This is a genomic window from Rhodococcus sp. 06-418-5 (assembly GCF_002258285.1).
Lineage (GTDB): Bacteria > Actinomycetota > Actinomycetes > Mycobacteriales > Mycobacteriaceae > Rhodococcoides.
The window spans coordinates 1-94856 of the sequence record NZ_NOYE01000006.1; the positions used below are offsets into that span (position 1 = coordinate 1).

The 94856-nt window shown below is 61.8% G+C and carries 86 protein-coding genes and 2 pseudogenes; 30 read left to right on the forward strand and 58 right to left on the reverse strand.

Features of this window, described 5'->3' with window-relative positions:
- Nucleotides 1–556 precede the first annotated feature (556 nt).
- From CH274_RS29570 to CH274_RS01280, 8 genes are all read right to left on the reverse strand, one after another.
- Complete coding sequence (locus CH274_RS29570; RefSeq protein ID WP_015586149.1) at nucleotides 557–1156, reverse strand: hypothetical protein; 600 nt, start codon at nucleotides 1154–1156, stop codon at nucleotides 557–559.
- Nucleotides 1156–2622, reverse strand: coding sequence for a peptidoglycan DD-metalloendopeptidase family protein (locus CH274_RS01250; RefSeq protein WP_072692242.1), 1467 nt, complete (start codon nucleotides 2620–2622; stop codon nucleotides 1156–1158). The genes CH274_RS29570 and CH274_RS01250 overlap by 1 nt, the downstream gene beginning before the upstream one ends.
- Before the next feature lie 119 nt (nucleotides 2623–2741).
- Nucleotides 2742–4859 carry a hypothetical protein gene (locus CH274_RS01255; RefSeq protein ID WP_141214634.1) on the reverse strand — a complete coding sequence of 706 codons (2118 nt, stop codon included), beginning with the start codon at nucleotides 4857–4859 and terminating at the stop codon, nucleotides 2742–2744.
- 50 nt (nucleotides 4860–4909) lie between these two features.
- Nucleotides 4910–7435 carry an ATP-binding protein gene (locus CH274_RS01260; RefSeq protein ID WP_015586146.1) on the reverse strand — a complete coding sequence of 842 codons (2526 nt, stop codon included), beginning with the start codon at nucleotides 7433–7435 and terminating at the stop codon, nucleotides 4910–4912.
- A complete protein-coding gene (locus CH274_RS01265) occupies nucleotides 7435–8166 on the reverse strand; it encodes a hypothetical protein (RefSeq protein ID WP_015586145.1) in 732 nt (243 codons plus the stop codon). Before CH274_RS01265 ends, CH274_RS01260 begins: the two co-directional genes overlap by 1 nt.
- A 61-nt stretch (nucleotides 8167–8227) precedes the next feature.
- Complete coding sequence (locus tag CH274_RS01270; RefSeq protein WP_015586144.1) at nucleotides 8228–8560, reverse strand: hypothetical protein; 333 nt, start codon at nucleotides 8558–8560, stop codon at nucleotides 8228–8230.
- A 33-nt stretch (nucleotides 8561–8593) separates the two neighbouring features.
- Nucleotides 8594–9703, reverse strand: a complete 1110-nt coding sequence (locus CH274_RS01275) for a conjugal transfer protein (protein WP_015586143.1) — start codon at nucleotides 9701–9703, stop codon at nucleotides 8594–8596.
- Nucleotides 9700–9981 (reverse strand): hypothetical protein, encoded by a 282-nt coding sequence (locus tag CH274_RS01280; RefSeq protein ID WP_015586142.1) that lies wholly within the window; start codon nucleotides 9979–9981, stop codon nucleotides 9700–9702. The genes CH274_RS01275 and CH274_RS01280 overlap by 4 nt, the downstream gene beginning before the upstream one ends.
- A gap of 334 nt (nucleotides 9982–10315) precedes the next feature.
- Between CH274_RS01280 and CH274_RS01285 the strand changes: the two genes are divergently transcribed.
- From CH274_RS01285 to CH274_RS01295, 3 genes are read left to right on the forward strand one after another with little or no spacing between them, the layout of a single operon-like run.
- Entirely contained in the window at nucleotides 10316–11161 is an 846-nt protein-coding gene (locus CH274_RS01285) for a hypothetical protein (protein WP_015586141.1), read from the forward strand.
- Nucleotides 11162–11207: 46 nt separating this feature from the next.
- Nucleotides 11208–12638 (forward strand): cutinase family protein, encoded by a 1431-nt coding sequence (locus CH274_RS01290; protein WP_015586140.1) that lies wholly within the window; start codon nucleotides 11208–11210, stop codon nucleotides 12636–12638.
- 39 nt (nucleotides 12639–12677) lie between these two features.
- Nucleotides 12678–13238, forward strand: coding sequence for a hypothetical protein (locus tag CH274_RS01295; protein WP_015586139.1), 561 nt, complete (start codon nucleotides 12678–12680; stop codon nucleotides 13236–13238).
- 48 nt (nucleotides 13239–13286) lie between these two features.
- On the opposite strand, the gene CH274_RS01300 is transcribed toward CH274_RS01295, so the two are convergent.
- The 20 genes from CH274_RS01300 to CH274_RS01395 all read right to left on the reverse strand — a co-directional run bounded on the left by CH274_RS01300 (nucleotide 13287) and on the right by CH274_RS01395 (nucleotide 34913).
- Nucleotides 13287–14489: a phthiocerol/phthiodiolone dimycocerosyl transferase family protein gene (locus CH274_RS01300; RefSeq protein WP_032365006.1), complete on the reverse strand. Its 1203-nt coding sequence runs from the start codon at nucleotides 14487–14489 to the stop codon at nucleotides 13287–13289.
- Between the two features lie 129 nt (nucleotides 14490–14618).
- Complete coding sequence (locus CH274_RS01305) at nucleotides 14619–15923, reverse strand: NtaA/DmoA family FMN-dependent monooxygenase (protein WP_015586137.1); 1305 nt, start codon at nucleotides 15921–15923, stop codon at nucleotides 14619–14621.
- Nucleotides 15924–16029: 106 nt separating this feature from the next.
- Entirely contained in the window at nucleotides 16030–16626 is a 597-nt protein-coding gene (locus tag CH274_RS01310) for a TIGR00730 family Rossman fold protein (protein ID WP_015586136.1), read from the reverse strand.
- Nucleotides 16626–17942 carry an FAD-binding protein gene (locus tag CH274_RS01315; protein WP_032365005.1) on the reverse strand — a complete coding sequence of 439 codons (1317 nt, stop codon included), beginning with the start codon at nucleotides 17940–17942 and terminating at the stop codon, nucleotides 16626–16628. The genes CH274_RS01310 and CH274_RS01315 overlap by 1 nt, the downstream gene beginning before the upstream one ends.
- A complete protein-coding gene (gene fas4, locus CH274_RS01320; protein WP_015586134.1) occupies nucleotides 17939–18706 on the reverse strand; it encodes an adenylate dimethylallyltransferase Fas4 in 768 nt (255 codons plus the stop codon). The genes CH274_RS01315 and fas4 overlap by 4 nt, the downstream gene beginning before the upstream one ends.
- Nucleotides 18707–18734: 28 nt before the next feature.
- On the reverse strand, nucleotides 18735–19673 hold the full coding sequence (locus tag CH274_RS01325; RefSeq protein WP_015586133.1) for a transketolase family protein: 939 nt from the start codon (nucleotides 19671–19673) through the stop codon (nucleotides 18735–18737).
- A 6-nt stretch (nucleotides 19674–19679) separates the two neighbouring features.
- Nucleotides 19680–20594, reverse strand: coding sequence for a 4Fe-4S domain-containing protein (locus CH274_RS01330; RefSeq protein ID WP_080730063.1), 915 nt, complete (start codon nucleotides 20592–20594; stop codon nucleotides 19680–19682).
- Nucleotides 20595–20607: 13 nt separating this feature from the next.
- Complete coding sequence (locus tag CH274_RS01335) at nucleotides 20608–21807, reverse strand: cytochrome P450 (protein ID WP_015586131.1); 1200 nt, start codon at nucleotides 21805–21807, stop codon at nucleotides 20608–20610.
- A 95-nt stretch (nucleotides 21808–21902) separates the two neighbouring features.
- Nucleotides 21903–22754: an SAM-dependent methyltransferase gene (locus CH274_RS01340; protein ID WP_032365004.1), complete on the reverse strand. Its 852-nt coding sequence runs from the start codon at nucleotides 22752–22754 to the stop codon at nucleotides 21903–21905.
- Nucleotides 22755–22793: 39 nt separating this feature from the next.
- A complete protein-coding gene (locus CH274_RS01345) occupies nucleotides 22794–23645 on the reverse strand; it encodes an SAM-dependent methyltransferase (RefSeq protein WP_015586129.1) in 852 nt (283 codons plus the stop codon).
- Nucleotides 23646–24255: 610 nt separating this feature from the next.
- Entirely contained in the window at nucleotides 24256–25302 is a 1047-nt protein-coding gene (locus CH274_RS29950; RefSeq protein ID WP_094656575.1) for a helix-turn-helix domain-containing protein, read from the reverse strand.
- Nucleotides 25303–25438: 136 nt separating this feature from the next.
- Nucleotides 25439–26650, reverse strand: a complete 1212-nt coding sequence (gene argJ / locus CH274_RS01355; RefSeq protein ID WP_306430905.1) for a bifunctional glutamate N-acetyltransferase/amino-acid acetyltransferase ArgJ — start codon at nucleotides 26648–26650, stop codon at nucleotides 25439–25441.
- On the reverse strand, nucleotides 26632–28098 hold the full coding sequence (locus CH274_RS01360; RefSeq protein ID WP_032365002.1) for a class I adenylate-forming enzyme family protein: 1467 nt from the start codon (nucleotides 28096–28098) through the stop codon (nucleotides 26632–26634). The genes argJ and CH274_RS01360 overlap by 19 nt, the downstream gene beginning before the upstream one ends.
- Nucleotides 28091–28834, reverse strand: a complete 744-nt coding sequence (locus tag CH274_RS01365) for a TauD/TfdA family dioxygenase (RefSeq protein WP_015586125.1) — start codon at nucleotides 28832–28834, stop codon at nucleotides 28091–28093. Before CH274_RS01365 ends, CH274_RS01360 begins: the two co-directional genes overlap by 8 nt.
- Nucleotides 28831–29886, reverse strand: coding sequence for an asparagine synthase C-terminal domain-containing protein (locus CH274_RS01370; RefSeq protein WP_033188359.1), 1056 nt, complete (start codon nucleotides 29884–29886; stop codon nucleotides 28831–28833). The genes CH274_RS01365 and CH274_RS01370 overlap by 4 nt, the downstream gene beginning before the upstream one ends.
- A 101-nt stretch (nucleotides 29887–29987) precedes the next feature.
- Complete coding sequence (locus tag CH274_RS01375) at nucleotides 29988–30812, reverse strand: enoyl-CoA hydratase/isomerase family protein (protein WP_052047791.1); 825 nt, start codon at nucleotides 30810–30812, stop codon at nucleotides 29988–29990.
- The gene (locus CH274_RS01380; RefSeq protein ID WP_032364999.1) at nucleotides 30809–31387 is read right to left on the reverse strand and encodes a formyltransferase family protein; all 579 of its coding nucleotides are present in this window, start codon (nucleotides 31385–31387) and stop codon (nucleotides 30809–30811) included. Before CH274_RS01380 ends, CH274_RS01375 begins: the two co-directional genes overlap by 4 nt.
- On the reverse strand, nucleotides 31384–32571 hold the full coding sequence (locus tag CH274_RS01385) for an argininosuccinate synthase (RefSeq protein ID WP_015586121.1): 1188 nt from the start codon (nucleotides 32569–32571) through the stop codon (nucleotides 31384–31386). Before CH274_RS01385 ends, CH274_RS01380 begins: the two co-directional genes overlap by 4 nt.
- On the reverse strand, nucleotides 32568–34085 hold the full coding sequence (argH, locus tag CH274_RS01390; RefSeq protein ID WP_052047792.1) for an argininosuccinate lyase: 1518 nt from the start codon (nucleotides 34083–34085) through the stop codon (nucleotides 32568–32570). Before argH ends, CH274_RS01385 begins: the two co-directional genes overlap by 4 nt.
- Before the next feature lie 204 nt (nucleotides 34086–34289).
- Nucleotides 34290–34913, reverse strand: a complete 624-nt coding sequence (locus tag CH274_RS01395; protein ID WP_032364998.1) for a LysE family translocator — start codon at nucleotides 34911–34913, stop codon at nucleotides 34290–34292.
- Nucleotides 34914–34988: 75 nt separating this feature from the next.
- On the opposite strand from CH274_RS01395, the gene CH274_RS01400 reads away from it, so the two are divergent.
- Nucleotides 34989–35951, forward strand: coding sequence for a LysR family transcriptional regulator ArgP (locus CH274_RS01400; RefSeq protein WP_015586118.1), 963 nt, complete (start codon nucleotides 34989–34991; stop codon nucleotides 35949–35951).
- A 322-nt stretch (nucleotides 35952–36273) separates the two neighbouring features.
- On the opposite strand, the gene CH274_RS01405 is transcribed toward CH274_RS01400, so the two are convergent.
- Nucleotides 36274–36912, reverse strand: coding sequence for a TetR/AcrR family transcriptional regulator (locus CH274_RS01405; protein ID WP_015586117.1), 639 nt, complete (start codon nucleotides 36910–36912; stop codon nucleotides 36274–36276).
- Nucleotides 36913–37010: 98 nt separating this feature from the next.
- On the opposite strand from CH274_RS01405, the gene CH274_RS01410 reads away from it, so the two are divergent.
- From CH274_RS01410 to CH274_RS01440, 7 genes are all read left to right on the forward strand, one after another.
- Nucleotides 37011–39212, forward strand: a complete 2202-nt coding sequence (locus tag CH274_RS01410) for an MMPL family transporter (protein ID WP_052069823.1) — start codon at nucleotides 37011–37013, stop codon at nucleotides 39210–39212.
- Between the two features lie 55 nt (nucleotides 39213–39267).
- Nucleotides 39268–40350 carry an alpha/beta hydrolase gene (locus CH274_RS01415; RefSeq protein WP_015586115.1) on the forward strand — a complete coding sequence of 361 codons (1083 nt, stop codon included), beginning with the start codon at nucleotides 39268–39270 and terminating at the stop codon, nucleotides 40348–40350.
- Between the two features lie 271 nt (nucleotides 40351–40621).
- Nucleotides 40622–41593, forward strand: coding sequence for a ScbA/BarX family gamma-butyrolactone biosynthesis protein (locus CH274_RS01420; RefSeq protein ID WP_015586114.1), 972 nt, complete (start codon nucleotides 40622–40624; stop codon nucleotides 41591–41593).
- Between the two features lie 2 nt (nucleotides 41594–41595).
- Nucleotides 41596–42297 (forward strand): HAD family hydrolase, encoded by a 702-nt coding sequence (locus CH274_RS01425; protein WP_052047793.1) that lies wholly within the window; start codon nucleotides 41596–41598, stop codon nucleotides 42295–42297.
- A complete protein-coding gene (locus tag CH274_RS01430) occupies nucleotides 42294–43937 on the forward strand; it encodes an MFS transporter (RefSeq protein WP_015586112.1) in 1644 nt (547 codons plus the stop codon). The genes CH274_RS01425 and CH274_RS01430 overlap by 4 nt, the downstream gene beginning before the upstream one ends.
- The gene (locus CH274_RS01435; protein ID WP_015586111.1) at nucleotides 43934–45595 is read left to right on the forward strand and encodes an FAD-dependent monooxygenase; all 1662 of its coding nucleotides are present in this window, start codon (nucleotides 43934–43936) and stop codon (nucleotides 45593–45595) included. The genes CH274_RS01430 and CH274_RS01435 overlap by 4 nt, the downstream gene beginning before the upstream one ends.
- Nucleotides 45592–46590: an aldo/keto reductase gene (locus CH274_RS01440; RefSeq protein ID WP_015586110.1), complete on the forward strand. Its 999-nt coding sequence runs from the start codon at nucleotides 45592–45594 to the stop codon at nucleotides 46588–46590. Before CH274_RS01435 ends, CH274_RS01440 begins: the two co-directional genes overlap by 4 nt.
- An 842-nt stretch (nucleotides 46591–47432) precedes the next feature.
- On the opposite strand, the gene CH274_RS01450 is transcribed toward CH274_RS01440, so the two are convergent.
- Together CH274_RS01450 and CH274_RS29025 are read right to left on the reverse strand one after the other, a co-directional pair.
- Nucleotides 47433–47900: a hypothetical protein gene (locus CH274_RS01450; protein WP_139278538.1), complete on the reverse strand. Its 468-nt coding sequence runs from the start codon at nucleotides 47898–47900 to the stop codon at nucleotides 47433–47435.
- A 101-nt stretch (nucleotides 47901–48001) separates the two neighbouring features.
- Nucleotides 48002–48166, reverse strand: a complete 165-nt coding sequence (locus CH274_RS29025; RefSeq protein ID WP_155289035.1) for a hypothetical protein — start codon at nucleotides 48164–48166, stop codon at nucleotides 48002–48004.
- A 307-nt stretch (nucleotides 48167–48473) separates the two neighbouring features.
- Here CH274_RS29025 and CH274_RS29575 point away from each other — a divergent pair, with 307 nt between their 5' ends.
- A complete protein-coding gene (locus CH274_RS29575; RefSeq protein ID WP_230591901.1) occupies nucleotides 48474–49097 on the forward strand; it encodes a hypothetical protein in 624 nt (207 codons plus the stop codon).
- Between the two features lie 38 nt (nucleotides 49098–49135).
- Nucleotides 49136–49501, forward strand: coding sequence for a histone-like nucleoid-structuring protein Lsr2 (locus CH274_RS29580; RefSeq protein ID WP_015586104.1), 366 nt, complete (start codon nucleotides 49136–49138; stop codon nucleotides 49499–49501).
- 351 nt (nucleotides 49502–49852) lie between these two features.
- Here the strand turns inward: CH274_RS29580 and CH274_RS29585 are convergent, their stop codons facing one another.
- Together CH274_RS29585 and CH274_RS29955 are read right to left on the reverse strand one after the other, a co-directional pair.
- The gene (locus tag CH274_RS29585; protein ID WP_230596322.1) at nucleotides 49853–50188 is read right to left on the reverse strand and encodes a hypothetical protein; all 336 of its coding nucleotides are present in this window, start codon (nucleotides 50186–50188) and stop codon (nucleotides 49853–49855) included.
- A gap of 75 nt (nucleotides 50189–50263) precedes the next feature.
- A pseudogene (locus CH274_RS29955) lies at nucleotides 50264–50554 on the reverse strand (TetR family transcriptional regulator); the annotation flags it as partial.
- Nucleotides 50555–50793: 239 nt separating this feature from the next.
- On the opposite strand from CH274_RS29955, the gene CH274_RS01465 reads away from it, so the two are divergent.
- Nucleotides 50794–51315 (forward strand): hypothetical protein, encoded by a 522-nt coding sequence (locus CH274_RS01465; RefSeq protein WP_015586102.1) that lies wholly within the window; start codon nucleotides 50794–50796, stop codon nucleotides 51313–51315.
- Between the two features lie 78 nt (nucleotides 51316–51393).
- Here CH274_RS01465 and CH274_RS01470 read toward each other — a convergent pair whose 3' ends face one another.
- From CH274_RS01470 to CH274_RS01485, 4 genes are all read right to left on the reverse strand, one after another.
- Complete coding sequence (locus CH274_RS01470; RefSeq protein WP_032364995.1) at nucleotides 51394–52413, reverse strand: ATP-binding protein; 1020 nt, start codon at nucleotides 52411–52413, stop codon at nucleotides 51394–51396.
- The gene (locus CH274_RS01475; RefSeq protein WP_015586100.1) at nucleotides 52410–53480 is read right to left on the reverse strand and encodes an ATPase AAA; all 1071 of its coding nucleotides are present in this window, start codon (nucleotides 53478–53480) and stop codon (nucleotides 52410–52412) included. Before CH274_RS01475 ends, CH274_RS01470 begins: the two co-directional genes overlap by 4 nt.
- A 63-nt stretch (nucleotides 53481–53543) precedes the next feature.
- A complete protein-coding gene (locus tag CH274_RS01480; protein WP_015586099.1) occupies nucleotides 53544–54173 on the reverse strand; it encodes an RES family NAD+ phosphorylase in 630 nt (209 codons plus the stop codon).
- Entirely contained in the window at nucleotides 54170–54673 is a 504-nt protein-coding gene (locus tag CH274_RS01485; RefSeq protein WP_015586098.1) for a hypothetical protein, read from the reverse strand. The genes CH274_RS01480 and CH274_RS01485 overlap by 4 nt, the downstream gene beginning before the upstream one ends.
- A gap of 313 nt (nucleotides 54674–54986) precedes the next feature.
- Here CH274_RS01485 and CH274_RS01490 point away from each other — a divergent pair, with 313 nt between their 5' ends.
- On the forward strand, nucleotides 54987–55607 hold the full coding sequence (locus CH274_RS01490; protein ID WP_032364994.1) for a hypothetical protein: 621 nt from the start codon (nucleotides 54987–54989) through the stop codon (nucleotides 55605–55607).
- Between the two features lie 21 nt (nucleotides 55608–55628).
- Here the strand turns inward: CH274_RS01490 and CH274_RS01495 are convergent, their stop codons facing one another.
- The 3 genes from CH274_RS01495 to CH274_RS01505 form a co-directional block, all read right to left on the reverse strand.
- Nucleotides 55629–55877, reverse strand: a complete 249-nt coding sequence (locus tag CH274_RS01495; protein WP_371828030.1) for a type II toxin-antitoxin system RelE family toxin — start codon at nucleotides 55875–55877, stop codon at nucleotides 55629–55631.
- 26 nt (nucleotides 55878–55903) lie between these two features.
- Nucleotides 55904–56191, reverse strand: coding sequence for a type II toxin-antitoxin system Phd/YefM family antitoxin (locus CH274_RS01500; RefSeq protein WP_230591632.1), 288 nt, complete (start codon nucleotides 56189–56191; stop codon nucleotides 55904–55906).
- Between the two features lie 177 nt (nucleotides 56192–56368).
- Nucleotides 56369–56911: a hypothetical protein gene (locus CH274_RS01505; RefSeq protein ID WP_015586094.1), complete on the reverse strand. Its 543-nt coding sequence runs from the start codon at nucleotides 56909–56911 to the stop codon at nucleotides 56369–56371.
- Between the two features lie 64 nt (nucleotides 56912–56975).
- Here CH274_RS01505 and CH274_RS01510 point away from each other — a divergent pair, with 64 nt between their 5' ends.
- Complete coding sequence (locus CH274_RS01510; protein ID WP_015586093.1) at nucleotides 56976–57275, forward strand: hypothetical protein; 300 nt, start codon at nucleotides 56976–56978, stop codon at nucleotides 57273–57275.
- Between the two features lie 34 nt (nucleotides 57276–57309).
- Here CH274_RS01510 and CH274_RS01515 read toward each other — a convergent pair whose 3' ends face one another.
- Complete coding sequence (locus CH274_RS01515) at nucleotides 57310–58938, reverse strand: hypothetical protein (protein ID WP_052049375.1); 1629 nt, start codon at nucleotides 58936–58938, stop codon at nucleotides 57310–57312.
- Nucleotides 58939–59048: 110 nt separating this feature from the next.
- Between CH274_RS01515 and CH274_RS01520 the strand changes: the two are divergent.
- A pseudogene (locus tag CH274_RS01520) lies at nucleotides 59049–59755 on the forward strand (transposase); the annotation flags it as partial.
- 241 nt (nucleotides 59756–59996) lie between these two features.
- The gene (bcmE, locus tag CH274_RS01525; protein ID WP_032364993.1) at nucleotides 59997–61265 is read left to right on the forward strand and encodes a thiamine pyridinylase; all 1269 of its coding nucleotides are present in this window, start codon (nucleotides 59997–59999) and stop codon (nucleotides 61263–61265) included.
- A gap of 636 nt (nucleotides 61266–61901) precedes the next feature.
- On the opposite strand, the gene CH274_RS01530 is transcribed toward bcmE, so the two are convergent.
- The 15 genes from CH274_RS01530 to CH274_RS01600 form a co-directional block, all read right to left on the reverse strand.
- Nucleotides 61902–62090, reverse strand: coding sequence for a hypothetical protein (locus tag CH274_RS01530; RefSeq protein ID WP_015586087.1), 189 nt, complete (start codon nucleotides 62088–62090; stop codon nucleotides 61902–61904).
- Nucleotides 62091–62099: 9 nt separating this feature from the next.
- Nucleotides 62100–62729 carry a hypothetical protein gene (locus CH274_RS01535; protein ID WP_139278539.1) on the reverse strand — a complete coding sequence of 210 codons (630 nt, stop codon included), beginning with the start codon at nucleotides 62727–62729 and terminating at the stop codon, nucleotides 62100–62102.
- Between the two features lie 46 nt (nucleotides 62730–62775).
- Nucleotides 62776–64290: a hypothetical protein gene (locus CH274_RS29030; RefSeq protein ID WP_015586085.1), complete on the reverse strand. Its 1515-nt coding sequence runs from the start codon at nucleotides 64288–64290 to the stop codon at nucleotides 62776–62778.
- 1060 nt (nucleotides 64291–65350) lie between these two features.
- Nucleotides 65351–65974, reverse strand: a complete 624-nt coding sequence (locus CH274_RS01545; protein ID WP_015586083.1) for a hypothetical protein — start codon at nucleotides 65972–65974, stop codon at nucleotides 65351–65353.
- A 115-nt stretch (nucleotides 65975–66089) separates the two neighbouring features.
- Nucleotides 66090–69752, reverse strand: a complete 3663-nt coding sequence (locus tag CH274_RS29875; protein WP_015586082.1) for a LysM peptidoglycan-binding domain-containing protein — start codon at nucleotides 69750–69752, stop codon at nucleotides 66090–66092.
- Between the two features lie 124 nt (nucleotides 69753–69876).
- Entirely contained in the window at nucleotides 69877–70344 is a 468-nt protein-coding gene (locus tag CH274_RS01555; protein WP_015586080.1) for a pilus assembly protein TadG-related protein, read from the reverse strand.
- A complete protein-coding gene (locus CH274_RS01560) occupies nucleotides 70344–70802 on the reverse strand; it encodes a TadE family protein (protein ID WP_015586079.1) in 459 nt (152 codons plus the stop codon). Before CH274_RS01560 ends, CH274_RS01555 begins: the two co-directional genes overlap by 1 nt.
- The gene (locus tag CH274_RS01565) at nucleotides 70799–71224 is read right to left on the reverse strand and encodes a type II secretion system protein (protein WP_015586078.1); all 426 of its coding nucleotides are present in this window, start codon (nucleotides 71222–71224) and stop codon (nucleotides 70799–70801) included. Before CH274_RS01565 ends, CH274_RS01560 begins: the two co-directional genes overlap by 4 nt.
- 38 nt (nucleotides 71225–71262) lie before the next feature.
- Nucleotides 71263–71493 carry a hypothetical protein gene (locus CH274_RS01570; protein ID WP_015586077.1) on the reverse strand — a complete coding sequence of 77 codons (231 nt, stop codon included), beginning with the start codon at nucleotides 71491–71493 and terminating at the stop codon, nucleotides 71263–71265.
- A 169-nt stretch (nucleotides 71494–71662) separates the two neighbouring features.
- Nucleotides 71663–72586, reverse strand: coding sequence for a type II secretion system F family protein (locus CH274_RS01575; protein WP_032364991.1), 924 nt, complete (start codon nucleotides 72584–72586; stop codon nucleotides 71663–71665).
- Nucleotides 72583–73461 carry a type II secretion system F family protein gene (locus CH274_RS01580; protein ID WP_052047795.1) on the reverse strand — a complete coding sequence of 293 codons (879 nt, stop codon included), beginning with the start codon at nucleotides 73459–73461 and terminating at the stop codon, nucleotides 72583–72585. The genes CH274_RS01575 and CH274_RS01580 overlap by 4 nt, the downstream gene beginning before the upstream one ends.
- Nucleotides 73461–75161, reverse strand: coding sequence for a CpaF family protein (locus CH274_RS29880; RefSeq protein WP_080730058.1), 1701 nt, complete (start codon nucleotides 75159–75161; stop codon nucleotides 73461–73463). The genes CH274_RS01580 and CH274_RS29880 overlap by 1 nt, the downstream gene beginning before the upstream one ends.
- Nucleotides 75122–75946, reverse strand: a complete 825-nt coding sequence (locus CH274_RS29610; RefSeq protein WP_015586073.1) for a hypothetical protein — start codon at nucleotides 75944–75946, stop codon at nucleotides 75122–75124. Before CH274_RS29610 ends, CH274_RS29880 begins: the two co-directional genes overlap by 40 nt.
- Before the next feature lie 3 nt (nucleotides 75947–75949).
- On the reverse strand, nucleotides 75950–76498 hold the full coding sequence (locus CH274_RS01595; RefSeq protein WP_230591630.1) for an SAF domain-containing protein: 549 nt from the start codon (nucleotides 76496–76498) through the stop codon (nucleotides 75950–75952).
- A 168-nt stretch (nucleotides 76499–76666) separates the two neighbouring features.
- Nucleotides 76667–77227, reverse strand: a complete 561-nt coding sequence (locus tag CH274_RS01600; protein ID WP_139278540.1) for a hypothetical protein — start codon at nucleotides 77225–77227, stop codon at nucleotides 76667–76669.
- A gap of 689 nt (nucleotides 77228–77916) precedes the next feature.
- Here CH274_RS01600 and CH274_RS01605 point away from each other — a divergent pair.
- The 10 genes from CH274_RS01605 to CH274_RS01645 all read left to right on the forward strand — a co-directional run bounded on the left by CH274_RS01605 (nucleotide 77917) and on the right by CH274_RS01645 (nucleotide 90483).
- On the forward strand, nucleotides 77917–78615 hold the full coding sequence (locus CH274_RS01605; RefSeq protein WP_015586069.1) for a hypothetical protein: 699 nt from the start codon (nucleotides 77917–77919) through the stop codon (nucleotides 78613–78615).
- 877 nt (nucleotides 78616–79492) lie between these two features.
- Entirely contained in the window at nucleotides 79493–80407 is a 915-nt protein-coding gene (locus CH274_RS01610; protein ID WP_015586067.1) for a ParA family protein, read from the forward strand.
- On the forward strand, nucleotides 80404–81123 hold the full coding sequence (locus CH274_RS01615) for a hypothetical protein (protein ID WP_032364990.1): 720 nt from the start codon (nucleotides 80404–80406) through the stop codon (nucleotides 81121–81123). Before CH274_RS01610 ends, CH274_RS01615 begins: the two co-directional genes overlap by 4 nt.
- Before the next feature lie 460 nt (nucleotides 81124–81583).
- On the forward strand, nucleotides 81584–81754 hold the full coding sequence (locus tag CH274_RS29035) for a hypothetical protein (protein WP_015586065.1): 171 nt from the start codon (nucleotides 81584–81586) through the stop codon (nucleotides 81752–81754).
- Nucleotides 81755–81977: 223 nt separating this feature from the next.
- Entirely contained in the window at nucleotides 81978–87350 is a 5373-nt protein-coding gene (locus CH274_RS01620; RefSeq protein WP_032364989.1) for a telomere-binding protein, read from the forward strand.
- 3 nt (nucleotides 87351–87353) lie between these two features.
- Nucleotides 87354–88004, forward strand: coding sequence for a helix-turn-helix domain-containing protein (locus tag CH274_RS01625; RefSeq protein ID WP_015586063.1), 651 nt, complete (start codon nucleotides 87354–87356; stop codon nucleotides 88002–88004).
- A 103-nt stretch (nucleotides 88005–88107) separates the two neighbouring features.
- On the forward strand, nucleotides 88108–88233 hold the full coding sequence (locus CH274_RS29615; protein WP_254924250.1) for a hypothetical protein: 126 nt from the start codon (nucleotides 88108–88110) through the stop codon (nucleotides 88231–88233).
- Nucleotides 88234–88239: 6 nt separating this feature from the next.
- A complete protein-coding gene (locus tag CH274_RS01635) occupies nucleotides 88240–88878 on the forward strand; it encodes a hypothetical protein (protein WP_015586061.1) in 639 nt (212 codons plus the stop codon).
- Nucleotides 88879–89143: 265 nt separating this feature from the next.
- Complete coding sequence (locus tag CH274_RS01640) at nucleotides 89144–89863, forward strand: CPBP family intramembrane glutamic endopeptidase (protein WP_032394817.1); 720 nt, start codon at nucleotides 89144–89146, stop codon at nucleotides 89861–89863.
- Nucleotides 89863–90483: a DUF2637 domain-containing protein gene (locus CH274_RS01645; RefSeq protein ID WP_015586059.1), complete on the forward strand. Its 621-nt coding sequence runs from the start codon at nucleotides 89863–89865 to the stop codon at nucleotides 90481–90483. The genes CH274_RS01640 and CH274_RS01645 overlap by 1 nt, the downstream gene beginning before the upstream one ends.
- A gap of 13 nt (nucleotides 90484–90496) precedes the next feature.
- On the opposite strand, the gene CH274_RS01650 is transcribed toward CH274_RS01645, so the two are convergent.
- Nucleotides 90497–91498 (reverse strand): hypothetical protein, encoded by a 1002-nt coding sequence (locus CH274_RS01650; RefSeq protein ID WP_072692241.1) that lies wholly within the window; start codon nucleotides 91496–91498, stop codon nucleotides 90497–90499.
- Nucleotides 91499–91538: 40 nt separating this feature from the next.
- Nucleotides 91539–92066 (reverse strand): hypothetical protein, encoded by a 528-nt coding sequence (locus tag CH274_RS01655; RefSeq protein WP_015586057.1) that lies wholly within the window; start codon nucleotides 92064–92066, stop codon nucleotides 91539–91541.
- 287 nt (nucleotides 92067–92353) lie between these two features.
- Here CH274_RS01655 and CH274_RS01660 point away from each other — a divergent pair, with 287 nt between their 5' ends.
- Both CH274_RS01660 and CH274_RS01665 read left to right on the forward strand, forming a co-directional pair.
- The gene (locus CH274_RS01660; protein WP_052047799.1) at nucleotides 92354–93277 is read left to right on the forward strand and encodes a DNA processing protein DprA; all 924 of its coding nucleotides are present in this window, start codon (nucleotides 92354–92356) and stop codon (nucleotides 93275–93277) included.
- Between the two features lie 352 nt (nucleotides 93278–93629).
- Nucleotides 93630–94625, forward strand: a complete 996-nt coding sequence (locus tag CH274_RS01665) for a DUF4192 family protein (RefSeq protein WP_015586055.1) — start codon at nucleotides 93630–93632, stop codon at nucleotides 94623–94625.
- Nucleotides 94626–94856: the final 231 nt, after the last annotated feature.

The window sequence follows — 94856 nt, forward strand, 5'->3', positions numbered from 1 at the left end:
ACTCAGCACCGACACATCATCACCGCCAGATACAGCAACAGCCCCGCCACCACGCCGCCACATTCACTGAGAATCCGCCACATAGGGCGGGAACTGACAGCGACTGACCGTCGCGGGAACAGCTATGTGCGCTCGACACCCCTTGACATGGGGGGTACGCTGCAAACGGCGATGCGAAGCGAGTAAGGCTTGCAGCGACCTTCCCACATCCGGGGCATATAACCACCAATTCGCGGCAGCATCGGCGCCTCATCAACTGCTCATCGGATGCGGTTCGATTCCTCTCTTACGCACCCTCGGGCAACGTCCATCCGCCAACCCCAGCGTCGGCGTGACTGCCACGAGATTCGGTATACGCAAGCCACCCCGACCGGCCTGGGGTGGGGCTCCTCCTCGCGGATCCGCGAGCTAAGGGCCGACGGAAGCCGGTTGTCACGTAGCGCGACAGGGCTATGAACGGCGGCACCGATCACGGGAAATAGTGCGTTCCATGTTGCCTGTACAGGGCGATCGGTTCAGTGGCCGGCGACCCTCTCCGGGTCATGTGCGGCGAGGGTCAGAAATCGAGAGTGTCCACACTCCACCCGGCTGCGGTCGGCACTGCCGATACCCACACGGTCGTGGTGGAGTCGACGGGGACCGTGGCATCCGAGGTGACGGCCGATTGCGTTATCTCCGCGACTCGATAGATGCGCTCGGCGGTATCTGCCGGGCATCCGGAGCAGCCGATCGAGACGGTTGCGGTGATTTCGGCGTCTTCTTTCTTCCACTGTTCCCACTGGGCACCGGGGCCTCGCTCGGTCGTTGCAGGGGTGGAGAGTTTTGCAGCGAGGTTGTCGGTGAACCATCGGCGGGCGCGTAGAAACGCGTCGGTCGAGCTCGTGTCGGTGCTGGGGTACCAGGTGAAGGCGGTCGTCAGTGCTTGACGGATTGCGGTCTCCGCGTCTGTGGCGGCGCTGCTGATCGGAGCGGGTACAGCGGTTGTCTCGGTTGGCTGTGTGTTGATTTCGGGTAGCGACGGCGCGGTTGGCGCGCTCGTTGTCTCCGGTGCCGATTCCGGCTCATCGGTGGCGGGTGAGCTGCAGGACCAGGCGATGGTCACCACGGCTACAACGACGAGGAGGACGGCTATAAGACGTCGGCCGGCAAGGGACATCAGATCCTCCGGGCTTTCATTCCAGCCATGAGTGGAGCTTGTTTGACGACGTCTCCGGTGGTGGGGGCGTGGATCATCTGACCGCCGCCGATGTAGATACCGACGTGCCCAGGGCCGTTCGCCTCGAATGATCCGAAGACGAGATCACCGGGCATCGCTTGATCGATCGGGATCTCCGAACCCACTCCCCATTGGGCCTCGGATGTGCGGGGCAGGGTGATGTGCTTGCCCGCGAAGTAGGCGAAACTGGTCAGTCCTGAGCAGTCGAATCCTCCTCGGGAGGGGCCGTTGATATCTCCGCCGCCCCAGACGTAGGGGGTTCCGAGGTACTGGCGTGCAGCCTCGACGACATTGTCTCCGTCAGCTCCGGTCGGCACGAACCGGCCTGTGGAACCTTCGGATGTGTACTGCGCTTGGCCGGCCAGAATCTTCGCCACATAGGGCTGTGTTTGTGTGGTGTAGTCACCGCCGGATGGCATTCCACCGGCTGCGAGCACCGCGGCGGGGCCCGCGTTGTAGGCGGCAATCGTCAGTGCAGTTGGGTCGCCCTTCACTTTTCTCGCGGCGATGGCTGCGGTGATATCTCCGTTGATGGCGCACATGAAGTGGGCTTGTGAGATCACTGCATCTCCGATGGAGTTCGGGTCGGCTCGCCCGTCTCCGTCGTAATCCTTGCCCCACGTTGCCCAGGTTCCCGGCATGAATTGTGCGGGCCCCAACGCTCCGGTGCTCGATACCGGAGCGGACGGGCCGTAGCGGAAACCGTTCTCGGCGGAGAGTTGGGATGCGATCAGGGGAGCACCCACGCCTGGGCACACGGCTCCTGCTTTGCGGATCCACGGCTCGAACTCCGGCGGCACGGATCCGGTTCGGAGATCTCCGCCGGCCGTGCCGAAGCCACAATCGACAGCGGTACCGGCGCCGGTCGGTGAATCAGCGCCGGACGATTGGGGGCTTCCCGCCTGACCGAGTTTGCTCATCGGGTCGATAGCGGTTCCGCCCTGTAAACGGCCGCCTTCCCAGTACTCGAAGTGCAGATGTGGTCCGGTGGAGCCGCCGGCGTTGCCGATGTCGGCGATGTGGTCGCCGACCTTGACCTGTTGTCCCTCCTTGACGAGGACGCCGTTGGGATACATGTGCCCGTACACGGTGGAGACCGGTTTTCCGTCGACGATCGAGTCGAGGACGATCCACATTCCGAAGCCTTGAGCGGGTCCGGCTTTGACCACAGTGCCGTCGAGGGCTGCGTAGATCGGGGTGCCGATCGGGCCCGCGAAGTCGACGCCTTGGTGCATCGTGCCCCACCGCTGCCCGAAGGGGGACGTCATCGTGGTCGTGCCATCGCGGGTCGGCTTGCCGATGGGACCGGACGGGGTCAACGGCGATGCATCATCACCACCGGTACCGGACGAGACCGTGGGGGCACAACCGCTGGAACCTGACGATGTGACGAGTACGACGACCATCAATGGAATGACGACGAGTACACCGAGAGCGGCGATACCGACCGCCAGGGCGAGTTTCCACCATCGACGTGGCGCTTTCGAGTTCGGCGACACCGCTGTCTCAGGCGGGGCCACCAAGGTCATCGCCGTGCGCCTGACGCAGCTCGATGGAGGATTTCCGTCGGATTCGTGGTGGCACCTGGTTGGACGGTCGGTCGGGCACGACGCGGAGCACTCGACGGCCGCGTGGACCGGTCGGGAAGCAGAAGCGGCGAGCCCTCATCGGTGGAGTACTCACGGAATCGTCCGCCTCCAGGGCCGGTCACCGTGGCGCGGCTGGCCCGAACTTCTCGGTTTCCTGGAGTCGACAGTGCGGGAGCGGTGGCCACCGGCCGCTTGATACCGGGTGCGTTCGTTGTCTTGTCGCCGTGAGAGCGGACCGCCGATCGGTCTCCGACGGGGCTGGAGACCGGAGTGTGGGAGTGACCGGAGCCGACGACCGACTGCGTCGGGGGAAGGTCGATGTTGATCGGTTTGCGAAGGCTGGGGTGGGTTTCGGAAGCATTGGTGGTGTCGGTGGCCGCCTGGGTAGCTTTGGCGTCGCTCCGTCGACCGACGACCTTCTTGACGCCCGCGGTTGCAATCTTCCCGGCCGAGTAGACCACGGCAGCAGTTCCAAGTGTGGCTGCGCTGCTGGCGGCTGCCGTCCCGTCGACGAGAGCTTTACTCGCCTTGGCGGTTCGGGCCGTTGCATGGCTGGCTGTCTTGGCCAGTCCCTTTCCACCTTGATAGGCCTGGCGGGCCACTTGTCCGGCGTAGGCAGCTTGGGCGAGGGGGCTGGTCGGTGTCTTGGTCGATATCGCGGTGGGCGCGGCTCCTGGTCTGCTTCCGAGCTTGCGTGCGAGGGCGTCGGAAGCTTTGCGTAGTCCTTTCACTGCGCGGCGGTAGAGAATGATGCCCGCGATCAGAACGATGTCGGTCAGGATGAATTTCATCATCAGCGGAGAGTCGCCGTCTCCTCTGAACAACTGTCCGATCACGATCATGTATCCGACGAGGAACACCACCGCGAAGATAACGATGACCATCGACATCAGCACCGCGGCGAGGGTTTTCCACAATGCTCCGCGGCCGGATCCGGGCAGAATTCCAACGACGGTCACCACAATTCCCTTGACGGCCGATGCGAGGGCGGTGAGTACCGCGAGGATGAGGGTGAACGCCAGAATTGTGGCGAATCCGAGCAGGATGACACCGGCCAGTAGCATCGCGACCCCGGACCCGACCTGTCCCGGTCCGGGGTGATCGGCGAAGTCCTTCATCTGTTTTGCGCCTTCGCCGCCGCAGCCTTTGATGTTGTCTTTGAGGGTGTCTCGTGTGTTGCCGTCTGCTTTTTCGTGGCCGGCGTCCCAGGCTTGAGTGCAACGTTCTCCGTCGGGCGAGCCGTCGATGACTCGGCCGAAGTTCAGCAGTTGGGTGGGTTGCCTGATGAACGTGTCGGCCATCTGTTCCGAGATCTGGTCGATGAGTTCGTCGGAACTCGACGTCGTGTCTCCCTTGTTGGCCAGGCCTGCCGCAAGCTGCACGCCGGCGTCGCGCGCCTGCATGATCAGGCCGTCTTGTCCTGCGACCCGTTCGACTGGATTGGACAGGATCCCCACTGCCGCAGCGGCGATCGCTGCTGCCATCAGGAGTTCGTACACTCCCGTCGTCCACCGTCCGCGAATGACCCACCACGCTCCGATGCCTGCAGCAGCGGTGAGAAGAAGGCCCGTGAGCTGGAACTGATCGGTGACCGTTTGCATGGCATCGCCGATCGAACGGAACGGCGCAGTCAACAATTCGAGCCACTCGAACCGCAAGGCGTAGGTGACGAACCAAATCGCGAAGCCGGTCACCCCGCGGTACACCTCGTACTCGAGCATGATGAAGGTGGAGAACACGGTGTACATCGGGTGCCCGACCGAGCCTTCGTCGATGGACATGAAGTAGTCCCAGACCAGAATTCCGTGAGAGTCACGGACTTCCATCCAGCTGAATGTGCTGTTGGTGGGCAGGGTTTCACCCGGGTCGGCATGAGCCGGTGACGCCAGGGCGATCGCCAGCAGACCGATCATGTGCCAGACAGCGACACCTGTGACGATCGCGCGGCGGATTCGAGATGCCACTACCCACTTGAAGACAGGGCCGAGGAAGCGAGCGAGAACACTGCACCACGACCGCGGGATCCACGACCACAGCACGAGCTCGAGAACCATCTTGACGCCGCCGCCAATCGAACCTGGCCGGCGCACAACTCGTTTCGACATCACCATGTCGCCAACTCCGCAGCGCGCTCGGTAGTCGATTCTTTCGGAGTCGTACTCGCCGCTTGGTATCTCGCTTCCGATGCCGGAAGTAAGACCTTGATGCGGCCGACGTTGCCGGCGGGATCGCGCATGTAGCCCTCTCCGCGGCGATGCGGTGCGACGTATCCGTCTTTGCCTTCGACGGGCGATGTGTTCTCCATCAGCTCTTTGAGCAGTCCGAGATCGTCTTCCCCGACGCCGAGCCACTTCAACGATTTTTGCGCTAGTCGTCGATCCGTCTGCCGGAACACGAGCCGGGTGGGGATGAGCCCTCGCAGCGTCTCGGAGCCGAAGTCTGCTTCGGGGTCGTGCGATCCGAGCATCACCGCGGCGTCGTGTTTGCGGCCGTCTCGAATGAAGTCGATGATGATCTCGACACCTTCGCTCGAGCGCGTCAGGTGATGGCATTCGTCGAGCAGGAAGACCGCGAGGGTGTTGGGGTCCGCGAAGCAAATGCCGCGGGCGATCTGCGCGATGAGGGTGTACATCATTCGCCCTACCCGCTTCTGGAGCGACATCTGCTTGAACAGATGCTCGTTCTCCACTTCTCGCTCCGAGGGCAATTCCAGTGTGTGAGTGCGGAAGACGATGGCTCCTGCGCGTGGATTGAACGGCTCTAGGTCCGGCCGAAACAGCGCTGCTGCATAGGATTTGGTCGCGTAGACCTTCAACTTTCCGGCAAGCTCGGCAGCTCCGTCGAGGGTGCAGTCCTTCTCGAGGTGCGAAACCAGGCCTGGGGTAGTGAAATTGCCGAAGCGAGCGCGGTATTCCGGCTCGAGCACTTGAGACAGCAGTACCCCCAAACGGTCGTCGGGCTGAAGTTGCAACAGCGGCAACAGAATAGACACCGCAACTTCCCCTCCTCGTGCGGGCGAGAACAGCCGAAGAGGGTCCATCGTGACGTCCGGTGCTGCGGTATCGACGACCACCGCGTCGGTGATCGCTTCGGCCCACAGTGCGTATTCGCCCAGAGGGGTCCGGTCGACCACGATGACTTGGCCGCCGCGGTCGACGACCTGGTTACCGGTTGTTTTCAAGTAGCCGGACTTGCCTGATCCCAAGTTGCCACACACTCCCACCGAACCCGAAACGTCACGTGACGCTTTCTTGGCGATGTCGTGGTGCACGACGCCAGTGCGGGCCGAGGAAATGTTGAGTGCGATCAGCGGGCCGTCTCCGTCGCCGAGATCGTTGCGGGTGACCGGTACGTACGCGGCGAAATGTTCGGATGTGGTGATCTGCGCGAACTCGTTGCAGATCGCCGGCGTCGGCACGCCGGGTGTCATTGCCCAGAACAGCTCCTCCTGGAATCCGATCGGTGACTGCAACCTGTAGGTCGAACCCTCGAACTCCTTCGCCAGCTCGCGCTGATATGCGATGGCCGTCTCTTCGTCCGCGGCGGCGACACAGAAGACGGTGGTGGATTGCACTTCCATCTCCATTGCGTCCGCCTCCAGAAGCGCGTTGTATTCCGCGAGGGCGACGGCAGCGTCGTCGAGGACGCTGCCGGTGCTCAATTCGTCTTCTCGCTGGGTGTATTGATCGTTCATCTGCACCAAGGCGCGGCGGTTCTTCTTCAGAACCTCCGATGCAGCGGAGTTCTTGAACCGAATTGCCCAGTCGACATCGACGCCGCCCAGGTTGTCCGCGAGGGTCAGGTACTCCGAGCCTGGAAACAGCGTGCCGCCCGAAGGAGTGGCGGCGAGCACCAGGAAGCACTGATAGCTGGCCGGCGGTGGCGTTACCTCCCACGGCTGGTCGACTTTGAGCACACGCGACAAGGTCGGCGCCTTGGCCCGCCAGCCCGATTCGGGGCGATCGCTTTGAGCCCCTTCGTCGAGCCGCGCGGCAGTGAAGGATCCTCGAGCAGTGCCTGCCGGATGATCTAGAGCGGTGGGCATGTCGGTATCGAGGCCGAGGCCGCGCTGCAGAGCATGTTGGTGCAGCCACACCATCTGGGAGGGGGTTGCGGGGGTCGCATCGTAGAAGGCAGGGATGGCCGCGGCGATCTGCGCGGCCTGAGCTGCGCGGCGTTCTCTCTCCTCGACGGGAATCGACGAGGGCGGCATCCCCAGCAGATCGGCCACCGAGGACCATGCGGCGGACGTTGCGGCCTTGACGGTGTCACCGAAGCCGTGGTTGGCCAGGGGGATGGACAGCCAGTAGATTCGCTGGCCGGGTCGGATCTCCTCCAGGCGGTCGATCGTGGCGTCGCATTCGTCTGCCCACGCGGGATGGAGATCGAGATCGACACCCCGTTCCATGCGCTCGACGATGGTCATTGGGTCCAGACTGACCGCGACACTGAGCAGGAGAGATTCGCCAGGAAGAGCGCGCAGCAACATCTTGTGCATCGCCCGCGCGGTCTGTCGGTCTTCGATCGGCCGGTACCCGTACGGGATTCCGGTCAGGACGTAGTCCGCCCAGACGACTCCGGAGCGGGTCCAGCGCAAGTTCGAGGTGACGAGCCGGTTCGGTTGTTGCATTACGCCTTCTCTCGGGTCGGGGTGGGGGCCGCTGCAGCCATGGCAAGCAGCTGCTGAACGCTGCTCGCCGGTGCCAGGTTGGCGACGCCGAACGCTTCGGCCAGGGCTGGACTCTGCGAGCGCTGGCGTTCGCCGTCCGATCGCGGCCGGGCTGGCGCTGGTGCGATCTTTCGCTCCGGCCGCGGTTGGGTCAGAGGTCTGAATGCTGGTGCGGCCGGCGCTGCGTTGTCGTCGAGCTCCACCGGTGCCGCGGCGTTCTCTACTCGATCGCTGGATGCTCTGATGACTGCTGGTTCACTGATAGCAGCGTCGTGGCTTGGCGGGGTGTCGAGGATGATCACCGACCCCAGTACCGCGTGAGGGCGTTTGATCCGGATCGGCTCGCCATTGATCCTCGACGGTGACATCGCCCCGGTAGCCGCGCGCCCGACACCCCGGACTACTGAGATCGGATTCCGTGCTCCCTGCGGCAGCCTCCCCAACGCCCACAGGGTGCCGCCGGTGACACCGAGGAAGATGACACCGTTGGTGATGACACTGCCCTGCGCCCACAGCGACTGGGTCAGCCACAGCAGTCCGCCTGCAATACCCGCGCCGACGAACTGGGTCAGGGTGTAGGGGCCACCGGGGATCTTTCGGCCGTCTGGCGCTTTGCCGATCAGCTGCGGAAAATTGCGCGCTTTGGTGAACATCTTGACCACGCTCCGCGAGGAGGCCTGCTGTTCGGTCATGGTCGGTCACACTCCTGCGGGGGTCGTTGAATCGAGGTGTTCGTGAGTTGGCCGAGCAGTGTCAGATGAACGCCGCGATCGGATCGGGCACCACGACGACCTCGCTGCTTTGTGGCGAGGCGGAGCCGGGAAGCTCGTCGCCGACACTGTCTTTGACGGCGGTGATGTTCCACATCACCCAGATCAGTGCCCCGCCGACCACGATCGCCACCAGTGTTTTGGCAATGGCGAAGTGACTTTTGAAAGCAATCGCGGCGATGAACCCGGCGACGCCGACGCCCACGAGAGTGCGGATGAGGCCCTGCACCTCCGCACCTTTGTTGTTGGCCCATTCGATGATTCCTTCGGCGACGACGGTCGACGACGGATCGGCCAGGATCGAGGTAATGGTCATTGTTCGTACCTTTCGGATAGGGGGAGCAGAGCGTCAGTTCGGTTGAACGGGCGCTGCGGGAACGGAGGAGGTAGTGCTGGCACCAGTCGAGGTCGGCACCGCAATGGTTGGGGTTGCTGCGCTGAGTCCGGTCGAGTTCGCGAGCAACGGCATCGGGTCGAGCGCGGATACTTCCCACCGGCCACCCCGGGCGATCGCTGTCAGCGGGTATTGCACGGTCGAGGTCTGCGCTCGGTCCGTGGCTGTGACGGTCGCGGTGGCGAGCACCCGTACCGTCGCACCATCTGCCGGGGATCCGGACGCACCCGCCGAGAAGTCGGTGTCCGAGACGAGGTCGGTGATCTGGACACTGGTGTACGGCGCGGGGGTGACGGCACGGATCGGTGTGCCGGGTGAGGTGTAGCGAGAAATTTCTCCGGCACCGGCAACCATTGCCGAGAGGAACTGGCTGATCGACTGGGTGAGCGAGTGATCGAGGCCGACTCGGAATCGGTAGCCGAGTGTGAGGTCACCGCCGGTTGCCGGGGCCGCCACAGCAGCAGGGACTGCTGCAGCCCGCGCGTCGTCTCCCACGAACACGACAGGGACCGAGAAGTATCGACGTTCCGGCTTCGTCGCCGGGTCTGCCCCGATCGGAACCACCGAGACCGACACAACGATCGCGTAGTTCTGGCCGGCCGCCTGTAGCGGTCCTCCTTGCGATGTCGATCCTGTGGGACCCTGATTTCGCGCCGGCGGGTCGATTGCTTTCACGCTCGCGATTCGAGGTTCGGACGCGGTATAGCTCGCCTGAGCCGGAAGCGACATGCCGTCGGTGCGGACGAAGCGCGCGAGGGCTTTCTCGTCTCCTCGCTTGGATTGCAACCACGTCAACACGAAGTCCTGCGCGAGGTCGGTCGCTGCTGCTTCGCGGGCTGTGTCGATGACCGTCTGAGGGTTTGCCTTGCTCTGGATCGGCGTCGTGGACCCGACGCCGGCCAAGACGAGAACCAGTGCCACCACTCCGGAGCCGATCGCCGCGAACAGACCCCACTTCATCGCCTTGGTCGCGACCGCTTGCTTGCCGGCCCACTGATGAAGCTCGGTGGCCGGCGCAGCTTCTGTCGGCTTGTTCGAGCCCTTCTTACGGAGATGGATCTTCATGAGATCTCCTCGTGCCGAGACGGCTCGACCGTGGCGGGTACGAAGCCCTCGTCGACCAATCGCAGAGCGCCTCGACCCCGGGTCGCCATCATCCGTTCGAGCGCTGCCCGCGCCTGCTCGGCCGGCTCACCGAGCACGACCTCGCGGACGCGGCTGGCGATCTCTGCGCTGAGCGGATTGTCGCCGAGTTGCGCCGCGAGGCCGCGGATCTCTTCGGACACCGAGTGCACGCGAGCGGTGTCCGAGAGCAATGCGGCCGACGGATCGTGGTCGTCCATCCGGGGTCCTCCTGTCGGTAGCCCGCCGTGTACGGGCTTCTGAGAACAGGTAGATCCCTTCGCGGGCGGGTCTGTGACAGAGGCGACCGGAAATTTCTCGAACTTTTTTTCACCGCCCCGCTGCGATTCGTCGGGCTGTTATCACCGTCGCCGTGTAACCGCAGGTCACAGCGGTCTATGTCGAACGCGGGGCGCTGCCGTTTTCTGGTTCCGCCGGACCCGGCGGGTATAACAGCTCCGCCTTTTCGAGTAAGAATCCGCAGCTCAGCGGATATAAGGCGCTGTTTGTGTCAGAGGCGATCGAACTTCAGTTGCCTCTATCAGGAGCGCCCCAGTGACCTCGCCGCAGCCTTCCTCGCATTCCTCCACCCCACTCGGATACAGCACATCGCTGTTTACGACGATCAACGCCGAGTGGACCAATCTCTGTGTCGACGCTCTCGCAGGCCGCGAAGTCCGCACGTGGGCCGATCGACACCCCGCATGGTCGTCCGCTCGCTCCGTGGCCGACATCGCTGAGCTTGCCGCTCAGGACAGTGACGCCACCCTGTCCCTTCTGCTCACCGAGCACAGTGCAGGCAGCGCCCTCGCCGGCACAGTTTTGGTCCGGTTGATGCTCCCCAAGCTGGTCCGAATCCATCGCTACGCGCGGCTGGACGGAACCGATCACAGCCGCGAAGAACGTGCCTCGCGTACCATCGCCGCGTTCTACGAGGTGATCGCTTCGCACCGTCCCGGCGGCACTGGGATTGCCGGGGCACTCTCGCTTCGGACGCTGGGTCTGATCACCAAGACCTGCGAATCTGCGGTGGAAACGCCGGCCGAACCCGACCAGCTCCACCGGGTTGCCGACGGATCCGATGACCGCACGACCAGCAATCCGGGGGAGGTATCGGCACGGGAATTGCATTCGGTTCTTGCATGGGCAGTGCAGTCCAAGACCATCACTGCCGACGAGCACTCACTTCTGATCCGTGCATATCTCGTCACCGAAGGTGCCGATCTCGCATCGCTCGCCGTCGAGGAGAACTGCTCACCGGCAGCCCTTCGACAGCGCTTGAGCCGCGCTGTCGCGCGAGTCCGCGACGGAGTAGCAGCACGCACCGGCAACACTCCCTCGCCGGGAAAGCGGACGTTCTTCTACACCCGATCACACCATGAGTCCGCCTTGGCGAGCTGAAGTCCACCTGCACCAACCCCGCTCTCACCTACAAAGGACGCACATCATGACCGCATCTCGTACACGCAAGAGGATCGTTGTCAGCGCAGTCGGGCTCGCCGTCGCTGCCAGCATCGTCGTCATTCCCTCCGCCATTGCCGATCCGCAAGCCGGTGCTCCGGCATGCCCGGACAACATCTTGGTGGCCATACCCGGCACCACGGAAACCAACGAGCAGGCCGATCCGAATGTGCCGGTCGGAATGCTCCGCAACGTCGTGGACCCACTCGACTCCGAGTTCTCATCCCAGGAACTGCAGACATACACAGTTCCCTACGTCGCGACGATCGTGAACGACAAGGCCCAGACCTACGGAACCAGTAAGAAGGAAGCGATCGATCGCGCATCGCAACACATCTCCGAGAAGGCAGCCGAATGCCCGAGCACCAAGTTCGGGCTGACCGGCTTCTCCCAAGGGGCCGACGCCGCGGGAGATCTAGCCAGCAAGATCGGAAACGGCGAGGGCCCGGTGAGCGCCGATCGCATCTTTGCCGTGGGCCTGATGGCCGACCCCGGCCAGAGCCCGACCGCCGGCGTTCAACTCGGAACCAAGACCACCGGCAACGGCTTCGTCGGTGCGCGACCCAAGGGATTCGGAGCTCTCAACAACGTCACCGCCAGCGTGTGCGATCCCGACGACACGTACTGCAACACCCCCGACGACGCCATCGCCACACAGTTCATCGGGCAACTCGGATCGAAGATCGACGCCACCGATCCCGCGTCTTCGGTCGCCGGAGTCGTCACCACGCTTCTCGGTCTCGACGGCCAACCCCTGACCGACACGCTCGGCAAACTGAACACCGCAGTGACCACAGGCAACATGCTCACCGTGCCGCAGCTCGCACTCGACCTCGCCGGCAACGTCTCAACACTGAGCGCAAAGGTCGCAGAAATGACCATCCCCGGGGCAGACATCGCCCCGATGGCCACCACCGTCTCGCAGCTCACCGATGCAATCCACCGCGGTGACATGTTCGCCGTTCCGGCACTGCTGGCGACCCTCACACCCCAAGTCATCAGCTTCGCGAGCCAATTCAGTTCGATGATCGGGACCGTGGTGTCCAAGCTGCCTATCAACGAGTACATCGCGATCGGCACCACCGCAGCGCGGATCTCCACCAACGCCGCGGCCCAGAACTATGTGGCTCTACCGGCCGATCTCGGCAAACTCGTGGGCCAGGTCAACAACGCGGTCCGCAAGACCCTCCGCGCACTCCCCCTCGACGAGTTCCCCCTTTTGAACCGGCTGGCCGATAATCTCACCCCAGGCCGCGTGCTCGACGAGGTGCTCAACTACGCCACCTCGCTCGCCACCGATTCGCACAACTCCTACGCGAACGAACCGATGGCCGACAACGGTCGAACCGGAGCGGACGAGCTCACCAACCTCTTCCGCACCCGCATCACCAACCCCACGGCACAGATTGCTTCGTAGCCGACCCACCTCCCTACTCGAACACAAGGAACCGTCACGATGCTGACAGAGCTGGACGACCCCGACACCGACATCGCTGTCCGCATCGACGTGCACGACGCTGGGGGTACCAAAACGTGGCACCCCCAGCGCGACGGTCATCTCCTCCTGAACGCCGATCCCGCGGCGTCGACGCACCTCGCACACACCCTCGCCGACACCCTCAGCGGCCACTCTCCGCACGTATGGATGATCACTGGCCCGTCCAGAACCCCCACGTTCTCGACCACCGCGGACACCGACCCGGACCCTGTCGACATCATGGATTCCGTTTGGCGATTCACAACCCAACGCAAAACTCTGATCGACAACGGTCAAGCCACAACCCACGACTTCACCCCCGCATACCTCGTCATCGACTCCCTCGAAGGCGTCGTAGACACCCTCCGCCTCACCTGCAACCGCAGTCTCCAACTCCTGTCCGTCCTCGCTCACCGCGGACACCGCGCCAACGTCTACCTCGCCACGATCACCGATCTCAACGCCCCACGCATCTCCGAAGCGTTGCGGAATTTCGCTGAGCCTCGTCTGCGAGACCGGGACTGTCTGAATAACGGTTGATCCGCTGACCTTGCGTGGCGCGGCCTCACGGAACCGGTGCCTGGTCAATCACGCCACGGAACGAAGGTGGGATTCGAGCGTTCTGATCCGTTCCCGGCCTCGGCCGATGTCGTAGCGGGAAGCTCCGTGCGGCAAAGCAAACTCGATGTTCAGTCGACCGCCATACCCATGGACGATGTAAACAGGAAAGGAAAACCCAGCTGGCGCGGGCCGGCAGTCCTCGAGTTTGAGTCCTGCGGGCGATCGCAATGGTGGAACCGTGCCTCCATTGGTGCAACGAACCTCGTTGGGTTCAGGCAACAGCACTGCCATCTTCGCGGCTGTCAGGGCTTCACTTTGGAGGTGGCCGGCGGCGAGATCGATGTGCAATTCCTCATTTAAACTGCGAGCCAGATCCACGATTTCTACGGACTCGGCCGTAGCCCGATAGACGGGGAAGCCGACAATATTTGTTCCCGCGGTGGAATCCACTGCAGGTGTGACGTGAGGCCTGAGGTCCACAATAAAATGGTAGGCGATGTCGGCGAGCCGAACACTTCTCAGATCTGACTCGGTCCGCATGATAGCGGCAGATACTAGGCCGTTTACCGTAACTCCATGGTGACGTCCGAAGTCGATGAGCCCGGTCGTGACTCGCCTGCTCAAACGACAACGCAGTTGGGTCATCGCACGATGTGGCTCGGTATAGCCAGCCGTCGGCGGCCTGTTTAATGCCGACTCTAATGGTTCGTCATTGCCGACATCGGGTGTGTCGATTCCTCTCTCGGAGAACAGCTTTTCCAGCGACTCGGGATAGCCATGAACAACCGCGTCAGGGGTCTTTCCTTCCACAATGTCGGTGTAGAAAGACCACAGATCGCTGAGCAAATCTACAGAATGGCGACCGTCGGCTATGCAGTGGTGGGTTAGTAAAGTCACACTCGCGCAGGCGGAATCGCCGACGACGTGTAGCCCGGAAAGGGCGCGGCCCGCACTGAGGTTCACCCCGCTCAGCGGCTGACCGGGATCCCCTGTGTGCACGCTGAGGCCGGGCAGCGGACCGGATGGTTTGACGATCATATGGTCTCCATCGATCGTCTCCACGTGCGCAGCCAACACAGGATACGAGCGTCGCAATGTCGCAAATGCCGCCGAGAGCCCCGATATGTTCAAATCGCCGCGAGCCCGCACCGAATACCCGATGAAAACTCCCAAGTCGACGTAGAGCGCCTCACTGGGAGCGAGCCCCCGAATAGAGTAATCCACAGTCACCACAAATTCCTGTCACTTAAATTGCTGTTCGATAGGGGACGTGCAGCTCGATGATCACGAGCCCGGCACCACCAGGAGCGTTTCTGATCATGGGATGGCCTCGGGAGATGGCGCGAACGAGCACCAAAACTAGAACTCACGAAGGTTGTCACGTAGATACACCGACGAATATCCCACCCGCGTTCGCCCAATTCGTTGTAAAGCTGGCACGAGGCCGTCGGTAATCTCAGCGATGAATCGGCGGGTGAGCGAGTTCGACCCGGTATAAATCAAGAATCCGTCACCGCCTACCTCGTCGACGATCTCCCCCATGCGCTCCGCTACGTGATCAGGCGTCCCCACCAGTTCGATAGACGGAGCGAGGTAATCAATGGTCAGCTCGCGCAGAGTTTTACCGCTACCGTGCTGCAGGAAGCTCTCCAGTGATGACTGCTCGCCATTGGTTGTCAAGTCTTGCGGAGGTACTTCGTCGAGCGGAAACTGAGAGAAGTCGATGTCGGTGACGAAAGACAGTTGCAAAAGAATGTTTTCGATGGCCCGGTCGCTGGTCATTCTCCGTTTATTCGCGGCCTGAGCCTCATCCATAGTGGCACCGAGTACTGGCATCGCGATGAAGAGAACCTTGATGTCGTCAGGGTCTCGACCGTGTGCCTGCGCCCGGTTACGGACATCGTCACGAAACTCCCGCATCGTCTCCACGGTGTTGACGTTGGCAACAATCGAGTCGGCGTACTTCGCGGCGAAGTCGCGGCCCTTGGGGGATCCGCCAGCTTGGACGAAAACTGGTTGCCCATTGGGTGGGTGCACCGTGTTGAGCGGACCCGCCGAACGGAAATGCTCCCCAGTGTGGTTCACTGCCCGAACAGTGCCGGGCGCAACATAAGTCCCTGACTCGCGGTCACGGACGATGTTGTCTCGATCCCAGGAATTCCATAGATCTCGGACAAGGTCGACGTACTCATGTGCTACCTCGTAGCGCTTGTCGTGCGGCAGCAGACGATCCATGCCGAAGTTGCGCGCGGCCTGATCTTGACCGGTGGTGACGATGTTCCATCCAAAGCGCCCACCAGCGATGTGGTCGACCGTAGAGACAGTGCGTGCCAGCATGTATGGGGGATAGAAGGCCGTCGACATCGTAGCGATTACGCCTATGCGGTCGGTCGCGGCCGCGATCACCGACGCCAACGGCACTGGGTCGTGTTTCGGCACCCACAGGGCGTGTTTCAGGTACGCATCGAAGGATCGCCCGTATGCATCGGGTACCGACACCGTGTCCTCGAACATCATGTAGTCGAATCCTGCGCGCTCTAGCGACTTCGCCATCTCGACATAGAATCGGCCATCCCATGGCTCTTCAGGCGGCGAGAAGTCGCCGGTGAAATCGTTAGCAAAGAAACCGACAAACCAGCCTAGGTGAAATTTTCGTACAGACATCGACGTGCCTCCAAATTTCGTATACGGACGAACTGGGTGGAACGTGAGCGATATAGAATGCACCGAGGACGGAGCAGATCTACCGGCCAGGCAGAAGTCCCACTAATTAGGGTGAGCGAATGGCCGCGATAGCCCCCTCGATGTCTTTGCAGACGATTACGCGAGACCGGGTTGCGGGGGTGATAAATCCTTCGACGGCAGCGTGCTCGATGTAGGAGAGCAAGGGGCGGTAATACTCGTTGTCGTTCAGCAGTACACAGGGTTTATTGTGAAGCCCCAGGTGTGACCACGTAAGGACCTCGAAGAACTCTTCTGCGGTTCCGACACCGCCGGGGAGGGCAATGAATGCGTCACCGAGTTCGGCCATGAGAGCTTTGCGTTGGTGCATGTCATGGACGACGTGTAGTTCTGTCAGTCCATGATGCGCAGCCTCGGGTATCGCAGTGAAGCTCTCAGGGATCACGCCAACGACGGTTCCGCCGGAGTCCAAGGCCGCGTTCGCGAGGGTGCCCATGAGGCCGACTCGGGCGCCACCATAAACGAGGCGCAGCTTCGATCTAGCAATCGCACGCCCCATCCCCTCTGCGAGCTGTCCATATTTGGTCCCGCGCCCTGGCATAGCTCCGCAGAAGACCGTGACGCTCTTGGGGGTCGGGCGGGCCTGTGCCGAGACCGTAGTCGCGGGCATTGGTCGAAGGTTCATCAGTCGAATGACATTCTGTATCCAGGGGCGAGGATCCTGTATGGGTCGAAGCGACGCTTAGCCCGTGCGATGGCCTGCCATCGCGAACCGAAGTGCGTACACCAATCTCCCGGTGACATGGGGACAGCATTGACTGCGTAGGCCACCCCGCCTACATCCCGAGCCTGTTCATAGAGCAGGCGGTTGCTGGCAATCATTCGGGCTTCGGCCCCTGGGGATGCTGTTCGAAGTACGGCCAACATGAAGAATGTGTCGCAGTGAGGAATCGGAATGAACGGTGCGGTGATCGGTGTTGTTGGAATCGGGTAAACCATGATCAGCCCGGAGTTTCCTAGGTCATCCGTCAATGAGGAGCTGGTAGTTTCGATGAACTGCTCGATCTTGTCTGCCGGGATCAGCAGGCTGGCCCATGGATGTGGATAGAACCACTCACCTGTGTGCCGAAGATCAAGCTCCTGATCCGCCATACGGTTGATAAAGTCACCATAATCTACGTCCGAGTTGTATTCGGCGCACGAATCGTATTGGAGCGATGACAACAGCGCATCGTCGTCTGGCCTTCGTGGTGGGGTGAAGTACTTGGCTAGGTCCAGTCGATAACGTAAGTGGCCGTCGGCATCGACACGAATTCGTCCTTGTACATGGTCGAATAGTCTGTTGGACATGGCGCGGAGTTGGTCGCCAAGGAATACGCCGAGGTTGGAATACTGCAATTTGTACTGTCGAACCGACTCGTGAGCAGCGGTCAGACGGATTGTCGCGTTGACGATTACGCCGAATTGACCGAGGCCGCCGCGCACGGCGTCGAAAAGTTCACTGTTCGATACGGCGGAGCATTCCCGAAAATCTCCCGATCCGGTAACTACAGCAAGAGAGTCCACGTTGTCGGTTTGCAAGCCAAAGCCGTGACTCGATCCCCCGAAGCCGCCGACCGAAAGCGTTCCGCCGACGGTGGTCCCGAGATAGTCGGTGAGTACCGGAGGGGTTTGCTGGCGGCTGAGCGTGGCAGCGACCACGTCGCTCCATCGCACACCCGCATCGATCGTGGCCTGCCCCGATCGAACGTCGTGGACGGTGTTGAACCTTTTCATGTCCAGCACGACTCCGCCATCTGCCTGGCATTGCCCGTAAGTCGAGTGTCCGGATCCGCGCACCGCGAGCGATAGGTTCCGCGCCGCGGTGTAGCGCAGGGCTTCCTGCACGTCGGCCACGGTCCGTGGCACGACAACGACGGACGGTTTCGCATGGATGCAGTTTCCGAAATCAGCCCCGGCGGATGTCAGGTGCACGTCGTCGGTGTGCCAGATCCCGCTCATCTGGCGGTCACACCTGGGGCACCGAAGGTTCTTAAAAATATTTCCTGCTGAAGGACGCCGTGCTCGACATACCGGCCACCCATTGATGCCGCCAGTTCGTCGAGCACCTCCGTGGTGAGGTCTCGGTTGGCCAACTCCTCTGGTGTTACGGAATGCGTGGCGCACCAGTCGAGTACACAGTCCAGACCCGCAACCGAGGCTATGAAGTTGTGCTGATCGCCTAGAACCCACGCTTCCGCCAGTTCGGTGAGTAAATTCCTGCCCGTTGAATCTCCCCGTAACATTTGTCGTGCCCTTGCGCACTGCTGGGCAAAGTAGTGTTGCCTATCAGGAATAGGCATAACATTCACGACAGCTGGGAACGGTAGGTTGGATATCGTTTGCGCGAATCGAAGAATGAGCGATATCGAACCGCCCTCCATTACCACCGCTTCGCCGCGATCAACGTACGAGGTCAGTACTTTTATCAGCCGGTCAAAGGCCTCGTCCGGATCGAAGTTGCCCTGATGTATGGTCCGGTTGTCGAGCCAAACGCGGTTGAGCCCTTCCACTTTCGCGTCGAACGCTCGACCACTGGTGACCAGGAGATCGGAGTAACACTGGATACGGTCGGCAACAACAATCGGAGCCGAGTGACTCAATGCCAACTTGCTCGCTTCGGCGCTCTTTCCAATTCCGGTGGCACCGACGATTGCGTATACGCCGGGTTCCCATCGCACCCGATCAAACCTTGCTTGCGTCTGTGCCATGGTTGATTCCTTCATCCCGATTCCTTTCTCTCGCGGGTCGTGCTCAGCCGAGGAAGGAATTGATCGAATTACTCAGGGAACGGGCGTCAAGTCCGTGAATGTGGTCGTGGTCGTCGGGGGTTCCGTAGTGGCGATCTTCCATCTCACGTCGAACGCCCAGGGAGAGCAGCCGATGGGGATGGCTGACGAGACTGGACGAGACTTGGTGCGCCGAGGTGCCTGCCAGATAGGGCTCGACCAACACGACGTTCGGACGGTTCACGGCTTGCACCGCGGCACACAGGCCCGTGGCGTCGAAGGGGCGAATCGTCGCCGCGTAGAGGATGGTTACGTCGAGCATGGAGGTTGCCGACAGCACCGCATCTAAACAGGGCCCGACTGCGAGGACGACTCCGCGGGTGCCGTACTTGATAGGTGTGAACGATGTCCCTCGGACCGCATGGGGGTAACGGTTGACCTGACTCGACAGCCGTAGGTAGACCCGTCCATCGCCTGGTAGCGATTCGAGGAGAAGATCGGCGGCCTCCTGTGGATGGCCTGGCACGTGAACTGTCCAGTTGGGCATCGAATCGATGACGGTGATATCGCCCGGGGTGAAATGGGAGAAGGCGAACTCCGACAAGTCGTAGGAGGCTCCCCAACTGACCAGGACTGCGCCGACATCTTGCTGGGCGAAGTTCAGCTTTATTTGTTCAAGAGGCCGCTCGACGAGAAAGGCGGCGACTGTGTGTACCACGGGTCGCATGCCACACATGGCGAGCCCGCCGGCTACCCCCATCATCAGCTGTTCCCTGATCCCTACGTTGATCACGCGGTTGGGATCTGCGATCGCGGCCGCTTTGAAGAGGTGGGCTCCGATGTCGGCCAGCACAACTACGGCGCGGGGGTCTGTTTCCAATGCACCAGACATGGTCGTTCCGAATGCGGTCCACATGTCAGTGTGGTTGAAGGACTTTGGTTCTTGCGTGTCTGCGGAATTCATGGCGATTCATCTCTGCTGAATGGACGAACGGGCCGATTGCCGAGTCACGGTGGCGACCACCGCGAGCGGTCTGTCGTTGTGATCTCGATTCAGTGCCGCAGCGATCTCCTCATGGTCAGCACCGTTGATGTTGATTGTGTCCCAACCCTCACCGTCGAACCGTTTATCGATTCCATGCGGCCAACCCATACTTGCCGTGCCGTTGTCCAGGACGATGACCGTCAGTTGGTTCAAGCGCGCGCGTCCTGCAAAAGCCATCGCCTCGTGGTTGCTGCCCTCATCGAACTCTCCATCGCCGATGAGCACGAAGACTCTCGGTGCGTGACGATTTTGTATACGGAGTCCCATCGCGACGCCCACTGCGAGCGGCAAGCCATGGCCGAGCGAGCCACCCGACATTTCTACACCCGAGATTTTGGTTCGATCCGGCGCGAAGCCGAGTGGTGAGTTCTTTGTCGCCCAGGTATCGAGGAGCTCTGGTCGGAGGAACCCTTTGGCCGCAAGTACCGCGTAGTAGGCCATCGGGCCGTGACCTTTGGACAGCAAGAAGCGGTCCCTGTCGTCGTCGTCGGGGCTCTCGGGGGATACGTTGAGGATTTCGTCGTAGAGTACCCACAGCACGTCCATCGTCGATGAGGATGAGAACGAGTGCCTTTCGTCTCCCCGCATACGGGAGATCAGAGCAGGCAGATCGTCATAGCTGAATTCGGTTGGCTCTTGTCGCATCGCATTCTCTTCGAAGCGGATAGCAGTAGCTGGGCAGGAACGTGCAGCCGCGCGTACCAGCGAATGGTTGTCTGGGGAAGGTTTGTCCACGAGCAATGTGACTGTGCCGTCGTTACTCTGCTCGAAGACCTCGGGCGCGACGAGCACGCACTGACCGGAGCCGAAACACCTCCGCTCGTTCACGACGACTTTCATGACCGCTCGCTTCTCACCACGTCAGCTGTAGTTCTTCGAGGCCGAGAACAATGCTGGCGGAGCGGAGCCGAACGTCGTGCGAGGGTGAGAGGGCTAGGTCGGGAAAGCGCCTCAGTACCGCCGGCACGGCCGTGCGCAGGGTCATCCGAGCGAGTGAATGCCCAAGACAGAAATGGACGCCATGCCCGAAGGCGAGGTGACCGGCTACTCCCCTGGTGATATCGAGGTCGTCGGGTCTGTCCGTCAGATTGCTGTCGCGATTAGCGGCCAATAGGGACGGGATGACGAAAGATCCTGCCGGAATGGTCACCCCGGCGATTTGCACCTCGGTTACTGCCATGCGCGGTGGCTGCGAATGGGCGACCGACAACCACCGCAATAATTCCTCAATTCCGGAATTGACGCAGTTCGGGTCCTCGATCATCATGGCGGCTTGTTCCGGGTGATGCAAAAGGGCCAGTACACTGAGGCCGATCATGCTTGCTGTGGTCTCGTGTCCACCGAGCATGATCAGACTGATGATGCTGATAAGTTCGTCGGTGCTGAGGTTGTCGCCAATCTTGCGCGCCAGAATTCCCAACAAGTCGTCACCGGGTTGTTCCTGCGCACGGGTAACCAGGGTGGCCATGTATCGACGGTCTTCTCGCTGGGCAACCGCTCGTTGTTCTGCAGATGCCGACAGATCCAGGAGGCGTGCTGTTCGATCTCGCAATTCGTCGCGATCGGCATAGGGCACTCCCAACAGCTCACACAGTACGAGCAAAGAGACTGGTAGCGCGTAACGGTCCATAAGGTCGGCGGGTTGCCCGGCTTGCTCGAGACCATCCAATGCACTGTCCACTATCTCTGCGATGCGCGGCTGCAGGCGACTGAGCCGGTGCACTGAGAACTCCGCAGCAAGGATATGACGCAAGCGGGTGTGGTCGGGGGGATCGAGTCCGATGAGGTTACCGGCGCGCATGGCGGCTAGTTCATCTTCAATCACATCGCCGCCGCTGGGTATTGCGAACATTGGCGTGTGGGCGTTGCTGAACCGGTTTGAGTCTGCGAAGATTCGCCGGACGTCTTCGTAACGGCAGACGAGAAAAGCCGGGGCCCCGTAGAGTTCTCCTACTGGGATAACACCGTCGCGGTCACGGACCTGGGCGAGCTCTTCGGTCGGGTTCAGGCCGTTGCGTCGCATTTCTAAAGGTAAATCAGCCGTTCCGGCCATACCGGAATCCCTTCGATTGTTTGTAGAAGGACGAAGTGGCGCGCCGATGCCGAGGATCGCTGGCGCGTGGATAACTCGGATATCTCAGGCCACCGCTACAGACGCTCGCACGCGATAACCAAGTAGTCGATGCTGCGTTCGCGGAAGCCCTGGAGGAATGGTTCCTCGACACCTGTGCGCAACGCTGCCTGGTTGCGCAGGTCCCAGTACGGGATGGCTTCGTCGGTGTATCGCTGAACGTGATACGGCACCAGACCATTTGCTGCCAGAGTTTGGAAATAAGTACTGCGGGTGTGCATAGCGCACTGATATTCTTCGTCGATCAACCGTGATGCCTCGGAACGCTCAGCAACTACGTCGTTGCGGCACCAGGTGACTGCGACATAGCGGCCGCCGGGGCGCAGCAACCGGGCGAACTCGGTGAACGCCTCCCCTAGGTCGACACACATCGTGGTTTCGTTGGAGACGATGTAATCGAAGGTGTTGTCCTCGAAGGGGGCCTGAACCATGTTTGCGAAGTGGAATTGCACACGGTCCGAGCTCCCGCGTTCACGGGCCAACTTCTCTGCGAACTCGACATGGTGAGCGCAGTAGTTCACCCCGTCTACCCGGCAGCCGAATCGATCAGCGATTGTGAAGGTCGTTCCGCCTCGCCCCGATCCCGCGTCCATGACACGAGAGCTCGGTGAGACCTCCCCTAATGCATCGACGATAAGGTTGATTTCCAGCGACTCCATCCGGTGAAGTTCGCGCAGGATCAGTGACTCCCGCAGCTCCGCAGGTGCAGCGAGTACAGAGTGATCGTAGTCACCGATTCCGTAGTGGTGGTGGTACAAGCCGTCTTCAGTGCCCAGCAGCAGGTTGATATCGTCGGATTTTTTGGCATCCCAGTAGCGGCGCTGCTGTACGTCATGCTGGCCGAGGACTGCCACGTCGAGGTTCGGCATTTCAGGCTCCTTCAAGTTTGTGGTTTCCGGGTGGATGTCTCAGATGCGTTCGGCCGCAATCACTAGGTAGTTCAGTGAACCGTCGCTGTAGCCGCTGAGGAACGCATCCTCAACGCCGGTGCGGAGTTTGCTGTTGTTGCGTAGCTCCCAGTACGGCATAGCTTCGTGTGTGTACTGAGCCACGCGGTACGGAATCAGGCCGTTTGCCGCGAAGGCCTTGAAGTAAGTGCTTCGGCGGTGCATTCGGCATACGTAATGTTCATCGATCTGCCTTGTCGCGTCCGAGCGTGGGTCGACTGCGTCGTTGCGGCACCAGGTGGTCATTACGTAGCGACCGCCCCGTCGCAGTAGGCGGGAGAACTCGGCCATTGCTTCGTACGCGTCGGCGTACATCGTCGTCTCGTTTGAGACCACGAAATCGAAAGTGTGATCAGGAAATGGTGCCTGCAGCATGTTCCCGAGGTGGAATTGAACGCGGCTATCCCAACCGCGTTTGCGTGCGATCTGCTCGGCGAACGCGACGTGATGTTCGCAAAAATTGACGCCGTCGATTCGGCTCTCCGTCGCTCCAGCGAGACGAAAAGATGTTCCCCCGCGACCTGACCCGGCATCCATGCCGCGAGAGTTGGGCGGCAAAGGACCGAGGGCGTCGAGGATCAGTCCGACTTGATCATTCTCCATTCGATGCAACTCTCGCAAAATCGCGTTCTCTCGCTCCTCACCTACGGAATCCAGAATAGAGCGGTCGAAATCGCCAATCGCGTAGTGATGGTGGTAAAGATCATCATCAGCGCCCAGTAGGAGATTGATGTCATCGGTTGTTTTAGCGTCCCAGTGAGCTTTCAACTCACGTTCATAGCTATCGCGCGCATATTGATCTGCCGAGATCATCACAGTCTCCTTCTTCGGTTCTCCCCATCATTTCTGTATCTCAAGTCGACATGTCGAATGAACCATTGCGACCTGCAAGGTCGGCGACTTGATGATGTCTTCGACGCTACTTATCGAAATTAATTGCGGAAATACCTCCACAGCTCTTCGTCGCGAAGCGACAAAACTTTGGCACCGTGCGACAAGTGGGGTCGAAGTCCCCTACGGGGTCCAGTGCAGGTAGGCACCCATCTGCGCCGGCCGTGAGGAGACCATGGAAGCCGCAACCGGCCAACGATCAAGTCCTCGGAGTCGGGCCCTCCAAAGTCGACAACGACTACAGCCACGTCTACCGCGAGAACCCGCAGATCAATCGTCTTATGCCGTGAAGGCGATGCCCCGATCGGCGCGAGTGCGCGCGGACGTGACGGAGTTGCGTGGTAGCTACCGTGGACGGATAGCCGGACCGTCACTACCTCGAGCAAGGTCAAGAATTTTGTCTTGATGAATCCGTCACCCGGTCGTGTACTTGTTGCCCAGCGAGTTCGATCACGTCGACGCGGCGCGCCGGTACGAGAACCTTCGTTCCGGTCTTGACCACTCGGAATTGATCGGTGGATGTGTTCTCGAATTAGCTGGGTTCCGCGTAAAACCTTCTGAATTCCGAAGGCGAGCAACCCTTCAACTCGCGAAATAGCCGAGAAAGTCTCGACTGGTCACTAAGCCCCCACCGCGCACTGATGTCGCCTATCGGTATCTGTTGTAAGCTTGGGTCGATCAAATCGGCAGCGCACCTTTCAATGCGCTCATATGCTATATAAGCGGACAGAGTTCGCTCCTCTCGCTCGAAAGCGCGATGCAGCTGACGAACCGATACATGTAGTTTGCGCGCGAGTAGGTCGGGATTGAGCGTGGGATCAGAAAGATTCTTCTCGATCATCAAGCGCGCCGTCGCTACGAGGCCGGATTGCTGGTCAGGCGGTGCGTGGCCATGGGGCGGGTGCATTCCTTCCCACGCCAGTAATCGAACGGCTGAGATGACATTATGAGCCGTGAACGTGTTCAGCATTCCAATTTCTCTCGAAGTAGAATGTAAAGTATCTGAGAGTATTTTCCCCGTACCTTCAGCGTTTGGCACAACGCGAAGACCTCGACCCGAGGCGGCGTCGAAGTCTTCTCTTGAGCCCACCCTCTGCCGTAACGTGACTACCGCTAAACAGCTGGCACGGGTTACAGTCATTGTATAACTGTAATCGCTATAGTATAGGCCAATGCCTCCACTCTTCAGCGATATTTGGACGCCGTTCTGCGACAGAATTACTTCGCCCGATAAGACGTATTGAATCCTCACGGAGAATCGTGGATCGGCTTCGAGATCAACCTGTCGACGAGTAATTTCTCCTGGTCCGCACCGAATCGACGCTAAGCTGTCCCCATCGACTATTCGCGCAGTGAGTCGTGTCATACACTGTCGTTCAGGCGCGTGACACGCGGTTCCGTACACGGTGTACAGCTCGTGACTACGCTCTTCGCTAGATGCGTGGTCGGAAGTTTTGATCAGAGTTGTGGCATTGCGGTCGTTATGGGCATTGTCTCGGAACCTTTTTGAAGGTTCTCTATCGCTTGCAGCCATTTTCGCCCCCCGGCGCGAATCGTGTTCGGTCTTTAATTTGCTCATGTCCAGAGTCCGGCAGAACCGGCAACATCAACGGCCACAGGCGACGTGCTGTAACGGCTTCGACAGGTCGAGGCGTCGAGGCCGGATGCCCACTCCACGTTACTGCGGCCTGTTGGTGAAGTGATTGGAGTGATCTCTATGTGGTGTAGTCCGCGTTTATTCGAATGTATTCATCGGTGAGGTCGCAACCGAACACTCTCCAGGTGTCGGTGCCGATTCCGAGGTCTACGTTGATCTCGACGGTGGCAGTTGCAAGGTGTTCACGAACCACCTCGACGGTGTCGTGCTGGTCGAGTGACGAGCTCGGATACACATCGATGTCCGCGAATGCGACTCGGATTCTGTCGGGTTCTATGTCCACCTCGTTGCTACATTTTCCGATAGCCATGAGAACTCGACCCCAGTTGGGGTCTTCACCGTGGATCATCGTCTTGACCAAGGGAGAGTTGATGATCGACTTCCCGACCACGCGCGCTTGGCGCTCGCTCGATGCACCCGAGACCGTAGTGACGATCAGCTTGGTCGCACCTTCGCCGTCGCTGGCAATCATTTTCACCAGATCCGTGCACACTTCCTCGAGAGCCTGCTCGAACTCGGTATCGGGTACCGGGCCGGCGGCACCATTGGCGAAGACCGCCGCTGTGTCGCTGGTGGAGGTGTCGGTGTCGATCGAGACCGAGTTGTAGGTGCGGTCGACAACGTCACGAAAGATTCGGTTGAGCGTGTCCTGGGGGACGTCGGCGTCGGTGAAGACAAACGACAGCATGGTCGCCATGTCCGGTTCTATCATCCCGACGCCCTTCGCGATTCCAACGATGGTGCTGGTGCCGACGGCTCGTTCGGAGACCTTGGCGCGGGTGTCGGTGGTCATGATCGCTCGGGCCACCGCGTGCGCGTCGAGTGGTGTTCCCTGGCCGAGCCCGTCGAGTCCGGCGCGGATGGTGTCCATCGGATATTGCACTCCGATGACTCCGGTGGAGGCCATTATCAGGGCATCGGGTTCGATTCCTACGGTTCGTGCGACGGATGCGCGTATCTCGCTGGCGTTGCGGAGCCCTTCCGCGCCGGTCGCGACGTTGGCGTTCTTCGCCAACACGAGGACCCCGCGCGGACTGGTCTGCTCGATCGAGGTCTTGCTCAAGGTGACGCAGGGGCCCGCGAACAGTGACTTCGTGAAAACGACCGACGAGGTGCACGGCCTGTCGGAGATGACCATGGAGAAGTCGTCTTTACCTTCGTCTGCCAGTCCTAAATGGGTTGTCCAGCAGTGAAACCCTTGTGGGGACGCGGCGCTCATGTCTGCCCTTTCTGATCCGTGTGATGTCGAACTCAGGACGCTCTGCACCATGCCAGCAATGCGCGCCGGTCGGGCTTGCCGACAGACGTTTTCGGCCAGTCGGACATCAGAGTGATCTTTCCGATGAGACCGCAGCTGTTCATCACTTCGGTGACGCGAAGGTGGATTCGTCCGAGGTCTGCCCCGGTGGGTGCCAGGCGGCACAGTACTGTCGTCGGTGTGTCTGCTCCTGTGGCCGTTGGGGCGAAGACGACGACCTCGTCGACCTCGTCGAGTGCGGTGATCTCGTCGACCAGGACGCCTGCCGAACAGAGTTGACCGTGGTTGTTTGTCCATACGTCATCGATGCGGCCCAGGACGTTGATGGCACCGTTGTCGTGGACCATCACCGCGTCCCCGCTTCGATACCAGCCGTCCGTGAATGCGCTCTGTGTACGGTCCGGGTGTCCCCAGTAGCCTTCGGCTCGGTGCGCTCGGCGGAATTCGGGCTCGCCCACTCGATAGGTATCTGCGTCGATTCCGTGGATGGGGCGCACTCGCATCTCCACCCCGGGTAGGGGCCGCAGTTCGGCCGCGCTCTGCAACTGTGGCCGCAGATCTGCGCACATGATGCCGCACTCGGTGGCCCCGTAGAGCCTGCGTAGGTGGACCCCGCACCGCTGGTGGATCAGTCGCGCAGTGGTCGGCGTCAGGAGAGCCCCGCCCGTCAGTGCGGTGGTCAGGTGTTCACCCATTCGCTCCGATGCCGCCGGTGACGCTGCGATCGCGTCGTAGTGCGAGGGAAGGGCGCTCATATAGGTACCGTTCCAGTCGCAAATCGCTCTCGCGTGGGCAGAGGCCGGGAGACCGGCGTCGAGGTGCACCGTGGGTGCTCCCGAGAGCAAGCCCGCGAGAACGTGAACGTCCATCCCGTGCGCGAAATCGAGGGGGTGGATGTTGATGATCACATCGTCGGCTGTCAGACCGAGCTGCTGGCACCAGTCGGTGCGGTCGGCGAACAGCGATTCCTCGGTCCAGTACACCCATTTCGGCTCACCACTCGATCCGGATGTTTCGAGGATTCTTCCTCGCACGGTGTCGTGCTCGGTCACGTCGCATTGACGCGTTGGGTTGCAGTATCGGAGCTTTCGGGTTGCTGCATCGAACACGGAGGCCAGTTCGGGCAGGTCGGGGTCGATGTCGTGGTCGGTAATGGCGTGCCAGCGGCGGCCCAGTGCGCTCAGTCGGTCCCATGCTGGATGCCGCGTCCGGCTCGCCAGGTGCACGCCGCCGGCGGCCATCGTTCCCAGTAGTGCTGCAACGAAGTCTGCGGCCCCGGGGTGATGATCGACGACGACCACGTCGCCTTCGTCGATCACCGGTGCCAGTGCATCACGCCATGCCATCGCCGCGGCCGACAGCTCCCCGAACGTCGTATGGCGTCGTCCCTGGTGAAGTGCGTCCTGATCCTGTTGGGGCATGCTGTTCAGTGCGGCGAGGAACCCTCGCGCGTCAGACATTGATCTGTCCTCGGAACAAGTGTCTGACGCTGCCCGGTTCGATCGTTGTCCGCCCGTGCAGAACCTGTTCGTTGTCGAGGACGAGAAGATCACCCGGGGCCCAGTCGTGCGAGTAGAAGCTGGTACTGCCCCGCAGGTAGGAGTCGAGCCGTGCGAAGACGGCCCGGCTGTCTTCTTCGGTCGAGCCCGCCAGACGGACCGACCATCCTGCGGGGGTGGTCCGTTCCTCGGTGAACGGGAGTGCCACGTTCAACCGCGTTGTCCCCGTTGCTGATCGCACTGCAGGTGGAATCGACAGCCAGCGGTGCGCGACGTCGGGAAAGTGGGATTGGTCGGTGACGTAGTACTCCCAATCCACGTCGGTCACCGTGCTCAGGTCCGGTGGGAGTGTTGCATCGAGTAGATCCGATTGCAGACAGAGTTCTGTGCGTCCGGATCCTGTGGGCTGATCGACTGCATTGCAATACAGCGCAATGTATTTGGGACAGGTCCCGACAAGTGTGCCGTCGGTGTGCAGAGGCAGGGCACTGCGCCCGGTGACGACGCGGTCCGGTAGCGGGCTTGCGTCGAGATCGAGCAGACCTGCGCTTCCGGTGCCGAACCGATGTGTGGCGAGAGTCCCGAGCCCCTGCACGAAGACCTCGAAGTCGCTTCTGCCGAAGTCGACGTCGCCGACCAGAGCGAATCCATCCCGGGTGGCCACTGCCGCGAGATCTCCGGGATCGGTGGCCGTCACCGCTGCTCACCGCCGACCGCAACATCGTGGTTTCCCAGAGGGACCTCATCGAGGGTCTGTGCCCGGATTTGGGCACAGACGGCAGCCAGTTGTTCTCCGAGCGCGCCGTCCAACCCTGCTGACAAACCCGCCCCTTGGTGGATTGCGACTTTTCTCCCGAACGCAGTCTCACGGGGCAGTTGGTAGGCCGCGAGCTCGCGGAGGTAGTACTTTTCGATGCCGTCGACGGTCTTCAGCTGAGCGGGGACACTCTGTTGAAGGTGCAGTAGAGCAGGACTCCAGTACGGGTGGTACATGCGCGGCCCTGGGGTGAATTGGCCGGTCACCATCATTCCTGATGCGCTGGCGTCGTCGATACGTTCGTTCAGATCGCCGGCGACTGCGCCCATACCGAAATCGCTTCCGGCGTTGAGCAGATCGCTGCCGAGTCCGGTCACGAGGTCGGCACCACATGCTCGCGCCAACTCGAAGGCCACTGTCACCAGCAGATGCACGGTGATGACTTCTGCATCATCGGATTGAGTGTGCTGCATGCACGGGTAGATCGCCGCTGTCGATTCCTGTGCGGTGACGTCGATGACGTCGAGCGGCAGACCGACGTGGCGCGCTGTTCGAGAGGCACCGTCGATTTCGTCACCCCAGGGTGTGCGGAGGGTCAGTGCACGGACGTCGGCACCGGCCCTCCACAAGTAGGAGGCGAGGAGTCCGGAGTCGACACCACCGGAGAGCAGTAAGCGAATGGGACGACCCGACGATGCGATTTCCGTTGCTGCAGTGCGTAATCCATGGTCGAGCCACCCCATGGCCTGTTCGAGCGAACACCCTGGGACACCGCCCGACGGCGACGATCGGGGGACAGCGCGGTGCACCGACAACTCTCCGTCGGCGGAGCAGACCAGAGTCGTCCCGGGGCGAAGTGCCGTGGTGGTTCCTGCGCGGTGACCGACACTCGCGGCGGTCGCCGCGAATTGCGCTCCCACCGCCCATGTCCGTGCATCATCGGTGCGGGAGAGAAAGACTCGGCATTCGCCGTGCAGCGGCGTCGTGATCATGACTGTTCCGTCGTTGCGGTTCAGAACGGGGCCGGTATGTCCGCCAACACGGCGGATGCGGCCGCTGTGCGAAAAGACGACCCACCCATGATCGGTTGGGGTCATGGGTTGTCTCCGACAATTGTGCGCATCTTCTGTTGGGCCGCATCGCCTGCAGCGAACCCCGCTCGGTGGCCGGCTATTGCTGCAATACGGGCTCGTTCCATGTCGAGCAGCAGATCGTGGTTGACGAACGCCTTGGTGCGGGCAAACGGCACCGATTGGTACTCGGCCAGTGCCTGTGCTCGGGTGCATCCTGCAGCGAGCGGGTCACTATGGGCTGCAACGAGTTCATCGAGGAGGCCGTCGGAGAGTGCGGTGGTACCGAGCCATCGATCGCACCCGATGATCATTCGATTCGCCACGGCAGGCCCTACTCGGCGTTGCAGGAGCGGAGCTCCGAGTATGCAGGAGATACCCAACTTGAGCTCGGGCATACGGAGGTCCGACGTCGACGTTCCGATGCGCCAGTCGGCGCACAGTGCCAACTGAAGACCGATGCCGATGCAGTATTTGTCGATGACTGCCACGGTCGGTTTCGAGATCGACAGAACTGCTCGATACATGTCCACGCAGGCGTCGATCCATCGGTTGACCTCGGAGCCTCCCGTGAAGTCCTTGACTTCGTTGAAGTCACCGCCGACACCGAAGGATCGACCGTCTCCCCCGTACAGAACCAGCCCCTCGACATCCGGGGTGTCCCCTAGCTGCCAGACCAACTCGGTGATGCCGCGCATCTTGTCTGTGGAGAACGTGTTGTGTCCTTCACCGTCGAATTCGATGATCGCCAAGGGGCCGTTGCGAACTGCAGTACCGCCATGGGCTTCGGGCGACCTGGGCCGATCGTGGGGCTCGTGGGTGGCGGAGGGTGAGTGCAGTGTTCTCACGCTTCGACCAGCTCCCCACGCTTTCGGCGGTCTGCGTCGAGGGCGCGGCGTGTGTAGAGACGTTGTCCCCATTGTTCGCTGTGATCGGCGCTGATAGCGGTGCCGTTGCATATTGTGGTGACGATTCGATGGAATTGAGCCAGTGCGGCGGCGGCGGTGCGTTCGCTCAAGCTCGTCTCGGATTCGCCTGGGACGATGTCGAATCGGTCGACTGCGATGATCGGACCGCCATCTACCTTCGGGGTGATGATGTGGCAGGTGGCCCCGAATTGCGTCTGGTTGTCGTCGATCGCGTAGCGATATCCGCCGATCCCTCGGTAGTTCGGGGTCGCCGGGTGGAAGTTCACGGCCAGTTCCCGCACTCGATCGAGTGTGGCCTCGGACAGGATGAAGTCCGATTTGAAGGACAGAAGCAGGTCGCACCCGTGCCACTGATCGAACGATCGAGTTACTGGATCGCCGTAGTCCCAGGCAAACCAGTCGACGTCGGCGAATCTGCGGCGGAGAAAGTCGTGGGCGAGTTCGCCCCACCGTGATCCGTCGGAGATGAGCAGAACAGAGCGGGTGTCTTTCATCGAGTGACAACTCCTTCGGTGAGTGGGAGAGCCCAGCAGTACGCGAATCCGGCACCTGCTTCGTGTAGAAAGGTGTCTGCCTCTTCGTAATCGGCCAGAGCCGAGCTGTATCGGCCGTATTTCGGGGACGTCCGGCCGATGCATCGAGCGGAGCCCTTGTACAGCTCGACGGTCACTGTGCCCGTCACGCGGTGAGCCAGACGGGCGCAGTAAGCATCGAGTGCTGCACGCAGATCGGTGAACCAGTAGCCGTAGTAGACCAACTCTGCGTACTGGTCGGCGATGGACCGCTTGTGGTGGAGCGTCTCTCGGTCCAGTACGAGTGCTTCGAGATCGGTTCGTGCAGCGAGAAGAACTGTTGCAGCGGGTGCTTCGTAGATTCCGCGGCTCTTGAATCCGACGATGCGGCTCTCGAGAATTTCGGTACGCCCGATACCGTTCGCGGCCGCTGTGTCCCCGAGTTCGCTGACCAGGTCGATCAGGTCGAGCTTGCGGCCGTCGAGAGCGACGGGGATGCCTGCTTCGAACTCGATCGTGATCGTTGTTGGACGATCCGGTGCCTGCACCGGCGCGGTCGTGATCTGCCATGCATCGGGCGGTGGAGCGTGGTCGATGAGGTCGAGATCCCCGCACTCGATGCTGGTGCCCCAGATATTGGTGTCGATGCTGTACGGCGTCGTCTTGCTGACACCCACATCGATACCGTGACGATCGGCGTAGGCAATTTCGCTACCGCGGGAGGTCATTTCCCAATCGATGACAGGTGCGAGGATGTCGAGCTCGGGAGCCAACGCCCGCACGGAGGTGTAGAACCGGACCTGATCGTTTCCCTTGCCCGTGGCACCGTGAGCGACTGCGGATGCACCGCGTTCGCGAGCGATGCTGACCAGCCGCTCGGCGATCAACGGTCGAGACAACGGTGCAGCCAGAAGATATTTTCCCTCGTATGCAGCGCCGGCGGCGAGAGCCGGGATTGCATAGTCGTGGAGGAACAGGTCTCGGACGTCTTCGACGATAACTTCCGACGCGCCGGCCGCGGTTGCGCGCTTCGAGACGGCCTCGAGGTCCTCGATTTGGCCGAGGTTCGCGCAGTACGCGATGACCTCGGTCTGATAGCGCTCTTTGAGCCAGTGCACGGCAACGGATGTGTCCAATCCGCCGGAATATGCCAGGACGATGCTCATACCCCGACCTCCATCGCGAGTTCGGGCACGCTCACGCCGCCGACGACGGATCGCGCTGCTCGTAGGCATTCCGCCTTCGCCTCCCAGAGGCGGGTTCTGGCTTGCCGGATTTCGGCGAGTCTGTCGGTCACGTCGGCCAGGCCTTGCTCCTGCTGTTCGGAGACCCGCGTCGGTCCGGTGGATCCGGCAGAGATGTAGCTGCGCAGTGTGTGGAGCGGATCGCATATCTGCTTCATGTCGACCTCACTGATGTCGATGTCGTGTTCCTCGCGGAGGAAAGTGGTGGTGAACGCGACGTTGCGCAGGGTGTGACCGGCTGCGAGGGCGGCGTTGACGAGGTCACCGGTGATGCGGTGGGCTGTGCGGAAAGGAACGTCGAACCGAGAGACCAAGATGTTGGCGATCTCTGTCGCGGTCGAGAAGTTGTCCCAGCACAGGGCTCTGCCGCGAGCACCGTCGAACGCGGTGTGCAGGTTCTGGCGTCGGCACAGGCGAATGGTGTCGAGGTACGTATCGAGGGCGCCCCAGTAAACCGGTTTGTCCTCCTGCAGGTCGCAGCTGTACCCGAGACCGACCGACTTCTCCATCACCAGCAGTTGCACCAGCGCACCCACCGCGCGACCGGACTTCCCTCGCGCCAGTTCTGCAACCACCGGATTCTTCTTCTGCGGCATGATCGAGCTACCGGTCGCGAACGAATCGTGCACTTCGGCGAGAGCGTATTCGTTCGAGCTCCAGGTGACGATCTCTTCCTGCATGCGAGATAGATTCACAGCACCGCTGGCAGCTGCGCCCGCTACTTCGACTGTCCAGTCCCTCGTCGACGTCGCATCGAGCGCATTGACCATCGGTGCATCGAACCCGAGAAGCCGGGAGGTGTAATCGCGGTCCAGGGCGAATGTAGTTCCGGCGAGCGCACACGCGCCGAGCGGATTGATGTTGATGCGCTTCCAGGCATCCATCAGTCGGGAGGCATCACGCAGCAAGGCCTGTGCGTGCGCAGCCTTCCAAAATGCTACCGAAATCGGTTGCGCTGCCTGCGAATGCGTGTAGCCGGGTAGAACTGCTTCTCGTTCCGACTCGGGGCACCCGAGCAGATCCTGCACGAACATGAGCAGTTCTTCGCTGGCATCGAGCAGCCACTCGCGGGTGACCATGCGTGCGTCGGTCTGCACCTGATCGTTTCGGGACCGTGCGGTGTGCATGCGGCCGCCGACGGGTCCGATCCGTTCGATGAGCATGAATTCGGTGTTGAGGTGCACATCTTCTTGTCGGACGTCGAGCTGCAATCCACCGTCGGCTCGGCTGCTCTCCATGTCGAGCAGCCCAGCGAGAAGCGCTTTGGTGTCGGGTTCGGTGTTGATTCCCGCGCGACCGAGCATCAGAACATGAGCGATGTTCTGCCACAGGTCGTGTTCGAGCATTCTGCTGTCTACCGATGCTGTCTCTGTGTAGCGAAGTACATCGTCGGTGATATCGGTGGAGAATCTTCCACCCCAGAGCTTTTCGCTCATTGATCGGTACCCCTCTGTGTGCGTGATGGTTCGGTTTCGGTACAGGAAAGTTCGGGTTAGGGCACGGCAAAGCCAAGACCTGGCGGGATTGGACGGCCCGGGGCGCGGACCCGGGCCAAGGCGTCGTTACACAATCAAGTCAGGTCGGGCTCGGGTCGAGTAGTTGAAAGAGCGAAGGGAGAAGGGCTCGGACGGCGGGGGTGTTTACTCGAAGGCCAGCCGGACGCCGAATCCCACCAGAACAACACCCAGTCCACGCTCGAGCCACGCCCCCAAGCGGCCCTTCTCCAAGAACCGGCGAGCGGACGAGGCAAGAAGTGCGTACGAGGACAGACATATCAGCGCCACCACGAACTCGATCGACATGAGCAGCATGGACCAAACGAAAACGTTCCCGTCGCGCGGAATGAACTGCGGCAGCACCGCCAGGTAGAACGCACCCATTTTCGGATTCAACAGGTCCGCGACGAAACCGGTCATGAACGCTCGCGACCACTTCGGCTGGTGCGCGTTGTAAGTCGCGGCATCGACGTCGGTGAAGCTGCCCTTGCGCTGCCAGATACTCTGAATTCCTAGAAACACCAGGTAGGCGGCACCTGCGATACGTACCGCGTCGAATGCCCCGGGGACGCTGGTGAGCAAGGACGCCAACCCCACGGCCGCAGCGATGCCCCAGGCCATCGACCCCGTCGCCGCACCCAAAGCTACGGCGATGCCGTGACGCACACCGCCGGTAAGCGAGTGCTTGACCGCCAACATGACGTCAGGACCTGGGATTATTCCGAAGACGATAGCGACGGGGAGATAGGCCAGAACGGGGTTGTTCACGGCAAGAACGGTACGACCGCTCCAGCATCGATGCACGTTTCCTAAGTATCGCTGATCTAGGTTTAGTATTTGTGGATGTACAACCACGATCAGCTCGCCACACTTGCCGCGATCTGCGATTCAGGGTCGTTCGAGGGAGCTGCAACGGCGTTGCACATCTCGTCTTCTGCAGTCAGCCAACGCATTACCGCGCTCGAACGAGCGTCGGGGGCCGCGCTGCTACAGCGAACCAGGCCGGTACTACCCACCAGAAACGGGCAAGCCCTGCTCCGACTCGCGCGGCAGATCGAAGTCCTCACCGTCGACGCCGACGCTGAGCTACGCGGCGGCTCAACGACAACGAATACTGCTGCACCGCTGCGCTTTTCACTTGCTATCAATGCCGATTCGGTCTCGACGTGGTTCCAACCGGTGATGAAAGCGATAGCCGTCGACCGACGGATACTGCTGGACCTCCACATCGAAGATCAGGACCATACAGACGCTCTACTGCGTCAAGGCGCGGTCATGGCCGCCGTGACGACCTCACGCACCGCAGCACCTGGCTGTACGGTCGAACCGCTCGGAGCCATGGTCTATTGGCCCGCGTGCGCACCCTCACTCATTCGCGACGCCGACTCCGACGGTTGCGATCCCAGCCGCCTCCCGATGCTGCGATTCGACAAAAAGGACGACCTGCAACACGCCTATCTACGCAAGATCAAGGCGCACCGTGAGCCCCCGATCCACTACCTCCCATCGAACCGCGAATTCCTGACTGCAGCTCGACTCGGACTCGGGTGGGGCGTGCTACCGGAAGGACAAATCGCACGCGACCTCGCCGACGGGACACTCGTTCACCTCGACCCCGACCACAACGTCACCATTCCCCTGTATTGGCAACGATGGCACCTGCCATCCGAAACCCTCGACAGAATCACAGGCTGGGTACGCGATGCTGCACATAACGCATTGATCGACACACCCAAAGAACGAAAAACAGCGAACCGTCCCCCAGGTCATGCGGTGACCGGCGCGGCAACACCGGAACCTGCGTGAGTCCGGCGGTCATCGGTCCAGCTGTGACGGCTAATTGCACACCCTGATTGGACCAAAGTTGCGGCGATGCACGCCGGTCGCATGGTCCGCCGCCGGGTGCGCGCCTAAGGTCGCCGATCGCTGACCGAGCATACGACGCGGGGCGTTGAGCCTCGACCGAATGCTCCACCACGCATCGAAGTATCGATCGGCGCGGATCCCATAGTGTACGAAAAGCAGTGATTGCTGGCAGCACAACTGAAAAACGTCAAAACAGCTACTGCTGCAGCTTTTTTCAGACTGGGAGTACGCACGGCCTGCGGCGGCGCGGGTCTCTGTTCCGTCAGGGTGAGGCGAGTGCCTCGGACAGGTAACGAATCAGTGCCGCCTTGAGCTCGGTCACGAGCTGGTCCTTCTTGTTAGTTTTTTCTGCGGCGATGACGGGCATCATTCCGCGGGTGATCTGCAAGGCCACCAGCGCGTGGAGGTCGATGCGTTCGCTGGACAGGGTCGGTGCGAGTGCGGCCAAGGTCTGGGCGACCCTCTGGGAGAGTTCGCTCTGCAATGGTACGACTGCGGTATACAGGGCAGGCTGGGTATCTGCTCGCGAGAACAGTTGCAGGAAAGCCGGATTGGCCGCATTGAAGGCGACCATATTGTCGACGGCCCGGTCGATGAACTGCGGTAGAGATTCCACGAAGCCGTCCGGTCGCGGATCGACCGCGGCCGATTGGGCGTCGGTCAACTCCACGACGTAGCGTTCCGCCAATGCTGCGGCGATGTCTTCCTTGTTTCTGAAGAACTGGTACAGCGAACCCGGTGACATGCCCGATTTGCTGGCGATAGCGTTCGTGGTCGCTGCGTCGAACCCGACTTCTCCGAACAACTCCTCCGCACCGTCGAGGATCGCAGCGATGCGCTTGAGTCCGCGATCCTGACGCTTGGGTGCAGGAGAGGTAGTTGGCGTCGAGGTATTCGGCATGTGAACTCCAGGCTTTCCGGTAGACAAGACGAGCTTTCGCTCGTATTCTCGCAAATCACGAGCAATCGCTCGTATCCACGGTAGCAGGGGGACCCGCGATGCCCACCCGATTCGCCACAACTCGACCCGGCCTCACCCTCGTAGTGGCCGGCGTCCTCTTCCTCGTGCTCGCAGCAGTCGCTGCCGGTGCGATGAATGCACTGTCCCTGAACAGGTTCGAGGCGACCAACGCCCCGTCTGCGGCAGCCGAGGCGCTGCTCAACGACACCTTTCAGACCGGCACACCCAACATCACCATCCTCGTCACCGCGAAGACCGGCGACGTCGACAGCTCGGCCGTCGCCGCGGACGGGTTACGTCTGACCGAGTTCGTCGACACCTTCCCCGGCATCGACGACACATGGTCCTACTGGACCGAAGAGGTTCCGACCCTCGCCGCCGGGGACGGCAGCTCGGCGCTGATCCAGGCGTGGGCACCGGGCGACGCCACCGAAATCCGGCAACAGGTCCTTCCCGCTCTCGACGAGGCACTCAGCCGGTCGGCTACCTCGAACATCGACATCGCTCTCGGCGGCAGCGACGAGGTGTTCCGCTCCGTCGCAGAACAATCCAGGACCGACTTTCTCCGAGCAGAGCTGATCATCGCCCCGCTGGTGATCGCACTGTTGTGGGCCGTCCTACGGCGGCTCCGTCTCGCCGCAGTGGTCTTCGCAACCGGACTGTTCTCCGTCGTCGGCACCCTGGCCATCATGCGCGTGGTGGCAGCCTTCACCGAAGTATCGACCTTCGCGGCGAACATCGCGCTGGTGATGGGCATTGCACTCGGCGTCGATTACGGACTGTTCCTGATCTACCGCTTCCGAGAGGAAGCCCGCCGCACCGCTGACCTGACGTTGGCCGTGCAGCGAGCAGCGCAGGCAGCCGGACGCACCATCATGTTCTCCGGCGCCACCGTCGCCGCGTCACTGGCCGTTCTGCTGGTCTTCCCGTTCCCGTTCCTGGCCTCGTTCGCCTACGCCGGGATAGCCGTCGTCGCCACCGCCGTGCTCGCCGCTACGGTCGTACTCCCGGCCGCATTGGTGCTGCTCGGGCACCGCGCCTTACGGCGCAAGGAACCGGACACCGACGGAAGTACCGTGTGGCGGCGGATCACCGTGGCCACGACCGGCCGACCTGCAGTGTTCGCGATCGCCGGTGTGGTGATCTTGATACTGCTCGGAGCGCCGGTACTAGGCGTTCGGTTCGGCGCACCGGACGATCGCATCCTGCCGCAGTCGGTTCCGGTCCGCGCCCTGTACGACACCATCCGCGACGACTACGCCAGCGAGGATGCAGACGCAATTCTGCTCGTCGCACCGACCATCGCACCGGACGGCCTCGCTCGGTACGCCTCCGATCTCGCAGCACTGCCCCAGGTGCTACGAGTGGACAGCGCACTGGGCACCGTCGAACCCGACAGGGCGCTCACTGCTCCACCGAACGGCGCCGTCCGTTTCACTCCCGACACCGCAGGCAGCTACCTCTCGGTGGTACCGACTCGCGAATCACTGGACGACAGAGCCGGATTCGTCTCCGCGGTACGGTCGGTGGAGCCTCCCGGCCAGGTACTCGTCGGCGGCTCACCCGCGATGCTCGACGACTACACCGACGGCGTCACCGCCCGGCTCCCGCTCGTGGCCGTGCTCATTGCACTGATCACCTTCGCCATTCTGTTCGTGATGACCGGATCGATCATCGCCCCCATCAAAGCCACCATTCTGAATCTGCTGTCACTGACGGTCATGTTCGGTGTCCTGGTGTGGGGTTTTCAGAACGGCAATCTTGCTGGGCTGCTGGGTTTCACCCCTACCGGTGCCATCGAGCCGAGCATCCCCATCCTGATGTTCTGCATCGCCTACGGCCTGTCGATGGACTACGAAGTCTTCCTGCTCTCGCGCATCAAAGAAGAATTCGACCGTACCGGAGACAATCGCCAATCCATCATCGATGGCATCTCACGCTCCGCACCCGTCGTCACCGCAGCAGCTCTCATCCTGGCCGCATCCTTCGCCACCTACGCCACTTCCGGGGTGACCTTCCTTCAGCAACTCGGAATCGGCATGGCACTGGCGGTCCTGATCGACGCCACCGTCATCCGAGCGATCCTCGTCCCCTCCATCATGGCCCTGACCGGCCGCTGGAACTGGTGGGCACCGCGCCCACTGGCACGCCTGCACCAGCTCATCGGCATCACCGATGCTCCACGCGTCGATACACCTGGTACCGAAGTCGACCCTGGAAGACCCAAAACCCCTGTATGAGCACTGCACTCGCACGCTCCCAGCCACCACATCCCCGCCCCGATCGGAGTACCCCATGCTCGACAGCCGCCATCACCCCCTCTCACGGCTCCTCGCCGCGATTGCGATAACCGTCGCGTCGACCGCCATCTTTCTCGGTGGAACGGCCATCGCCTCCGCGCAGCCGACCCGATCGGACGTGATCGACGTACCGGTGTCCTTCACAGTCCGCAACACCAACGACACAGCCGTCCCGTGCACCGCCGACGGCGGAACCTACACCATCCGTGGCCATCTCACCGCTCCCGCAGAGGGTTTCGGCAACGCCATCACCCTCTACGAACACGGCATCGCAGCCGGCGAATGGTACTGGCGTCTTCCAGTCGAGGGATACCACCACACCTACGAAATGGCCGCTCGCGGACAGACCTCACTGACGATCGACAGACTCGGATACGACACGAGCGACGCTCCGGCAGGCGGGGCCATGTGCGTGGGGTCCCAAGCAACGATGGCCCATCAGATCGTCCAAGCGCTGCGTACCGGCACCTATCAATGGGATGCATCCGGAACGGCCCCCACCTTCGGGCACATCACCCTCGCCGGCCAGTCGAACGGCGGGCAGATCGTCCAGATCGAGGCCTACACCTTCGACGACGTCGACGCTCTCGTCGTCATGGACTGGGCCGATCGCGGACTGACACCCGAGGCCTACGTCAGATTCTTCGCCGCCACACCACGCTGCCTCACCGGAGGCTCGGCATCGGAAAACAATCCCGCCGCCAAGGGCTACACCTTTTACGACCAAGGAACCACTGAATTCGTGACAGGAAACTATGCCGATACCGAACAACAAGTAATCGATACAGCAGCGCCCTATCAGAACCAACACCCGTGCGGCGACATGCTTTCACAAGGCCCCGGAATTCTTCTCGACCTGGCCAAAATGTCGAGCATAGACATTCCAGTTCTCGGCCTCTACGGACAGGACGACGCACGCGTGCAATTCGGTGACGAACATATTGCATCGTTCACCGGAACATCGGACAGAAAGGCGATCACGATTCCTCACGCAGGCCATTACATGGGCCACGCACGGAACGCCGCCATCGTCTTCGACTCGCTCGACCAGTGGCTCGACGCCCGACAACCCCACTGACCGCATCAGATCGGCATCAAATAGCTGAACGCACTATTGCGAGCCTGTGCACTTAACCGTGTGCACAGGCTCACAATAGTGCTCGAATTACTGGCGGTATATCTGCGCTCGAACTGAAATTATATTGTTACGGGAATCACTTTCCGAACATTTGGAATTAACGTGAAAAGAATTGACTTATCGAAAACGTGGCGCTGTACTTGAAACCACGTACCGATCGGTGCGTTTCGCACAAAGCAGAAAATCTGCGACCACCTTCCTGGGGGAAGAAATGACTGTCACCACACCACCGTTCGATATCGCCAGTGAACTGACATTCGATCGCACTGTGCCGCGAAGCCTCGTCCACCGCGCAGCTGTCAGCGAGGTCTTCCTCACCGACGCTGCTGCGACGGGCGAGAACCGATTCGTCGTCGCCGCGCAGCTACCGCGAGGGCATGCCCTCTACAGCGACCGACTCGACGACCGGTACGACCCCATGATCCTCGTGGAGGCATGCAGGCAGGCCTCGATCCTGATCAGTCACCAGTTCTACGGAGTACCCAAGGACTGGGCGTTCGTCTTCCGCAAGGCCTCGGTGTCGGTGACCGACCTCGCTGCCCTCCAGGTCGGGGAAACACCGGGCCGGTTGGTCATCCGAGTCGAATTCGAGAAGCGGTTCCACGTCGAGGGGTACCTGACCGGGGCAGTCGGTAGGTACCAGACCGTTCTCGACGGCGTGCCTGTCGGCGAATTCGTCGGATCCCTGAGCTTCATGCCCAAGCAGATGTTCGCCGAGATGCGCGCGGCCGGGCGGGCAGCGAAGAACACCCCCGATCAGCCGTATACCTCTGCCGCCGTTCCGCTTCCGCCTGCACGCGTTGCCCGGCGGGACTCGAAGAACGTCGTCATCGCCTCCACCGGCACCGAACACCCCGACACGACGTACGAGGTCGTCGTCGACAACAACCACCCGTCGCTCTCCGATCACAAGGTCGACCACGTCTCGGGGATGCTCTTGACCGAAGCGTGCAGGCAGGCATCGGTGTGCGCCGTCCTCGACACCCACTCACTGCCGGAATCGTCGGTCGGTTCCCCGGTGCGCTACGACATCCAGTTCCTCGACTTCGCCGAACACGAGCTTCCTGTCTACTGCCGCTTGATCGACACCGCACCCACCGAGTCCGGGACTGGGATCGTCGCATCTTTCGAACTCGTCCAGGGTGACGTCGTCATCGTCCGCTCGCAGGTCGAGGTGGGATGACGATGTCCGACAACAGTATCGACACCGGTCCCCTCGTTCTCGTCGTCGACTACGGCGGCGTCCTGACCAACCCCATCGCCGACACCATCGCGGCGTTCACCGAGTACATGTCCGTGCAACCGGAGGACCTGATGGGTGCCCTGTTCACCGCGCACGATGACCCGGACGAAACGATCATGGCCCCGCTCGAACGCGGCGAAATCACCGAAGCGGCCTTCCTCGACCGAGTCGGATCGGCACTGGAAACCATGACCGGACGCGCTATCGACCTGTCACAGTTCCGGCCGGCATGGTTCTCCGGCCGGGTCCCCAACTCGGAACTTCTCGACTACTTGCACACGCTGAAATCCGAAGGACGAACTCTGGGACTGTTGACCAACAACGTCCGAGAATGGGAACCCGAGTGGCGAGGAATCGTCCCCACAGGCCTGTTCAGCGTCGAGGTCGTCTCCGCGAACGAAGGTGTCCGCAAACCCGAACCCGAAATCTACCGCCGGACGACCGAACGACTCGGCGTCCCTGCCGCTCGATGCCTGTTCGTCGACGACGACCTACGCAATTGCCAAGCCGCCCGAGCGCACGGAATGCAGATACATCACTTCACCGACACCGCGGGAGCCATCGAGGCAATCGACGCCTGGTTCGGACGCCAGCAGCCGGCCGCGCAACCCACCGCGGACGCGCTCCTCGAGGAGTCCGCATGAGCACCCCCGAACCGCTGCAGTCGGCCCCCGAACGCTGGTGGACGCTGACAGCGGTCTGCCTCGGAACATTCATGCTGTTCTTGGACCTCACCGTCGTCAACGTCGCACTGCCCGCGATACAACGAGACCTCTCGGCCAGCTTCGAGCAGTTGCAATGGGTGATCGACGCCTACGCCCTGGCACTGGCCGCGTTTCTGCTCACCGCCGGCTCGATCGCGGACAGACTGGGCCGCACCCGGATCTTCGCCGTCGGCGCGCTGGCCTTCACCCTCGCGTCCGTGGCTTGCGGTCTCGCTGGGTCAGCAACTCTGCTCAACGCAGCACGTGGAGTTCAAGGCCTCGGCGCGGCCATCATGTACGCCGTCGGCCCAGCGATGATCGCAGCGACGTTCCACGGCCGCCAACGAGGAACCGCCTTCGGCATCTTCGGGGCCACCTCGGGCATCGCCATCGCTGCGGGACCGTTGATCGGAGGCATCCTCACCGAAGTGGACTGGCGATGGGTGTTCTACCTCAATATCCCTGTGGGACTGATCATTCTGGCCGTCGTCGCTCTGAAAGTCCGGGACCACCAGACATCGACCGCGCGCCGCGGTCTCGACCCCCTCGGTCTGGCACTGTTCTCCGCAGGTCTGTTCGCGTTGATCTTTGCAATCATCCGGGCACCCGTCGTGGGATGGACCGACCCACGTACCGCGGTAGCGTTGGCGGTCGGTGTGCTCGCCCTCCTCGGCTTCGCTGTGGTCGAGCGCCGCGTCCGCAATCCCATGCTCGACATGGTCCTGTTCGGAAACCGTTCCTTCAACGGCCTGTCCGCGGCAACGTTTGCGATCAACTTCGCCGTCACGGCCACCATCTTGTTCTCGGTGCTGTGGATGCAAGGCGTGCTGGGCTACTCGGCTATCGAGACCGGATTGAGGTTCCTGCCGCTTACCGGCGTCCTGCTGATATCCGGTGCCGTGGGCGGAATACTGAGCGCCCGGATCTCGACATCGATTCTGATCGGAATCTCGCTGTTGTGCACAGGAATCGGGTTTCTGTTGTTTCGATTCGCGGACGTCGGTGACAGCTGGACGGCGTTGTTACCGGGGTTTGTGATCGCGGGACTCGGTATGGGACTACACAATCCACCCCGTGCGAGCGCGGCAGTGGCTCTCGTTCGGGCCGAAGACTCAGGGATGGGAGCTGGGATCAACGAGACATTCCAGCAGGTCGGTGCGGCATTGGGCGTGGCGGTACTCGGAGCTTTGGCTCATCGCACCATCGAATCCGAACTCGACACCGCGTACGGATCCGCCCTGACTCCGGCCCAGCTCGACGCCACCGTCGACGCCGTGGCCTCCGGGGCCGTCGCGGCGCTGCAAGAGACCGGGCAGGACGTTGGGGTGGCAGCAGAAATCGCGTTCATCTCGGCGCTGCATCAGGTCACGACGATCGCGGGAATCGTCACCCTCATCGGTGCGATCGCGGCATTCACCCTCATCAGACGCAAGGACTTCCTCGTCGACCCCGCGGCAGCAGACCCGCACGCAGCGGCCTCTCCCCTACCCCGCGACGCGCCGTCCACCGGATACGAGGACGTGATCTCGGCCGAACAATCCAGCCTCGCCCCGCCTCGCCCGTCAGGAGTCCGGACATGACCGAGCACACCGTCCTCATCGTCGGCGCGGGCCCCACAGGTCTGACGCTTGCTTGCGAGCTCGCCCGCAGGAACGTCGACCACATGATTATCGACGGCAAGTCGGGGCCCTCGACCGAACCGAAAGCCCTCGTACTCTGGAGTGCCGCCCAGGAGAGCCTGCGCATCCTCGGTGTCGATCCCGCGGTATTCGATGCCGGCGTCACTCTCGACCGAGCGTCGTACTGGTCGAAAGGGTCACAGATCGGCCACGTCGACTTCACCGGCCTCGACCAGCCCGGCCTGCACAAACCCCTGTCCCTTCCGCAGCCCCTCGTCGAGGCAGCTCTCCTCGAGCTCTACCAGGCGCTGGGAGGTACGGTCCGCTGGCGGCACAAGTTCCTCGGTGCCCTCGATCCGGACCCTGCCGGGCCCAGCGACGGGGCGAGGGCGTCATTGGTCGGTCCGAGCGGAATCCGCTTCACCACAACAGCAGAGTGGATCGTGGGCACCGACGGTGCACACAGCACCGTGCGGAAAACAGCGGCCATCGACTTCGACGGCGACAGCTACGACGACGCTTTTCTGCTGGTGGACGGCACCCTAGAAACCGATGGGTCGGTCGGGGAGGCTCAGTACCATCTCCACCCGGACGGGGTGACGGTCGTCGTCCCGCTCCCAGGTGGTGGACACCGGGTATTTCTCGGACACCGTCAGTCCGCTTCCCCTGCGCTCATACCGCCGACTCAGATCACCGATCGCGCCAACATCATGCTCGGCCAACGCGGCCTCGGCCGCTTCCGGGTCAGTAATGTGCTTTGGCAGAGCGACTTTCGAGTACACCGGAGACTGTCCTCGCGCTACGTGTCGGGCCGATTCATCCTTGCCGGCGACGCTGCACATATTCACAGTCCTGCGGGAGGTCAAGGTATGAACACCGGAATACAGGACGCGGCGAATCTCGCGTGGAAACTTGCAGCAGTAGCGGTCGACGGAGCCGATGCAGCACTACTCGAAACATATGAACTCGAACGACGACCCGTCGCAGAATCGGTCGCCGCGATGACCGATCTTCAGACGAAACTGTGGACAACTCGTGCTGCCGTTTCGCGGTGGATCCGCGACCGAATCCTCGGAATCCTCTCGGCGACAGGGCTCCTCACCCGGCGTGTCGTTCCTCAACTGGCGCAGATCGATACGGCCTACGGCCCGTCAGTGGCCCGCGGGGGCGGGCGCGGTCGAACCATCTCGCCGGGCAAGTTCCTGCCCCCGCATCCCGTCCAGTTCGACGGAGAGGTCGACAAGTTGCTGCCCGACCTCCTCGATGACCGACGAGTCCTGGCGCTGGCCACCATCACCAGTATCGACGAACTCCGGGCCTTACATGCCATCCTCGACTCGTGGGGGTCGCGGCTGCACGTCGTGGTCGTGGTCCACTCCCCCACCACACTTCTGAGCGCAACTCCCACCGTGATCGACACCCACGAGATCGTTTCGAGCGAGCTCGGACAGGGCGGTGTCGCTGTCGTGCGTCCCGACCGCATAGTGGGCATGACCGGCTCGCTGCAGAACCCTGCAGCCATACGGACCTACCTCACCGCAGTGGCCGGACCCGCGGACACACAGGCAGTCGAACGCGGTCGACCCGAAACGAGCGCCTCCAAGGAGACAGCATCATGACCGACTTCCCACACGTGAACCTCGGAACAGGCCTCGAAGTATCCGCACTCGGATTCGGCGGCATGGCATTGACCTCGATGTACGGCGAATCCGACCCCGACCAAGCACTGAAGACCCTGCATCACGCCGTCAACCTCGGCATCGACTTCATCGACACCGCAGATGTGTACGGCCTCGGGACCAACGAGGAACTGATCGGCAGACTCCTCGCCGACCGTCGCGACGAGGTCACCGTCGCCACCAAATTCGGTATCGATACCTCCGTAACCGAACCCGGCCGCAGAAGCCGCGGAGACAGGGCTTACGTCCGCCAGTGCATCGACAACAGCCTGCGTCGCCTCGACGTGGACGTCGTCGACCTCTACTACCTTCACCGGGTCGACCCACACATCCCGATCGACGACACCATCGGAGCGATGGCCGAGCTCATCGCCGACGGAAAAGTCCGGCACATCGGAGTATCGGAAGTAACCGCCCCCGAACTAGAACGAGCGCACCGGACCCATCCGCTCGCCGCGGTCCAGTCCGAATGGAGCTTGTTCAGCCGCGACGTCGAGAACGCCATCGTCCCGACCGCAGCTCGACTCGGCATCGGATTCGTTCCCTACTCCCCACTGGGACGCGGAATGCTCACCGGAAAAGTGAAACAGGAACAGCTCGGCGACAACGACTTTCGGCGGTATCTACCCCGCTTTCAACTCGACGCATTCGAAACGAACACCGACGCCCTCGCCCCATTGACAGACATCGCGTCACAGCACGGATCCACGCCCGCCCAGATCGCATTGGCGTGGCTACGGGTGAAAGGTACACAGTTCGCGCTGCCCGTCGTTCCGATACCCGGCACTCGGAATGCGGATCGGGTCACCGAAAACGCGGGCTCGGTGCACATCGAACTCACCGCGGACCAGCTCGCCGTCCTCGACACCCTCGCCGACGCCGTCACCGGAACCCGAGCACCCGACATGAGTTGGGTATCAGCCGGCCGCGAATGACACGGGCACAACTGCACGGCACAGCCGCATTCCCGCCCCGTCGATCAGATCGACGGGCGGGAATTGTGCCGCCGGGAACCGGAGCGTCACTGCGCCGAAATGCCCGAATTGCGATGACTCCAACTACGGCCACGACGAAAGCGCCAGTGGCCCAGGGGATCCACGCGGGGTTGGCTCCCAACACGCTTCCCGTGGTCAACAGAAGAGTGACCCACACGGTTGCGGCGACGATATTCAACACCGCGAACCTCGAGAACGACAACGAGGAACCCGCAGCGAGACGTGGCCCCAAGGTCCTCGCGCCTCCGACGAAATGCGTGGTCACTGTCCCGACGCGCGCATCCCCCGAAAACAACTGACGTGCCCGAGCAAGCACCCTGTTGATCAGGCGCGCAAAGCGGCCTGCGCCGGCGATATCAGCGCGACACGATCCACGCCTGATGGACCGAAAGGCCAGCTGAGCCCCTGCTGTCGACGAAGCGATCAGGACGATCGCCGTCACGACGGGATCAAGTTCGCCCAGCCCCACGAGAGCACCGACCGCCAGAACCGTGCCAGTACCCGGGAGGAGAAACCCGACGAGCAAGCCGGATTCCACCAAGAGGATTGCGGCAGCCACGAGCAGAACCATCGGAGCACACCAGGAAGCGATTGAGGCTATGACATCGATGAACAGATCCATCAGATCCCCACGTCCAACGGTGACGGCCGCTGCCATCAAATACGAGTATTAACTCGTAGAATACCATTCGTCTGGATTCGCCGCCTGCGATAGCGTGACTACCGAGACAGAACTGCGGGGCTCAGGTGTGGCCCAGCGCAATAAGCGGCTGCTTCAACACCTACTCGCCTCTGAGCGTTGCCGACACCGATTCCCGTCCGCTTCTGCGGTCGAACGCCGCGAAGCAATCGGCGACAGCGTGCGCCCGATCCAGCGCCGAAGGAAATTCCGCGAGCTGCACATTCCACAATTCGCAGCACACCTCCAGCCGCGGAATGTTGGTTGCGGGGATCCCATGGGCACCGGCGGTCAACGCCGCGATATCTGCGGGCAGGTGGTGCCAACGCGACCGGACACCATGCCGGTGAAAGACCTTGCTCAAAAATGCCGCATGGATCTCCGGATCTGCGCCGCCGAGCGTGTTTCCAGCCAACACATCACTGAGCGCCGCGAGCTCCGTTCCAATGGTCAACGCGTCATGCTGCGCCTTTTCCACCAGCCGTCGACGGTGGTATCCGCTGAGCTGCAGGAATGTTGAATCCGCCCGTTCGAGCTGTGCCGATGTCAAAGGCAGCGCGAGATCCCACACCCTCCCGGATGCACCGTCGATCGCGGCGAGCTCGAAGGCCTCGTGAGCCTCGAACGACGGCCCCGTGGTGTGGACGTCAACAACGACGAGCTGCCGGCCCCTCATCCCCGCAACTCCCCCTGCCACACCGAATCGATACACGGCACACCCACGCCGGCAGTATCGACGTCGAATTCGGTCATCACCGCGGCGAACCTGTCCACGACGTGTCCTACGGCGTCCCCGCTTCCGTCGACGTTCACATCTCCACCGCTCTTGTCTCGCATGATCATTCACCCCCACCGATAGGCCAAGGCCCCTGTTGGCTGTCTCTGTCGATGCACACTAGCGTCAGGACCGGACACCACGAACAGCTCGAATTCTCATCCGCAGGCCAACGGGTCTGCCGTTCAAACGGTTGTCAGCCCTAACTACCAGTGACATCGCCCCCCAACACGAGGACCATCAGAAGCGGCCTGGCCGCAACGACCAGCTCAGCGGGTTCGCGGTTGCACCTCAGGTATCTCCACCCGTCGATTTGAGTCAAGGACGACGAGTTACAGCGGGGGCATGTGCCTGCTGCGACGAACACTCGTGGAGGTTCAGATGGGCGAAATAAAATGCCGACCGTTAATCCTGATCAGGGGGTTCGGCGGCGTCGATGTCGCTGATGATCAGCGTAGTGCGTATCAGGGATACAACGACGGCACGGTCTACCCCACCAAGCGTGGTGACAACTACATCTACGAGGGCTTCCTGCTCCGCGCACTGAAAGCGAAGAGGTACCGCTACACAGACGCGACCAACGTTGTGGGCTACTACGCGCAGAATGTCGAAGGACCCGCCGACACGGGCGAATACGACCCCTCTGATGTAGGCGGCAGCGTTGTCATCGATCCGCGCACGGCCGCGCGCGTTCTCAACGAGGCCACTTCCGGGACGATATGGGTGTACCGATTTTACGACCTCTCGCCGCGGACCCTGGCCCGATACGCGGAAGGGCTGGTCCGCCTCATTTCCCTGATCGAACGGTCGTCAGAACAGCACAACCAGACATTCGACGGCGTCGACGTCATCGCCCGACTAGTAACTTGGGCTTCATCGCCGACCACGAATGGAGCGCTGCCCATAATCGCACTCTCTCGATCCTGCATCCGAACCACGCGCGCCGCACCCACAGTTGTCACGACCACGCAGACCCGTTATACGCTCACTTAGCTGTCTTCCATACATTTTTGCGAGAGGGTTTCTTCACTGTGGCCAAGCTAGAAACGATTCAATTGGTCGACGACATCGACGGATCGGTCATCGACGACTCCGGTGAAACGATCGAGTTCGCGGTCCAGGGCGTCGAGTACGTGATCGACTTGAAAGCAAAGAACGCCAGCGAGTTTCACAGAAAGCTCGACTACTACATCAAGCACGCCGCGCGGGTTGGCGGACGCAAACGTAAACCCTTCCCCGCAACCGCGTCGACGCCTTCGACAGCCGGGACACCGGCCAAGCGTGACCCGGCGCAGACTCGCGCAATTCGGCAGTGGGCGGCGGACAACGGTCACGAGATCGGCGATCGAGGCCGCATCCCCACCGACATCGAAGAGGCGTACAACGCCGCACACTGACAGCCCAGGAAACTCACCTGGCACGTCATCGAACGCCGGATCACCGACGCGCTCCGAACGATGTTGGTCACCGGCTCGACTACCCGAAAGGGCGATTCGGATGTGCGCACGATCGGCTCTGCGATCAGCGGGTGCAGCGGCGATACCCAGTCTGCTGCCGACTGACGTAACAGGCCCAAGGCAAAGACCGCGTCCGGTGTCCGGGCGACCACCCCTGAAGGGCTCACACACATCTCTCGTACGCCGACACCGGTGCCCCACGACAACGTGAGCTGGCCCGGCTCGTCGCCCACTACCGGCCGCGGGTAACCGGCGGAGATCAAGGCTTCCCGGAGTCCCCGCCACCGCTGTTCATACCGCCACTGCACCGGCAGCCGCGATCACGGGCCCCGTCAACCGCAGGACGGTGTCGAGATCGCCGCCGTCACCGAAGCCCCCCGGCCCGGCGGTGGTCGTCACGCCGCACACGATGGCCATGACAGCATCGGCAGTGTCCACCGATATCGTCGGCAGCCTGCCGTTGCTGGTCAGAAGGGCCAGGACCGCGGCCCTGAGAGGGTGGTAGGTCGCGGCCCGTGCGACGTCCTCGTAGTGGAGGTCGGTCCACAACACCGCTGCTGCCCTCAGAGACCAATACCGTTTCGCATGAGTGAAGTAGCCGCCGAGCAAGTCCTGAACATCGGCCACAGTGTCTCCTGTAGACGGGCGATGCGCCCGGAGGAACTCGCATTGTCGAGCAGCCTGGTCGACCACTGCATGAACAACAGCGTCCTTCGATGGGAAGTGGAAGTACATGCCCCCTTTGGTCACCCCTGCAGCCTGTATCAGGTCGTTGACCGTGACGCCGCTTCCCCCACATGCGATGGTTCGAGCCGCACCGGTAATCAACGCGTCACGGGTCCGTTGCGCACGTTTCTGCGGAGGACGCGCGCGATGCTCGGCATTCTCCCGCTCCGAAACCTTCTGATCGGCAACCGTCATGTCACACTCTCTCCGGTCCATCGCCACATAGGACTGCCTTCTACTCCGATTCGCACGCGCGGATCCGACCATCTGTCGGCGACCGAAGCACTACCGTCCCTAGGCGAGGAATTTCGCCATTCCAAAGTCGATCGGCTCCAACAGTCCACGATTATGCCTGCGGAGGTGGACACTTCGAGCACCGGCAAATATTCGGGAGTCGGAACATCTGCTGCCGCGTGAGGCGCAATAGGTACGGAAAAATCTCTCCTTTTTCACCACTCACGTTGCGTCAACCGACCCCAAGTTCTGGATCCGAATACTGTTACGAAATGGATATCAGTGGTGTGGCCTCGATTATCGGAGCTCTCGGTATCGGATCCTTTGCGGGCCAGTACCTGATCGGCAGTCAGCAACGCCGTCAACTGCGTAGCGAGGTTCTCCGGCACTTGGCGAGCACCGAACGCACCCGATGGGCAGGGTCGTCGTCCACTGATCCGTCGTTTCAGCACTTCAAGGACAGTGTCCGCGAGCTTGAGACGGCCGCGATCATTGCACGGGTTCCGCGACGGCCACTGCGTTTGTACATCCAACTGGCCACTGTGGCGCGCCTGACGAGCGACGACGACGTAAAGCAGAAAGACGGTCAGGAAGAAGCCGGGGGAATCAACACTGCGCTGGGGCGATGTGTGCGCTTGTCAGCAGCGCAGCTCAGTCGACTGATGTGGTCGCCGTGGCTCGCCAGAGCAGGCATGAAGCGACGGGTAAACGCGATCGAACGAGAAGCTCAAGGCCTCGACGCTGAGGTCCTCGATGCGGTGGACAGGGCCAAGCAGTTTCACACCTACTACTGAAGCTGCAAAGGGGTTGGTAAACCCGAATTGCAGTTCAGGCGATGCATTTTGCGAACTACCTACGCCGGTAGTCGTGTCCTAGCCTGCAGCGATCGCAGCGACGACGTGAGCTGCGGCGATGGTCTCACTTACTGCAGAACACGCTCGTACCAACGCATCCTGCAATACGACCAGCTCCCGGCGGACACTGCGACCGGCCCCGTAGTGGTCGAAGAGATGCTGGAGGGCGTCAGCGTCGATGACGTCGACCGCGCCGAGATTCGGATTTCCCGCGGCCTGGCGGGCCCGCCTACCGATGATCGACCCCAGCGCGGCTGAATTAGCTAAGGCGGGCAGGGTGATTCGCGTGTTCAGGTATTCGCGAGCCTGTTTGTAGTGGGGGCTGTCGATGTAGTCGTTATGGACGGCGACGACACATGCTGCCGGAAGTCGCTCGGCGATCATCCTCAGAGTCAAGCCGAAGAACATTGCGATCCGCGGCTCCGGATCGACGCCGATACCTGGACGACGTATCCACTGGTCCGTGTCATCGAGCACGAGCGTCGGAATCAAGCCACTGCGCGAAATCAGTTCCAGGACCCTGATGGCCTGATCCACGACATCCTCACCTTGCGATGGTTCGTTCACCACGCTGCCGAGCTCGATCGCGAGATTGCCGGCCAACCATGGGAGACCAACCGAGAATTTGACCGGTCGATGTGGGGAACCTCCACGCATTTCCCGAGCAATCTTCTGGACTGCCCGGTTCTCGTCGAGCTGTTTGGCGATGGTGTTGACCAACAGACGCGGGAATTCAGCCGGATCGGAGACGAGGGAGTCGGTCTGAAATCCCATCCTGATCCTCAGTGCTGCAACGTTTTCGGAGTGAAGAGCGTCCATCACGTACTCGGTGATCGAGGACTTACCCGAGCCACTGGCACCGATCAGAGCCACACGCTCACGCCGCCGAACAGCGTCCATGAAGCGCTGCTCGTAGTCACCACTCACGGGGCCAGTGAGGACGTCGAACGGCACATGGACCTGCCACATACGATCCGGATCCGGCGACGGGTCGAAGGCCTTCGAGTCCCGCAATTGACGCAGTAGGGCGTCACTCATTTCTGGTCCTCCGGATCAGCGTGTTCGGTCCGCAGCCATTCCGCCGGCGGAGTCAACTCGTACACCCGCCGCGGCCGCCCGGGACCTGACGAGACTTCGCTGCTCCGGACCAGCCCCTTCTCGTAAAGTTGCTTGAAGACTTGTACAGCACGAGGACGCGTCCACCCCAACGCGGCCAGCAAGTCTTCATCCGATGCGCTGACCGGGCCCCGCACCTTCATTTCGGCCGCCAGCATCGACGCTGGGCGACCCAAAGCCCAGAGCGCATTGTCTCTATCGGCGAGGGCCAGGTAGTTGTCCTCGTACGACCCGGGGTCCTGCAGGAATCCCCGCAGAGCACTTACCAGATCTCGGGGGTTTCGCCCTACCGCATCAGCGAGGGTGCTGGCTTGCGGTTCCATGTCGATTCCCGCGCGGCGAGTGATCAACTTGATGCTTTCCGTTCTCGAGAGCGGGGGTACGTCGACGATCTTCTCGAAGAATGCATCTGCAGGCGGAGTCAGGAGACCTTGACGGTCACTTTCACGCACCGACACCGCCCACAGGTATCCCGTCGCCCACACCTCATCGCGGTACCGCCCGAACAGTGCGTGCCCGGCCGATGCGGTGACGTCGTCGACGATGATCACCGGATACAGCCGCGTCCCAAGCGGAGCAGTGCCGTCGTCGCTTTCTGCTGCCCACCTCCGAAGCGTGGCGTCGATGAACTGCAGGCGAAAGTCACTCAATCGCCGCAGCAAGACGTCGGGCCCGTCACTGTCGACTGCCGGTTCGCCGGTGACCTGTTCTACGACGCGGGCGAGCACGTCACGGCCGTCCGAGATCCCCTCGACCCGAACGAAGCTCATCGGGAAGTCGCCTTCGCGGCGGGCACCGGTGAACGGCTCTCGGCTGTCGAGCTGCAGCTGTCTAAGCAGCGACGTTCGGCCTGTGCCGCGGTCCCCCGTCACCAGAACGTTGAGCTCAGCGTTCAATCCGTCCCATATCGCGGCGAGTTCGTCTCGCCGGCCGACGAACAGTTCGGCGTCGACGGAATTGTCGAGCAGAGGACGTGCGCTGATCTTCATGAGACTTACAGTACTTACTGTAAGTTTCGTTAGCAATACCTTGCGGGCGGTTGACCACGATCGCTACAACAGATCTGGTACGTCCAAGATCGCGACACCAGTTTCTTCACGCCACCGCTCCAGCAGGTCCGCTCGCTCAGACAGGGTGACCGTGGCCTGGACGGTATGACGATGCTCCTCGCCTGCCACCCCCGCTTGCCCGAACAGTGCAATGCACCGCCGGGCATGTTCGAGGTCGTGGCGGGCCCAGTACCGCAGACCCTCGAACCCGGCCTCCCGTAACGCGGCCGCCCACCGCTGCGTCAGCGGATAGTCGGCGGTAGTAAAGATTTCTGCCGTGACTCCGAGCGCGACACCGGTGTTCGCAGTCAGATCAGCGAGCCTGATATCAGCATCCAACGTGATCGTCGACGCTGCACGCGCATCGACCTCGTATCTCGGCACGACCTGTTGGCCACCGAAAATCTCCAGGAGAGTGACCACTTCGTCTTCGGCCAGGTAGCAAGTCCCATCAGGGGCTTCGAGGTCGAACCTGCCGCCGCCATTCGATGAGTACCACCACGGTCCCAGACTGGCCTGATGCGATCGAAACAGCTCGGCCCCAGCCGGGTAGACGCACGACGGAAATCGCTCCGCCAATTCACCGACGGGCTTGGGCTCGAACAGATGAACGACGGCGCGTTCAGCGCTCACGCCGCAAGCCGACTGACCGCAGCCCGGGCAGCGCGAGCAGCCGTAGGAACGTCCCCGTCGAGAAGTGCTTGCCGAGGTGTACGGCCGTCGAGCTCTGGCTGTTCGGTAGTCAGCCACGCGACCGCCAACCATCCACGCGGGTCCTGCCCCGCCCACACACGCAGCACCTCTTGGATGCCGAGAATCGGCTTCGCCGGTTGGGCATCGGTGAAGCCTGCGGCGGCGTAGCCGTATTTGCCGTTGCTGCCGGTCAACCGAAGAACGCGGTTCTCTTTCACAGCCTTGCTCAAGGCAGCACGCGTCCAACCCGCAACGTCGAGGGCCTGACTGGGGGTCAAGATTTCCCCTACGTGCTCACTCCACGCGCGACGCGCCTTGAGGCCGTTGACGATGCCGCCGAGGCCCGCTATTGCATACGCCAGATCACGCTCGTCCGGCGCGCCACTGGCCTCGACCAGCCGGTGCGCCATGACCTCGAAATCCTTCTCGACAGTGGACATACCCTGATCATCCCCGGCTGTTCGCGTCATGTCAACCATGTCAACCTGAATACAGGGATGTGATCGTTAGCGTGCGGGAAGTGTCGTACCTGGCCGGTACGGTCGGGACGCGAAACTCCTGCGACGGGGCAGAGAGTCGAGGTGGGTTGGGAGCGTCTAAATGTCACCGGTGAGCAAGAAACGCAAGGGTGCAGGCAAGGGGTCAGGGCGATCGCGTAGCGGTCCGGGAGCCGCTGCATTGCCAGAATGGGCGCAGCGGGCCGGGTACGTCACACCACCGGTAGCGGGGATCCGTCCCCCTGCGAATCCTGGCGTGACTGCACCGGCAGAAGTGCAGATCATCGACCGGCATTGCCAGATTTGGCAGGCCTACACCGAGGGCGGTTTTTCCGGCACCTGCATTGCTGCGGTGCGTTGCCTGATTCCGGCATTGCGTGACTACGGGATCGAGGCTGAGCCGTTGGTCGTGTACGGGCAGGTGGCGTGGTCGGACGAGCAGTGGGTGGAGCTGGGAAGCCGCACACCGAAATGGGAGTCGGACACATGGTGGACAGGACACCTAGTGTTGTGGATTCCGGCAATGGGCCGGATTGTCGATCCGACCGTCTACCAAGCAAACCGGCGCGGAATGCCGACAACGATCACTCGGGCTCTGGTCTTCTCGATCGGTTCACTAGATCTGATGGAGACAGCGGGAGTGAACAAGGATGGTGCCCTGGTGCAGTACGAACGAGTCATCGGCGCGGACATGAGTTGGTTCGATCGCGATCACGCCGATCGCGAGGCGATCGAAGATGCCCTCCGAATTCTGCGAAGCGCAGTATCCGACTCACTCGGCAGCAAGGCGGACCGAAAATCTGGTTGGATGGAGACCGCGACCCACCCACCATTGGTGGAAGCCTTACGCCTACGAGGCTTGATCTCCGCAACATAATCCGGTAGCTACGCAATCTTCTCAGCGGTAGGCATCTGACCGGTGTGAGATCGCGGTGACCTGCACGATGCGCTGCCCGGCGTCGATCAGATAGAGAACCCGGTAGGTGCCTCTGCGGGCGCTGTAGGCGGGCGAAAGCGGCGGGGCCAGGGGCTTCCCGACCCGCTGCGGATTCTCCAGCAATGCTCCGGTGATGAACTCGTACACCGCAGCGGCGACCTTCTCGGGAAGAGTGTGACTGATAGCGCGAGACGCTGATCGAGCAATCACAAGCCGATACGGCGCTTCAGGCTCACTCACGCGCGGGTAGACCGGCCAGCGACCCGCATGACCTCGGCCAACTCCTTCGCATCGAGACTGTCACCCTCAGGCAGCTCCGCCACGCCCCGAAGATGAGATGTCAGCAGTTCCTGATCCGATAGCACTGCAATGGTCTCCTGCAGCGCATCGAAATCGTCGGCAGCGAGCAACACAGCAGCCCGGTGCCCATTACGGGTGATCTCATACCGGGCGTGGGTTTGTTCTGCATCGTCCACAATCTTGGACAGACGCGCACGCGCATCCGCGACCGGCAAAGTAGTCATGTACATAATTAGAGCGCAAATAGTGCGAGGGTGCAATTGCCGTTCGACGCGACACAGCACTAACTGGTGACCAAAACCCGAAGTTCGCCCATCCGACTTCAGTGCGCGCGGTCAGCGGCGTGGGAATTTCACCACCGCTCTCGGACTCGCTGCAGCCGCCCGAACATGCCGTAGGTCCTAAGATGCATCGTCGAACGGCCCGAATGCCGCTTCGTCCCAATGCCGTTCGAGCGCCGCGTTCCATTCGTCGATATCCGACGCGGAGAACAGATGCATGTTGTGTTCGGTGAGCAAGAACCCGGTGTCGCGCCATGCTTGGAAGTAGGCGGGGTTCTCCCCTGCTTCGCGGGCCTTGTCGATCAGGGAGTCCACGTCCGCCAACAAGTTCTCCTCACTGATCTCCTGCGGCGTGTCAGCAGCTGGGTCGAAGAACAATGGATCGTTCGGCCCGAGATCTCGGCCGAACTTGTCCCGAAACGCCTGTCGCTGCTCTTCGAGAGAGTCGTTGAGCTCCGCACCACCCACCATGTCCTTGCTCCACGACAGAGTGCGCCCACCGTCGGCGTTGGTGCGCCGTTGCACGAACGAGGGATCACCGCTGCGCTCGAGCACCAGCGCAGCGTGCTGCTCACGTGAGACCCCTTGCTGTGCAAGTCGCTTTCGACGTTGCTGGACCTTGCGGGCGCGTTTGTCGCCGGCGGAGGTACGTTTCGATGTCATACCTCCACCGTCTCAGAGATTCTCCAGAACATCCGGTATTCGGCCGATTGCTAACCTTCACGCTATGAGCGCAATCAATCCGAGGGTGGCGTTCGCTGTACCGATGTTTCTCGAAGCGCTGGCCTTGATCGAGTTGGGCCAGCCTCAGCCCGCTGAAGTCCTGGAACATCCGAAGATGATGGCTACCACGATGCTTACTCTGCTCAGTCATGGCGACGACGCGATCTTGGATCTGGGAGATCTTGCGCTCGCGTCGCTTGCCAGGGCTGCGATCGCGCTCTGCGATGCTCCGACTGAATCGGGTGCTGTGGCGACCTACCAACACGCGTTAGACGCGTGGGGTGAGATCAATGCGAACCCATGATCAGAGCGAGACTGGAACAAAATGACCGGCACCATCACACTTGCGGGGGCGTCCTTCGGAACAGCTCGGACAAGCCCTGCAGAGCCATCGTAACCCGATCTACGATTGTCTCGAATTGTTTGTCCGGCTGAAGAGAATTCAGTCCTGCGGCCGACAGCGCAGTCGTAAATTTCGTGCCCTTCATGTGGGCCGAGCCTGCCGATCGGATTCCCTGAAGCTGGCGTAGGGGTCCGACGAGACCATTCGGGTCGGCACCCAAGTTCTCGACGAGTAGCTGTAGGCAGGCAAGCGAAGGACTATTCGTGTCCGCGCCCGAGGACTCTCGAAGAGTCTTGACATCGAGTGCATCCACGATCCCTTTCGACAGAACCATGACACCGTTGTCGCTTTGGCCTTCGGTTGGATTGGTACACAATGCCAAGGCATCGAACGCACGGAGGTCAGCCGGGCCGAGTTGCTTGTACAACGACTCACCGAAGTAGCCAGTGAACGCCTCGATGAGTTCTGCCTTAGCTCGTCTCAGCCGAGCAGGGTCAGGGCGTTCGTCCTCTACCCACTGGCCCGCTAGGTCCCGCACGCTACGTGTGATGGTTATTCCACCGTTCGGCGGGACGTTGTGTGTGAGCCAGTGCTCTCGCTCGGTCTCGGGTAGCCGGATGAGGTGTCCCAGCCACACCTGGACGAGGTTGGCACCGTTGATGTCGACATCGATGGCCCACCGACCGTGGCACGAGACATCGGTCCGCAGCACCGTGTAGCGGTCTGGGTTGTCGCGGTATCGGGTCAGAACATCCGTGTCGAAGAAGACTGGGGTGAGGTAGTTCGCTTCATCGCGCTCGCAACTCAAACGAACCTCGTCGCCGGTCGAGGGGTCGATGTCAACGATGAACGATTGAAACCGCTCAGGCCTTTGCAGATCGTCGGGGTGCTCGCCAGCGGACGCGAACGGCAAAACTGCCTGTTTCCCAACCAACTGCGCTACGAAACCAGGCCCCCGATACGCGTCCCACGCCGTGTAGGCGAACGCTGCGTCTTTGGTGCGAATCTCAAGGTCGATCCGAGCTTCATGCACGCTGTCGTCAGCCCGAGAATGGGCGTGCTGGATCACCAGGCTCATGCTCCGGGCCGCGAGATACTTTCGGAGGTGCCGTGCATTGACTCGAACCTCGTATTCACCAGGATTCGGTCTGACGATCTCGACGACCTCCTCATCGCGGCCCGCGTGATTAGTTCGATACATTGTCTCGTTCGATCGCGTGATCAGGCCCAACCACCATACGAACGACGGCGTGAATTCGATAACGGGTTCTGTGGTTGCCGATGGCACCCAGGACACGTTGACGAACAGATGAAGGTCGTAGCCATCAGGGTTGGAGGTCAAGCCGTCGCGGAAGGCCGGGAGGCGATCAGAGCTGTAACTGGGCTCGCCGAGGTCGTTGATGGACCAATCGGTAGTGGCGAGGAATTTGCGCTGGTCCGATGTCGCCACCAGAAGAGGTTGAAGCGAGCTGTACTTGATTCCGCTCCCTCGATTCCGTAGAACCGAGATCCACTCGGTCGGCTCCGCCTGGATCTCCGAGAGGTAGCTCCTCAGCTGGAGAATCGTGGGCAAAGCCTCATAGCGCTCAAGTGAGCCGGAATTCGGCAGTGGATCGGTCAGCACCCCCTTGATCGTACGGAGGGCAGGCGACCGGGCTGAGAGTCGACTTAGAATGGGCCACCCGTGCTCGCCCGGATGACTAGGGCTGAGCTGCGACATCCAGTCTCGCCAGCGGGAAAATCATGGTCCGCGGCGACTCCGCCTACGGCAACAGCCGCGTCGTACGCGCCTGCATCAAGTTCTCGTTCGTACTGATCAAGAACCGAATCGTCCAACGAGCGATCGCCTCCATCCCTGACACCGCGTGGACGCCCGTGCGCTACCCGGGAGCGGTCCGCGACCCCGACACCGACGGCTGGATCTCCGACGCCGAGGTCGCCGAAACATCGTTCACCGCTTTCTCTTCCACCGCGTATCCTGTTTCTGCACGGTTGATCGTGCGGCGGGTCAAAGACGCCCGCTACCGCGATGCATTGTTTCCGGTGTGGCGGTATCACCCGTTTTTTACCAACAGCACCCTGCCGACGACGACCGCAGATGTCGTCCACCGTGCACACGCGGTCATCGAGACTGTGTTCTCGGATCTGATCGACGGACCGCTCGCGCACATGCCGTCAGGATCGTTTGGCGCGAGCTCTGCCTGGGTGCAGTGCGCAGCGATCGCCCACAACCTGCTGCGCGCCGCCGGAACCGTCTCCGGCGGGCGTCACGCGAAAGCTCGCGGAATAACGCTACGGCGCAAATCGTCAACATTGCCGCGCGTTTCGTGCGGCCACAACGCACACCCACACTGCACCTGCCGCGACACTGGCCGTGGCTCGATGCGTGGCTTCAATTATGGCGCAACATCATTGGCATCAGCCCACCCACACCCGCCTGATCCTCACCCGACCCGCCGACTCGGCCCGAGCAACGACAATCGTGGAAATGCTGGGTAGACCAGCGGACGAAACACGCCCAACCAGTCCCGACCCCACAATTCGGTCATCGACCACAGTGGGTCACCTCAGTCCGTGGATCGAGGGTAAGTAAATGTGATCCTTGCCACTTTCGGAAAATCATGCGACTGTATGAGGCAATCGCCGTTCCCCTGCAGACAGTGTGATGACGGGAAGTGTGCAGTGACCAGTACCGAGTTCGGACGCAGTTTGAACAAGGATTCCGGCCCCACCAACCAGCCACCTCCAGCCAGCGACGCATCCACGTTGAACGTCGCCTTGTACCCGTACACGCCCGAACCGAAATGGTTCGAGTCCACCATCAGAGCCGCGTGGCACAGCGTCCAACCGGATGTCGCTCTCAATTTCGTCTACACCTACGACTGTTACAAAGGCGATCCGCCGTCCACTGTGGACGTTTTTGCCTACGACTGCATCTTCGCTGATCACATGCGTCAGTTCTGTGTCGAGTTCGATATCGACGGCACCGCAGACTTTTACCCGTGGTCTCTCGCATCGCTGAAAACGGAATCCTCGGAGTATCAAGGAATACCGTATTTAGGGTGCATGCAAATTTTGATTCGCCGTCTCACTGACGCAGCACTGGGTGCGCCGGGGATGACTGTCGAAGAATTACACAAAATCCTCGGCGACGGGGATCCGAAAGCAGTCTGGCCCGCGCAGGGTCAAGGCATGCTGTTGGATTTTACTGGGGGAACGACCGTCGCGTGCATGTACGAGCAGGCCGTCATGGAGGAGTCGGGCCAGTTTCCGCTCACTCCCGCCCTTCCCCCCTGTCCAGGACTCGATCAGCAAGGCCTCGCCGACATGCAGGTGCTGCGAAACATCGCCGGGTACGCCCAGGCGACATATCCCGACTCGGGCTACGACCGAATCACGAAATGGAACCAGCGGATCGGTCGAGCCTTCGTAGGCTTGACCGAAATCTTCCACTTCATCGACAACGTCGACGCCTCGACCTATTCAGTCATGCCGCTGAGCTCCGAACCTATCGAAAAAGTGGGGATACCGCTTTATACCGACGCACTTTCCGTCAATGTGGCCATCGCCCAGGAAAAGCGAGCAACGGCTATCCAGCTCGTGAAGTTGATTGCATCGACCAACGTGATGCTCGAGTGCATGTCCCCAACAGGAAAGAAACCGCAATACCTGGTGCCCACCCGGCAATCGCTGATGAATCAGCTCCTGGCCCGGCAACCCAATTCGGCGGTGTACAACATCATGCGCAACATCATTTCCAACGACATGGCCCATCCATTTCGACTTGGGGCCGATTCCCGTACCTGGCTCGACTCGACCAAAGGCTGCATCAAAACTGAAATCCTCGGGCCACCCCCCGCTGGCGTTGCGGAGCATGTCGGCGAAGACAGCGCCGTGTTCAACGACCCCGCGTACGCTTCCACACCTGCAGGGCTACTTCGCCGCCCGTGACAGGAGTCCGTCGCAAAGTCGTAAGCAATGGCTGGTTGTGCCACGTTTGGTCCTCGCCGTTCGGACACGCGGCAATGGAGTATCGCTATGAGATCCATACATGCGGTCCGGTTGCCCACACCACCGCTGTCTGAGTGTCGCGGGGTTTGCGTCGAAATTCGTCGAACACCGTGCAAGCTTTTGGCTAAGGGATTACCCTGCCGAGTTTCACCCGATGCTCGACTACTACATCGAGCACTCGACGCGGGTCGGTGGCCGCATCGTAAGCCCTCCCCCGCTGCTGCATCGATCACCACAGCTGCCCAGGTAACGGCCAAGCGTGATCGGGAGCAGACACAGTCGACGCTGCAGATCGGCGACCTGGACGAACACGTTTGGCACCGTCTGCTAGCCCAATTTTGGATCATCTACGACACAGCGCAAAGGCGTGCGCGCGAAATTAGTGCTCGCGGCGGACAGCGGACCGCACATTTTGAGGTGCAGCCCCCGCAGTGATGCTGCGGATAGCTCTCTCGTTGGGTGCTGCCCGAACAATGGTGCGATCACCCGCAGCCGATGTCGGGACCACCACCACAGGGCGCGCGCTGGCACGTGGAGCCGACGACCCCGCCGGCGGATTCTGATCTTTCGAGGCCGTCACGCCGACGCCCCCTGCTGCTTCTCTATCTGGCGTCGCACTTCGTCGATCGTGCGGGAACTGCCCTCGTAGTTGCCCACCAGCCGAGGATTGGGACGCAAGGCCACCTTGCGACGCCGCGACGCCGTCGCCGGGCTCGCCGAGCCCACCGGTCGATCAGGTTTCTGCTGCTCGTTCACCGTAGCCATGATGTCCTCCTACATCCGAATGATAGCCGTCACGAGCAACACCAGCACAGATCCAGCCAACAGACCCGTCGTGATCCGCAACCGCATCAGCTTGCTCCGAAGCCGCATCTCTGTCACCTGATAAATCGACACCAGTGTCGACGCGATCTCGAACCGGCCCGTCGTCTCATCGACTGTCGAATACTCCTCCAACACCACTTCCGGATTGAGCCCCGACGCGGTATTGGGTGCAATCACGAATGCCGCCATGATTGCCGCCGCACCGGCCAGGGCAGCACCCGCAACCTCCCACACACCGATCCCCGCGGGATTGCGCAACACGATCCCCACCAGAATGCCCGCGAATCCCAGCAGCACACCCCCGCGCTGATCGATGCTCGTCACTCGGCGTTCCTGAGAATCCAGCGTCCGTTCGATGCTCGCGTGCACCATCTCAATTGCCGCCGGATTCAGCTCGACACTCACCGGGTTGAGCTCGGACGCCATCTCTTCGCCAGCAGCGGAGTCCGGTGAAGCATTTTCGCGCCCACCCCGGTCGTTCGATTCCACTGCTAGCGCCCCCTTTTCGACATCAATTTCGGCTGCGCCGAACCTCGTCGGCCACACCGCACCCATCAGCCGGCGCACCATGACACTCACCGCAATATTGTCTCAGCACACCACCGGCAACGTGTGTGAACACCTCTCACTGCGTCCTGCGTCTTCGAGCGGATCGACGGAGCAGACGACGTCTCAGGTCATCAGGATCGGACATGATGTACATCAAGTACAGCAGCGGCAGGTACATCAGTGTCGCCGGCAGCCGGCCGTTGTGTTGCGCGAAAAGTCGGTCACGGACGGGATCAGGTTTGTCGAACCCGTGTGTAGTGTTCCTGCGCAAACGCATGAACTGACTCACTGCGTCATCGAGTGACAGGGATTTGTCCGCTCCACCGGGCAGCTTCAGAATTACCTTCTCCGACCTACGGTAATTCTTGATGAAGAACCCGTCCCCCACTTCGGTCAACGCTTCCACACCAAAAGCCGCGTACGGAAGCAGGACGGACTGAACATCAGCAGGCATACGTTCTCGAACTTGCTGCAGCGCTTTCGCCGCAACCGAGGGCTTGCACAGTGCCGTGAGATCCCATGAAAGCCAGGTCGCCTCGATCAGGTCCATTGCTGACCACATCAGAACTCCGGCTGCGTAGTCGTCGTGCAGCGATAGCAGCGTCGAGGTAACTCGTTGCAGAAGATCCGCAAATTCCATCAACCGGTTCTGCTGCGCATAGGGGAGGTAGTCACCGTCAGCATCTGCGAACAGGCATGGGTTCAGGAGATGCCCGAGAACAGAGTTCATCTGAGCAACCCACCAAGCGACGGCCGCACCCCACGCCTCCGGTGCCGGCGGCTCCTGCCGCTGGGGAAGGCGACCCACTGGTGATCGGGGAAGTACCTGATGCGCTTCGTACGGAACAGGAGACCTCCCGACAATATCTGTGCCGAGAGTGAAAATCACCGCACCCGACACCCTGTTCGCTTGAAACGCCCATACCCATGGAGACCGTGCGGCCAACAACGGACCGAGATGGCTCGCGGGAATCAAGACACTGCTCAGGATCGACGATCCCGACGCGAAAATGGTCTCATCGACGTCGATCGGCCCGCGTCGTATGTCGTCGAGAAGTTCGGGGTCCTGATTCAGACGTAACACGAAACCAGGAAACCTGATCCGACGGTGCGTGGCGTTGCCATAGCGAACAACGTGGACAGCATGCCGGTCGAACGGATGCTCGTCATCGTCGTCCGAAGTTCCGGCCAACTCCCTACTCGCGTCCTGTACTGCCGCGGACAAGGCTCGATCGCTGGCGGTGATGACAGGTAGCTGGAGTCCGTACAGGAACGATCCCACCGCACCCGCGCTCATCTGTCTGATCGCGCGAAGGCGCTCCTCAACGACTCGCCCATGGTCCAGCCTGGAGACGTAAGGGTCTTGCGGGAGGTCGACGAGCTCGTCATCGACGTCCGCTTCCGAACCCGACAGGGTGCGAACGGTCATAAAATCGACACAGTCCATGCTGGCAGCCGGCTCGGTTAACGCCCACACATCGGGCGCGGACGTGTGGGCGACCTCGAACCCCAACTCTTCCAGGTAGGCCTGCACTTGCCCCCCAGCCAATTCCGGTGGCATCGTGACGTTGACAGTCAACCGTTCAGGCATTCCACCAGCCTACAAACCGGTAAGCCTGGAGTGACTCAATTTCGCACCCGAGGAGCGGGGGCGCACGGCTCTAATTTGTGACCAGGACCTGCAGTTCACCAATCCGAACTTCAGTACGCGAAGTCAGCGGCGTGGGTATGACTCCACCGACCGTCCCGTTGGGTGTCGTCGCTGTCCACGTGACGAGCCAATTCGATGTCGCGGAGACCTTGAATGTCCCACCGGGCTCGGTAGTGGACGTCTTGTGATAAACGATATTGCCGCACGTCGGACTTGGAAGCCCTTGTGCAACATCGGTATACGGCGTGAAGGGCAGTAACGCACCTGGGCACACCGACGGCACGGATCCGTCCCCCCAATTGACGACCACGGACGTATTGACCCCTGTAGCAGAAACTATGACACCCGGTCCTGCTGCAGTTCTGGTCACGGGGCCGACTGTCGATTCCCGTGGGTCAGCGACCCAGAACCAGCCGGGTAGACCAACCAGGCCGACAGCACCTGTGTTTGCGGGGTTCGGGGTGATGCCTATTCCGGGCGGATCCAACTGCATTGCCGTAACCGCTTGGCCGACAACGGTCATAACGTCGACCACCGGAGGCGTAGCCGGCACCCCAACGTCCGGAATTTGAACACACGGACCGGCCGCTTCGCAGGACCATGTTGTGCCGTCATCATTAACGACGTTCACTGCCATCGGGGCACCACTATCAGCATTTCGAACAAGCGTCATATTGGCGGCGTCAGTCGACGGAACGAACTCGAGCGGCGGTCCGGACGGCGCGGCGCTCCCACCACCTCCCCCGCCCACAGCAGCTGGCGCGGATCCAGTCGTTCCACCCCCTGACGGCACACTCGTGTACGTACCTTCGACCACAACTGTCGAACCACCCAAGCCTCCGCCGAAGGCACCGCCAGTTCCGGTGCCGATCCCCGGCTGCGCAAATACTGGGTTCGCGTTGAACACTCCAACTAGAAGCACTGATGCGATAACCCCAAGCGGCTTACGCATGACCCACCGCCCTTATGGATTCCAGTTGCCTACTTGCCAAACCGTCGATCATGGTGCGTCGCATGGGGTACCCGAAGAAGTCACTGCATCGGAAACAATGCGCCAGCCTGATGAATCTGGCCACGCCACGTTCTCCAGAGTCGGCTTGCCCAGCTCCCGCCGGACTCGGTCAGGAGGGAGCACACTCGTGCCGTCCGGACGGATCTGGTCATAGTTCGAGCTGTCGATGCAGACTCGCAATGTTGCCGACGCTTCTTCCTTAATTGGGTTCCCGTCAGCATCCTTTGGTGCCTGCAGTTCCGTCACGAATGCATCTGCGACAGTCGCAGCACCCGTGGAGACAATTCCTTGAGATCGGCGCAGGTTCACGTTTGCCTTCAACTGATCGAGGATCTTTCCACTCGCAACAGAGTCCAGCATGTTGATGTCTACAGCAGGATCGCTCTCGACCTTCGCGAGAACGGCGAAGAACTCATTCACCTTTGCTGTTGCCTGCTCGGTCGCCTGTTGTTCCGGGGACTTTTCGACGCCCTCTGGTCCCGTGAGGACCGGCTGCGTGGTGGTCGTTACGGGGGTCGCCTCAATGTCACCGCTCCCGCATGCGACGCTGATGCTTGCAGCGGCTGCTACTGCGAGGATTGCCGCGCCTGTGCGACGTCGTGTGCTGATCATCGTGGACCCCCTACGTTGTTCTGTGCGTTGTACTGCGATAACGATAATGGTGCGGCTGTTTGGACCGTAACGTGCTTACCGGACACTTCAGACACCTCGATTGACGCGACTGCTATCAACTGGCTATTGCTCCGATCCGGTAGAGGGCGTTGCCGCCATTGTGGAATTGCGCGAGGGCGCGCAAGAGTTCGTCGGTTTCGGGTTCTGGGTCGACATCGATGTCGGCGAGGTTCGCGAGCAGTTGGTCGATCAGCTCCTGGGTCTTGCTGATCTCGTCGCTCCCGTGGGTAGCGATGATCGCCAGTCTCCAGAGACCTTCTCGGAACGGTTCGACGGTGACGCCGCGGTTTGCGGTGGTGAGCGCGGCGGAAAGATCTCCGGTCTTTATTTGTCTGGTGGCGAGCTCTTCGAGGGCATCCGCGAGGGTCGAGATCATGTGCTGCTGTAGGTTTCGTGCCCACCCGTAACGGTCTGACCGTGTCCCGGCGAATGGTTGATCGTTTACCAGTTCTGCAGCCGTCCGCAATTCCGCATCGGTGGCGGCGGCCGGAGTGGTGTCGATCAGTTGTTGCCAGTAGTCCCAGTCCGATCGGACATCGGGGTGCAGTCGGTAGCCGGTGCGGCCGGTGCGGTCGCCGTGCTTCGGAAATGCCTGCTCACCGTTCTCTGTCTCTCCCAACCAATTTCGCAGTCTCGAGAGGTAGTTCTGGCGTCGTGTCGCCTTCTTTTTCGGCTGATCCTCCAGAGGGAGTTTGTCGAAATTGTCTGCAGGCCAGATCTTTTTGTCGATGGAGTCGTGTTTGATTCCCGGGTGGATGGAGAGAAGAGCGGCGATCTCGGTTAGGAGTACTTCACGGCCGTCCTTGGGTGGCTCCCCGGTCGGGGTGGTGACTGCTGGTTTCCCGAGAAGATGGAGCCAGAGATGTCCCGGGGCCGGTACGTCACCAGCGACAGGAGCGATGGGTGGGGCCTGGTCGTCGTACCTGATCGCTTCTGGGGATGTCCACTGCGCGGCGTCCGGGCTGTAGGTCGGAACGTTTGTGACGTCGGGGGCGGTCTCCGATGCGGTAGTTCCGTTCAGCAGCAGCTGGTCGGTGGGGTCGATCGTGGTGACGGAGTCGAGGAAGGTCTCAGCGCTTTCGGCGTCGGTGAGGTGTGCGTCGATTTCGGCTGCAGCCCAGGGGTCGTGCATGGACGACTCTGTGGGGATAGCTGGCTGTGTGGCGGTCGCGAGGTAGGCGGTAATGCCTTCATATTGGTCCGGCTCGAGAAATGCTGGCTGGAATGCGAAGCCGCCGTCGGTGTCTCGTTTGACAAGGCTTGCGGTGTTGCGGTCGACGATGTCGAGTGTCCACGCGGCCTGGGTGTTCTCGCTGGCGGTGCTGGCGGTGCTGGCGGCAGCGAACGCCACGCGCGGTGTGGCGGCCAGGATCTGATCGAGTGATTGCTGTTGGTCGGCCGTCAACTGACTCGCGATGAGAACTACTTCGGGGGCGGTCATTTCGCTTGTGTCGTAGATCGAACGGGCCGCTGCAATGCTGTCGATGTGTTGTTCGACGAGGGTGTCTTGGTCACGTTCGGCTTGTCGGGCGAGTCTGGCCAGCACTTCGCCTGGTTGGTCGGTGTGCTCGATTCGACCGTTGCCGAACAGTTCGGGGAGCTCCTGTCCGAAACCGATCAGCGTCAGGTGCAGATTGTCGGCGAGCGGGGATTCGACGAGTTCGAGGGCCAGGGCCTGGAGAGTGCCGCGGGCGTGCTCTGGTGAAGCTGAGACGCCGAGGTAGCCGAGTTCTTCCAGGTTGAGAAGAACTTGGGTTCGGTCGTCTGTGGAACCGAGTGTCACGAGCGTGGGGTACGGGCTGATTGTGGTGGGTGCTGGGGCGATCCGGACGTCGGCGGGGAGGGTCCAGGTGCCGGTCTCTGATCTGAGCCACTGGTCCGGCAGTACGGAGTCATCAAGGATTACTAGCTCCACCGCATCGGGACCGATGAATGCGCCGAGTAATGCCGGCAGTGCGTTGCCCTGTGTCCGAGCGTGTTCGGCGATAGTCCTCAGTGCTTCGTCGAGCCGCGTGAGGACGTTGTTGTCCGCTGCAGAATGAATCTGTTCTTCCACAACTGCTGCAGCGCCCCAGGTTTGAGGGAGGGTCTCGCCTCTGCGGCGATCGTGCTGTTGACGGTGCCGGCGCAGCCCGAAGGCCCCAGCCAGTCCGATGGCCGCTAGGGCTGAGATACCGAGCCACAATGTGCTGTTCTGATCCTCGGAGACATCGCTTGGCTGCGCAGTGGCGGCGATATATACCGGGTCTGTCGTCGATGTATTCAGTGGGATCTGGGTGGCTGGCTGAGTCGGGGCGGGAGCTGCAGCAGGACTGGGTGACGACGTCTGCGCTGGAGCAGGCATTTGAGCGGGTGCCGGCCCGGGTGCCACAACATCTGCGCCCGCGGACTCAGCAGCAGGTTCGGAAGCTGCCACCGGGGCGGGAGCCTCTGCTGGCTCAGGGGCGGCCACCGGAGCAGGCGCTGGCTCAGGAACCGCCGACGGGGCGGGGGCCTCTGCCTGCTCAGGGGCTGCTGGAGCAGGCGCTGGCTCAGGAGCCGCCGCTGTCGGAGCAGGTAGCTGTGACGAAGCGCTGTTGAGTTCGATGCCGAAAATCTTCGCAGCGGCGGCGGCAGCGGCCTGCGCTTCTGCCTGAGCCTGTTCGTCACCGCCCGGAACCATCTCCGCTTGTTCCGGAACGTCGGTGCCACCCAGGAGAGGTGCAGCGGAGGACAGTTCAGGCGCTGCTGCGGGGGCCGGTTCAGGAGCGGCAGCCGGAGCCGGTTCGGGAGCGGCAGCGACCGGGGCCGGTTCAGGAGCGACGGTCGGTTCGGGCACAGCAGCAGGTACAGGAGCGGCAGCAACCGGGGCCGGGTCGGGGGAAGCAACCGGACCCGGTTCGGGCGTGACGGTCTCGGCGGTTTGATCGTTGACGGTGAGCTGCTGGCCGACGTGGATGATTGTCGACGGTGCAGTTCCGTCGGCGTTGATGATTTCTTTGTAGCGGTGTCCGTCACCCAGATGTTGCTCGGCGATGCTCCAGAGACTGTCGCCTTCTCGAACTGTGTAGGCCCCGTCGACGGTTGTGGGTGCGGCGGCGGGGAGCTGAAGTTTCCATCCTGGTTGCAGCCATCCGTCGACGGTCAGGACGTCGGCGTTGAGTTGCTTGATCTCGGTGTATCGAAAGCCATCGCCAAGGTGGCGTTCTGCGAGTTTCCATAGGCTGTCGCCCTGCTGCACCGTGATGGTTTCCCCGTTGATGGGGCGGGCGGGGGCTTCTGCTGGATGCGGTTGGCTTTGTTGCGTTACTTGGATCGGTGCCGAGTGGGCAGGGGCGTCGAAGAGCGGTAGTGCTGTGGCGGTGAGGGGTTGGGCTGTGGCGGTGCCCGCTGTTACCAGCATGAGCGCTCCGCCTATGAGAACGGAGGCGCTTCGCTGCTGGAAGCCGAGGCCTCGGAGTTGAGGTGCTTTGATGCCGCGTAGTGCTGCGACGAGTTCGATGACGGTGCTGAAGGTGAAGGTGGCCCAGGCGAGCCAGCCGATCCAGGTCACGAATCCGAGGAAGAGTGATCCGTCGTCTTGGGTGGTCAGAGCTGTTTTGATCTGGTCGAGATCGGGCAGCGTCGTCGGTATTGGGTTGCCGCGGAATGTCCACAGTGCGAGCGGAATTCCGACGACGAGGACGAGTAGGACGATCAGGTAGAGCAAACCAGTCAAGCGCCGTCGGATGGTGGTCATGCGGGTGTCCTTTCCGATGGCTGCAGGGTGGCCGGGGTCGTGCAGCGTTGCGCCGCGAGCTGTCGAATCACGTCCTCCGTCTTCTCGTGGAGTTCTGCGACTCGTCTGCTCTGCGGTCGATTGGTCATGGTGTGCCGGGGATTCCGAGGTTGGTGCGGTTCAGGTTGACGGTGGCTGTTCCGATGATCTGCTGTGGCCCGACGCCGATCAAACCGAGGACACGGGGTTGGTAGGTCGTTGTGGTGGTGATCAGCAGTGTTGTCGGTCCGGTCTGCACGACGACGCCGGGGATTCCTGCTGCGGCAAGGTATTTGGTGGCTTTGGCTTGGGCTGTCAGCGGGTTGACGACGACGTTGGTACCGCGGACTGCGAGTGGTTCGATGATGGCTTGTCCTGCCCCGCGGGCTGCTTCTTCAGCGACTTGCTCGGCGCGCTGCTTGGCGTAAACTTTGCCGCCGCCGTCGACGACGAGACCCATCATGATCAGCAACGCCATGGCTGTGATGACGCTCCACATGGCGATGGTTCCGGCGTCGTTGTGCGCGTCTCGCCGTGTGCAGGCGGCCACCGCCCGGCGTAGTGCTTCGGTCATCAGGCGCGCTCCCGGTAGGTGTCGACGGGTGAAGTCGCGGTTGCTGTGATGGTCCGTGAGCCCATGACTTGCGGGAATCCGAGTGCGTCGAGGGAGATGACGCACGTGACGGTGGCCGAGACGGAAGCCGTGACGCCGGGGCGAGTTCTGAATCCGCCGAGGTCGGTGTTGACGTTGAGAGCGGAACAGGTGAGCCCTCGTGCTGCCAGGTCGTTTCGCGCGGCTGCTTGCGCATCGGGGGCTGCGGAGAACGCCGTTCGCGCGATGGAGGCGGTACGCGCGGCCTCGTTCGCGGCGTGGACTACTTTCTGGTGCGCTTGCGCGAGAACGCCGAAGGTGACGATCAGTGCGATCAGGAACAGTGTGGCGGGGGCGACGATGACAGTCTGCAGGGCCGATCCTCGGTCGTCGGCTCTGGCTGCGGCTGCCAGCTGGCGCAGTTTGTTCGCGGTGTTCATCTGGTTCCTGGGGCAGTGACTCGTTCAACGGGAAGCGTCTCGCTGACATTGATGTCGAGGGAGAAGAAGGGGATGAGGCGGATGGGTTGTCCGGTGATCTGGACAGTTGCTTCTCGCAAGCCTCGGTTGACGACAATGACGGGTGCTCGAAGGGTCGTCGGGCCGGCGGTGGATGCGAAGGCGTAGCCCGCCGCTGTTCCGGCCGCAGCGCTGCCGAATTGCGATCGCGCTTGTCGTAGAGCTTCTTCACCGGTCGAAATCGCTACGGTCCGTGCGTGAGCGTAGAGAGCTGCCTGGATTGCGATGAGGAAGAGCAGTAGGACGACGCCGAATACCACGACTGTTTCGAGGGCTGCGCCGCGGTCGTCTCGACGTATGCGGGTGAGCCATTCGCGTAGTGGTACATGTGTGTCGGTGAGCAACGCTGGTCCTCCCCTGTCTCGTTGGGCGAGTGGTGGGGTTACTGGATTCGGTTGAGGTAGCGCTGTGCAACCACGGTGATTCCGGCGACGATAGCGATGGCGAGGATGACGAGGCCGGCGGTGATGACGACGGTCTCCATGCTGTAGCCCTTGTCGCTTTTGCGTCCGCCGGCGCGCTCGGTCATCCGGGTATAGGAGAACAGTGCCAATGCGAACAGTGTTGCGGTGGTTGCTGCGATCCGGTTTGCGATTGTGCGCGATGCTGCCATGTGACGTTTCCCTTCGATATGTAAAAGCCCTGGTTATGACGGTTCTGGATGCCGGTCAGACTATCGCCAAGACCGGACACTTCGAGCAGGTGAAGTGCACGGATCGGTGTTTGCACAGCTCAAACTTGGTAGTTGATCGTTGAATGACAACGCATTCGGGTTGTTCGGTCTAGACGCCGCCCATGATGTTCACTCCGGCCGGCACGATCAGCATGATCATGAACAGCACGGCCAAGGTGCCGAGAGGTGCGTCCATCTTCTTCGTTTTGGCTCCTGCTTCGCCTTGTTCTTTCGAGAGCAGGGCACTGCGGAGCGCTCCGGCCCGCGCGGCAAGAGTGTCGGCCACGCTCGCTCCCTGGTCGCCGGTATAGGTCATGATGTCCGCGAGATCTCCCAACTCCGGCAGCGCCAGTTCGGCTGCAAGATTGGACAGAGCAGCCCATGGTGCCTGTCCGGCGAGGGACGCTTTCTGAAGCTCGGCATCCAGACGTAGAAACACCCAGCTATCGCCCACTGCGGCAGCGCGTTCGAGACTTTGGAATGCAGCGACGCCGCCACTTCGGTTCAACGAAACGAAGTCGATGAACGCCGCCAATGCTCGGGTGAATTCGAGTCGGGCACTAGCGGCGCGAGTCTTGACGTCGGCGTCGGGCGCGAAGAATCCCACCAGCGCCAGGACGAGGGAACCGGCTACGGGAAAAGTCAGGGGCACTGCCATGCCGAACAGCGCCAGGAGTGCGATCGAAATCGGCGCGATGATCAGACCTATTGCAGCGGAAAGGATTTTGTCTCCGATGAACTTTTGTGGAGTTTCTCGGAGGATCGCCAGGTCCGCGGTCGGGATCCTGAACCACGCCTGCGATCGCAGCCGCGGGTAGAAGCGGGCACCGACCTTGTAGGACAGGGCATCCGAACCGGTGAGGTCGTCACCGCCGCGGGTGTCGACGGTGTACGGGTCCGGGGCTGCACCGGACAGTCGTTCCATGGCATCGCCGAGTGCTGGGTCGGCCGGCAGTATGCGGAGAACGAGGAGGATCAAGCCGAGAGCGGCGAGAGCGGCAAGGGCGATCGCCCAGAGCTCGAAGTTGTTCATACTGCGCTCCTCTCACGTGCGGTGTTTGCTGCGTCGCGGTCCTTGGTGCCGATGAACCTGGGGTATTTCACTGGCAAGGTGTATCGCTTCATCCACCCGAGCACCAGGCCGAAACCGATGAATTCGAGGAACAGAACGGGCTGGAGGAGGGGCTGTTTGTACGGGTCCATGTAGTTGGTGAACAGGAACAACCCAACGATGACAACGACGGTGATGACGGTGACCCCGCGAGCGGTCGTGCGGGGCCCTTGCCGTTCCGCTTCGGCCGTTCTGCGGTTGCGCACGTTCTCTGCCACCGATTCTGAAAGTCGCTTCAAGGCTGCGGTGAGTCCGGAGCCGCGCAGGCGAGCTGCCTGCCGCAGTGCACCGACCACGTAGTCGCCGGTGGAATCGTCGAGATCGTCTGCGAACCGAAGCAACGCTTCGTCGATCGACACATTGCCACGCAGGCGCGTGATGAGGCTCGTAATTTCCGGACGCAATGCTTGAGGCATTCCCCTGTGCGTTGCGATGATGGCCTGTTCGAGGCCGGATCCTGCTGCGAGCACTCCAGTCAGGTTGCGCACCCATTCTTCGAGGGCATTGAGGCGTTCGATGTCGTCGGCGGCGGCTGACGATCCGAGTAGGTAGGGGACGCCTACTGCTGCGATCGGAATGATGGGGAAGAGTACGAACCATCCACTGAGGAGCCATGCAGCAAGGCCGACGGCAGTTCCGATGGCGAGGAGTAATTTTGTCCGCCGGGCAATCCGCGCACGTGAGGTGCGGTGGCGTGTCGGCGCAGTCGGGTCGCGGCGATCGCGAATTCCGTTGGCAAAAAACCACATCCCGGCGGCAAAGACAAGGACGATACCGACGGCCGTGAACGTGTACATCAGAGCCCACCACCTGTGATCGTGTTGATGGGGATTTGGTTCGGACTGAAACCGCCTGCGTAGAGCTTGCGGAGCAAAGCTGGGGGCAAAGTTCCGTATTCGCCGGTCCCGCCCGGCTTTCCTTCGTAAATTTTGGTTACTGCGGGCATGGCGTTTTCGCCGGCCTCGATATGGATGACCTCGCTGACGAATCGGACCTGACGCCTCTCGCCGGTGTCGGTAAATTCGTAGTCCGTCTGCAGCTGAATGATCAGATTGATGTGGTGTGCCACTTGGCGGTAGGCGTACTCGACCGGCACTCCTGCTTCGAGGGCGCAGGTGACGAGGCGGTCGATCGCGCCGGCGGCATGCTCGGCGTGCGTGGTACTCAGGGAGCCTTTGGCCATCTGCATTGCTTTGAACATGTCGATGATCTCGCCGCCGGCTACCTCTCCGACGATGACACGGTCGAGCTGCATTCGCACGAACTGGTAAAGGATGTCGGACAGCGTCGTCGCGCCGCGTAGCGCTCCGGTCAGCTCGTTTCGTTCGCCGCCGCCGGTGATTGCCTCGGCTGCAACAACATACGGTCTGCGACCGTCGAGTTTGTCGAGGAACAGTTCGTACTCTGTCTCTGCTGTGCCGATCCGTGTTTGCAGGGGAAGGCAGTTGGCGAGCGCACGAAGGTTGGTTGTTTTACCTGATCCCATGGGCCCGGAGATCACGATGGAGGCACCACCGATGACTGCGGCGCTGAGGATCTCGGACAACAGTTGGGGCATAACACCCATTTCGACCATCTTGTCGATGGTCACATCCTTGTGGCGGTGCATGCGGATGGCGATACTGGGATGGCGGACCGAGTAGCCCATCGCGGACAAGCGGATGTCGCCGGGCAGATTGAGGCGGAGGTTGGGGTTGACCTGCGAGAACGGTCGTCCACCACCGGGTGCGCGCTGCGCGAGGTTGGTGAGCCAGTCGTAGAGCTCTTCGTCGCTGTCCGCGATCGGCGGTCGTGCCTGCAGACTCCCGTCGGGGTACATCACAATGACGCTGTCGCCGTTGATGAGGATGTTCTCGACGTTCGGGTCGTCGACGAGCGGCTGAAGTGGGCCGAGTCCGAACAGCGTGTCGAAGACCGCTTTGACCAGCGTCTGTTCCTCTTGGACGCTCAGCTGTTCGTGACCGGTGTCGATCGCGGACTGCACTTCTTTGCTGACGAGATCTATGACGATCTGCCTGCCCGACTCACGCTCCTCGTCCGGGGTCATGGCAGTGACGCCCAGCTCAGGGTTGAGGGCCTGATCTGCTCGTTGGGTCTTACGGAGAGAGAGGATTTCGGATGCTTCTTTGGTCAGTTGCTTGACCAATTGGTGGTTGGTCCTCGCGACGTCCGACCGCTCAGCTGGAAATGGTGATGGCGATGTGAACGGGACCGTCTCGAGTCGCTCGGGTTCCGGGTGGGAGTGGCGACCGTCCTTGCCGGCTGCGGCGAGCAGACCTGCAGATGAGGAGCCGTATTGCCCGCTCCTGTAACGAGTTATCTCGTTGTCGCCATCGTCGAGGATGATCGGATCGGCGGCAAACATCGGTAGGTCGGGTAGGGCTGGTCGCTCGTCGTAGTCGAAGTCGGGGGCGTTGTTGGTCATGCGGGTGTTCTCCCTTTGGCCTTGTCGGCTCGTTACGCGGGCTGTGAGCTGTATGGCGAGTTGGCGATCCATACGGGCTGGTGCGTTTCGTGGAAGCGCTCGATCTTTTGCCAGGTTCCGTCGATTGCGCGTAGATAGCTTGATCGACGTCGCCGCCAATTACTGAGCGAGGCACCTTCGGAAAAAACTTGCGCGTGTACCGGTGATTCGGGAAGGACTGCGATGACGTCGAGGCCGGTCGCCGCGGCGGTCTCGGCTGCGCTGTAGGGCTCGGTACCCCTGACAATGAGGCCGATGCTGGCCGGCGACTTCGTATTCTCCAGATGCTGCTGTAGTGGGCCCAAGCCAGCACGAACCGCTGCCACTGCGGTCCTGGTCGGTCTGAGCATTATGGCGATAACGTCACTGTGACGGATCAGGTCTTGATGTCCGGACCGTAGATTGAGGCGACCGGCGTCGACGAGCAGGTCACCGCCGCCCTGTTTCGACAACAACGCCAGATGTGCCCCCAACGGGCCCCACGTCGACTTCATCGATTCCGTTTGAGCTGCATTGACCAGGCCGGGGACGAACCATCCTTGCGCCTTGGTCGGCTCCTCTGGATCGAACGGCCCGATTCTAACTATTTGGTGCTGGAAGGCTGGGCCTATTCGGCCGTGCCTGTTCGGCTCGACCAGTTGGATGATCGATCGGTCGTGCCGGCGGCGCGCGTGAAAGTACCCGGCCAGCGTCGGGGACGATCCGATCGGATCGGCCTCGATGTACAGCAGCTTGCGGGAGTCTGCGGTGAGAGCGATGCCCAGGCCGGTCGTCGAGACGCCTGGCGAGCCGGAGATCGAGGTCAGGGTGACGAGCATGGCTCAGCGCTCCCGGGAGTCGAGGACGATGGCGACGCGGTTGGTGGCGGCTCGGGCGGCGATCCAGCTGGCCTCGTCTTTCTTGACCAGAACGTCCACTGTCGTCTGTCCGGTCTCGGGGATGTCCTTCACGGCAACGACCTGTGCGTTCGCGGTGACCGGACCCTGCACCGGGGAATCGTCTTGATCTCGGGGAGTGTCGACGATCCGGACGTTGTCGCCTGCGAGCAGTGGCTCTGCGGGAAGTTTGCCGATTGCGACGGTGATGCCGACCAAAGTGTTGTCCCCGCTGGGGATTACGGCGTTGGTGAACGACGATGGGTTCAGTGCCGATCCGCTCAGGAGCGGAACTGCTGCGCTCTGGCCCACGACCGATGCTTTGTCTGTGGCAGGAACGGTCGCGATGGTCGCATCGCTGTTGACCTCTGCGGTTTTGAGGTCGTCGGTGGTGATCGTCTCCCCCTGTGGCACGTCGCGGGCGAGCACCAGAATTGTCGTGGTGGCGCGCATGGCGTTCACCAAAAAGACCGCTCCTACGATTGCGACGGTCATCAAGGCGACTCCCGCGATCCAGTACGACCGTCGACGGCGCACTTTGGTGGTGGATACGACTTCGGTGAAGTCATGGCCCGGCTTAGGAGATGCCTCTCTTGCGCTGCGCGGCTCCCCCACTGTGGCGGTCGATGTCTTTTCTTTGAGATTGCCGAACATGGGCATAGCTCAGTCACTTTCCGTTTGTGTCGTGGCGTCGAGGCCGAGATGTGCTTTGAGGGCAGTTCCGATGAGGTGGCTGCGGGAACGGGCCTTGAACTGGTCTTTCAGTTGATCGATGATCACCCAGTCATCGGCGTACAACCCGACCGTGACTCCCTTCTTCTCCGCCTTACCCTCAGACGGCTTCCCACCTACTCCCCTGGCGCGGAACAGACCTCCGCCGACCTTGCCTCCCGGAAACAGAAGGCTTTCGAGATCGCTGTGGACATCCTCGATAGCAGTGATGACCACCTCGCCGTGGGTTCTCCCTGTCCGTTTGCTCTCCTTCGCCAGACCGTGTGCAACCCCGACAGCAAGATGAACCGTCGACGGCACAATCGTGTCGTCGTGCCCCAATTCAGCTGCACCAGAGGATGTCTCCTCCTCGTTTGAACTCAACTGCACCACCTCCGCTGACATAGCACTTATCGATCCGGCCGGCGGCGGTGGCATGAAGGCTGCCCCGAGCGACTGTCGCGCAGGCGGAGATGTCGGCACGTTCGCACTCTCAGCGCTGTCGGTCCTCACTCACGATCCTTCCGATGTCCCCGTGTACCTGAGTCGCAGGCTTGAGTGCGACGTACGAGATATACCGGGTCTCCCGGACACCGCGAACAGCGTCGATCCGAACCGAACCCTGCAAAACGAACCCCGTGTTCGTCCCGCAAGAGGACCCCATCCCCTCCCCACCAGGACAAAGGCTATCTCCACCTCAACAACAGTGGTGATCAACACGCGGTACATAACATTTCAGTAACAAGGTAGTCGATCGCGCACTCGTTCAGTTCCGAAGCAAACGCGGCGCGGCACCGACCCCTGACGGTCCGTGCCGCAAGCAATGTCCTCTGCAACTTCTACGGGCCGTTGACTGACTCTCAACCGAACTGCACTCGGCGCTGCCTCTTGACTCCAAGACAAGTTGGATTATGATCACTGCCACGTGATCACAACACGATTTTGTTATCGTTTGACACTCATGTCGGACTGATGTGGTTCTCGTGACTCAGTGCTATTTGATTTGATGGCTTTCATGTGTGTCCACAATCTGCCGCCAATGTTTCTTCAACGCAGCGTCGTTCACCGACGATCTTGAACCGATCGCCATGCAGAGCTCACCAGGAAAACCACCACATCTACCTCTTCGGCCGTGGGCACAGTCATAGAACTGATGCCAGAGGGGTGGTGACACACCACCATTTACCTGCAACCATTGAACGATGAGCTTCTCCGACACCGCCACCGCGCCAGGCAGCGGCGTCGCAGCCCGAACGCTCGACGACCTACGATGGCACCGCGAGTTCCATCGTCAGTCCCAGTTTCGCTGGTGGGACACCGAGGCCGCGCTCGTTGCCACCGAATTCACTCGTGGACAGGACCAGTTCCACACAGTGCACGACCTGGCACAACTGGAGCGATGTCGGCTAGCGCTCGCCGACTACACCACGACCTGCCAGCGAGCCCTGGGCCGCGCCCTCAAACAGTCACAACACGTTCTCGACACGCAGAGCTGGACTTTCGCGACTGATGCGCTCCTGCTGTTGCCGTGGACATGCGAGCAGAGCAGCTACCTTGCGACCTGGGCCGACCCGCACGATCCGACAGCTCTGAGCAACCCTCAAGTCCGGCGCATTCAACGTTCCTGTGAGCGCATGATGTTCGGAAATCCCCTCATTCTTAGTTGGGAATTGAGCCACCTGTGGAGCCTCTACCGAGCCGCCGAGACACTGCTCGAAGACACCCTTGTAGATCTCACCGTTGAACTCTCAGAATCAGTCCCTGACGCCACCCTGCTGTGGGCCACCCAAATGGCGTCGAAGATCGGTCTGGAACAACGGATAGCCGAACAGCGAACGACCCGCGGAGAGCCTGGCGATCCCCGCCGCCGACTGCGTCAGAGCTATTCGGATCTACGCTGATTGGAACGCGAACAGTCCCCCGTTGACCTGGCGTCTTATGTGAAATTCGTGCCAGGCTCGCGTCGAACTACGTAGCAATCCTCGCACTCCCCTACCGATACCTCTCCCCTCAACACTTCGCTTGAGCCTTCGCGAAGCCAGCAGAGCCTGCGGATTGGGAGTCGCGGCCATGATCGCAGCTCGAATCGCACGCTGATTCGCACATATCGACGCTTTGTTGATCCGACATAACTACCCACTCTCGATCCCGTTCATCATCCCAGTGCTCTGCTCCCCTACCTCCGTTACCGTCTACCGGGCAATCATCCCAACACAATGGGCGTAGCACTTCGTAGTACTCCTCGCACAGTAAAGCGTTGGTTTCATCGCGTACTAAACCGCGTGTTTGAGGGCGTACAAATACGCTTGTTACACCGTTGGTTAATACGCGTAATACTACGCATGCAATACCGGGTATAACTCCGCACGTCAACACGCGGGTTAATTACCGTTTTGGTCAGCACATCAATGCCCGTGTTTCTTCACGTGTTAACAAGGGTGTTGATATGCGACTTAACGTGCGTATTGGTACGCTGTTACTAGGGCGCAGCACTACATGTTTTATTGCGCGTGTTTTGCCGCGTAAGAGTGCGAGCATTGATACGCATGGTGTTACGCGACTTAGACCGTGTTGACTGACGTGCGTGACTGGGCGTACTCTCGCGCACACAACCACGCACGACAACCTGCGCATCCGCCCGCACAAGAGCGTGCGGGACAAGTCGAGCCGCTCGCACGTACCGATTCGGCACCGTGAACGCCTCCCGGTCACGCTTCTCCACGGCAGCGCTCGAATAGATGCACGCGGATCCAGGACTCTGGAAGGAAGGTTCTATCGATGGCAATATCAAATTCCCTCGCAGTCACCCAAGGTAAAGGGGGAGTGGGCAAGACGACGGTTGTTGCCAACCTCGCAGGCCTGTTCGCCGCTGCCGGCTACCGTGTTCTCGTCGGGGAGTTCGACCCTCAGGGCAACCTGGCCCGCGATTTCGGTTACGAAAAGCAGTCCGGTGAAGAACTTCTGATGTCGTTGATGTCAGGCGGACAACCCCCGATCATCAAAGACGTCCGACCCGGTCTAGACGTCATTCCCGCTGGTCCTGCGCTCGTCGACGTTGCTGGCATGATGCTCTCCAGGCTCAGCCGCGGGGGCGAATCGCTGGGGCAGATCCTCCACAAAGTCCTTGCCCCGATCGTTCCCGACTACGACATTGTTCTCTTCGATACCCCGCCAGGCGACGTGATCATCGGTGATGCGGTGCTGTACTGCACGTCGTCCGTTCTCATCCCTACTCGCGCCGACGATGGCAGCCTCGACGGCCTCGACCGCGTCGCCGAGCGCTTCGCGCGTGCCCGGGAGCACAATCCGCAACTGAGATTGGCTGGCATGCTTCTGTTTGCGGTCGGCAGTAGGTCACAACGGCTCCAGGACCAGGTGAGGGAAAGTATTACGCAAGCCATTCCTGACACCATTGCCCCCATCTTCGGCACGACAATCCGCTACATGGAGAGCGCCGCTGCCGACGCGCGGCGGCATGGGCTCCTAGCTCACGAACTCGAAGGCGCTACTGCTAGCGCAAAGAAGGCTCGGTTGAAAGCGCTGAGGGACAAGGTGAAACCACCCAGCCTTCTGCTCTCTCGGGATGCAACCGGGTTGGCGGATGACTACGAGGCCCTAGCAGCTGAGGTCTTGCAACGCTTGGCCGAGCTTGCTGCCGAAGCCGATCACGCAGAAGAGGTAGCACCCGCATGAGCACCACTGATCGCAAGAAGCGACCCAGCCTGGCGGACCAATTCGACAAGCCCGCTCCCCGTGGATCTGGCCTCGCCAACATTTTCCCTCGCAATGGAACGGGTTCCCTCGCCAGGCCTGCCGCAGTGGAACCACGCTCGACCGACGTGGCTGCCGAAAGAGCCGTCGACGAGCCGCACGTACAGGCTCCGGACGTGACATCTGCACCGGATGCTCCTGTAGCACCTGCACCAGAGCCTCCGACCGAGGTTGCTACATCTGCCTCGCCCTCCGGGGGCAGCACTGCCGCAACCGAGGACGTAGCCACCACACCCGAAACCGGGGCCGACACCGCTACAGCGGAGCCGTTGGCTGCGATTGTCGGTGATGAAGATGTGCGCCCGATCGCGGTCTACGTTCCCGCGACGGTCAAAGAGGCCTGGAAGACGCGATCTCAGCGGGAGAAGAAGTCCTACGGCGAGATCGTCGAGGATGCCTTCGCCGCGCACACCCCGGAAACCTTGGTTCGCCTCTTCGCCCCTCGCGCCGTCGAATCGCCACGCGGTGGCATGCCGCGTCTGGCCCGCCCGAAGGTCGCGAGCGGGGGAGTGGAGGTGCGTCCACATCTGTGGGTAGCCCAGACCCGATGGATAGACGAGCAGGTAGAAGCAAGTCCGCTCATCCCCTCACGAAGCGCGCTGATTGCTGCGGTCGTTGAGGACTATCTGATCTCTTGATCCGCCGGGCCAGAGCGTCTTGCTCCTGGCTCCCCACCGTGCTCCCCACCATGCTCCCCACTCCGGTGGGGAGCGTTTTTTTGCCTTTGAGCTGCCCTTATCTCCATGCTCCCCATGCTCCCCACATAAAAGAGCCAAGGTCACGCGTATATCGATGAAGGGGCTTGCGCAGCGGGTCGGTTCGACGAGCTGGGGTGTTCGTCGTGTCCGGTGCCGCAGAGACAATGTCGAGAGATTTCGCCACTTCTGTCACAGAGGTAGATCGAGACGGATCTACCTGTCATGTGTGGTGCGAGGGCGGGTACGGACGAGGTGCGGAGGAACATGTGAACGTGGCACGACAGGCAGGCGACACACCGGATGTCGCGGCCTCCCTGTTTCTGTTACCGAATCCGTTTAATGTGATCGCATGGCTGGAAGCAAACCTGGGAGAGAGTCGAAGGGCCCTCGCATACCCGCAATGGTGCGCACGCCCGACACGCAGTATGCGCATTACAAAAACGAGGCCGACGCCCTTGGCCTCGACCTCAGCGACTACTACGTCTATGTCATGGCGCTGCACCATGATCTACCCATGCCGCATTACATCCAAGATCGAATCGATCCCGCACAGTACAAGCTGGGCGCGTGATGACCTACCCCTAGACAGTGAAAAACCCCCCTCGTGCTTGGCGGCGAGAAGGGGGGTCTTCCGGATTCACAAGTGAGCGAATCGCTCCGCTCCAACCACCCACCGGGAACAACCACGAACACGACAGGAGGTGTATTGACATCATAGCTCAGTACCCCTGCCTCGCCGTGATTTGCGCTCCGAACCCAGCGCGCGTCGTACATCTACGTGTCGGCGGTGAGTCGTGACGTCACCGACTCCCAACCGCGGCCACATGTGGTCGATGGACAACATCCGTCCACGCCTCGAGCAGCTCGGCGGCTTCAAAGCCACATCGAGTACCCAGTTTCAGGCGAGATGCCCCGTTCACGACGACCGTCACGCTTCGCTGTCTGTCACCTGGACTCCGGGCCACCACGGTTCTGGAATGGTGCTGCTGCGGTGCCATGGCTGCTCAGCGACGGCCGCAGAAATCGCCGAGCGTCTCGATATCGGTGTGTCCGATCTGTTCGACGAACCCTTGCCGAGTCGGGATCCGAGCGCACCGCGTGTCGGTAGATCCCCGCAGCAACGGGCAGCGGGCAAACGACGTGGGCGTCTGGGGCGTCTGCCTGCTCGGATTGCCGGTCCGATGCCGGAGCCCGAGGTCGAGCACTCTTGGTCGGAAGTTGCGCGCTATCCCTACACCGATGCCGACAGCGTATTGGTGCAGGAGGTCATCCGCGAGGAGTGCACCTCGTGCGGCGTCAAACACAAACGATTCCGGCAGTTGTTCGTCGGTCCGAATCGCACGTACGTCAAACGTAAGCCTGCGGTGTTCACTCCGGTCCTGTTCGCGATGCCGCAGCTGCAAGCGGCGCTGTCGGCCGGCCAGCCGGTGTGGCTGCTCGAGGGCGAAAAGGATGTCGAGACCGCGATGCGTCTCGGTCTGTGCGCGACCACGAATGCCCAGGGTGGCCTGAACTTTCCGCCACAGCTCGCCGAGGTGTTCGCCGGTGCCGCAGTGCGCGTTGTGCTCGATCGTGACGCCGCAGGATACGAGCGCGGCATCGAACTGGCGTCGCTGCTCGGCGCAGTTGATGCCGAGGTACAACTGCTGCTACCCGGCACAACAGATGACAAATCAGACTTCACAGATCACGTCGAGGCCCAGCTGTGGGATCCGGACGATATGTGGAACGGGTTGATTCCCGTCCATGTCGGTGAGGTTGCGGCACATGCTGCGCTGGCCAAGCTGCGCGGCAAGGCCGCCGAGGTCGAAAAGGCGGCTCAGGAAGCGGCTGCGCGTGCCGAGCGCGGGCGAGTATCAGGTCACCAGGATGAGTGCGCAGACGAGATCCGCCTCGCTGGGCGCTGGGCCGTCGAGGCGGAGCGCCTGTTCGAGCCGTTGAGCGAAGCCGTCGATGCGGTGCGTAGTTTCGCTGCCGCTGAGGGCACGAAGTGGTCGCAAGAAGCGGTCGATGCCGCTACCGCTGTGTGGCGTACTGCCCGCACGGCTGCCCGTGCCGCACACGATATTTCGCGCACTCCGATTCCACCGCTGCTGCACGACGAGGACGAGCACGACGCGGTGCCGCCGGCGACCGGATCCAGCCACATCGACGCCGGTGAATCGACACATCCGCTCCCTGACGGACCCCGACTGCACCTGGTCGGGGCGGCCACCCGCGGCGCTCAGATATCTGCACCGACGTATCGGGTCGTAGAGGGAAGCCTCGTCGAAATCGTCACCAACCGAGATGGCGAGCAGACCGCCAAAATGGTGCTCAGCATCGATGCTCGGATCGTGGAGATGGAATACCTCGAATCGCAGGACGACGGCCTCGACGTCGACGCACCGACCCTGCTCGGACGCGAAGATATCGTCGGGCAGCGGGAAGCCAATCCGCCGTCGCCCGAACAGCTTTCCGCTGTCGTCATCGGGTACACCCATCCCGATACGGGCGAGTTCATGCGTATGCGGGTGGACGCACAGGACTATCGGGACTGCACCTGGGCGGATTCTCTTCCCGGGCCGCCGACGTACGACTCCAAACCCTCTGGAATCGCCAAACTTCGCGACGCCCTGAAAGTGGCGGGTGGAGTGACGATTGCCCGGACGGTTCGATTCCGTTCCACCGGTTGGCGTAAGGACCGAAACGACGAGTGGTTCTACGTGCACGCGGGTGGCGCTATCAGTGCTGCCGGTGCCCGTGTTGCGCCGGTTCTGCTCAGTGGACCGCTCTCGCGTTACGACCTGCCGTGCCCGATCGCCGATGCACCTCGATTGCGTGATGCCTTCATGGTCGATTCGGGATCGATGCTGACGCGTCTGCCGGTGCGAATCGCTGCTCCGTTGCTCGGGCACGTCTTTCGCGCGGCCTTGGGACCCAACCCCTGGGTTCTTTCGCTCATTGGTTCGCCCGGTTCGTACAAGACCTCGATCGCGTCGATCGCGATGCATCACTTCGGTGAGCTGTGGGATCGTCGGCGGCCGGCATCGTCGATGTCAGGTAACGGTGACACTCTCAATGCGCTTCGCATCAAACTGAATTCGTCGAAAGATGCGCTGTACTGGGCCGATGATGTCGCTCCCACACGAGACTGGGGGGCTGCACAGAAAGCGCTCGAAGAGTTCGCGCGCATGGTCCACAACGGCGAACAACGGAGCCGTTCCAGTCGCGACGGGTTGAGCATCCTCGACGGCACCGCCCCCCGATCGTCCGCGATGGTGACCTCCGAGGTCATGCCTCGACCAGGGTCCGGCGCTCAGCGCATGTTGGTGGTGCCGTTGCAGTCCGACGAGATCGAACTCGACGAGCTGATTCGACTCGACAGTGAGCAGTCTCGACATGGACGCGCCCTGCTGATGGCCTCGTTCCTGCAGTGGTTGTGCCCCCGCCTCGAGGAACTGCGGGAAAAGGTCTTCAACGAGGGCGCGCACTACGCCGAGGGCTTACGTGAGCAGGGTGAGACCGTGCGCCAGGCCGAAGCGGTCGGTGCAGTGTGGGCAGGGTGGCAGGCGTTCACCGCTTTTCTGCTCGATGTCGGCGCGCTCGATGCCGATGAGGTCGAGCAAGTTCTCGACGTCGTCGACGGCGGATTGCACGACGCGGTCGTCGCTGCGGCCGATCCCGATCTGCCTTCACGTACCGGGGCGCGGGTGCGCGAGCTCCTTGCGCACGCACTGCGTACCGGGTTGGCCTACGTCGACGACGTTCGTACCGGTGAAGCACCCGACCGCCCGCTCGCCGGCCGGTTGGGGTGGCGACGGACGTTGGTCTCGGACTATCAGGACGTCAAGAAGTACCGCGAAGACGCACGCGGGATCCGGTTGGGGTACGTGCTCACCGACCCCGGACCACGCGACGGTGAAGCGCAGCTGTTGATCGAATCGACTGCCCTCGAACAGGTTCTGAAAGCCGCGGCATCGACGATGTCCGATGCTCCACAGATCGATCGAGGCACGGCGCTGCGGGCCCTCTACGACGAGGGAGTTCTGATCGCCGAGGAACGCGCAGGCAAGACACCCCGTTACACCGTCCAACGCACCATCCATTGTGAGGAACGGCGGCAGCGGATGACCGCTCTCCGTCTGTGGGCGATCCTCGGCGACGGCCCCGACGACGGTCAGATCGGCATCTTCGACGCTGATGGCGGACCCGACGATGCACCGGACGGTACGACACCGAGCGACGTTCCGGGTTCGACCTCCGCAGTGGCCGACCTCGCGACGTTGTTCTCGGTATCGAACAGCGACACCTCATCGACGACGGGCAGCTCTCGTGCCAACGACGCGGAAGCTACGTCTGACAACTCCGAACAGGAGGACATTCCAGTGGGAAGCTACCCCGATGCCGAGGGCCATATCGCTGTGGCAGAACATATTTCGCCGAGCGTCCCGTGCGTGAAGTGCGGAGTGGGCTCGGGCCTTCGCTTCGATGGCCACGTTCTGCACGCGCAGTGCTGGTTCGGAAGCACAGCTGCCTCCCGCGCTGCACTGGTTGCCGATACCGCAGCCGCAGCGAAGCCGCCTGCACCCGCCTCCACTGGCCCGCGGCCGTCGAACGAACCTGCTCGTCGAGCTGCTTCCGAGGCCGCCGAGTCGAGTGCTCCTACGGTTGCGCAACCCAGTGCGCCGCTCGAGACCACGCAGCCTCGGCGTTCAGCTCCCGCGAAGACCGCGGCCAACCCGTTCGCTGCCCCTGCCGCCGTCCTGGACGTCGATGGCATTTGGATGCCCGACGGAAGTCGAATCAATTTGCCACAGAACATCTCTCACGTCGGTCATGTCGCCGCGCTGGTGCAGGAGCTGCGTCTGGGCACTCAGACTTCGTCGTGGCAGAGCGAACCGGGACAGATCTGGGTGACCGCGGCGATGACCGAGAAGTTCGGGGTGGATCTGAGCACGCTGAGCGACGATCCGTCGCAGCGACGCAAAGACGTCGGCGAGGCCACTGCCGGCACAGCGTTCGTCACAGATGCAATCGCCGACGGTTGGACCCTGGGCAAGCCCGGTGACCGGCTCGGTGCGTGGACCCGTGTGTGGCGCACCCAGGGCGAGCACCGCGGTGTGTGGGTCGTCCTGGCTGCCGGCATGAACGCCGATCCACGCGATATCCCTATTCTCGGAGACCGACCGTCCCCGAGCAAACTCGCGCGTCGATTGTCGCTGTTCGCCAGCGCGTTGAAGATGCCGTGGGTGATCACCCCGCAGTCCACAGGTTTCGACCTGATGATCTCGACTCGATTCAAGGACCGCGAGCGGATGTTCGGGGCACAGACTCCCGTCGGCCCGGCCACCATCAGCTCCCTCGAGGACGATTACGCATGGTCCCGCAAACCGACCAGCGACGAGACATCGATGATCTACGTCCACGCGTACGACCGAGGAGGCTCGCATGCTGCGGGAATCGCCGGTTTGGAGATGCCGATCGGATCGGCCACTCATCATCCAGACGGGCGAGCGTTCGACAAGAAGCTGCCGGGCTATTGGCGGGTAGAGGTTCCCGAGGCAGGGGACTGGCGCATCCCACATCCATTGATGCCTCTCGGCGGCCGGCCGGGCCTGCTGTGGGTGACCACACCGAGTCTGCAGGTCGCCGGAGAACTCGGCTACGAGCTCGAACCTGTCGAGGCCTACGTGTGGAACGAACATGGCCGAGTACTCGATCCGTGGTACGAGCGAATCCGGGACGCACGAACAGCTTTGGACGTCGACGACGTCGACGCTCAGTTGGCCAGAGATCTGCTCAAGGGCGTCTACACGCGCACGATCGGCCAGATGGGGTCCTCGGTTCATATGACCGGACGAGCAGGTTTCTCGCCTGAGCGACGCCATCACATCATCGCCAAAGCGCGGGCGAACATCACTCGTCGCATCGTCAAGATCGGCACCGTCTCCGACCGGTGGCCGGTGGCCATCACGAACGACACGGTTCTCTACACCAGCAACGATCCGGATCCGATCGCGTCCTGGCCTGGGGAGGACAAGCAGCTCGGTCGAGGGTTCGGCCAATACAAGTGGGAGGGCTCCGCTCGACTCGGCGATCATCTCGAGTTCCTCGTCGGTGGCCGCTACAAGGGCAAGGAAGCGCTGACGATGAACTGGGATGCCACGACAGGCAAGGGGGAATAGCCAATGGCCGGGCGCAAGCATGCTGGCTTCAAAGAGAACCTGGAAGCAGACGAACGCCGACGCAGCTCACTGTTCCAGGGCTTGACGGGCAGGCGTGGTGCCGATGTCTCCGGCAAGGCCGGCACCACCCCTGACATGCGTGGGATGCTCCTCGCCGCGTACGGCCCGGGCACTCGGGGCGGGGTGAACACTGCCGCAGCTGCGCGCGATCTCGGAGTCTCACGTCGTACGGTGGAACGCTGGGTTGCCGCCGAGGGACGCCAGCGAATCTCGAAGCCGAAGGCCGAGACTCTGAGCAAGCTCACCACCAAGTCGCGGCAGGCAGCGACGACGCAACAGGGCCGGCGCGCCGCCATCAAAGCTGTCCGAGAGAGCAAACAGGGCAAGTCGATCGCCAAATACGGTGCGCGCGTACAGATCAAGGGCCGACAAGGCGTCGCCGGTGGGGGAGGGTTCTACATTCGCAATCGTTCCATCCAGATCCCCCCGGATCAGAGTGGTATGTCGCCATCCGATGTCGAGTCGATGTGGTCGGCGTACGAACGCGGCGGCGACAAAGCGCTCTCGAAGTGGCTCAGCGGCTACGCCAGCGATCGGTACGTCGACGGATGGACCTTCGAGAGCATCGACAACATCTCCATCGACCCGGTCTGACCATAAGAGTCTGCGAGTTCAGGTGTTCGGAGTGTCCGGTGCAACCGCTACGGTATCGGTGGAATCGCGCACGGCAGCGCTCTGCAGGAGGGATCAGAAAGACATGTTCGAGACCAAGTCTCAGCAGTGGAAGACCCGCGTCGTTTCTGCGTTGGCGGGTCTGATCCTCGTCAGCATGGCTGTGCAGGCCAAAATGGGATACGGCGTCTTTCTCGGACCACTCCATTAGAGCGACATGAACCCGAAGCGGCCGCGGTGGACCAAACGACAGCTCGAGGTCGCATTCACCGCGTGCTACGGCCCCTTGGTCAACGGTGGTGTCGATATCGACTATGTCGCAGCGGCATTCGGGGTGACTCGCCGTACCGTTCAGCGTTGGCTGCAGGGCTCACCTCGCGCTCGAGCGGCCATTCCCGTCCGCCGGTTGCAGCAACTTCAATTTCCCCTTCCTGAAATCCGACGTGTCGAACAGCAGACCCTCGACAATGCACGAACTGTCTTGACCGGGCTCGATCTTCCCCGTGGCCGCGGTGTCCGCAAGGAATGGCGAGAGCGACGATGGCTGGACCCCCATGTCGTGGCGATCCTCCGTCCCCACGGCTCTCCGGACCTGCGGCAGGTAGCGATCGCCAGAGGCGCACCACGCCCCGTCGCGGCACTACATAAGCGGGGCCCGCTCGATGACTTCGTCACCGTTCCCACCCGTTTCCACGCCGACGCCCTCGTCGGTGAACTGCTCGACCGCGTCGGCCCATGGCGGCTCTATCCGGACGACCGTGTCGTCGAGCTCGGCCGAACCCGCGTGTGGGCCGCATGGGCACCACCGATCGACCTACCCGCTATTGCCCGCGGTGCGGGCCTACTCGACAACTGATCAGCCTCGACCGCCGTACCCACGCTCAGTACTCGTATCCGCACCCATGACTGTCCTGTGTCGCCGCGACGAGAGAATGTCAAAGAAAGAGTGAATCGCGATGAATCGCAACAACAACTGGAACTCAAGCCTGTATATCGCTGCTGTTCCGCTCGGGCTTGCTGCCGCCTACCTAGTCGTGTGTTGGCCTTTCGAGGCATTAGTCTCGGTTCAGAGGCATCTCGGTACCGGATCCGAGGTAGTCACCGAGTCGACCCCGCCGACGATGCCCGGCGCTCAAATTGGCTTCCTAATTCTCTTCTTCGCCGCAGTTGCCGGTCTCGCTCTCGTCGCGGCGGTGCGCCGGTTCATCGAACCGAACGAGACCGAACCGAACAGCTTCCCTGGGACGTGGCGAGCGCGGACGCTGATGAGTGCAGGATTGTTCCCCATCGGCCTGTGCATGGCCTCGTTGCTGTCCCCCGAGGATGCCGAAAACCTTTCGCGCACCAGTGACTACGGCAACCCGGCACAATGGTGGAACAGTGCGCACCTTCTCGTCGCCGGCTTGGCCGAGGAACCGTTCTTCAGTGCGCTTCCGGTCTTGTTGCTCTTCGGGGTCGTCGGACTGGTCTGGCGCGTCCAGCCGTGGATGCTCGGCATCGTCATCGCGAGCTCAGCTCTGTTTCGAGCCTCCATCCATCTGTACCAGGGAACAGGGCAAGCGTTGTCGGCGTTCGTATGGGGCGCTGTGGCCGTCTACGTCTACTATCGACTCCGCAGTCTCACGGGACTCGTTCTGGCCCATACAGCTTGGAATGCATTCGTCATTGCGAACAATGGTGACTACACCGCGGCTCAGATAGTGATCGGCGGGTGTATCGCATTCACCGCCCTGTGGTCGATTTACCGACTGTCGAACACACCCACCCTCAAGCACGCCGATCTAGCACGCCCGACGGCAGCGGCCGGCCACTTTTCGATCACCACCAGCGAAGGACATTGATGAGGAATCTGACAACCATCAAACGTTGCGCGGTGATCGGCAATGCGGTGATCGGTATCAGCGCCTTCACAAAGAGCGGAATATCGTTGTGGCAGCTCGCTACTGCCAGCGGATACCCGGCAACACTGGGATGGGTTCTGCCACTGGTGCTCGACGGAATGGTAATCCTCGCAACACTCATGCTCGTCGTCGACGCCTCACACCGCTGGTTCGCGTGGGCCTTGCTGATTCTCGGGTCGATCGCATCGACGGCCGGCAACATCGTGCACGTCTCGATGGTGGACTACAGCTCGACCTTCACCGTGGCCGCGCTGGCCGCTGCTGCGCCGCCGCTGGTGCTGCTGGTCACCACGCACCTGATGATCCAGCTGGTCCGACTCGAAGCATCAGCTGTAGACGACAGCACCGACCAGCGTCACTCGGCCCCGAACAGCTCCACAGAGGCCGAAACAGCCGTTCTGTGTGTCCACGTCCTGAAACTGGCCAGCGAAGGCCACGAGCACGCTGCAGTGGCCACCAAGACCGGGCTACCCATTGAGGTCGTCGACGCAGTCATCGCAGCCGCCGAGGACGAACTCCAGATCGGCTCTGAGGAGGATCGATACCTCGCCCCGGCATGAGTTCCCCGTCGGTCTACTTCATTCGCGAGCTCAGTTCGTCGAAGAATGCTGCGAGCATCGACGGCGCGTCGGGGCTCTCGAACTCTTTGCCCCCGAACCGATAGACCTCGTATCCCGCTAGCCGGAGACGTCGGTCTTCGGTGACCATCTCGGCGTACAGCTGCGTGCTGGCGCGGCCGTCTTCGTTGGCGTAGTGCTGACGACCGTCGACCTCGATGACGACGCGTTTTCTTGCACTGAAGAGCAGCAAGAAGTCCATGCGTTGGCGTTCGAGGGGACTGCTGCCCTTGCGTTGATACTTGGTGTACGGGTCGTAGTGGAGGTAGACCTGCGGGATCAGAGCGGGAATACCGAAGCCGTGCTCTCCGTATCGACGTGAGTAGACGTCCAAGACCATCCGCTCGGGTTCGTTCTTACCGAGGCTCTCTCGCAGCCGTTTGTACAGTGACCGCCCGACATCGCGATCGTCCGTGTCTGCCATTGCTTGGTGCTCACGCCACCACTGAATCAGCTCCTGAAAGGACAGGCCGGCCTCGGTTATCGGTCTGTCGTAGACCAGGCAGAACTCAGCATTCTTGGTGATCAGGATGTCGTTGCTGACCGCGTCGCGGAGCACCATCTCCGGTTTGGGACCATTGGCCGCGAAAATGAGGTTCTTTGCGGGAGAATCGACACCGCTGGAGCCCTTTTCGTACTCTGCGATCAGCACCGCGAGCCCGTGGTCCGCGACGTCGCATTCTGCAAGCACGCGACGCGCCAGTGCGACGAGCTGGGGGATCTCGAATCCTACGAGGTAACCATCGATCAGCGACCGCTTGGTGTCGGCCTCAACCGGGGTACCTGTACCTGCCCACGTCAGGTCGAGTTCGTCGGGTAGGACCACTTCGAGGGCGGCTCGCGAGAACCCATAGATCAAGGTGTCCTCGATCGCCGACCTGAGCGTTCTGGTCGACACGATCACCCGTCGCGGCGGCTCCTCCGAGAGGCCGGCCGCAAGTGAATCCCAGAAGCTCATCGGTCAGAGGCTCCGCGGGCGGCCATGTTGAGCGGAGCGCTTACCGGCGTCGATGGCCTGGATCCAAACGAACTTCGGCGAGAATCGCCCAGAGCTTGGCGTCGTCGCCGTCGTCTCGGTGATCGGCGATGGCCTGCACGAGGGTGTTGATGACCTCACGAGAGCGTGGATTGAATCCGGCAGCTCGCGCACCAGCCCAGGCCAGGGGGTCGTCGACCACCTTGTCGAGCCTGTCGAGGGCGTGGATACACAGGTCGTGGAACTTGCCGGCACGTTTGTATTGGGCGTCGTCGAGTTCGCCGGTATCGAGCGCTGCTGCTGCTTGCTCGACGTAGACATCGATGATCGCGTTTGCGCGATCGTTGAGCTGCGGATCGAAAGTGAGGGTGTTCCAGAATGCACGCCAATTGGCTGTATCGCCGGCGGTGTTCGAGCGCGGCAGGAGGTTGTCACGAATGATCGCAGCCAGTTCCGGGTCCGTCAGTTCGCTGATCGCTCGGGCGTCGGCGGAATTCGAGGGGAGCGGGGCCGGCGTCTTGCTTCGACGCCATGGCTCGGGCTCGGTCATGTGTGCAGCTTCCCTCTCGAACGTCGCGGTTGGTGCGTTTTTCGTCGGCGGCCCGTGAGATCTGCTCCGGTATTTGTATCACTCGAACAGGACACTTCGGTCTGCTCTTTTGGCCGCTTCGTGAACTTACCGCCCGGCGCACCCGCTGTCCCCGGCACCGGGTGCGCCGGGGACATTTTCGCTTGTCAGGTGCTGTTTTTGTCGGTGTGTCGGGGTAGGTTCGAGTTGTTCTGTTGATCGGGCGGACTGACCATCTGCCCTTGTGTTAGCCCTGGGAGGGTTTCGTCGTGAGCGGTGTGTCGAGCGAGAACGCGGTGTCGGGTAGCGAGATGGTGTGGCGTGAGCGTGTTGCGTGGGCGTATCTCGCTCACGTGGCGCGGGGGCAGGGCTCGTTGGTGCATCTGGCGGTGTCCTTATCGGGCGTGGAGGCTGCAGCCGAGGCTGTGCGGCATCGGGAGGTGTCGGAGGACTTGTTGCGTGCGACGGCTCGCTCGTGGGACTACTCAGGTGCCGAGGCAGACCTCGAGACGGCGGCAACGCTGGGAGCACGATTGGTCACTCCTGCGGACGCTGAGTGGCCGCAGCGGCTGCGGATGGCCGGATGGCTGGAGGGATCGACTCCGGTCGCTCTGTGGGTTCGTGGACAGGGCGCGCTGCCCGGTGCTGATGTGTCGGCGGTGGCGCTCACCGGCACCCGGGCTGCGACCGCTTACGGCGAGCATGTCGCGTCGGAATTTGCCGGGGATCTGGCGATGCGTGGGGTGGCGGTCCTGTCGGGCAGCGGGTTCGGGATCGAGGGAGCGGTGTTGCGGGCAGCGTTGGGGGTCGGTGCAGGACCGGTAGCGGTAATGCCGTGCGGCTTGGATCGGGCGTATCCGTCCGGTCACGCTCGGTTGCTCGAGCGCGTCGCGGAACAGGGTGTGGTGGTGAGCGAGTACTCGTTCGGTGCAGAGCCTCGACGAGAACGATTCAACGGGAGTGGCGCGCTGCTGGCGGCTCTCTCCGATGCGGTAGTGGTGCCCGAGGCCGGGTCACGCGGACGTGCACTGTCTGTGGCCAGGGAAGTGCACAGGCTCGGGCGGGCGGTGTACGCGGTACCAGGGCCGGTCACCTCCGCAGCGTCGAACGGATGCCATACGTTGATCATCGACGGTGTGGCGCGTCTTGCAATGTCGGCTGCTGGCGTGTGTGCTGATCCGAACGTCTCCTGATCGGCTCGACACCGATCCGAAAGTGTGGTCGGGTATGGACGTGAGCCCTAGATGGGCCTCGGAAGCCGACTCCGCTCCCGAGGAGTTAGAGCGAGAGCCTTTGTCGCTCTGATCCTTTCGCTTCTCCCTAGACGTTCGACAACAGGCTCGCCCAGCGAAACACATGGGCGGGCCTGTTGTCTTTCCCCACCGAGCCCCGGCGCACTCGGTGCGGTCCCCGGCACCGAGTGCGCCGGGGACCAAATGTGTTGCGCGTGAGCCGTTCTTGTCGGTGGTCTCGGCTAGATTGTGGGTGTTCTGTTGATCGGGCGGACTGACCATCTGCCCCTGTGCCCTGAAAGGGGTTTGTCCGATGTCCTCTGTTTTTCGTATCTCCTCACCCGCTGATGCTGTTGCCGTGGCCGTGATGCTGGTCCGCTACGTTCCCGAGAACGAAATGGTGGTGTTCACCCCAAACTCGACAGGCGGGGCCGTCATGGCCTGCCCGCTGGGGGAGGAAGCGCCGATCGGTGGTGCCCCGTTGCTGGTGCCCAGCGGTCACCCCGTGCGTGATCTATCCGGACCGCGCGTGGTGGTCGTGTTCGGCAGTGACACACACGCCGATGCGGCATCGATGGCCGTTCTCCACGAGTTCTCGGGCGATGACGTTGCTGTGTTCCAGTTCCACGAGGGACGTGCGCGCCGCTACTTGATGAACGGGGTACTGGCGGGACCGCACGAGGTCGGCGAGGCGGTCGACCTGACGGCTCACCCCTACGTGGTCGGAGCGTTGCTCGAGGGGCAGGTACGTCTGGCCTCTCGCGCCCAAATCCGCGCGGGCTTCGTTGCCGAACAGTTCGGTGCCGAACGCGCCGCGAGTGTGGTGGACATGATGCGGGCTGCACGCGGGGCGTTCCCGGCAGTAGGGCCGATCTCGGCCGCAGAGACCATCCACCGCGAGGTACTCGCCGGGTATCTCGATTCAGGCAACCGCGGAATCGAGATATCGGATTACCACGCTGCGATGCTCGCAGCCGCCGCCTCTGACGTGCGCGTGCGCGATGTGCTGTTCGTTCACTTCACCGAAGCCAACGCCGCAGTCCTCGGCGAACTGTGGCGGCAGGTTGGCGCGGTGTTGCCCGCCAGCGAGGCAGGCCCCGCCTTCGTCCTCGCTTCGCTGAGTTACTGGATCGGACGGGAGGCGGTGCCGGCGCGGGAGGCAATGAACGTTGCCCGTGGGCTCGCCCCCGATCATTCCTTGGGGCAGCTGCTCGAACGCGCATACAACGCGGGAATCAACCCGGCGCTGTGGGAGCAGATTCGGCCCGCTGCGCTCGATGCAGAATCCGAGCGATCCCGTAACGAATGACTTGAATGCGATTGATCCGAAACCGGTTTCGCTGAATACACCATGCATCGGCGAGCCGGTTTCGGTTCGACCGCCCTCGAAAAATTCTCGATTGCAAATTGCAAATTGAGCGCGATCGAATAACAGATGCAACCGCGAAGGCGCGCAGCGCTTCGACCGAGTCCGCGAGTTCTTCGGAACGGCTTGCCGTTTCGCCTGCAGCGGCGGGCGCGCAGCGCCCAGCCCCAGCCC

Coding starts and splice junctions, on each gene's coding strand:
- CH274_RS01295 (WP_015586139.1), top strand. CDS start 12,678: ATGCTGACAGAGCTGGACGACCCCGACACCGACATCGCTGTCCGCATC.
- CH274_RS01595 (WP_230591630.1), bottom strand. CDS start 76,498: ATGACCGTCGCAATCGTAGGAGCGGTCTTTTTGGTGAACGCCATGCGC.
- CH274_RS29025 (WP_155289035.1), bottom strand. CDS start 48,166: ATGCGAGACAAGAGCGGTGGAGATGTGAACGTCGACGGAAGCGGGGAC.
- CH274_RS01435 (WP_015586111.1), top strand. CDS start 43,934: ATGACCGAGCACACCGTCCTCATCGTCGGCGCGGGCCCCACAGGTCTG.
- CH274_RS29875 (WP_015586082.1), bottom strand. CDS start 69,752: ATGACCACCATCCGACGGCGCTTGACTGGTTTGCTCTACCTGATCGTC.
- CH274_RS01410 (WP_052069823.1), top strand. CDS start 37,011: ATGCCCACCCGATTCGCCACAACTCGACCCGGCCTCACCCTCGTAGTG.
- CH274_RS01545 (WP_015586083.1), bottom strand. CDS start 65,974: ATGATCAGCACACGACGTCGCACAGGCGCGGCAATCCTCGCAGTAGCA.
- CH274_RS29610 (WP_015586073.1), bottom strand. CDS start 75,946: ATGCTCGTCACCCTGACCTCGATCTCCGGCTCGCCAGGCGTCTCGACG.
- CH274_RS01345 (WP_015586129.1), bottom strand. CDS start 23,645: ATGATCTCGGCAGATCAATATGCGCGCGATAGCTATGAACGTGAGTTG.
- CH274_RS01655 (WP_015586057.1), bottom strand. CDS start 92,066: ATGACCGAGCCCGAGCCATGGCGTCGAAGCAAGACGCCGGCCCCGCTC.
- CH274_RS01640 (WP_032394817.1), top strand. CDS start 89,144: ATGCCCGGCGCTCAAATTGGCTTCCTAATTCTCTTCTTCGCCGCAGTT.
- CH274_RS29950 (WP_094656575.1), bottom strand. CDS start 25,302: ATGAGCAAATTAAAGACCGAACACGATTCGCGCCGGGGGGCGAAAATG.
- CH274_RS29030 (WP_015586085.1), bottom strand. CDS start 64,290: ATGCCTGAACGGTTGACTGTCAACGTCACGATGCCACCGGAATTGGCT.
- CH274_RS01475 (WP_015586100.1), bottom strand. CDS start 53,480: ATGAAGATCAGCGCACGTCCTCTGCTCGACAATTCCGTCGACGCCGAA.
- CH274_RS01315 (WP_032365005.1), bottom strand. CDS start 17,942: ATGAGCGGGATCTGGCACACCGACGACGTGCACCTGACATCCGCCGGG.
- CH274_RS01575 (WP_032364991.1), bottom strand. CDS start 72,586: ATGAACAACTTCGAGCTCTGGGCGATCGCCCTTGCCGCTCTCGCCGCT.
- fas4 (WP_015586134.1), bottom strand. CDS start 18,706: ATGAAGGAATCAACCATGGCACAGACGCAAGCAAGGTTTGATCGGGTG.
- CH274_RS01610 (WP_015586067.1), top strand. CDS start 79,493: ATGGCAATATCAAATTCCCTCGCAGTCACCCAAGGTAAAGGGGGAGTG.
- CH274_RS01400 (WP_015586118.1), top strand. CDS start 34,989: ATGTACAACCACGATCAGCTCGCCACACTTGCCGCGATCTGCGATTCA.
- CH274_RS01305 (WP_015586137.1), bottom strand. CDS start 15,923: ATGTCTGTACGAAAATTTCACCTAGGCTGGTTTGTCGGTTTCTTTGCT.
- CH274_RS01580 (WP_052047795.1), bottom strand. CDS start 73,461: ATGTACACGTTCACGGCCGTCGGTATCGTCCTTGTCTTTGCCGCCGGG.
- CH274_RS01505 (WP_015586094.1), bottom strand. CDS start 56,911: ATGACATCGAAACGTACCTCCGCCGGCGACAAACGCGCCCGCAAGGTC.
- CH274_RS01335 (WP_015586131.1), bottom strand. CDS start 21,807: ATGGCCGGAACGGCTGATTTACCTTTAGAAATGCGACGCAACGGCCTG.
- CH274_RS01310 (WP_015586136.1), bottom strand. CDS start 16,626: ATGAACCTTCGACCAATGCCCGCGACTACGGTCTCGGCACAGGCCCGC.
- CH274_RS01425 (WP_052047793.1), top strand. CDS start 41,596: ATGTCCGACAACAGTATCGACACCGGTCCCCTCGTTCTCGTCGTCGAC.
- CH274_RS01275 (WP_015586143.1), bottom strand. CDS start 9,703: ATGAAGATCCATCTCCGTAAGAAGGGCTCGAACAAGCCGACAGAAGCT.
- CH274_RS01605 (WP_015586069.1), top strand. CDS start 77,917: ATGAGCTTCTCCGACACCGCCACCGCGCCAGGCAGCGGCGTCGCAGCC.
- CH274_RS01380 (WP_032364999.1), bottom strand. CDS start 31,387: ATGAAAGACACCCGCTCTGTTCTGCTCATCTCCGACGGATCACGGTGG.
- CH274_RS01405 (WP_015586117.1), bottom strand. CDS start 36,912: ATGCCGAATACCTCGACGCCAACTACCTCTCCTGCACCCAAGCGTCAG.
- CH274_RS01325 (WP_015586133.1), bottom strand. CDS start 19,673: ATGAATTCCGCAGACACGCAAGAACCAAAGTCCTTCAACCACACTGAC.
- CH274_RS01465 (WP_015586102.1), top strand. CDS start 50,794: ATGGATATCAGTGGTGTGGCCTCGATTATCGGAGCTCTCGGTATCGGA.
- argH (WP_052047792.1), bottom strand. CDS start 34,085: ATGAGCGAAAAGCTCTGGGGTGGAAGATTCTCCACCGATATCACCGAC.
- CH274_RS01560 (WP_015586079.1), bottom strand. CDS start 70,802: ATGAACACCGCGAACAAACTGCGCCAGCTGGCAGCCGCAGCCAGAGCC.
- CH274_RS01625 (WP_015586063.1), top strand. CDS start 87,354: ATGGCCGGGCGCAAGCATGCTGGCTTCAAAGAGAACCTGGAAGCAGAC.
- CH274_RS29570 (WP_015586149.1), bottom strand. CDS start 1,156: ATGTCCCTTGCCGGCCGACGTCTTATAGCCGTCCTCCTCGTCGTTGTA.
- CH274_RS01290 (WP_015586140.1), top strand. CDS start 11,208: ATGACCGCATCTCGTACACGCAAGAGGATCGTTGTCAGCGCAGTCGGG.
- CH274_RS01330 (WP_080730063.1), bottom strand. CDS start 20,594: ATGAAAGTCGTCGTGAACGAGCGGAGGTGTTTCGGCTCCGGTCAGTGC.
- CH274_RS01265 (WP_015586145.1), bottom strand. CDS start 8,166: ATGACCGAACAGCAGGCCTCCTCGCGGAGCGTGGTCAAGATGTTCACC.
- CH274_RS01270 (WP_015586144.1), bottom strand. CDS start 8,560: ATGACCATTACCTCGATCCTGGCCGATCCGTCGTCGACCGTCGTCGCC.
- CH274_RS01645 (WP_015586059.1), top strand. CDS start 89,863: ATGAGGAATCTGACAACCATCAAACGTTGCGCGGTGATCGGCAATGCG.
- CH274_RS01280 (WP_015586142.1), bottom strand. CDS start 9,981: ATGGACGACCACGATCCGTCGGCCGCATTGCTCTCGGACACCGCTCGC.
- CH274_RS01555 (WP_015586080.1), bottom strand. CDS start 70,344: ATGACCGAAGCACTACGCCGGGCGGTGGCCGCCTGCACACGGCGAGAC.
- CH274_RS29880 (WP_080730058.1), bottom strand. CDS start 75,161: ATGGATCGCCAACTCGCCATACAGCTCACAGCCCGCGTAACGAGCCGA.
- CH274_RS01650 (WP_072692241.1), bottom strand. CDS start 91,498: ATGAGCTTCTGGGATTCACTTGCGGCCGGCCTCTCGGAGGAGCCGCCG.
- argJ (WP_306430905.1), bottom strand. CDS start 26,650: ATGGTGCAGAGCGTCCTGAGTTCGACATCACACGGATCAGAAAGGGCA.
- CH274_RS01360 (WP_032365002.1), bottom strand. CDS start 28,098: ATGTCTGACGCGCGAGGGTTCCTCGCCGCACTGAACAGCATGCCCCAA.
- CH274_RS01615 (WP_032364990.1), top strand. CDS start 80,404: ATGAGCACCACTGATCGCAAGAAGCGACCCAGCCTGGCGGACCAATTC.
- CH274_RS01470 (WP_032364995.1), bottom strand. CDS start 52,413: ATGAGTGACGCCCTACTGCGTCAATTGCGGGACTCGAAGGCCTTCGAC.
- CH274_RS01440 (WP_015586110.1), top strand. CDS start 45,592: ATGACCGACTTCCCACACGTGAACCTCGGAACAGGCCTCGAAGTATCC.
- CH274_RS01485 (WP_015586098.1), bottom strand. CDS start 54,673: ATGTCCACTGTCGAGAAGGATTTCGAGGTCATGGCGCACCGGCTGGTC.
- CH274_RS01415 (WP_015586115.1), top strand. CDS start 39,268: ATGCTCGACAGCCGCCATCACCCCCTCTCACGGCTCCTCGCCGCGATT.
- CH274_RS01635 (WP_015586061.1), top strand. CDS start 88,240: ATGAACCCGAAGCGGCCGCGGTGGACCAAACGACAGCTCGAGGTCGCA.
- CH274_RS01385 (WP_015586121.1), bottom strand. CDS start 32,571: ATGAGCATCGTCCTGGCATATTCCGGCGGATTGGACACATCCGTTGCC.
- CH274_RS01370 (WP_033188359.1), bottom strand. CDS start 29,886: ATGATCACGACGCCGCTGCACGGCGAATGCCGAGTCTTTCTCTCCCGC.
- CH274_RS29615 (WP_254924250.1), top strand. CDS start 88,108: ATGTTCGAGACCAAGTCTCAGCAGTGGAAGACCCGCGTCGTTTCTGCG.
- CH274_RS01530 (WP_015586087.1), bottom strand. CDS start 62,090: ATGGCTACGGTGAACGAGCAGCAGAAACCTGATCGACCGGTGGGCTCG.
- CH274_RS01665 (WP_015586055.1), top strand. CDS start 93,630: ATGTCCTCTGTTTTTCGTATCTCCTCACCCGCTGATGCTGTTGCCGTG.
- CH274_RS01260 (WP_015586146.1), bottom strand. CDS start 7,435: ATGCAACAACCGAACCGGCTCGTCACCTCGAACTTGCGCTGGACCCGC.
- CH274_RS29035 (WP_015586065.1), top strand. CDS start 81,584: ATGGTGCGCACGCCCGACACGCAGTATGCGCATTACAAAAACGAGGCC.
- CH274_RS01255 (WP_141214634.1), bottom strand. CDS start 4,859: ATGGTTCTCGAGCTCGTGCTGTGGTCGTGGATCCCGCGGTCGTGGTGC.
- CH274_RS01340 (WP_032365004.1), bottom strand. CDS start 22,754: ATGCCGAACCTCGACGTGGCAGTCCTCGGCCAGCATGACGTACAGCAG.
- CH274_RS01420 (WP_015586114.1), top strand. CDS start 40,622: ATGACTGTCACCACACCACCGTTCGATATCGCCAGTGAACTGACATTC.
- CH274_RS01500 (WP_230591632.1), bottom strand. CDS start 56,191: ATGACTACTTTGCCGGTCGCGGATGCGCGTGCGCGTCTGTCCAAGATT.
- CH274_RS01430 (WP_015586112.1), top strand. CDS start 42,294: ATGAGCACCCCCGAACCGCTGCAGTCGGCCCCCGAACGCTGGTGGACG.
- CH274_RS01510 (WP_015586093.1), top strand. CDS start 56,976: ATGAGCGCAATCAATCCGAGGGTGGCGTTCGCTGTACCGATGTTTCTC.
- CH274_RS01250 (WP_072692242.1), bottom strand. CDS start 2,622: ATGGTCGTCGTACTCGTCACATCGTCAGGTTCCAGCGGTTGTGCCCCC.
- CH274_RS01570 (WP_015586077.1), bottom strand. CDS start 71,493: ATGGCAGCATCGCGCACAATCGCAAACCGGATCGCAGCAACCACCGCA.